Genomic DNA, 115,343 nt, shown 5'->3' on the forward strand with positions numbered 1-115,343 from the left:
TCCCATCCCGAACAGGACAGTGAAACGACTCAGCGCCGATGATAGTGCGGATTCCCGTGTGAAAGTAGGTCATCGTCAGGCTCTTATAGCCCCCTGAACCAGCCCGGTTGATCTCACGATTGACCGGGCTTTTTCTTTTGGCTCGCGTTTATTCGCTTGGACAGCGTTGTTCTCATAAATTGACGATGTATTCGCCTTCTTGTCCCGCAACGCCAGTGGTGGTCAGTTCATTGCATAACTGCTCAATCCATTGACGCATCGGTATATCTGCAAAGAAACGCTGCCGGATCTGTTGAAAATAGGGGGTTGCTGCGGCCCATTGTGTAAATTCAGTGTTTGACTGGCGTTGGACCTCAAGCAGCTTGAACTTGAGCAATACCTTTACCGCATGTCGTGCATGCCGTAGCGGACTGGTGGTGAACGCATCCAGGCGCTGGTACGCTTTGGACAGTGTCTCTGGCGTGTAACTGAAAATCCTTCCATGCCCCGGAATGACGGTTTTTGGATTGAGCCGGCCGATCAGGGCCAGCGTAGCGGCAACTTCAGAAAAGGCGTTTTCTCCCTCAAGCTCTGGAAACACCACACCGAAGCCGTTTTCCCATAAAGCGTCTGCTGAAATCAAGACTCGGGTAACAGGCTCAAAAAAGACAACTGAATGCGGATCATGCCCCGGGGCCGCATGAATCTGCCAGTCAACTTTGCCGAATCGGATGTCGGTTCCCGCCTGAAGCGTCTGGTCAAAATTGAATCTTGGACACAACTGGCCGGTCGGTGCATAAGTGAGCGCTACGGCATCCCATTGCGCGACCTGCCGAGCTTGACCCCGCGGAATCCATGTCTCAAGCACTGGGTAGCGCGCCTGCAAGGCGGCATTGCCTCCGCAATGATCACTGTGCAGGTGGGTGTTGACCAGTGCATCCAGCGGGCAACTGCCCAAGACGGCCTCAACCAGTGACAGCGTTTGTTCCGCGTGCGTGCAGTAGCCGCTGTCAACCAGCAGGGTTTTGTCGCCGCCGGTAAACAAAATGTTGTTGCTTGAAAGCCAGCCTCTTTCAAAAACATGCATGCCTTCGGGCAGAACGTGCGCCGCCATCACAAGCCAATCGCTTGACTTGATTCAGGCTTTGTCACGCAATGCCCGTCTGAGGATTTTTCCAACATTGGTCTTGGGGAGTGCATCGCGAAATTCAATGTATTTGGGCCTTTTGTAGCCGGTCAGGTGCTGCTTGCAATAAGCGCTGATGTCGTCTTCCGTCAGCGCCGGAACATTTTTAACCACAAAGACCTTGATGGCCTCGCCTTGCCTCTCATCGGCAATGCCGATCGCTGCACACTCGACAACGCCAGGGCACAGGGAAATGACATTTTCAAGTTCGTTGGGAAAGACATTAAAGCCCGAAACGATGATCATGTCTTTCTTGCGATCAATGATCCTGATGTATCCGTGCTCATTCATGGTGCCGATGTCGCCGGTGCGCATGAAGCCATCAGTGGTAAATGCTTTTTCTGTTTCCAGCGCTTGCCGGTAATAGCCCGTCATGACCTGCGGACCCTTGATGCAGATTTCGCCACCTTGTCCGGGTTCGAGATTGTTCCCTGCGTCATCCTTGATGGCAATCCCGATGCCGGGTAAAGGCAGACCGATGGTGCCTGAAAACTCTTGGCTGTTGACCGGATTGTTGGTACCAATGGCGCAGGTTTCACTCATTCCCCAGCCTTCAATCATGGGGCTACCGGTGGCCTGCAGCCACTGCCGTGCTGTCCCTTCAGACGCCGCCATGCCACCGGCCTGTGAAATGCACAGGCTTGAAAAATCGACGGTTTTGAAGTGCGGATGCTGAAGCAGTGCGTTGAACAGCGTATTGACGGCCGGCAGCATGTGAAAGGGACGTTTTTTCAACACCTCGATGAATTTCCCCACATCGCGGGGATTGGGAATCAGCGTGAGGTGCGCCCCCCAGCGGATGCTCAACAGGCACAGGGTCAGCGCAAAGATGTGGTACAGCGGCAGCGCTGCGATGTTGTTGATCCGGCTGACATCGCCGATACGCCCCAAGGCGGGCGTAAACCAGGCCTCCGCCTGCAGGATGGCTGCCACGATATTGCGGTGCGTGAGCACAGCGCCTTTTGACAGGCCGGTCGTGCCGCCGGTGTATTGCAGGAAAGCGATGGAGTCCAGCGTGCATTGCACCGGTTTGAGCGTGTGCCGCTTGCCTTCGGCCGTCGCACGCGTGAACGGCGTGACCGTCAGCCCGCCGTCAAGGCTGAAGGTGTAGGCAGGCACCATTTTCGCCAGATGCCTGACGGCGAAAGTGATCCACTGGCCATACGCTGCGCCAAGCAGATCGCCCATCGACGCCATGACGACATGCTTGAGCGGCGTGCGCTTGATGACCTCGGTCAGCGTGGCCGCGAAGTTTTCAAGAATGACGATCGCGGTCGCACCGGAGTCCTTGAGCTGATGCTCCAGTTCACGCGCCGTGTAAAGCGGATTGACGTTGACGCAGGTATGGCCGGCGCGCAGGACCGCCACCATGGCGACTGCAAACTGCGGCACGTTGGGCAGCATGATGGCGACCCTTGCGCCAGGCTCCAGGCCAAGCTGCTGCAGCCATGCGCCCAAGGCGGCCGACAGTTGGTCCAGTTCGCGGTAGGACATCCAGCGGTCCATACAGACTGAAAACGGCTTGTCCGCGTGGGTCTTGAAAGATTCTTCCAGCAACTGGTTCAGCGAAGTGAACTGCTCCGGATGGATGTCGTGCGGTACGCCTTCGGGATAACTCTTGAGCCAATGTCGGTCCATAAACACTCCTTGCGGACCATTGTGAAAGCCTGGCTGCCGAAGCTTCAGCGGGCTTGTCCTAATGCGCGCCGTCGGCTGCCAGCAAATGGCTCAATTTAGTCGCGCAGGCGACATCGCCATCGTCGAACAGGGCGCGGATCCATTCGGATTCGCGTTGCTGGACCTGCGCTAGAAATTCTTCTGCGCCATCCATCTGAGCAAAGGCGTCAAAGCCGGTTTCCAGAAACTGCTGAAGCGCGTCCAGGCCTGCGGCGGCGGCCGGGCGGCGCATCATTCTGAGCAGGGTGCGCAGCCCGCGCGTGCGGGTCAGGCGGTCAAGTTCCCGCCCCAGTTGCAGCACCACGTCAAGCTGATGCTGGCGCGCAGCCCGGTCGCCCGACTGGCGCCAGCAACGAACATAGCGGGCAGGCTGGCTATCTTGCGGCGTCACCAGGCTGTCTGCGCGCCAGGCGTGGGCCATCTGGTCGTCCAGCGTTTCCGTCAGCGCATGCACCTCGGCAAGCGCTGCTGCCGTGGCAACGACTGGCTGCGGGAACAGCCTGGCAATGGTGCTGGCAATACGGGCGAACTGATGGTCACGGCTGGCATAGTCGCTGTCGCTGTACAGCTCTTGCAAAAAAAAACGGGCCGCCCTGGCGTAACGCGGGTTATGAAGCAGGTCTGAGTAGGTGGCCTGGAAACGGCGTGCCTGAAAACGCTTGACCTCGGCAACCGCCCTGGCCAGCGCCGGATCGCCGGCATGCTGCTGCCGAAACTGCGCCACGAGCTGCAATGCATCCTGAATGGTTTGTGCCGGAGTCGCCATAGTGGCTGCCAGTGTAGCCAGCAGCTCTAGAGACCGTGCTCTATTGGCACCGGCAGGGGCATGCGAAACTTCCAGCCATGCATAGACGAACATTGCTCAAGCTGGGACTGGCCTCGGCTGCCGCGCTGGCGGTGGCGGGCGGGGCTGCGGGCTGGCTGCTGCAACCCGGCCTGCATCCGGACGGCCGCCTTTCGCCGGCAGGTCAGGGCGTGTTTGCCGCCGTCGGCCGTGCCGTGCTGGACAAGAGCCTGCCAGCGGAAGCGGGCGAACGTCACAAGGCCCTGGCGGGAATGCTGGCACGGATCGACTCGCTGGTGCAGGCGCTGCCGCCGCACGCGCAGGCCGAGCTGTCGCAATTGCTGGCGGTGCTGGCCAGTGCGCCGGGCCGGCTTGCTCTGGCGGGCCTTGGCCAGCCCTGGGAGCAGGCGTCCATCATCGATCTGCAGCTGACGCTCCAGGACATGCGGCTGTCCGGGCTGGCCCTGCGCCAGCAGGCGTATGCGGCCTTGCACGACATTGCGACCGGGGCGTATTTTGCCGATGCCGCGACCTGGCCCCTGCTGGGTTATCCCGGACCGATGAACATCTGACACCCCTTTCCTGAAAAGCACCCCACCCATGAGTTCATTGAACGATCCGATCAAGGACGGACTGCAGCGCGGCTGGAAAGTCCTTGGAGGCGCATTGGGGGCCATTCCAGAAAAAATCGTCTGTGATGTCGCCATCATTGGCAGCGGCGCAGGCGCGGGCATCAGTGCCGAACTGCTCGCCAAGGCCGGGCTTCAGGTGGTGATCGTTGAGGAAGGACCGCTCAAAAGCAGCAGCGACTTCAACCAGCTGGAGTCCGAAGCCTATCCGGCGCTCTACCAGGAAAGTGCGGCGCGCAAGACCGCGGACAAGGCCATCAACATTTTGCAGGGGCGCTGCGTCGGCGGCTCGACGACGGTGAACTGGACGAGTTCCTTTCGAACACCGGCGTCTACGCTGAAGTTCTGGCAGGACCGCTTCAGCCTGGCCGGCTACACCGAAACCGCCCTGGCACCGTATTTTGCGCAGGCCGAGCAGCGACTGAACATCGCGACATGGCAGATGGCACCCAATGAAAACAATGCCTTGCTGGGCCGTGGGGCGCGCAAGCTCGGCATTCACGCGGAGCCCATCGCGCGCAATGTCAAGGGCTGCTGGAACCTGGGCTCCTGCGGGCTGGGCTGCCCGACCAATGCCAAGCAGTCCATGCTGGTCACCACCATTCCGGCAGCGCTGGACCTGGGCGCGCAACTGCTGACCGAAACCCGCGCCGAGCGCTTTGAGCTGGCCAACGGCCGGGTCACCTCGCTGATATGCCGAAATATCAAGTCAAATGGGGCACTTGCGCAGTCTGCATCTACTCATGAAGCTACTAAAATAATAGCAAAACATTATGTGCTGGCCGGTGGCGCCATCAACTCGCCGGCGGTGCTGCTGCGCTCTGGCGCACCCGATCCGCACGGCCGTCTGGGAAGCCGGACCTTTTTGCACCCGGTGGTGATGTCGTCCAGCATCTTTGACCAGAAGGTCGAGGCCTGGAGCGGCGCGCCGCAGTCGATCTACACCGACCATTTCCTGCAGACCCAGCCGATCGATGGCGCCATGGGCTACAAGCTGGAAGCGCCGCCGCTGCATCCTCTGATCTTTGCCTCCACTGTGCCGGGTTTTGGCCAGGGACAGCATGACCTGCTCAGCTCGTTTCCGCACAACCACACCCTGCTGGCGCTGCTGCGCGACGGTTTCCACGACGAAGCGCCTGGCGGCCAGGTCAAGCTGCGCAGCGACGGCTCCGCCGAGCTGGATTACCCGCTGGGCGACTACATCATGCAGGGCGCGCGCCGGGCGCTGCTGTCGATGATGGAAATCCAGTTCGCCGCTGGCGCCCGGCAGGTGCTGCCGCTGCATGAAATGGCCGTTCCCTACACCTCCTGGGCGCAGGCGCGCGAGGCGGTGCTGGCGCTGCCGATGAAGCCGCGCCTGGTGAAGATGGTCAGCGCGCATGTGATGGGCGGCTGTGGCCTGGCTGGCAGCGCGCGCCAGGGCGTGACCCGGCCGGACGGCGTGCACTGGCAGCTGGACAATCTATCGATTCACGACGGTTCGATTTTTCCGACCAGCATAGGCGCCAATCCGCAGTTGTCGGTGTATGGCGCGGTCAACCGGCTGGCGCAGGGCCTGGCCAAAACGCTGACGGGCCGCGACGTGGCGCTGGCCTGAGCAGCGGTCGCGCGCTGCCTGACCGCCTTTATGCTTGCCTCACTGCAACGGCTCATCACCCTGTCGATCATCGCTGCGGCTGCGGGCTGGCTGTGGTTCTTCGGCCGCAGCGCGCCCCTTCTGGCTTTTGCAGGTTTTATGGCAATTACGCTTGCTTACTCTGGGTTTCTTGCTATTGAATTAATACTTTCAAGACAACTGAACAAAAGCGATCCGGTGCCCCAGCCGGGCTGGCGCGAACTGTTCGCAGCCTGGCGGGGCGAAACCGTGACCGCACCCCGGGTTTTTTGCTGGCGACAGCCTTTTCGGTCAAATGCCATCGCAGACCGGCTCGGCCCGCCCGCGCGAGTCCAAGGACGGCGCGGCGTGGTGTTCGTGCACGGGTTTTTCTGCAACCGCGGTCTCTGGACGCCGTGGCTTGAACGCCTGCAGGGCAGTGGCCACGCCTTCATCGCCGTCAATCTGGAGCCGGTCTTCGGCTCGATTGACGACTACGCGCCACAGATCGACGAGGCCGTCCGGCGCGTCACCGAAGCAAGCGGGCTGACTCCGCTCTTGGTCTGCCACAGCATGGGCGGCCTGGCCGCCCGGGCCTGGCTCAAGCTGATGAATGCCGATGCACGCGTGCACCATGTGGTGACGATTGGCACGCCGCACCGGGGCACGTGGCTGGCGCGTTTCGGCCATGGCCTGAATGGCCGCCAGATGCGCCTGCTGTCAGAATGGAACACCGCGCTGGACCATGAAATGCCCGCTGGCCGCCCTGCGCTGTTCACCTGCTGGTATTCGAACTGCGACAACATCGTGTTCCCGGCCACCACCGCCACGCTGCCAGGCGCCCGCAACCGGCTGGTTCGCGGCGCGGCGCATGTGCAGATGGCCTTTGTGCCAGACATCATGCATGCCACGCTGGCCTTGCTGGACCCGGCATTCGCCTGAGTTTCTGCAAGCGCATGGAGTGTCTCGGTCACCCCCGGCACGTCGAAAAACTACACTTTCCGCCTTGGAAAACAATCTAAATTTGTAATGTTTCAAATAAACCTTTGTTTATTTGTGACAATTGACATTAATGAGATAAAAAATTTCTCGGGTTGCCAATTTTCTAAAAAAACAAAAAGATACTTTTGATCATGAGCCAACAGCCGCATGCATTGGAGGTTGTACCGGCACCCTGGGGTTTGGTCGAAAAAGAATTGCCCGGTAGTCGTCATGCACGGTCGGCTGTCAAAAATTAGCGAGAATTGTTATGCCTGTGATCGTGGTGATAGATGATGATGCCGGCACGCGCCTGCTGGTAACCCAGGTCTTGAAGAAGGAAGGCTACCAGGTCCTGGCCGCTGAAGACGGCGCCAAGGGCCTGGCGCTGGTTCGCGAACACAAGCCCGATCTGGTCGTCAGCGACGTGCAGATGCCGCTGATGGATGGCTTCGAAGTGCTCGATCAGGTGCGCAGCGACCCTGTACTCGCGGCGACATCGGTCATATTGCTCACCTCTTTGCAGGACCGCAGCTACATGCGCCTGGGGATGACCACCGGTGCCGACGACTACCTGACCAAGCCGTTTGCACCGCAGGAGCTGCGCGAAGCCGTCAGCGCGCAGCTGCACAAGCGGGACCGTGCCGACGCCATGCGCACCCAGGTGGTGGACAAGGCGGTGCAGCTGGCGCTGGACGAGCAGCGCCACAAGATTGGCGCACTGTACGAAAGCCGCATGGTCAAGGCGCTCAGTGCGCAGTGGCCGGACAGCAGCACGACGTCGAGCAGCGAGAAATTTGCCAGCGCCACGGTGCTGTATGCCGACATGCGCGACTACGGCCTGTGGACGCAGGCGTTGAGCAGCAGCGAACTCAGCGAGATCGTCCAGCTGCTCTACAGCAGCGTCGGCGACACGGTGTATCTGTTCGGCGCGCATTACATGCAGTTCGTCGGCGACGGGATGCTGTGCATTTTTGTCGATGCCGCCGACACCCACTCGGTGAACCACGGGCTGCGGGCGGTCCGCGCCGCGCTGGGGCTGACGAATGCGACCCGGCGCATTGACGCCCATGTGCAAAAAAACCTGGCCGGCCGTGGACTGCCGAAGTTTTCGCTGGGCGTGGCGCTGCACAGCGGTCCGGTGGCCTTTGCCCACCTGGACGGCCTGATCAGCCGCACCGGCCAGACCACGCCGGTCGGCGACACCGTTACGGCGGCGCTCAAGCTGTTCCAGGGCGAGCCGCGCCTGCCCTGGTCGGTGGCTGCCAGCGTGCAGGCCTATCGCCTGGTCACCGGGGCGGTTCGCACCGGTGAACGTGCCCTGGTCCAGTTGCCTGGGCGCAACCAGCCCATGGATGCGCTGGAAATCCTGGGACTTGCATGAATTCAAGCGTGAAGCCACCCCGGACGTTCTCGCTGCGGACGGTGCTGATCGTCAGCCTGCTGCTGTTTTCGCTGCTTCCTGCCGCCACCGTAGGCTGGTTTTTGTACCGAAGCAATGTGCAAAGCGTGCAGCTTCTGTCGGGAAAAATCATCGAAGACATGACAGAACGCATCAAGACCGATGTGGAAAACCATCTGGTGCAGGCCCATGTCGTGCTCAATGGCATGGTTCACGCGCAACCCGATGCGTCGGCCGTGCTGCGCGCGCGCCAGCTGATCGCATCGCCCGAATTGTTCGAACTGTCCGCGTTTGCCATGACGCGCATGACACCCGATGTTCCCCGGATGTACCTGGGAAGCCAGCGCGGGGACTTTTTATCGATTGACACCTTCACCCGGGATGCCGCCACCATGGTGCGCGTGAGCGAGCGCAAGGCGAGCGGCGAGGGCCGACGCTTTTTCATGGCTGCGTCGCCAGGCGACCGCCAGCATGAACTGCCTGCAGAAACCCGCAATTTTGACCCCCGGAACCGGCCCTGGTACCAGGCGGCGATGGAAAACAAGGGGCGGGCCTTCACGCCCATATCGGTTTCTTCGAGCGACCCGCAACTGCGCCTGACGCTGGCGCAGCCCGTCTATGGCGCCGATGGCGGTCCCCTTGGGGTGTTGGCCGTCGACCTTCCGCTCAAGCGCCTGAACCAGATGCTCCAGAGCATGCGGATCAGTTCCCATGGCACGGTGTTCCTGGTGGACGAACAGGGGTTTTCCGTGGCCAGTTCGACCGGCGACGAACTCTTTTCCAGCAACGACGGTCTTTTGCAGCGCTTCAAACCCCTGCAAAGCCGCAACGCCATCATCCGGCAGGCTTACGGCGAAACCGTTTCCAGCCTGGGGAAAACCCTGGAGTCCAGCGTGCAGCGCGTGTCTTTCCTGCGCAGCATTCCCATCCAGGGCGATACCCTGGTGGTGGCCCTGAAACCCTTTGGTGAAAACATTGGCGTGCGCTGGAGTCTGGTGGTGGCAGCCCCCGAAAGCGACTTCACCACTTCGACGCAGGCGGCCCTGAAGGACACGCTGGCCGTGACCGCGCTGATCCTGGCGCTGGGCGCGCTGCTGGCGATTGCGCTGGCCTGGCGGCTGAGCCTGCACTTCCGGCGCCTGGGCGAAGCCACGGCGCTGCTGGCGTGCGACCAGGTGCCGCCCGCCTACCCGGCCAGCCGCATCGACGAAGTGCGTCAGCTGTCCCGGTCACTGCATGACAGCGCCCGGGAGCTCAAGCGCAACCGCTCTGACATCGAGGCACAGACCGTGGCCCTGCACGAGGCCAACGAAACGCTGGAAGACCGGGTGGCCAGCCGCACCGCCGAGCTGAACGCCTCGCGCGACGAAGCATTGGGCGCCGCCCGTGCGAAGGCGGCGTTTCTGGCCGCCATGAGCCATGAAATCCGCACCCCGCTCAACGGCGTGGTCGGCATGACCACGCTGCTGGCCGACACGCCGCTGGACGCCGAGCAGCGCGACTATGTGCACACCATGCGCATTTCCAGCGACCAGCTCTTGGGCGTGATCAACGATGTGCTGGATTTTTCCAAGATCGAATCGGGCAAGCTCGAACTTGAGGACGAGGCGCTCAACCTGCTGGCCACGATTGAGGAAGCCTGCGACATCGGTGCGCCGCGCGCCCGTGAAAAAGGACTGGAACTGCTGGTGGACCTGGGCGACGACTTGCCCGGCTGGGTGCGCGGCGACGTGACGCGACTGCGCCAGGTGCTGCTCAACCTGGTGAACAATGCGGTCAAGTTCACCGACAAGGGGCAGGTGGTGGTCTCGGCCCACATGCTTGAGGACTTCAGTCCGGAGCAGGGCGCGCTGATCGAGTTCCGGATCAAGGACAGCGGCATCGGCATTGCGCCGGATCGTCAGGCCGCGCTGTTCCAGTCCTTCGTCCAGGTCGATGCCAGCACCACCCGAAAATACGGCGGCACCGGGCTGGGCCTGGCGATCTGCAAGCGCCTGGTCAAGCTGATGGGCGGCCAGATCGGACTGGAGTCGGCACCCGGCGAAGGCTCTACCTTCTGGTTCACCGCCCGGCTGGGACACACGGATGCACCCGAAGTCGCCATGCTGTCGGAGCTGCACCTGGTCAGCCTGGCCGGCAAGCAGGTCGCCGTGGTCGACGACACGCCGCTCAACCTGCGCATTCTGGACAAGCAGCTCAGGCGCTGGGGCATGACGCCAATGCTTTTCGAACGTGCCGCCGAAGCGCTGGACTGGCTGGCCGCGCATCCGGTCGATGTGGTCATCAGCGACATGCACATGCCCGAGATGGACGGCTTGAGCTTTGCCCGCCTGTTGCGCGAGCGCACGCCAGCCACGCCCATTGTGTTGCTGACCTCGGGCACCATGCCGACCGGCGAGCCAGCGCGGGTGTTCGATGCGCGACTGCTCAAGCCCTATCGCCAGTCGCAATTGTTTGAGGCGCTTGCGCGTGTCACATCTGCTCCAGCAGCTATTGAAAAAGTAGCAAGGGCCGAGCCGGCCGCATTCCGCGACCAGTTCATTCTGGTGGCCGACGACAACGCCATCAACCTCAAGGTCGCGCTGGCCATGCTGGCCAAACTGGGCTACGAGGCCGCGACTGCCGTCAATGGCCGCGAAGCGGTGGACCAGGTCGATGCGTCCCTGCGCACCGGCCCGGGCGACCCGCCGCGCCAGTACGCCGCGATCCTGATGGATGCCAACATGCCTGTGATGGACGGCTTTGAGGCCGCGCGCCTCATTCTTGCCACGCACGGCACATCGGCGCCGCCGCTCATCGCGCTGACCGCCTCGGTCCTGGAAGAGGACCGCCAGCGCTGTCTGCAGGCCGGCATGGTGGGCTTTTTGCCCAAGCCGCTGCGCATGGACGAGCTGTCCGAGGCGCTGGCGCGTTATGCCCGGCAGCCTGGGCATGAAAATGCTGCAGAAATCATCGCGCCTGACGCCACGTCTGCTGCGCAGCAAGGGCCTGCAGGCCTGGCGCCGGCGTCCGTGCTCATCGACTGGAGCCGGCTGGAGCAGTTCCGGGAGTTTGACGATGAAGACCTCAGCATGACGCGCGAGGTGGTTTTGCTTTTCATCGCAGAGTTGCCCCAGCGCACCGACGACATCCGCAGCGCTCTGGCCGCTTGCGACGGCGCCGTGCTGTCGCAGGCCGCACATGCGCTCAAGGGCGCGGCGTCCAATGTGGGTGCGCAAGCCCTGAGCGATGCCTGCGCGGCGCTGGAGCATTCATGCCTGCAGGGCCAGTGGCCGGCAGATGGAGCCGTTCAAGTCGCCAGGCTGATGGCCTTGGCTGGCAGGTCCAGCGAGTTGCTCGGCGAGTGGCCCGCTGCGCAGGCCGTTGCCTAACCGGCCTGCGAACGCCCTGCATTCAGCGTCTGGTACAGGGGCTTGAAGTCGGGCTGGGTCAGTGCCCGCAGCGTGTCAAAGCTGTCGATCACGAAATACTGCTGCTGGTAGCTGTCGATCTTGTAGCTTGACGCCATGCAGCGCAGCAGGTCGGCCGTGTCACGAAGCGGCGTGCGCCGGGGCTGGTCCGACAGCACGCAGTGGGCCAGCTCGCCGGGGCTGCTCAGCAGCCCCGCACCATAGGCCCGCACCTGGCCGCCGGACTGCTCGTCGCGCATCAGCCCGAACTCGATGGTGTACCAGTACAGGCGCGACAGCATTTCCACGGCGCCGGGCACCGGCTCCGGCCCGTGTTCCAGCGCATGCGCTTTCAGCGCGCCTTCGCCGTACGCCTGGATATGGTCGGCATAGCGCTGCTCGAACAGCAGCGGCACATGACCGAACAGGTCGTGGAACAGGTCCGGCTCGACGATGTAGTCAAACTCGGCCGGCGTACGGATCCAGTCGGTCACCGGAAACTTGCGCGCCGCCAGCAGGCTGAAGAAGGGCACCTCGGGAATCAGCCCCGGCACGCCGACCAGCTGCCAGCCGGTCGCCGGGAACAGGCGCGCGTTGATGTCCTCGAAGCGCGGAATCGCGTCGCTGGCGCCCAGGTGCGGCAGCGCGTCAATGAAGGCGCTGCAGGCCAGCCCCGGCAGCAGCGCCGACTGCCGCGTATACAGGCGGCGGTAGGTGTCGTGGTGCTCGTCGGTGTAGGCGGAATGGTCCTGCGCGCAGGTGTAGTCGCTGCCGGCGCGGCTGTAATCACCTCGCGGCGGCCGGCTGGAGTCCCCGTAGGAGGTGGCCCCCACGCTCACCACTTCGTGTGGTTCGCTGCCCCCCGAGGGGGCCGCTGCGCCTGCAGTCCGGCAAAGCCGGTCCTGCGGCCCCGACTGGTCTGGAGCAGGCACTTTTGCAGCCCCCGCGCTCTTCGCTGCGCGTGCTTCGCCGCCCGACATCACGCTTTTTCCAGCACGCCGCGGCGCATCTGGTCGAGCTCGATGCTTTCGAACAGCGCCTTGAAGTTGCCCTCGCCAAAGCCCTGGTTGCCCTTGCGCTGGATAAATTCGAAAAAGATCGGTCCGAGCTGGTTCTCGCTGAAGATCTGCAGCAGCAGGTCGCCCGGCTTGCCGTCCACCAGGATGTTGCGCGCCTGTAGCGCCGCCACATCCTCGCCATGGCCGGGAATGCGCGCATCGAGCAGCTCGTAGTAGGTGTCACCGGTGCTCAGGAGCTTCATGCCGGCGAACTGCAGCGCATCCACCGTCGCCGGCAGATCGTCCGAGCCCAGCGCGATGTGCTGGATGCCTTCGCCCTGGTAGCTGTCCAGGTACTCCTGGATCTGGCCGGCTTTTTCGTTGCCTTCCTCGTTGATCGGAATGCGGATCTTGCCGCAGGGGCTGGTCATGGCCTTGCTTTTCACGCCGGTGGACTGGCCTTCGATGTCGAAGTAGCGCACCTCGCGGAAGTTGAACAGCCGCTCGTAAAAGCCCGCCCATTCGGCCATGCGGCCCCGGTGCACGTTGTGCGTCAGGTGGTCGATGTAGGTCAGGCCGTGGCCGGCCGGGTTCAGCTCGGCCCCGGGCAGGGGCTCGAAGTCCACGTCGTAAAAGCCGATGTTGCCGATGGCCCCCGGCTGCGCGCCGTTCTTGCCGCGCCAGCGGTCGATAAAATAGATGATCGAGTCGCCAATGCCCTTGATCGCCGGAATGTTCAACTCGCCCGGCGCCGAGGTCGGCGCATAGCCCCAGGCGCCCAGTGAAATGGCGCGCTCGTAGGCCGCCTTGGCATCGTGCACCCGGAAGGCGATGGCGCACACGCTGGGGCCGTGCTGGCGCGCAAAGCGCTGGGCAAACGAATCAGGCTCCGCATTCAGGATGAAGTTGATGCCGCCCTGGCGGTACAGCAGCACATTTTTGTGCCGGTGCCGGGCAATTGCCTTGAAGCCCATGCGCTCGAACACCTCGCCCATGGCCTTCGGGTCGGGCGCGGCATATTCGATGAATTCGAAGCCGTCGGTGCCCATCGGGTTGTCGTGCAGCGCCGGGATGGCTTCGCCAGCGCCGGGGGCTGGGGCCAAAGTGGTTTCCAGTGAATTCATGGGTGTCTCCAGTAGGTAAAAGCCAGGCAGATGATGCAATGCTGTTTACTGTAAGAGGGATGGCGCTCAGTTTTTCGGTTTCTTCAGGTGCTTGGGAAGCCCGGTGTGCAGGATTCATGCGCCTGACTGCGCATTGCCGCTGGTTAGCGCTTTTCCGGCGTTGCCGCCTGGGGCTGCTGCCTGAGCGCCAGGGCGGCGTCAAGGCGCAGTTGTTCCTCGGTTGAAAACAGCTTCTGGCCCAGCTGCTCCAGCTGCGCCGGACTGGCGTTGACGTTTTTGGCACTGGCATAGTCGTCCAGCCGCGCCTGCCAGTGCTTTTCCTCGCGGTCGAGTCGTGCCAGCTGGTTCGCCGCCGCGTCGCCATACTGGGCGCGCCGCTGGGCATGGCGCTCCTGCGGGCTGACACCCTGGCTGTCAAAGGCGGCGGTCTGCGCGGCCACTCCTTCGTGCGCCAGCGCACCGGCGCGGGTAGCGCGCTGCGTATCGCTCAATTCGCTCTCGGCCTGATGCACTGCCGCCTGTTGCTGGGTCGCTGTGAGCGCGCTGTTGCGCTCTATCTCCAGGCGCGCCAGCGTGAAGCGGTCCAGTGCTTCCTCGCTGGCAAACAGCGCCGTGTATTCGCTGCTGTCGAAATGTTGTTCACGCAGCCGCTGGCGCGCCTCCAGCGCCGTGCGCAAGGCGCGTGGGTCATTCGGGTCGGCCGGCGCCTTCACGTCGCCCAGCGCCACCCGGTAATCTACATACCGGTTCAGCAGCGCAAGGGCGCGTTCCCGGTCAGCCGCCAGGAACTGGTGCAGCACCAACGCTGCCAGCTGCTGCTTCAGGGCCGCAGGCGAGTCTGATTCGCCGGCCTCCAGCAGCAGGGCTTCGAGCTTGAAACGCAGGTCATCCGTCAGGAAGGCATCGACCTGTGGATCGGCCGTGCCCGGTTGCCGCTGGCCTGGCAGCAGCGGCCGGCCTGTCTGACTGGCCGAGGACGCGCCAGCGGCGCTGCTGGCGGCCAGGACCGCCTGCGTCGGCAACGGGCGCAATGCCGGGGTGCTGCTGTCGTCAGGCGCCAGCCACCAGCTCACGCCCAGCAAGGCCGCCAGCGTCGCTGCCAGGGCAGCCGCGCGCGGATGCTTCACAGGTTGGCCAGCTTGAGCCGGTTGGCATGCTGGCGGTACAGCGTGACCGGATCGGCTGAGAACCAGTCGCGCAGGCCGACCACCTGGTTGACTTCGTCCAGGTGGTTCTGCCGGTAGTCGCCCAGGTGCTTGCCCAGGCGCGACGAGCAGGCTGACACCAGGCCGTCACTGGCCTGGCCAAAGGTCAGGCTCATGATGCCCAGCGCGCCGTCGCTCACATCGAGCACATTGGTCACCGGCTGCGTGCCGGTCCAGGAGTAGTAGCGCACGCCGTTGACCAGTTCGGCACCGCTGCCGCAGTCGCTGGGCAGCGCCTGGGGAAAGCGCTGGTTGAACTTGAGCGAGCCGGCCGTGGTCAGCGAGTTCAGCGCGGCAATCGGCATTTGGGAAAGGCCGGTAGCCCCCGATCCCAGGTTGATCAGCGCGACAAACGCCTTGGCGGCATTGTTGACGACGGTTTCGGACAGCGTGCCGGCCGGCACGGTGCCGCGCAGGATGTCGGCCACGCGCGAGCCCTTGTTGACGCCGCCTATCGAGGTGACCGACGCCACCAGCCCAGGCGCCACGCCGGCCACGTAGCGGATGGTCGGGCCGCCGTGCGAATGGCCGACCAGGTTGACCTTGGCCGCGCCGGTGATCGCCATGATGTTCTTGACCTGCGCCAGCAGTTGCTCGCCGCGCACTTCGGTGCTGTTGGCGGCAGAAACCTGCGCAACGAAAACCCGGGCGCCACCTTGTTGCAGGGCCGAGGGAATGCCATAGAAATAGTCCACGCCCAGGAACGAGTCAAAACCGAACAGTCCATGCACCAGCACGATGGGGTAGCGCGTCTGCGTGTAGCCGGTCTGCGCCTGGGCCGTCGCCCCCGCCAGCGACAGGCCGATGGCCAGCATCAAACCCACAAGGCGCGCAACGGCGCGAAGGCGGCGAACAAGGTAGCGGTACATGAAGTCTCCTTTTATAAAAACGAACGAACGTGCTTTTTTCCAGGAGAGAGTTTTTCAATAATTGTGAAAAACTGCCATCAGGAGTTACCCGCGAGGAGTAAATACCCTAAGCAAACGCCGCCGGCGCTACCATGGCGCCATGAGCGATCAGCACACCCTCGACAAGCTGGACAAGGCCATCCTGCGACGCCTGCAGGAAAACGGCCGGGAAACCTATGACCAGCTGGCCGGCCAGGTCGGCCTGTCGCCCAGTGCGGTATTGCGGCGGGTGAAGAGGCTGGAGGAAACCAGCGTGATCGACCGCTACGTGGCGCTGGTCAAGCCCGAATCGGTCGGGCTGGGGCTGACGGCCTACATCACGGTGCGGCTTGAAAAGCACCTGGAGGGCCACAAGCGCAGCCCGATGGACCTGTTTCGCGCCAGCGTGCAGACCTGGCCCGAGGTGGTCGAATGCGCGGCGCTGACCGGCGAGATGGACTATCTGCTGCGCGTGCTGGTGGCTGACATGGCGCACTACAGCCGCTTCATCATGGACACGCTGCTCAGGCACGCCAGCGTGCAGGACTGCAAGACCAGCTTCGTTCTGGACCGGGTGAAGTGCACCACTGCCGTTCCCCTGTGACGCGATGCACGGGATGGTCGGACGCATCAGGCCCGCGCTTGCCCTGCCCGCCAGCGCGACCAAATGGCGTTGCTGCACTGCAACATTTTTGCGTCGGTAGTATTACCTAGCACGGGCGCAAAGTTGCTATTTTATTTATAGCTTAAAGTGCTTGCAGGCATTGCGCAAAAGCCTGATTTTTTGCTGAATCAGGACGAGCCCGACGCTGTAGGGCTTTACGCTGTTGAAGTCAGGTTCCTAGGGATAACCCTTATATTTGGGCCATGGTTCATCCAGGCTCACTTTTAAAAGCTTCCTTCATGGCAAGCATGGCGTTTTTCCGCTCGCCAGGGCAGGGTGGTGCGCCCCGCCTCCCGGCAGCCGACGCTGTGCGGTCTGTCGTCGTTCCGATCCGCTCCATCGGCCCCAGCCACACCGGGCGCATCTCCGCGCACCTGCTGGCGCTTGAGCCCCGGGACCGCTATCTGCGCTTTGGCTATTCGGCCAACGACGAGCAGATCCGGCGCTATGTTGCCGGGCTCAATTTCGAGCGCGACGAGATCTTCGGGATATACAACCGCAAGCTTGAACTGATCGCCATGGCGCACCTGGCCTTTTCCACCGATCCCGAACTCCAGAGTTGCGCCGAATTTGGCGTTTCCGTGCTGGCCCATGCGCGCGGCCGGGGTTATGGCGCGCGCCTGTTTGACCGGGCCGCGATGCACTCGCGCAACGAAGGCGTGCAGATGATGTTCATCCATGCACTGAGCGAAAACACCGCCATGCTCAATATCGCCCGCAAGGCCGGCGCCACGGTCGAGCGCGACGGATCGGAAACCGAGGCTTACCTCAAGCTTCTGCCCGCCGACATGGACTCGCGCATGAGCGAAATGCTCGACGAGCAGATCGCGCAAACCGACTACCGGCTCAAGGTGCAGGCCAGGCAGTTCTGGAATTTTCTGGCGACGCTGCAGGAAATCAGGCAGGGCGTTCGCGACAGCCGCGATCGCATAAGGAAGTAGAACCCCCACGGTCGCCCACTGCGTGTGGCTCCCTGCCCCCCGAGGGGGCCGCTGCGCCTGCAGTCCGGCCAAGCCGGTCCTGCGGCCCCTGCTGGTTTTGGGCGGGAGCATTCGCGCTCACTGCCTCGTGCGGTTCGCCGCCTCTGTGAACGGTGCTGCGCTTATGGTCCGGCGTGGTGCTTCGCGGGCTGTTCCGCTGTTTCAATCGCGGGCTTGAGTTACCCAAACTTGCGGGCGGTCAAAAAATTTCGGCTATCCTAGACCGCTTCTCCACTACCGACCGCCCTTACGTGTCCGATGTTCCTCCCAGTCGGTCTTCCAAGACTGAAGACAAACGCGGCTTTTTGCAAAAGCTTGCGGAAATGCTCCACCCCGGTCCTGACTCAAGAGACGAGCTGATTGAAACGCTGGTGGAAGCCCAGGGCAACGATGTCATTGGCCAGCAAAGCCGTGAAATGCTCGAAGGCGTGATCCGCATGGCCGACATGACGGCCGGCGATGTGATGGTGGCCGCGCCACGCATGGACCTGGTGAATATTGATGCGCCGTTCGACGAACTGCTGCACCTCATCATCGACACCGCGCATTCGCGTTTTCCGGTCTACGAGGACGAAAAGGAAAACATCATCGGCATCCTGATGGCCAAGGATTTGCTGAAACTGCAGCGCGCGCCCGAACTCAACATCCGTGCATTGTTGCGCCCGGCAGTGTTCGTGCCCGAAAGCAAGGGTCTGAACGAGCTGCTACGCGAATTTCGTGTCAACCACAACCACCTGGCCGTCGTCATCGACGAGTTTGGCCGCGTCGCCGGCCTGATCACCATCGAGGATGTGCTGGAGCAGATCGTCGGCGAGATCGAGGATGAATTCGACATCGAAGAGGACGCCGGCGACATCTTTGCCCTGACCGACCACACCTACCGCGTGAGCGGCGACACGGCGGTCGAGCGGGTCAATGAGTCGTTCGAGGTGCTGCTGCCGGAAACCGACTTTGAGACCATCGGCGGCCTGGTCGCGCACGAAATGGGCCATGTCCCCAAGCGCGGCGAGCATTACGCGCTGGCCGGCCTGCAGTTCACCGTGCTGCACACCAAGGGCGGCGCGGTGCGCTGGTTCAAGGTGTCGCCAGCGGCCGCCACGGCCGTCCCGGCAAACGACGCGCCGTGAACCGGTTGATGGGCACCCTGCCCGGGCCATCGGGCGCATGAGGTCTTCAGCGGCGGTGCGTTTCGGCGCGCCAGGCACGCGGCGCATCGGCCAGCCGACCAGCGACCGGCTGGCATGGCTTCAGCTGGTCATCGTCCTGGCCGCCGGCATTTTTCATGCCGCGAGCATGGCCTGGCCTTTTCCCTTCGGCGCGTCCGTGCTCGGCCTGGTTCCGGGCCAGCCCGTGGGGTGGCTGCAGTTGCTGGCGCTGGCGCTGCTGGCAGGGCAGCTCGATGGCGCCAAAAACTGGCGACGAGGCGCCTGGCTGGGCGGCCTGTTCGCCGTCGCCATGCAGTGCGCGACCTACTGGTGGCTGTTCATTTCGCTGCATGTGTACGGCGGACTGGCCGCGCCGCTGACGGTGCTGGCGATTGTGCTGCTGGCCGCCTTCCTGGGGCTTTACTATGCTGCCGCTTCTGCATTGTTTGTGGCTTTTGCGCCCGTCCAGACTGCATGGCGTGCTCTGTTTTTTGCAGCTATGTGGCTGCTGGCCGAACTGGCACGGGTCAAGTTCTTCACCGGCTTTCCGTGGGGCGAGGGCGGTTATGCCCATGTGGACGGCTGGGCCAGGCCGCTGGCCGCATGGGTCGGCGTGCATGGCCTGACCTTTATGGCGGCGTCGGTCGCCGCCTGGCTGGCGTTCAGCCTGCTGGCGCCCCGGACCCGCTGGCGCTCGGCGCTGGCCGGCGTGCTGGCCAGCGCCGCCATCGCCTGGCTGCCAGTCTTCAATGTCGGCGATGTCGAGCCCGACCCGGCGCTGATCAGGCCGATGTCGGTCACGCTGCTGCAGGGAAACATTCCGCAGGACGAAAAATTCGTCAGCGGCACTGGCGTGGCCACCGCGCTGCGCTGGTATGGCGAGCAACTGCAGAACGCTACCGGCGCGCTGGTGGTTGCGCCCGAGACGGCGCTGCCGCTGCTGCCGCAGCAATTGCCCGACGGCTACTGGCAGGCGCTGCAGGCGCGCTTTGCCAGCGGCGACCAGGCCGCACTGATCGGCCTGCCGCTGGGCGACTTCAACACCGGCTATTCCAATTCGGTGCTGGGGTTCAAGCCCGTGCCCGCTGGCCAGCCGGTCCCACTGGAGCCGCTCGCACTTTACCGCTACGACAAGCACCACCTGGTGCCTTTCGGCGAGGTCATTCCGCCCGGTTTCCACTGGTTCATCCGCCTGATGAGCATTCCGCTGGGCGACTTCAACCGCGGCGCGGTCGGCCAGCCGTCGTTTGCCTGGCAAGGCCAGCGGCTGGCGCCGAATATCTGCTATGAAGATCTGTTTGGCGAGGAACTGGCCGCGCGCTTTGTCGATGGGCGCCAAGCGCCGACGATTTTTGTCAATATCAGCAACATCGGCTGGTTCGGCAACACCGTGGCCATTGACCAGCATTTGCAGATTTCGCGCATGCGCGCGCTGGAGTTTGGCCGGCCCATGATCCGCTCCACCAACACCGGCGCCACCGTCATCATCAACCGTCGGGGCGAGGTCACGCATGCCCTGCCGCGCCATACCCGGGGCGCGCTGAGTGGCGACGTGCAGGGCCGCAGCGGCATCACCCCCTATGCCTGGTGGGCCGGGCGTTTCGGGCTCTGGCCGCTGTGGGCACTGGGCCTGGCCGCGCTCGGGCTGGCGCTGGTTTCCAGGCGTCGGGGCTGAACCGTGGCCGCGTAAAATGAATGCCTGTGCGATGCCGCCCCTGGCGTTGCCAACTCCCTGATTTCCCGGTGCCGTGACGCTGCACCCGCCCTAGACAAGAACAACTCCTATGCTTACCTTTCAGCAAATCATCCTGAAGCTGCAGTCCTACTGGGCCGACCAGGGTTGCGCACTTTTACAGCCCTATGACATGGAAGTCGGCGCCGGGACTTCGCATACTGCTACGTTTTTAAGAGCGCTTGGCCCTGAGCCGTGGAAGGCGGCCTATGTGCAGCCCAGCCGCCGGCCAAAAGACGGCCGCTATGGCGAAAACCCGAACCGCCTGCAGCATTACTACCAGTACCAGGTGGTACTCAAGCCGGCGCCATCAAACATCCTGGAGCTGTACCTCGGTTCGCTTGAAGCGCTGGGGTTCGACCTGAAGCAAAACGACATCCGCTTTGTCGAGGACGACTGGGAAAACCCGACGCTGGGCGCCTGGGGCCTGGGCTGGGAAGTCTGGCTCAACGGCATGGAAGTGACCCAGTTCACCTATTTCCAGCAGGTCGGCGGCATCGACTGCAAGCCGGCCACCGGCGAGATCACCTACGGACTGGAGCGCCTGGCGATGTATCTGCAGGGCGTGGACAACGTCTACAACCTGACCTGGACCGAAGGGCTGACCTACGGCGACGTGTACAAGCAAAACGAGGTCGAGCAATCGACCTACAACTTCGAGCATTCCGACACCGATTTCCTGTTCACCGCCTTCACCGCGCATGAAAAGCAGGCCAAATACCTGATCGAGCAGCAGCTCGCACTGCCAGCCTACGAGCAGGTGCTCAAGGCCGCGCACAGCTTCAACCTGCTCGACGCACGCGGCGCCATCAGCGTGACCGAGCGCGCCGCCTACATGGGCCGTATCCGCAATGTCTCGCGCCTGGTGGCGCAGAGTTATCTTGAAAGCCGCGAACGCCTGGGTTTCCCGATGGCACCGCGCGAATGGGTAGAGCAGATGGCAAAAACAACAACATCCACGGCCACGACCAAGAAGAAGGGTGCCTGAACCATGACCACCCAAAACCTTCTGGTCGAATTGTTTGTCGAAGAATTGCCGCCCAAGGCTTTGAAAAAGCTGGGCGATGCCTTTGCCGGCGTGCTGGCCGAGCAGCTCCGCGCGCTGGGCCTGGCCAGCGCCGAATCGGTCGTCACGGCATATGCCTCGCCGCGCCGGCTGGCCGCGCACATCAGCCGGGTCTGGCGCAAGGCCGAGGACAGGGCGGTGCGGCAAAAGCTGATGCCGGTGTCTGTCGGGCTCGATAGCGCCGGCCACGCCACGCCCGCATTGCTCAAAAGGCTTCAAGCGCTGGGTGCTGACGTGTCCGATCCGGTAGCCGCCGTCGCCGCGCTGCAACGCGCACCTGACGGCAAGGCCGAAGCGCTGTTCTACGACAGCCTGGCAACGGGCGCCACGCTCGACACCGGCCTGCAAAAGGCGCTGGAAGAAGCGATTGCCAAGCTGCCGATTCCCAAGGTCATGAGCTATCAGCTGGAAACCGACTGCGAACTGCCCGGCTGGACCAGCGTGAACTTCGTGCGTCCGGCGCACGGGCTGGTCGCGCTGCATGGCAGCACCGTGGTGCCGGTCAAGGTGCTGGGGCTGAAGGCGGGCAACTTCACCCACGGCCACCGCTTTGAAGCGGCCGTGGACCCGGTGGTCTTGCCGGACGCCGACAGCTACGCCGTCACGCTGGAAATCGACGGCGCCGTCATCGCCAGTTTTTCTGCCCGCAAGACCGAGATTGCCCGCCAGCTGGCCGAAGCGGCCACGGAAGTTGGTGGTGGCGTCATGCCGATTGACGACGATGCGTTGCTTGACGAAGTGACAGCGCTGGTCGAGCGGCCCAACGTGCTGGTCTGCGCGTTTGAAAAAGAATTCCTGGACGTGCCGCAGGAGTGTTTGATCCTGACGATGAAGGCCAACCAGAAATACTTTCCGCTGCTCGATACCGATGGCAAGCTGACGAACCAGTTTCTCGTCGTCAGCAACATCTCGCCTGACGATGCGAGTGCCGTGATTGGCGGTAACGAGCGCGTGGTACGCCCGCGCCTGGCCGATGCCAAGTTTTTCTTTGACCAGGACCGCAAGAAAACGCTGGCGTCGCGCGTGGCCGGGCTGGACAAGGTGGTCTATCACAACAAGCTGGGCTCGCAAGGCGAGCGCGTCGAGCGCGTCCGGGCGATTGCCAGCGCCATTGGCCGGCAACTCGGCGGCGAGGCGCTGGCGCAGCAGGCCGATCAGGCCGCGCAACTGGCCAAGAGCGACCTGGTCACTGACATGGTCGGCGAATTCCCGGAACTGCAGGGCACCATGGGCCGCTACTACGCGCTCAACGATGGCCTGGACGCCGAGGTGGCCGACGCGATTGAAGACCATTACAAACCGCGCTTTGCTGGCGATGAACTGCCGCGCAACCCTGTGGGCGTGGTCGTCGCGCTGGCCGACAAGCTCGAAACGCTGGTCGGCATGTTCGGCATAGGCAATTTGCCCACGGGCGACAAGGACCCGTTTGCGCTGCGCCGCCATGCGCTGGGCGTGATCCGGATGCTGGTCGAAAAAGACCTGCCGCTGGATGTGACGGCGCTGGCACGAGATGCCGCCGCCGTTTTTGGCGACAGGATCACCGCCGCAACGCCTGCCCTGACCGACTTCATCTACGACCGCCTGGCCGGCTCCCTGCGCGAGCAGGGCTTCAGCGCGCAGGAGGTCGATTCGGTGGTGTCGCAAAAGCCGCAACGTCTGGGCGACGTGGCCAGGCGCCTGTCCGCCGTGCGCGCCTTTGTCGGCTTGCCCGAAGCCCCCGCGCTGGCCGCCGCCAACAAGCGCATCGGCAACATCCTGAAAAAAGCCCAGGAAGTGGACGCGCATGTCAGCGAGTTGCTGCTGAAAGAGCCCGCCGAGATTGCCCTGTATGCGGCAATGAAGGACATCGTTCCTGCTGCCAACGCGCAGTTCGACGCCGGCGACTACACCGCGTCGCTGCAGACGCTGGCCGCCCTGCGCGCGCCGGTCGATGCCTTCTTCGACGGCGTGATGGTCAATGCTGAGGAACTCGACCTGCGGCTGAACCGCCAGGGCCTGCTCAAAAGCCTGCACGACGCCATGAACCGGGTGGCCGACCTGTCGCGTCTGGCGGTTTGAGGCGGCCATGCCTTCGACCGATTCCCTGAACCGCAGCGCACCGAATCCCGCCGGAAACGGCTGGACTTCGCAGCGCACCGCCTGGCTGATCTTTGGTCCGCCCGCGTTCATGGTTGCGGTGCGCTGGCTGCTGCAACTGGTGGACGACCGCCAGAACACCGTGCCGGCGCTGCCGCTGGTGCCGGTGTCCACCACGGCCGGCGCGCTGGACCTGCTCTGGCCGTTCGCCCTGGCGCTGGCTTTGCTAATCGCGGCGGGGCTGATCATTTACCGGCTGGGCTGGCGGCGTGTCATGCCGGTGATCGGCGCTGTTTGGCTGCTGCTTTGGCTTCTCGGCAGCGGCGCGTTGCTGCAGCGCCACTTGAACTGCCAGGGACTGGTCTTGCAGGGCATGACCGCCGCAGCGCCCGTGCCGGTGAAGGCGCGGGTGGTGACCGCCCTGTTCAAGCCGGCCAGCCTGCGCAGCCTGGGCGGCACCGAACTGGTGCTGAAGATTGACGACCTGGATATTCCAAACCGGCTGCTGCTGGACGATGCTGGCGCCGCATCGCTCAAACCCGGCGACACGCTGGCGCTGCAGCTCGCTCCCGGCCGCTTCAACGGCCTGTTCGTCACCGGCTGGCAGGCTGTGCCGGCCGTTTCCCCCTTGGTGAAAGCCCCATGAAACTCGTCATCCTTGACCGCGACGGCACCATCAACAGCGACAGCGACGACTTCGTCAAGACGCCCGACGAGTGGCTGCCGCTGCCCGGCGCGCTTGAAGCAATTGCCCGGCTCAACCATGCCGGCTGGCATGTGGTGATTGCCTCCAACCAGTCGGGGCTGGGGCGCGGGCTGTTTGACGTGGTGTCGCTCAATGCCATGCATGCCAAGATGCAAAAGCTGCTCGCCGTGCAGGGCGGGCGCATCGATGCGGTGTTTTTCTGCCCGCACACCGCCGACGAAAACTGCCACTGCCGCAAGCCCCGGTCCGGGCTGTTCGAGCAGATCGGCATGCGTTTTGGCGTTCCGCTCAAGGGCGTCCCGACCGTGGGCGATTCCGTGCGCGATGTGCAGGCCGGCGCGGCGGTTGGCTGCGAGCCGCACCTGGTGCTCACCGGCAAGTCGGAAAAATACCGGGGCCTGGCGCCGCCCGAAGGCCTGCCGCCGGGCACGCTGGTGCACCAGGACCTGTCGGCGTTTGCCGATTTCATCCTGGCGCGCAGTGCGCAGTCAGAAGCTGCTGCCCGATGAAGATATGAAAATGATAGCTGCCTGCGCCCGTCCTGTATGCGTAAACGGGCTAAAAAACCCTGAGTCCTGCTTTTAAAGCACGCCTGCAGCGCATCAGGCTCGACACGATACCTACTTAACCGCCGGAAGCCCCGCCATGCCCCTGATTCGCTCCCTCCTGCACATGCTGTGGCTGATCCTGACCGTCATTCCCTGGGCGCTGTTTGTCGTCATTGCCTCGCTGTTCGTCAACAGCACGACGATGTACTGGATGTGCGCGCGCTGGCTGAAGCTGGCGGTGGACAGCGGCACCGTCATCCTGGGCATCCAGAACCGGATCACCGGCATGGAAAACCTGCCGACCGGCGAGAAAAGCGCCGCCGTGCTGCTGTGCAAGCACCAGTCCACCTGGGAAACGCTGACCATGCCGGCGATCATGCCGCACCCGCTGGCCTATGTGTTCAAGAAGGAACTGCTCTACATCCCGTTTTTCGGTTGGGCCATGGCGCGCATGGACATGATCCACATCGACCGCAGCCAGCGCACGCAGGCCTTCAGCAAGGTCGTGGCGCAGGGCAAGCGCCTGATGGCGCAGGGCACCTGGGTGATCATGTTCCCCGAGGGCACGCGCATCAACCGGGGGCAAAAAGGCGTCTATAAATCGGGCGGCACCCGACTGGCCATCGAGACCGGCGCGCCGGTGATACCGATTGCCGTGACCTCGGCCAAATGCTGGCCGCGCAAGGCCTTCATCAAGAAGCCGGGCATCGTCGATATTTCCATCGGCAAGCCGATTCCCAGCGCCGGCCGCAAGCCCGACGAACTGATGCGCGAAGTCGAAGCCTGGATCGAGGCGGAAATGCGCCGGCTCGACCCTGAAGCCTATGCCGGCCGCGACGCCGCAGCCGCCAGGCCGCGTTCCTGAAGGAGGCCTGGGTGGCTGGTCCGTCACGTCAACCCGCCGCCAAGGCGCGCAGGCTTGTCCAGTTGGCGCTGGACTTTTTCGCTCCCGAGCCCGACCTGGCTATTGGCGCCAAAAAATCGCCAAATTCGGCATCAAAAAGGCACTCTCCGCTTGTGGATGGGGCGCCTGAAGCTATGGAAGTAATAGCAACGCCGGTGGTCCCGGCGGCAGGCGGTTTTCGCCATCCGCGCGCCACGCGCGAAATCCTGCTGGACGGTCACTGGGTGGCTTATGAAGTCCGGCGCCGAAAACGCCAGACCATCGGGTTTTCCGTGGGCCGCGAAGGTCTGGCCGTCAGCGCGCCGAAATGGGTGCCGCTCCCCGAAATCGATCAGGCGGTGCGGGGCAAGTCAGGCTGGATTGTTAAAAAACTGCATGAAACGCGCGAGCGGCATCGCCAGCAGGTGTCGCAGCGGATCGACTGGCAGGACGGCGCCGTTTTTCCTTTCCTGGGTGAGCCGGTGCGTCTGGTGCTCGATGGGCGCCAGCCGCACAGCGCCCTGGACGGCGAGGCGGCTGGCAACGGGGCTGCTCGCGCCCTGCGCCTCAAGCTGCCCGCCGACGCCACGCCTGTCCAGATCCAGGCCAGCGTCCATGCCTGGCTGCTTCAACAGGCGATGCCGGTTTTTACTGCCAGGCTGGACTTTTTCGCACCGCAACTGGGGGTGCAGTGGCGCAAACTCAGCCTTTCCAGCGCCGGCACCCGCTGGGGCAGCGCCAGCAGCAGCGGTGCCATCCGGCTGAACTGGCGGCTGATGCACCTGAAGCAGGACTTGATCGACTATGTGGTGGTGCATGAACTCAGCCACCTGCGATTCATGGACCACAGCCCGCGTTTCTGGGCCACCGTGCAAGGCGTCATGCCCGGGCATGCTGCCCTGCGTCGGCAACTCCGGGACGAAGTGCTGCTGAACAGATGAAAACAAAAAATTAGACAGCGGTATTGTGTAAAAAGTTGAAAACAATGAAACTTTAATAAATCATCAAACAACCAAAACTGGCTAAAATTCATGATTAACTATGGAACCAAGCATGTCCGATAAGCTGATACTTGTTGTAGAAGACAACCCGGACCATCTGGAACTGACGGTACTCACCCTTGAGGAACTGGGCGTTGGCGCAGAGATTGCCGTGGCCTGCGATGGCGCTGCCGCGCTTGACTACCTTTTTGGTCAGGGAAAGCATGCCGGTCGGGATGTCCGCAGGCAACCGTCCTTCATTTTGCTGGACATGAAGCTGCCCAAGCTGTCGGGGCTGGACGTGCTGCGCAGCGTTCGCAGCAATCCGCTGACCACGCTGGTGCCGGTCATCATGCTGACGTCGTCAAGTGAACACTCGGACATGGTGGGCTGCTACCAGAGCGGGGCCAACAGTTTTGTGCGCAAGCCTGTTGATTTCGTCGACTTCACCGAAAAGCTGAACCGCCTGCAAGCCTATTGGCTGGGCGTGAATGAGTCACTGGCGGCTGTTTAATGCCACGGCTGGCTAGCCGGCCGGCTTTGTGTTGCTGCGCCGCTGGCTGTTTACCCGTTTAAAAGCTTGATGCGATGAAGCTTGACATCACGCTGCGCACTCGCCTGGTCATGCTCGTGCTGGTGGCCACCATTCCCCTGTTTGGCCTGGCCATCGTCGGCGCGGTGCTGACATCCGGCAAAGCTGTCAGCCAGGCCCGGCAAAATCTGGAATTTTCCGCATCGCTGGTTGCCGCCAACCAGGAGCGCGTTGCTGCCTCTGCGCATCAGCTACTGACCGCCATTGCCAGTATGCCGCTCGTGCAGGAAGACCGGGACGCAGATTGCCAGCAATATCTGCAGCTTGTGAATTCGCAGGCGCTGGGCTATGCCAATTTGGGTATTGTGGGAATTGACGGGCATATACGCTGCCTCGCCGTGGGGGAACGCCGGGGTGAATTCGCCGGGGACCGCCCGTATTTCCAGACCGCCATTGCGCGCAAGGGTTTTGTGGCGAGTGGTTTTCTGCATGGTCGCGGCACTGGAAACCCTGTTGTTTTCTTTGCGCAGCCCGTTGTCAATAAACAGGGAAACATCAGCGCTGTCGCCTTCGCTGCTGTCAACCTGACAGAACTCTCAAAGTCCCTTTCCGACGCACCCTTGCCAAACGGGACCCACTTTGTCGTGACGGACCGCCAGGGCATTGTGCTGGCCGCCAATCTCGAAAACCCCATGGCGATCGGGAAAGCGCTGCGTGATCCAGCACTTCTGGCGGCGGTAAAAGCGGGTGTAGCGGGGAGGCACGAAGGCGAGGATTTTGCGGGTGCACAACAGATCTATGCATTTCAGCCCAGCGGCAAGTCGGCTGAAGCGCCATTTTTTGTGGCGGTGAGCGTGGACAAGGACGAGGTGCTCGCGCCGGCCCGTCAGCGGCTGGTGCTGGTTTATCTGGCCCTGACGCTGGTTGCCGCTCTCGGGGGCTGGATTGCCTGGGTGCTGGGTGGCCGTGCCATTGTGAAACCCGTCGCTGAAATTCTGGCTGCCACGCGCCAGCTTCAGGCGGGGCGGCTTGATGTGCGCATTGCGCTGGAATCTGAAGATGCGCCGGGTGAATTTACGCAAATCTCGACGGGTTTCAACCGCATGGCCGAATCCATGCAGGCGAGTCAGCTGGCGCTTGAAGCCGAGCTGGCGCGCAGCAGGTCAATCCAGGAAAAATTGCAGGATGCGCAACGCCTGGCGCGCATTGGCTACTGGCAGTTTGACCTGCCGACCGGACAGCTTTGCCTGTCCAGCGAGATTTTTGATTTCTTCGGTATCGACGCTTCGTTGTTTGAGGGGAACCATGGCAGTTTGCTCACCCGGGTCCACCACGGCGACCGGCAGGCTTTCCAGGCTGCGTACGACACCGCCATTCAAACCGGAACCAACCTCGACATCGAATTCCGCGTGGTCCTTCCTGGCGGGCATGTCCGCTGGATTCATCAATTCGGCCTGACCAGTGACAGCCGCGAAGCCGGGGAATCCTTGCAGCGCACCGGGGTGATCCAGGACATCACCGTGCGCAAGAATGCCGAACTGGCCCTGTTTCGCAGCACCGAGCTATTGAACCGCACGGGCGCGCTGGCCAAGGTGGGGAGCTGGGAGTTGCTTGTCGACACCATGACGCTTTGCTGGTCGGAAGAAACCTACCGAATTCATGGCGTCGATCCTTCACGGGACGTGAGCTTTGAAGACGGCCTCAGTTTTTTTGAAACCGACGCCCAGCGTGCCGTCAATGCGGCCGTCCGGTCAGCCATCGACGACGCCGCACCATGGGACATCGAGCTTCCTCTGGTCACCGCTGCAGGAAAGCCGATCTGGGTGCGCATCCAGGGATACGCCCTACTCGAAAACGGCAAGGTCGTGCGGCTGATGGGGGCGATCCAGGACCTCACCGCGCAGCACCAGGCGAGCGCGCATGCGCGCCTGCTGCAAGCCTGTATATCCCACCAGAATGACGCGGTGATGATCACCGACGCCGAGTCGGTTGAAGCGCCGGGGCCGCGCATTGTGTTTGTCAATCACGCCTTCGAGCGTATGACAGGCTACAGCCGTGAAGAGGTATTGGGGAAGTCGCCGCGCTTGCTGCAAGGCAGCAACACCCAACGAAACGAACTTGACCGGATACGGGGAAAGCTCAAAAAGTGGCAGCCTGTCCGGTCCGAACTGATCAACTACACCAAAGGCGGAAGCGAGTTCTGGGTCGAGATGGACATTGTCCCAATCACCAACGAAAAAGGCTGGTTTACCCACTGGGTGGCCGTTGAGCGCGATATCACCGAGCGCAAACGCGCCGAGCAAGCCCTTGCCAGCAGCGAGCAGCGCTACGCCGCGCTGTTCAATACGGCGCCAGTTTCCATGTGGGTATATGACATTGCGACGATGCGTTTTCTCGCCGTGAACCAGGCGGCTTGCCAGGCTTATGGCTATTCGGAAACGGAATTCCTGTCGATGAGCATTTTTGACATTCGGCCCGCCGCCGAGCATGCGGGACTGCGCCAGTGGCTGAGTGATCCCCTGCGAAAAAATGCCGTCTGGCACGATGTGCGCAAGGACGGCTCGCTGTTCGCGGTCGAAACGGTGTCCCGGCCGGTTCACTATGCCGGCCGGAATGCGCGCTTTGTCATTGCGCTGGACAAAACCGTCCAGGAAAAAACCGAAAAGGAGGCGCAGGAATACCTGTTCACCCTTCAGCGCGCGGCAGACGCCGCCCAGGCCATCACCTGGCATCGCACGCTCGAAGGAACCATGCAGGAGATTGCCGACCAGGCGCGAGGCGTCATCGGCGCGCACCAGGCTGTCGTTTGCCTGAGCGCCGACAGCCTGCATCCGCAAACCATGCATGCGCTTTCGCTCTCGGAAAAGTATGAAACCTATCGAAGCTTGATGAAACCGACTGACGGCAGCGCCATCCATGAGGTCGTGTGCGAGAACAACCGATCCGTACGCATGAGCCAGGCCGAGCTTGAAGCTCACCCCGCACTTCGGAATTTTGGCAGCTACGGTCGGACGGCTCCTCCCATGCGCGGCTTGCTGGCCGTTCCGCTGATGGGTCGGGACGGAAAAAATTTCGGTGTCCTGCAGCTGTCCGACAAATACGAAGGCGAGTTCACCAAGCAGGATGAATACGTTGCATTGGAATTGAGCCACCTGGCTTCGGCCGGCCTGGAAAACTCGAAACTCCTCGAAGAAATCAGCCAGCTCAATGCGGGGCTGGAACAAAAGGTGGCGGAACGCACCGCTGCGCTGGTTCGACAGGAAGCTTTGTTCCGGGCGCTGGCCGAGCAGGCCCCGCAGATGGTCTGGACTGCCAGCCCGGACGGGCGCGCCACCTACTTCAACCGGGCATGGTTTGACCTGATGGGCGGCGCATTGACGGACTGGACCGGCTACCAATGGCTGGCGGCTGTTCATCCGGACGATGTCACTGCCATCAAGAGCACATGGGCCGTTTCCAGGGAAAACCACTCCCCCTACGCGGGACTCCGGCGGCTGAGGGCCACCGATGGCAGTTTCCACACCATGGCTTACCGGGCGTCCCCGGTGCTTGATGCGCACGGTGACGTTGCCTTTTGGGTGGGAATCGATGCAGACATCACGGAAATCAAGGCCATTGAGGCGGCATTGCGGCTGTCAAACCAGGAACTGGAAGCCTTTTCATATTCCGTGTCGCATGATCTTCGCTCGCCACTCAATACCATCGACGGCTTCAGCAGGCTGCTTGCCAAGCAACTAACGCCACAAATAGCGGGCGACGCCGGTGTCAAGGCGAGTCATTATCTGATGCGCATCCAGGCAGGCGTGGCACAAATGGGCCAGTTGATCGAGGATTTGCTGTCCCTGTCAAAGGTTTCTCGTGCTCCCTTGCATACCGTGCCGGTGGACCTGTCGCTGCTGGCGCGCAAGCTGCTGGAGGACTGGAAAACACGCCAGCCCGACCGGCAGGTGATGGTGACGGTTGAAGACGGACTGCTGGCCCATGGGGATGAAAGGCTGGTTCGGGTGGTGATGGAGAATCTGCTGGCCAACGCGTGGAAATTTACCGGGCAAAAGGCGCAGGCTGAAATCAAGGTCGGCCGGCAATCCGACCCTGCCGGTTTGGCGGTCTTTTTTATAAAAGACAACGGCGCAGGCTTTGACATGGCTTACGTCGACAAACTGTTTCATCCCTTCCAGCGGCTGCACAGCGATTCAGAGTTTTCTGGAACCGGTATCGGACTGGCCACCGTGAGCCGCGTGATCAAGCGGCACGGTGGGCGCATATGGGCAGAGTCAGTGCTGTCGCAGGGCACCACGTTTTTCTTCACGCTGTCCTAGTGTTGCGCCGTGCGCAAAGAGTCGGGGGATCGCGTCGCCATCGACGTGTATCCCTGGTCAAGGCTGAAGTCTTGGCAAGGGATGCAATGCCGCGATGCGCGCCGAGGGCCAGCGAGAACCGGCAGTTTTCGCATGACGCGACACGGGTCCAGGGCTCGCCGCGGCCCGTCAAGTGTTGTGTCTTTGTGTAGATAGACAGGAATTTTGAGTTGATCCAAATAAAACTTATTAATTTGATTAAGATTACATCTGTGACAAATTTAAACTATTTTGAAGTGCCTTGATGTCGCGTGAACCAAAAACCTTCGAAGCTGCCATTACCGCCAGCGATTTTTCAAGTGAAGATTACTGCGGGACCAGCTATGCAGCCAAAATGCTGGGCTTGTCTGTAGCAACGGTCCAGTCACTGGTCGAAAAAGGCGAAATCGATGCCTGGAAAACGCTCGGTGGTCACCGGCGCATTGCCTTGCAGTCGCTTAACGCCTACCTGACCAAGCACAGCCCGCAGCTTTCGCGTGCCGATCTTCACCCCAAGCACCGCTTGCGCGTGCTGGTGGTTGAGGACGACGAGTCAACACGTGACCTCTACCGATGCCATTTTGACGAGTGGGACTTGCCTGTCGACTGCACCTGGATGACATCGGCGCTGGACGCCCTGATGGACATTGCCAGCATGCGGCCGGACCTGCTGATTGCCGATCTGTCCATGCCGGGCGTCGACGGGATCGAGATGCTCAGGACCATCAAGCGCAACCAGCAATTGGCAGACATGCAGATTGTGGTGATCAGCGGGATGGCGGTGGATGCCATTGCCGCGCGCGGCGGTCTTCCGCCACAGGCGCGCCTGGTTCAGAAGCCGGTCAATTTCGACTGGCTGCAGGGCTATGTCACCGCACTGGTCATGGCCAATGCGAAGTGGCGCTGACCTGCTCGCCGATGCGTATTTCAGCTTCTCACCACCTATGCCGGTTTGCCTGCCATGACCCGATTTCTGGACAAGTTCCGGGTAAACCCGCCCGGCAACGTGCCCCTGAACAGCCCCCAAGATGTCAACGTCATCGCTCCGTCAGTACGGCATGAATGGGGCATCGAGGACCTGACGCTGGACGGCATTGTCCTGCTTGACCACCAGCTCGTCGTTGTTGACGCCAATCCACGGGCGCTCGGGTTTCTGCACACCTCCCTGTCCGTCATCAGCGGTTACAGCCTGTGGGATGTTGTGTCCCAGGAAACCGCCAGCCAGCATGAAGAGGCGGCCAAACAGGCACTCGTGGATTCGGATCAATACGTGTTCGTTGTCCATGAAAGCTTTGAAAACAGCTGGGTTGAATACACCCTGCGGCGCTGCGCTGCCGGTTACATCGCCAACCTGCGCGAAGCGGGGCCGGCGCAAAAGTACCAGCGCCTGCTGGAAGACAGCAAACGCTACAACCAGCTGATCTTTGAAGCCAATCCGAATGTGATGTGGGTGTTCGACCGGACTTCGCTTCAAATCTTTGCGGTCAACCAGGCCGCCATCCGGTTTTACGGCATTGCACGCAAGACCTTCATGACGCTCGGAATGGATGCGCTTTTTCCTGAAGGAGAGGGCGCTGAACTGCTGCATTCGCTGCATACCGGCAAGGAAGGCCAGTCCGAGATGCGGCTGTGCCGGCAGAAAAAAATGGACGGCAAGGCAGTCCTGGTTGAACTCGCCTGGAGCCAGGTCAAGTGGAATGGCCACGAGGCGGTGCTGGTCAGCCTGGCCGATATCAGCGACCGGCACATGGCCGACACGGTTCTCAAGAAGTCCAATGCCGAGCTGCAGCAGACCCTGCTGGCGCAGCAGGCTGAACTGAAAAATGCCCGGCACGACCTGCTGACCTTCACCCAGGCGGTATCCACCGACCTGCAGGATTCGCTGCATGTGGCCCAGGGTTTTGCGGCCAGGCTGGCTGAAAAGTATTCACCGGTACTGGACGATCAGGGTCTGCACTACGTCAGGCGCATCCAGGCCAGCATCAGCCAGCTCGCCAGGCTGGTGGATGACCTGCGAACGCTGGCCCAGCTGCCGCTTCGTTCCGGAACGTTGGAAATGGTTGACCTGGTGCCCGTCTGTCGTTCCCTGTTCGCCGATCTGCGCAAGATCGATCCGGACCGGGATGTGACGATCGAGATGGACAGCAGCCTGATGCTTGTCGGGAACCGGGGTCTTTTGACCACTGCCTTGTTCTGTCTTCTCGACAACGCCTGGAAATTCACCGCCAAAAAGAGCGAAGCCTGGATCAAGGTCGGGCTGCTGCCTGGCAAGCTGCCAGGCGAAATGATCCTGCTGGTGGCTGACAACGGTGCAGGGTTCGATCCGGTCTACAGCGGCAATCTGTTCACGGCGTTTCAGCGCCTCCACTCTTCTGCCGACTTCACCGGAAATGGCCTTGGGCTGGCCATCGTCAAACGCGTGGCGCAGCTGCATGGCGGCACGGTATGGGCTGAAAGCCCTGAACAGATGGGCGCGAGCTTTTCCATGTCGCTGCCGCAGGCGCAACCCGTCGTTTCCTGAGTCCGGTTTTTTCGCCATCGGCGGTGCATCTCGACCCGGGACCGTTTACAGGGCGCGCATCCTGAAAATCGGATCTTGGACGGGGCAGTCGGCAGGCCGTTGAACGGCTTGCGTTGTGCCCGCAGACCGTCTTGCTCCATCCACGTTATATTTGACGTTTACGTCAACGTAAGAAGCTGCGGATCACGGCCGCAGCACGTTATCGGATTTTGCTTTTGTGCTGTCGCCTCAGTCGGGCTTTTAATTCCTCTCATGGCCACTACCTACACCATCAGCGATCTCGCCAAAGAGTTTGACCTGACCACCCGCGCCATGCGCTTTTACGAAGACATGGGCCTGCTTCAGCCTGAGCGCGAAGGGCCGGGTGGACGCAACCGCGTGTATTCGGCGCGCGACCGCACGCGGCTCAAGCTCACACTGCGCGCCAAGCGCCTGGGGCTGTCGCTGACGGAAGCGAAAGAAATCATCGACTCCTATGACAGCCCGCGCGACACGGCGCCACAATTGAGAAAATTCCTGGACATCCTGACCGACCACCGCCAAAAGCTCCAAGCCCAGATGGTCGATCTGCAGGCCAACCTGGACGAGCTCCGCGTCCATGAAAAAGAAACCAGAATGCTGCTTTCAAAGGCTGAAAAGTCAAAATAAGTGATAATTGACGTTTACGTAAACGTCAACCAAAAACCCCCGGTTCGAAGAACATCTTCGATCAACCTCTACAGGGAATTTTCATGGATGCATCCACGGCGCCATCAGCGCTGTTCCAGCGAATCGAAGCGAGTTTCCTGCGCCAGGGCTTGATGCGGCACCTGGGTGCACGGCTGGTGCGGGTCGAGCCCGGCCTGTGCGAGGTGGCGCTGCCGTATTCGGAGCGTGTCAACCAGCAGCAGGGCGGCTTTCATGGCGGCGCCATGGGCGCGCTGGCCGACATCGCCGGCGGCTATGCGGCACTGACCCAGCTGGCGGACGAGATGGAAGTCACCACCGTCGAATACAAGATCAATTTTCTGGCCGGTTTTGGCGACGGCGAGTTGCGTGCCGTGGGACGTGTCCTGCGGGCCGGCAAGCGCATCATCGTGACCACCGCTGACGTGATGCACATGGACGACAGCGGCAAGGCCAGCGCCTGCGCGCTGATGCAGCAAACCCTTGCGCCCGTGCCCAAAAAATATTAGTTTCCGCGCGCCCTTCAACCTCCTTAGCGAAAGATTTCAACCATGAACAACATGCCAGGACTCAATTTCCAGCTCGGCGAAGACATCGACGCCCTGCGCGATGCGGTGCGCGACTTTGCGCAGGCTGAAATCGCGCCGCGTGCCGCCGAGCTGGACCGCACCGACCAGTTTCCCATGGACCTGTGGGAAAAGATGGGCGCGCTCGGCGTGCTGGGCATCACCGTCGGCGAGGAATACGGCGGTGCCGGCATGGGCTACCTGGCGCACATGATTGCCATGGAAGAAATCAGCCGCGCCAGCGCCTCGGTCGGCCTGAGCTATGGCGCGCACAGCAACCTGTGCGTCAACCAGGTCAAGCGCAACGGCACCGAAGCGCAGCGCCAGAAATACCTGCCCAAGCTGATCAGCGGCGAACATGTCGGCGCGCTGGCCATGAGCGAGCCGGGCGCGGGCAGCGACGTGATCTCGATGAAGCTCAAGGCCGAAGACAAGGGCGGCTATTACGTCCTGAACGGCAGCAAGATGTGGATCACCAACGGTCCCGACGCCGACACACTGGTGGTCTATGCCAAGACCGAGCCCGAACTGGGCGCGCGCGGCGTCACCGCCTTCCTGATCGAAAAAGGCATGCCGGGCTTTTCCGTCGCCCAAAAGCTCGACAAGCTGGGCATGCGCGGCAGCCACACCGGTGAGCTGGTCTTCAACAATGTCGAAGTGCCGGCGCAAAACATTCTGGGCAACCTCAACGGCGGCGCCAAGGTGCTCATGAGCGGCCTCGACTACGAACGCGCCGTGCTGACCGGCGGGCCGCTCGGCATCATGCAGTCGGTGATGGACAGCGTGCTGCCCTACATCCACGACCGCAAGCAGTTCGGCCAGAGCATTGGCGAGTTCCAGCTGATCCAGGGCAAGGTGGCCGACATGTACACCGTGCTGCAAGCCGGTCGCTCGTTCGCCTACACCGTGGCCAAGAACCTGGACATGCTGGGCAGCGACCATGTACGCCAGGTGCGCAAGGACTGCGCCTCGGTGATTTTGTGGTGCGCCGAAAAAGCCACCTGGATGGCCGGCGAAGGCATCCAGATCTACGGCGGCAACGGCTACATCAACGACTACCCGCTGGGCCGCCTGTGGCGCGATGCCAAGCTGTATGAAATTGGCGCCGGCACCAGTGAAATCCGCCGTATGCTGATCGGCCGCGAGCTGTTTGCCGAAACCATGTGACCGCACCCGGCAACTACACCCCCTTATGACCAGCTCCCTTCAAGACCTCTTCACCGACAACCGCGTATGGGCTGCGCGAATGGAGCGTGAGCGGCCCGGATTTTTTACCAGCCTCAAAAGCCAGCAAAACCCCAGGTACATGTGGATAGGCTGCTCCGACAGCCGGGTGCCCGCCAACCAGATCACCGGACTTGACCCGGGCGAGGTGTTCGTCCACCGCAACGTGGCCAACGTGGTAGTGCCGACCGACCTCAATTGCCTGTCCACCATCCAGTTTGCAGTGGACCAGCTCAAGGTCGAGCACCTGATGGTCGTCGGCCACTACGGCTGCGGCGGTGTGAAGGCGGCCCTGCACAACCTGCGCCTGGGCTTGGTGGACAACTGGCTTCACCACGTCAAGGATGTGCGTGACCGCCATGCCGCGATGCTTGAGGCGGCAGTGCCCGAAGCGCGGGTTGACATGCTGTGCGAGCTCAATGTGATCGAGCAGGTCATGAACGTGGCGCAAACCACCGTGATGCAGGACGCCTGGGCGCGCGGGCAGCGCGTGACCCTGCACGGCTGGGTGTATGGCCTGAAGGACGGGCTGCTGCAGGACCTGCACATCACGCTGGACAGCCTTGACGGCATGGCGTCCCTGTACCGTGCCGCCATTGCCGGTGTGTCGGAAACCCGGCGTTGACACTGCCTGAATCCGCAATCTCTGCAACATCAACACCGCCCCGCCATGTTTCCCCAGCGCCTTGATTCCACCGTCGCCTACGCCATCGCCAAGGCGATGATTGACGGTTTCAACCGGCACTACCAGCTGTTTCGCACCGAATCCAGCCGCGCCAAGCACCGCTTTGAAACCGCCGACTGGCACGGCCAGCAGCGCGCCCAGCGCGAACGCATCGAGTTCTACGACCTGCGGGTGCGCGAAGCGTCGATCCGGCTGGAGCGCGAGTTCAAGGCTGGCGAGCAGCCCATGGATGTCTGGCATCAGGTCAAGCTGCATTACATCGGGCTGCTGGTCAACCACCACCAGCCCGAGCTGGCCGAAACCTTTTTCAATTCCGTCACCACCAAGATCCTGCACCGCAGCTATTTTCAGAACGATTTCATCTTTGTCCGGCCCGCCGTCAGCACCGAGTACATCGAGAACGACGAGTCGACCGCGCAGCCGACCTACCGCGCCTACTACCCGACACGCGCCAGCATGCACGGGACGCTGGTCGCGCTGGTGAACGACTTTGGCCTGTCCTGCGAATTTGAAGACCTTGCGCGTGATGCTGGATACGTGGCTGACGCCATGACCGGGCGTTTGGGCGACGTCAAGCTGCGGGCAAATTTCCAGATCCAGGTGCTCTCGGGCCTGTTTTTTCGCAACAAAGGCGCCTACGTCGTCGGCAAGCTCATCAACGGCTTTAGCGAGATTGCGTTTGCCCTGCCTATTCTGCATCACCAGCCGGCACCCGGGCAGGCGCTGTTGACCGAGACCCGGGGCATCTCCGGCCAGTCGGACGCCGGCCGGCTGGTGATTGACGCGGCGCTGTTTGGCGAGGACGACCTGCTGATTTTGTTCAGCTTTGCGCGCGCCTACTTCATGGTTGACATGGGCATTCCTTCGGCCTACGTGCAGTTTTTGCGCAGCATGATGCCGCGCATGCCGCGTGCCGAAATCTACAACGCGCTGGGGCTGGCCAAGCAGGGCAAGACGCTGTTCTACCGCGACTTTCTGCACCACCTGCGGCACAGCACGGACAAGTTCCGCATTGCCCCCGGCATCAAGGGCATGGTCATGCTGGTGTTTGACCTGCCGTCGTTTCCATATGTGTTCAAGGTCATCAAGGACTACTACCCGCCGCAAAAAGACACCACGCGCGAGCAGATCAAGGGCAAATATTTGCTGGTCAAGCAGCACGACCGGGTGGGCCGCATGGCCGACACGCAGGAATACACATTGGTGGCGTTTCCGCGCGACCGCTTCAGCGACGAGTTGATTGCCGAGATCGAGAAATTCGCGCCCAGCCAGCTGGAAATCAGCGATCGCGACGGTGACGGCCAGATGGAAGTCATCATCAAGCATGTGTATATCGAGCGGCGCATGATCCCGCTGAACATCTACCTGCAGGAAGCGTTCGACATGGGTGTGAACGAGCCCGCTGCCAAGGCGCAGATCGGGCGCGCCGTGGTCGAATACGGCAACGCCATCAAGGACCTGGTGGCGGCCAACATCTTTCCGGGCGACATGCTCTGGAAAAATTTCGGCATCACCCGCCACGGCAAGGTCGTTTTTTATGACTACGACGAGATCGAATACATCACCGACTGCAAGTTTCGCAAGGTGCCGATTGCACGCAACGAAGAAGAAGAAATGAGCGGCGAGGTCTGGTATTCGGTCGGACCCAAGGACGTGTTTCCCGAGACCTTCGAGCCCTTCCTGCTCGGCAACGACGCGGTGCGCGACGTCTTCATGAAGCACCACGCCGACTTGCTGGACGCCGCCTTCTGGCAACGCCACCAGGCGCGCATCCAGGCCGGCCATGTCTACGACGTGTTTCCGTATGACCAGAACAAACGCTTTGCCGTCATGCATGCCCTGGCGCAGGCCGGTTGAAGCCGCGCAGCCCAGTTTCTTTATTTCCTCTATTTCCAACCCCTTCAAGGAGAACCACATGTCTGAATCCATCGTCATCCTCGGCGCCGCCCGCACCCCCATGGGCGCTTTTCAGGGCGAATTTGCCAGCCTGTCCGCCAACGACCTGGGCGGCGCTGCCATCAAGGCCGCCGTCGAGCGCTCGGGTGTTGCGCCCGAAAGCATCGACGAAGTGCTGTTCGGCAACTGCCTGATGGCCGGCCAGGGTCAGGCGCCTGCGCGTCAGGCCGGTTTCAAGGGCGGCCTGCCGGCAGCTACAGGCGCCGTGACGCTGTCCAAGATGTGCGGCTCCGGCATGGAAGCCACGCTGCTGGCGCACGACCAGTTGCTGGCGGGCAGCCGCGACGTGGTGGTCGCCGGCGGCATGGAAAGCATGAGCAACGCGCCGTACTTGCTGCCAAAGGCACGCGGCGGCATGCGCATCGGGCACGACCGCGTCATGGACCACATGATGCTCGACGGCCTGGAAGATGCTTACGAGCCCGGCCGCTCCATGGGCACCTTTGGAGAAGACTGCGCCGCCAAATACGGCTTCACCCGCGAGCAGCAGGACGCCTTTGCCACCGCCAGCGTGCAGCGCGCCAAGGCGGCCACCGAGTCCGGTGCGTTCAAGGCTGAAATCACGCCCGTCACCGTCAAGACCCGTGCCGGCGAGACCGTCATTTCCATCGACGAAGGCCCGGGCAAGATCAAGCTCGACAAGATTCCTTCGCTCAAGCCCGCCTTCAAGAAAGACGGCACCATCACTGCCGCTTCCAGCTCGTCGATCAGCGACGGTGCTGCGGCGCTGGTACTGGCCCGCGAATCGACGGCGAAGGAACTCGGCGCCACGCCGATTGCCCGCATCGTCGGCCATGCCACGTTTGCGCAGGCGCCCGAGTGGTTCTCGACCGCTCCGGTCGGCGCGGTGAACAAATTGCTGAAGAAGATCGGCTGGAGCGTAAAAGACGTGGACCTGTGGGAAATCAACGAAGCCTTTGCCGTGGTGCCGATGGCCGCGATGGCTGACCTGAACATCAGCCACGACGTTGTCAACGTCAACGGCGGCGCCTGCGCACTTGGCCACCCGATTGGCTGCAGCGGCGCGCGCATCCTCGTCACGCTGATTTATGCGCTGAAGGCACGCGGCCTCAAAAAGGGTGTCGCCACGCTGTGCATCGGTGGCGGCGAAGCCACGGCGCTGGCGATTGAGGTGCTCTGAATTTAATAGCTGTTAACGCACGCGCAATATGCGCAGGAGACTGATTTGATAATCAATAACGACCAAGAACAAGTGCGCGACGCCGTGCGCGCCTTTGCCCAAGCCGAACTCTGGCCCCATGCCGCGCGCTGGGACAAGGAACATTATTTCCCCAAGGAAGCGCACAAAGGGCTGGCCGCGCTGGGCGCATACGGCATCTGCGTGCCCGAGGAATACGGCGGCGCCAACCTCGACTACGTGACGCTGGCGCTGGTGCTGGAAGAAATCGCGGCGGGCGACGGCGGCACCAGCACGGCGATTTCCGTGACCAACTGCCCGGTCAACGCCATCTTGATGCGCTACGGCAATCCAGCGCAAAAGCAGCAGTGGCTGATGCCGCTGGCGCAGGGCGAGATGCTCGGCGCTTTTTGCCTGACGGAGCCACACACCGGCAGCGATGCTTCATCGTTGCGCACCACGGCTGTCAAGCAAGGCGATGCCTATGTGCTGAACGGCGTCAAGCAGTTCATCACCAGCGGCCAGAACGGCCAGGTCGCCATCGTCATTGCCGTGACCGACAAGGGCGCGGGCAAAAAGGGCATGAGCGCCTTCATCGTACCGACCGACGCGCCGGGTTATTCGGCCTCGCGGCTCGAAGACAAGCTCGGCCAGCATTCAAGCGACACGGCGCAGGTCAACTTCGACAATTGCCGCATCCCGGTTGAAAACCTGATCGGTGCCGAAGGCGAAGGCTACAAGATCGCCCTGGGCGGCCTCGAAGGCGGGCGCATCGGCATTGCTGCGCAGAGCGTCGGCATGGCGCGCAGTGCGTTCGACGTCGCGCTGGCGTATGCCAAGGACCGCCAGAGTTTCGGCACCGCCATTTTCAACCACCAGGCGGTCGGATTCCGTCTGGCCGAATGCGCGACAAAACTTGAAGCCGCCCGCCAGCTGATCTGGCACGCTGCCAGCCTGCGCGACGCCGGCCGGCCGTGCCTGAAGGAAGCCGCGATGGCCAAACTGTTCGCCAGCGAAATGGCCGAGGAAGTCTGCAGCGTCGCCATCCAGACGCTGGGCGGCTACGGCTATGTCACCGACTTCCCGGTCGAGCGCATCTACCGCGATGTGCGGGTTTGCCAGATTTACGAGGGCACCAGCGACGTGCAGAAGATCATCATCCAGCGCGCGCTGGCTTGAGGCCCTTGCCATAGCTGACGCCCACGCCGTGGCGCCGGTCCAGTAGGGGCCGGGCGTTTTCATCCTGCAGCCGACCAAGCGCCCATGACCCACGACCAGATACTCATTCTTGCCATTCTGGCCTGCACGGTGGGCATGTTTCTGTGGGGGCGATGGCGGCACGACATGGTCGCCATGGGCTCGTTGCTGGCGTGCGTGCTGGCCGGCGTGCTGCCGGCAGGCGATGCGCTCGCCGGCTTTGGCCACCCTGCCGTGATCACGGTGGCCTGCGTGCTGGTCATGAGCCGTGGCTTGCTGACGTCGGGCGCGGTCGATGTGCTGACCCGCCATGTGCTGCCGAAAAAAGCCGGCCCCACGCTCAGCCTGCTCGCGCTGATGGGACTCGGTGCCGTGCTGTCGGGTTTCATGAACAATGTCGGCGCCATGGCACTGCTGATGCCGGTGGCGATCCAGCTGGCCCAGCGGCTGGAATTGACGCCAGGCCAGGTGCTGATGCCGCTGGCCTTTGGCACCATCCTGGGCGGCATGACGACACTCATCGGCACACCGCCTAATCTCATCGTTTCCGGTTTTCGTGCCCAGACGGGCGCTGGCGGCTTTGCCATGTTCGACTTCACGCCCATCGGCCTGGCCGTGGCGCTGGCCGGGGTGGCGTTTGTGGCGCTGGCCGGCTGGCGGCTGGTGCCGGCGCGCAAGCAGTCCGGCCTGGATGGTTTTGAAACCGGCTCCTACCTGACCGAGGCCCGGGTACTGCCGGACAGCATGTCGGTGGGCAAAAGCCTGCTGGAGCTGGAAAAGGTGCTGGACGAAGCCGGCGCACAGGTCGTCGGACTGGTGCGCAACGAGATTCGCATGACCGCGCCCGGCCTGAGGCGCCGGGTCCATGCCGGGGACATCCTGGTGATCGAGGCCGAGGCCGATGCACTGTCCGGACTGCTGTCCAGCCTGGGGCTCAAGCTTGAGGAATCCGTACGCCCGCCGGTGCAAGACGACGACGAAAACCCGGATTCCGCTGATCTGGAAAAAGCCGGAGCCAACAAACTCCCACCGGACCAGCGCAGCGCCAAGACCGGCCAGGGCCTTGGCGCCGTCGTGGCGCAGGTTGAAGACGAAGACAAGGCAGACGATGAGCCCGACGGCGGCAAGGCCGAGACGGCGGGCGAGATCGTGTTGATGGAACTGGCGGTGCTGCCCGGGTCAATGCTGGCGGGCCGCTCGGCCAGCGATGTGCTCCTGCGCACGCGCTACGGCATCAACATGCTGGCGCTGTCGCGCCAGGGCCATAGCCTGAGGGTCCGGCTGCGCCTGTTGCCGATCAAGCCTGGCGACCTGCTGCTGATGCAGGGCCCGCCCGACGCCATCACCGGGTTTGCCGCCGACAACGGCTGCGTGCCGCTGGCCGAGCGTGAACTGCGTATCCCGAACCAGCGCAAGGCCTGGCTGTCCGTCGGCATCATGACCTTTTCGGTCGGCATGGCGGCGTTTGGCCTGTTGCCGGCAGCCATCTCGTTTGCCATGGGCGTGCTGGCCTCCATGGCGCTGCGCACCGTGCCGCCGCGCGGCGTGTACGAGGCCATCGACTGGCCGGTGGTGGTGCTGCTGGCCGCGCTGATTCCCGTGGCTGGCGCGATGCAGACCACCGGCACGGCAGACCTGATTGCGCGCGTGCTGCTGGAAAACGTCGCGCAGGGCCACGCCATCGTCGGCCTGGCGCTGATCCTGGTGGTGACCATGTTTTTGTCCGACCTGATGAACAACGCCGCCACCGCAGCTGTGATGTGCCCGATTGCCCTGGGTACGGCTTCTGCGCTCGGGGTGAACCCGGATTCCTTCCTGATGGCCGTGGCCATCGGTGCGTCGTGCGCCTTCCTGACGCCGATCGGCCATCAGAACAACACCCTGATCCTCGGCCCCGGGGGCTTTCGATTTGGCGACTATTGGCGCTTGGGGCTGCCACTGGAAATCCTTGTGGCGGCGGTCAGCATTCCACTGCTGCTGCTGGTCTGGCCACTGTGACACCCTGACGCCTTGCCTGCCCGCGGGGCCGGCAAGGCGTTAACGTATTATTTTGTTCCATGAACATCATTATTCTTGGCGCGGGACGCGTCGGTGAAACCGTGGCTGAAAGCCTGGCGCTGGAGCAAAACGACATCACCGTGATTGACACCGATGCGGCGCGGCTGCGCCAACTGGGCGATCGCTTTGACTTGCGCGGCGTGGTGGGCAACGGCATCCAGCCGTCGGTGCTGCGCGAGGCCGGCGCGCAAGACGCCGACATGGTGATTGGTTGCGCTGCCGACGACGAGACCAATCTGGTGGTGTGCAAGGTGGCGCACCAGATCTTCAACGTGCCCAACACGGTGGCGCGGCTGCGCTCGCCCGACTTTGTCGAGGGCAGCGAACTGTTGGGCAAGGGCGGTTTTGCCGTCGATCACGTGATTTGCCCCGAGGAGTCCGTCACGCGCTACATCCACCAGCTGATCCGCCATCCCGAGGCTCTGCAGGTGGTGACGTTTTCGCAGCAGCGGGCGTGCCTGACAGTGGTGCGTGCGTCCAGCGGTGACGCGGTCGGCCGCACCATTGCCCAACTGCGCGAGCTGTTCCCGGACATCGAAATGCGCATCGTGGCGCTGTACCGGTTAGATACCGAGATAGAAGCCACGCCCGACACCCGCATCATGACCGGCGACGAGGTGTTTGTGCTGGCCGATGTGCGCCAGATCCGGCAGGTGCTGCATGCCATCCACCACCGCGACAAGCCGGTGCAGCGCGTGATGATTGCCGGCGGCGGCCGGGTCGGCCTGCGCCTGGCGCGCAGCCTGCTGGACCAGTGCGAGGTGAAAATCATCGAGCGCGACGCCGCGCGCTGCGACTACCTGGCCAGCCAGCTGCCGTCTTCCACGCTGATTCTGCACGGCGACGGCGCCGACGAGGACCTGTTGCGTGGCGAGAACGTGGGCATGATGGACATGTTCCTTGCGCTCACCAGCGACGACGAGGACAACATCATGTCGGCCATGCTTGCCAAGCGGCTGGGTGCCGGGCGCGTGCTCTCGCTCATCAACCGCCGCGCCTATGCCGACATGATGCAGGGCAGCACCATCGACATCGCCATTTCACCGGCGCATACCGTGATTGGCGAGTTGCTGACCCACCTTCGACGCGGCGATGTGGCCGCGGTGCACAGCCTGCGGCGCGGCACGGCCGAGGCGCTCGAAGGCGTGGCTCGTGGCGACGCCAAGACCTCAAAGCTGGTCGGCCGGCGCATCGAGGAAATCAGGTTGCCCAAGGGCGCAGCCATTGGCGCCATCGTGCGCGGGCAGGGCAGCGAATGTGAGGTGCTGATGCCGCACCACGACACGGTGATCCAGACCGATGACCACATCATCATCTTCATTCCGAACAAGCGCGATGTGCGCCAGGTCGAAAAGCTGTTCCAGGTCAGCGCGACCTTCTTCGGCTGATCGCGCCCGGCATGTACAGCCTGCTCCCTGTCCTGGGCGTTTTTGCCCGCATTCTGCTGGCTTTTTCGCCGGCCTTTTTTGTTCCTTTAGGTTGGGCGATTGCCCTTGACGCGCAGGAGCAGGCGCTGCTGTGGACGGCCTGCTTCGCCCTGACGCTGGCCAGCGGGCTGGTGCTGATGCTGGCCACGCGCCATCAACGCCGCGAGCTGCAGCCGCGCGACGGCTTCTTGCTGGTCAACCTGGTGTGGCTGGTGCTGCCGGCCTATGCGGCGCTGCCGCTGATGTACACCGTGCCCGACATCACCTGGGTCAAGGCTTATTTCGAGGCCATGAGCGCCATCACCGCCACCGGTGCCACCGCGCTCAGCGGCCTGGATGCGTTGCCCGCCTCGGTCAATGTGTGGCGCTGCTTTTTGCAGTACCTGGGCGGCCTGGGCATCATGCTGCTGGTGGTGGCGGTGCTGCCGATGATGGGGCTGGGCGGCTTTCAGGTCTACAAGGCCGAAACGCCGGGACCTATGAAGGACGCCAAGTTCACGCCGCGCATTTCCGAAACCGCGCGCGGCCTGTGGAGCGTGTACTTTGTGTTTTCCGTGGCCTGCATGCTGGCCTACCGCTGGGCCGGCATGAGCTGGGTCGATGCCTTCATGCACATGTGCTCGACCATGGGGCTGGGCGGCTTTTCTTCCTACGACGCCAGCCTGGGGCATTTCAACTCGCCCCGGATTGAGCTGGTGGCGACGCTGTTCATGGCGCTGGCCGGCATCAACTTTTTGCGCTATTTCATCGTGCTGCGCAACCGCTCCATCCGCCCGCTGCTGCACGACCGCGAGTTCCGCACCTACGTGATGGTGCTGCTGGTTTCGATTGCCTTGATCACCGGGGTGCTGCGGGTGCACGGTGTCTATCCCGATGTGGCGCAGGCCTTGCGCGCCAGCGCCTTTCACGTGGTGTCGGTGGCCACCACCACGGGCTACGCCTCCGCTGACTACGCACTGTGGCCGGTGTTTGCGCCGGTGCTGCTGCTGTTCCTGGGCTGCTTTGTGTCATGCGCCGGCTCCACCGGCGGCGGCATCAAGTTGATTCGCATGATCCTGCTCATCAAGCAGGCGCGCCGCGAACTGGTGCGCATCGTGCATCCGCGGGTGGTCAATCCGGTCACGCTGGGCGGCGTGGTGCTGCCCATGTCGGTCATGACCGCCACCTTCGGCTTCATGCTGATCTACGGCGCGGTGATTGTTGGGCTGACGATGGTGCTGCTGCTCACCGGGCTGGACATGGTCACGGCGTTTTCGGCCGTGATTGCCACCGTCAACAACATTGGCCCCGGCCTGGGCCTGGTCGGGCCGGCGAGCAATTTCGGCGTGCTCAACGACTTCCAGCTGTGGGTGCTGAGCTTTGCCATGCTCATGGGCCGGCTCGAACTGCTGTCGTTTCTGGTGCTGTTCACCGGCCAGTTCTGGCGCAAATAGGCTTGGCTGCCTTTGCTTTTTTAAAAAAGGCAAAGGCGGGGCAGGGCGACAATCGCGATTTGTCTGCAGTGTCGATAATGATTTTTTCAAAATAAGGAGTCAAGCATGCCCATTACCAAAGGTTTCCAGGTTCTCGTCGATGAGGCCATGGAAGAGGTCAAGACCTATTCGGTCGAGTCGGTGCAAGCCCGGCTGTCAGACCCGAACGTGCAGATCGTCGATATCCGCGACCCGCGCGAACTGGAGCGTGACGGCACCGTGGTCGGCGCCTTGCTGGCACCGCGCGGCATGCTGGAGTTCTGGGTTGACCCGGCGTCGCCGTATTTCAAGCCGGTGTTTGCCGACGAAAGCCGGGAGTTCATCTTGTTTTGCGGTGCCGGCTGGCGCAGCGCACTGGCCACCAAGACACTGCAGGACATGGGCATGCGCAACGTTGCCCACATCGACGGCGGTTATGCCGAGTGGAAAAAGCAGGGCGCCCCAACCGAAACGCTGGAAGCGCGCAAGGCCAAAAAGGGCTGAACACCCTGAACAAACGATGGCCGGCGCGCAGCCCCTGGGTGCGCTTGCCAAGTCGCTATTTTTAAAGAAGAATAGGCACTTTGCGCAATACCCATATGTGCAAGCAGCTATCAATAAGTGAGCTATCAAGCTGAAATCGTGCGGCATTCCAAGCTGCCGCGACCCTTCAATTTTTTAACGATTGCGAGACAACACCATGCCCGGACTATTGCCCAACATCGACCCTGAAGGCCTGCTCGAATTTTCGGTCGTCTACACCGACCGCGCGCTCAACCACATGTCGAGCAGCTTTCAGGGTGTCATGAACGACATTTCCCGCATCCTCAAGGATGTGTACAAAGCCCATTCCGTGGCGCTGGTGCCCGGCAGCGGCACCTACGGCATGGAAGCCGTTGCCCGCCAGTTCGCCACCGGCAAGCCCGTGCTGGTGCTGCGCAACGGCTGGTTCAGCTACCGCTGGACGCAAATCTTTGACATGGGCAACATTCCCGCCGCGTCCACCGTGCTCAAGGCCCGGCAAACCGGCCCCGGTGCGCAAGCCCCGTGGGCGCCCGCCGCCATCGCCGACGTGCAGGCAGCCATCGCCCACCACAAGCCCGCTGTCGTCTTTGCCCCGCATGTCGAAACCGCTTCCGGCATGATCCTGCCCGACGACTACCTGCGCGCCGTGTCCGACGCCGTGCATGCCGTGGGCGGCCTGTTCGTGCTTGACTGCATCGCCTCGGGCGCCATGTGGGTCGACATGCAGGCGACCGGCGTCGATGTGTTGATTTCCGCACCGCAAAAAGGCTGGAGCAGCTCGCCGTGCTGCGCCATGGTCATGCTCAGCGAACGCGCCCGCACGGCCATCGACGGCACTGTCAGCACCAGCTTTGCCTGCGACCTGAAAAAGTGGCTGCAGATCATGGAAACCTATGAAAAAGGCGGCCACGCCTACCATGCCACGCTGCCCACCGACGCCCTCACGCGACTGCGCGCCGCCATGCAGGAAACGCAGGCCTATGGCTTCGCCAAGGTGAAATCCGAGCAGCAAATGCTTGGTCAAAAGGTACGCGCCCTGTTTGAAAGCCGTGGCCTGCCCAGCGTCGCCGCCGACGGTTTCAAGGCCCCCGGCGTGGTGGTCAGCTACACCACCGACCCCGGCATCCAGTCCGGCAAGAAATTCCTCGACCAGGGTTTGCAGACCGCCGCCGGCGTGCCGCTGCAGTGCGACGAGGGCGCGGATTTCATGAGCTTTCGCGTGGGGTTGTTCGGGCTGGAGAAGTGGCACCAAGTGGATCGTACTGTGGGGCAGCTGGCGGCGGCGCTGGACCGGATTGGGGTGGTGGCGCCGGTGGCCGAGACGGTGGCGGGCTGATGGTTTCGAGGAACTGACGGGCTTGGCTGTCGCGATGAATGAACCGTGCCCCTGCGGCCGCGCCAGTCAGCCTGCCGCGTCCAAGCGCGCCGAGCCCCTGCCTTTTTCCGCCTGCTGCGGCCCATACCTGACGCAAAACGTGCCCGCGCCTGACGCCGAAAGCCTGATGCGCTCGCGTTACAGCGCCTTCGTTCTGGAGAGGGCTGACTACCTGCTGGCGACTTGGCACGTGTCCACGCGCCCGGCGACGCTGGACTTTGCGCCCGGCGCCAAATGGCTGGGGCTGGAAGTGCGTTCGCACACGCTGCAGGACGCCGATCACGCCGAAGTCGAATTCGTCGCCCGCTGCCGCGAAGCGGGCCGTGCCACGCGCCTTCACGAGCGCAGCCGCTTCGTGCGCGAGTCGGGGCGCTGGTTTTACGTCGATGGCGACCAGTTTTAGTACCAAATAAGGCACTTGCGCACGGCTGGTGTGCGCAAGCAGCTATTAATAAGTGAGTAACAATGAAATTTGAAGCCATTCTTTTCGACTGCGATGGCGTGCTGGTGGACAGCGAACCCATCACCAACGGCGTGCTGCGCGAACTGCTGGAAGAAAGCGGCTGGACGCTTTCGCCCGAGGAATGCATGCGCGTTTTTGTCGGCAAGGCGGTGCGCGATGAACGCGTGCTGATCGAAACCAACACCGGCCGGCCACTGACCGAAGACTGGATGGCCGAGTTCTATGCGCGGCGCAACACCGAGTTAAAGGCACGGCTGACGGCTATCGCGGGCGCGCATGATGCCGTGGAGGCCGCGCACGCACATGCCGCCCAGCGCATTGCCTGCGCGTCCGGCGCCGACCGCTTCAAGGTCGAGATGCAGCTGGCGCAGGTCGGGCTGATGCCCTGGTTTGACGGCCGCATCTTCAGCGGCCAGGAAATGCCGCGCTCCAAACCGGCGCCCGATGTGTACCTGGCAGCGGCGGCGCACCTGGGTGCGACAGGCGCGCGCTCCCTGGTGATCGAGGACACGACGACCGGCGTGACGGCGGGTATTGCCGCCGGGGCGACGGTCTGGGCCTATTGCCCGCTTCCCGCGCAAGGCCCGGCCCTGAAGCAGGCGGGCGCCAGCCATCTTTTTACCCATATGGCCGATTTGCCTGGCTTGCTGGCGGGCGTTTGACGGGTCACTGAAGTCACTTCGAAAGCGCAAGTTGTCCACTGTGCCTGTTTGGCAGGCATCCTGTTGAAGTTCCCGTCAAACAAGGGTCTCAAGGGTTTTCCCTGGAGTGCTGCACAAAGTTGTCCACAGAAGATGTGGACGGAATGCAGGCATGTTCTCGGTGGCCGCAGCGTGATGAACGGGGGCTCGCCGTGGCGGTCAGGACTCGCCATCTGGAATGCCCACACCCCAGAACCGCTCCATCGCAAGGTAGGCGTACGAGGCCGACCAGCCTATCAGCAGCAATCCGTTCAGCGCTTCTGTACCCGCTAGCAGCCGGATCGGGCCATTTGGTATCAGGTCACCGAAGCCGAGCGAGGAAAAGGTTTCTGCTGAAAAATACAGGCAGTTTTCCAGTGAGGAGCTGCCAATGCCGCTGAGGCTGCCCGTGCCGGTGAAATGGATCAGGCCAAAAAGCACGAAACCATACAGCGCGATTTCCAGCGCGTGGGCTGTGAATGCCGCAAAAATAACGATCAGCAGCTTGCTGCGGCTTGGGATGCTGAGCGTGGGCAGCCGGGTGTTCAGGCTGCTCAGGATTTCAAAATGAATGAGCGTTGTCAGTGCAATCACCATGACGCAGGCAAAAATGACGATGAGCATGCGGCTTACCCGGCAGTATTAATCGGTGGAGTCTAGCGACTGTCCGCCGTGCCTGAATTTCGCAGGCGACTGGCCGGTCCAGCCCTTGAAAACCCGCATGTAGCTTGTCCTGTTCTGAAGGCTGGCGGCTTTGGCCATCTGCTTGCGGGGCGGCGTGTGCACCGCAGCTGTTCCACCGCGCGCCGCATCTCGTTCTTCAGTGCCTGCAAGGACGCGACTTCTTCCTTCAACTGCCGGGACAGGGTGCGCGACGAGCGCGCCTTCATGGAGGCGCGTACCAGCCGGCCGCTCACCGAAGACTGGGTGGCTGGGTGGCTGGGTTTTATACGCGACGCTTATCGAGTTGCCGGCCCTGGCAGAGGAAGTCACTGCATTGCCTGAGGCTGAAAAAAGTGCTGATATTTTTGCTGTTAACGTCAAATGTGACAAGTTTCATTGAATTTCAAATTTTTTCTGGTTTTTGCTTTGAAATTGCCTCCAAATCGGTGCTTCTTAAACAAGAACAACACCCATGAAACGTGCCATGAAATCTTCTGTCATTGGTCTGTCTTTTTTCACCCTGGCCTTTGGAAGTCATGCGCAACTGCCGCCTGAAGCCAATGCCCCTTCTGGCAAGCCCGACGTGTCCAGATCGGAGCGCGTCGCCAGTCCGAATCGGACCAGCTCGCGGACGTGGGCCACTTCGGGCAAGGCCGGCAAGGCCAGGCAGCAGGGCGACAGAGGCGACAGAGGCGAAAAAGCCGACTCCGCCGCGATCAAATGGGTCGATTCAACCGGCCGGACGATGGGACGGGCCATCGGAAACTATGCCATCCTGGCAACGTTCGACAACCAGCTGGCGACGATCACCGGGCTTTATCCGGACCAGACCTGCGATGCCAACCGCGTGTGCACTTACCCGAGCAACGGCGCCCGGTGGTCGGAGTTCGAATCGGTTTACTACACCACGCCAGATTGCACCGGCCTGCCTTATTCGCTGTCCGGCGCCGTGGGCACGCCTTACCTGGGTGTTCCGGTGGTGGACAGTGGCGGGGCATATCTGTATTTTTTCAAGGCAGTCGATACGACCCGCGTGACCCTTCATTCAAGCTATTCGAACAATGTGTGCTTTCAGATCGGGATTCGCGGGGCGTTTCCGACCGACGCCACGCCGGTTTCCGATGTGCTCCCGGCATCCACCTACGGAACGCCGCCTTTCTTTTTGAAATAGCGGACAGGGCGGCACGGGATGCTGCTGCTGCTCATGGATTTTCAGTCCCCAGGCCTTGTTGGTTTTGCCGAAATTGCGCAGGCGACTGGCCGGTCCAGCCTTTGAAAGCCCGCATGAAGCTTTTCTCGTTCTGAAAGCCGGCGGCTTCGGCCACCTGCTTGATGGGGCGGCGGGTGCGCAGCAGCAGTTCCAGCGCCCGCGCGCGCCGCACCTCGTCCTTCAGGCTCTGCAATGACGCGCCTTCTTCCTTCAGTTGCCGGTGCAGGGTGCGCGGCGAGACGTGCAGCATCGTTGCCAGCGCTTCGGCGCCATGGGTTTGCGCCGGATGCGCGGCCAGCGCCTGACGCACGCGCTGCACCAGCAGCCGGTCTCGCCGGTAGGGCAGCACCGTCAGCGGCAGGGCGCGCTGCAGCATCTGCTGCAAGGCGCGTTCGTCGCGCCGCAGCGGCAGTGCCAGATAACGCGCGTCAAAGCGGATCGCTGCCGGTGCGCTGTCGAACAGCGTCGGGCCGGAAAACAGCACGGCGTACACCTCGCGGTGCAGCGGTGCGGCAAACGGGAGTTGTGCGCCCAGCAGCGGAATGCGCGAGTCGATCAGCCAGCAGGCGACGCCCAGGATGTTGCGCAGCACCGAAACCAGGCAGAACTCGCGCAGGGCGCCCAGGCCGTGCTGTTCGGTGATGGACACGCTGGCCGTGTCGCCTGCCACGCCAAGCGTCAGGATGATGTCGTCGGCAATCAGTGCGTGGTGCCGGCACCAGCGCTTGAGCGCCACGCCCAGCGTCGGCGCACTGAGCGAAGCCCGCGCCAGCATGCCGTAGCTGCCCCAGGGCAGGCGCCGGCTGAACCAGCCCAGCGCTTCGTCATCCAGTTCCTGCATCGCCACGTCCGAGATGCGTTCCATCTGCCAGGCGGTGATGCGCGATGACGCGTCAAGCAAGGCCGCCGGCGCAATTTGTGCCTGCGCCAGCGCGCCAGCCGGATTCATTCCGCGCCGCTGATAGGCCAGCAAGATCGCCTGGACGAAGGCAATCGGTGTGACGGCGGACGCGCCCTGAGGGGGCATGACGGCAGTGGGAGGCAGGGATGTTGGCATGGGCACAAGTGTCGGAGACCGTGGCACGATTTGCAACCATCGTGGCTTTTCCGGATGGTGCGGTTCGCGTTGGATGCGCCATACTGTCGCTGGCCGCGCGTGCCGGCGGTCGCAAGGAGACAACCATGAGCGAAGAACTTTCCGCATCGCGTCCCGCCGCCGCGTCATTCACGCCACCTTTCACGCGCAGCTACGCCCGTGGCGCCACCGATGTGCCCCTGATCGAGCAGCCCATAGGCGCATTTTTCGATGTCATCGCGGCACGCCAGCCCGACCACGAAGCGCTGGTCAGCGTGCATCAGGGCCGCCGCTACAGCTACCGTGAACTGCAGCGCGAGGCCAACCGCCTGGCCAGCGCGCTGCTGGGCCTGGGCCTGCAGCCCGGCGAGCGCGTCGGCATCTGGTCGCACAACAATGCCGAATGGGTGCTGCTGCAACTGGCCACGGCCAAGGCCGGCCTGGTCCTGGTGAACATCAACCCGGCCTACCGAACCGCCGAGGTTGAGTACGCGCTGAACAAGGTCGGCTGCAAGGCGCTGGTCACCATGGCCCGGTTCAAGACCAGCGACTACCTCGGCATGCTGAACGAACTGGCGCCCGAGTGGGCGCACGGCCTGCCCGGCCAGCTTGAATCCGTGACGCTGCCACATCTGAAAACCGTGGTCTGGATCGATGAAGCCGGGAAGGGCGACGACCAGCCCGGCTTGACGCGCTTTTCCAGCTTGGTCGCCAGCGGCAATCCCGATGACGCGCGGCTGGTTGAGATTGCCTCCACGCTGAAGGCCACCGACCCGATCAACATCCAGTTCACCAGCGGCACCACCGGTTTCCCCAAGGGTGCGACGCTGACGCACCGCAACATCCTGAACAACGGCTTTTTCATCGGCGAAGCCATGAAGCTCACGCCGGCCGACCGGCTGTGCATTCCTGTCCCGCTGTACCACTGCTTCGGCATGGTGCTGGGCAATCTGGCGTGTCTGACGCACGGCGCGACCATCATCTACCCGAACGACGGCTTCGAGCCCTTGAGCGTGCTGCAGACGGTGCAGGACGAGCAATGTACCGGCCTGCACGGCGTGCCGACCATGTTCATCGCCGAACTCGATCACCCGCGTTTTGCCGAGTTCGACCTATCGACCCTGCGCACCGGCATCATGGCCGGCTCGCCGTGCCCGACCGAGGTGATGAAGCGCGTGGTCAACGACATGAACCTGGGCCAGATCACGATTGCCTATGGCATGACCGAAACCAGCCCGGTGAGTTGCCAGAGTTCGGTCGATACGCCGCTGGAAAAACGCGTGTCCACCGTCGGCCTGGTGCAGCCGCATCTGGAGGTCAAGATCATCGACCCCGAAAGCAGCCAGATCGTCGCCCCCGGCGTGTCGGGAGAACTTTGCACGCGCGGCTATTCGGTCATGCACGGCTACTGGGACGACGCGCCCCGAACCAAAGAGGCGATTGACGCCGACGGCTGGATGCACACCGGCGACCTGGCCACCATGGACGCCGAGGGCTACGTCAACATCGTCGGCCGCATCAAGGACATGGTGATTCGCGGCGGCGAGAACATCTACCCGCGCGAGATCGAGGAATTCCTCTACCGACACCCCAAGGTGCAGGACGTGCAGGTCGTCGGCCTGCCCGACAAGCGCTACGGCGAAGAACTCTGCGCCTGGGTCGTCACGCGGCCCGGCGAAACCTTGAGCGAAGACGAGGTGCGCGAGTTCTGCAAGGGCAAGATTGCGCACTACAAGGTGCCGCGCTACATTCGTTTCGTACCCGGTTTCCCGATGACGGTGACCGGCAAGATCCAGAAGTTCAAGATACGCGACGAAATGAAAAACCAGCTCGGGCTGGAAGAAGACAAAACCGCCTGATACGCCTGAAAGAACACGGAAACATGACCACGCTCGAATCCAAACTCAACGCCCGTTCCGCCGACTTCCAGGCCAACGCCGCCGCCATGCGCGCGCTGGTCGACGACCTGCATGTGCAGCTTGCCAAGTCTGCCGCCGGCGGAGGCGAAGTGTCCCGCGCCCGGCACACGGCGCGCGGCAAGCTGCTGCCGCGCGACCGGGTGCAGATGCTGCTCGACCCCGGCACGCCGTTCCTGGAAGTCGCACCGCTGGCCGCGCTTGGCATGTACAAGGGCGACGCGCCCTGCGCCGGCCTGATCGTCGGCATTGGCCGCGTCAGCGGCGTCGATTGCATGATCGTCTGCAACGACGCCACGGTGAAGGGCGGCACCTATTACCCGCTGACCGTCAAGAAACATTTGCGCGCACAGGAAATCGCCCAGCAAAACAACCTGACCTGCATCTACCTGGTCGATTCGGGCGGCGCCAACCTGCCCAACCAGGACGAGGTGTTCCCCGACCGTGACCATTTTGGCCGCATCTTTTTCAACCAGGCGACCATGAGTTCGCTGGGCATTTCGCAGATCGCCGTGGTGATGGGGTCGTGTACCGCAGGCGGCGCCTACGTGCCCGCCATGAGCGACGAAAGCATCATCGTCAAGAACCAGGGAACGATTTTTCTGGGCGGCCCGCCGCTGGTCAAGGCAGCGACCGGCGAAGTTGTGACGGCCGAAGACCTGGGCGGCGGCGATGTGCACACGCGCCTCTCGGGCGTGGCCGACCACCTGGCGCAAAACGATCTGCATGCGCTGGCGCTGGCGCGGGCCTCGGTCAAGAATTTGAATAAAAATAAGGTTTCTGCGCATGCTGGACGGACATCAGTAGCTCCTGAATTCGTAGCAGAAGAGCTTTACGGCGTTATTCCTGTCGATGTGCGCAAGCCCTTCGACGTGCGCGAAATTATCGCCCGCATCGTCGATGGCAGCGAATTCGACGAGTTCAAGGCGCGCTACGGCACCACCATCGTTTGCGGCTTTGCGCACATCGAAGGCATGCCGGTCGGCATCATCGCCAACAACGGCATTTTGTTCAGCGAGTCGGCGCTCAAGGCGACGCATTTCATCGAACTGTGCTGCCAGCGCAAGATTCCGTTGGTGTTTTTGCAGAATATCACCGGCTTCATGGTCGGCCGCAAATACGAAAACGAGGGCATCGCCCGCAACGGCGCCAAGATGGTCACGGCCGTGGCAACGGCGGCGGTGCCCAAGTTCACCGTCATCATCGGCGGCAGTTTTGGTGCCGGCAACTACGGCATGTGCGGCCGCGCGTTTTCGCCGCGTTTCTTGTGGATGTGGCCGAATGCGCGCATCAGCGTCATGGGCGGCGACCAGGCGGCGGGTGTGCTCGCCACTGTCAAGCGCGACGGCATCGAGGGCAAGGGCGGCGCCTGGAGCGCAGAAGAAGAAGAAGCCTTCAAGGCGCCGATCCGCAGCCAGTACGAACACCAGGGCCACCCGTATTACGCCACCGCCCGGCTCTGGGACGACGGCGTGATCGACCCGGCCGACACGCGCCGCGTGCTGGCGCTCGGCCTGAGCGCATCGCAGAATGCGCCGATTCCCGAGACGAAGTTCGGCCTGTTCAGGATGTAAATGATGAGTGCCCTTCAAACCACCCAAGACGGCGCCGTGCTCACGCTCACGCTCAGCCGCCCCGACATCCGCAACGCCTTCAACGACGAGGTGATTGCTGAAATCACTGCCGCCTTTCAGGACGCCGCCAGCAGAGCCGAGGTGCGCGCCGTGGTGCTGGCGGCCACTGGGCCGGCCTTTTGCGCCGGCGCTGACTTGAACTGGATGCGCCGCATGGCCGACTACACGCGCGACGAAAACCTGCTTGATGCCGCCGCGCTGGCCGAAATGCTGCGCGTGATGTACGAATGCCCCAAGCCGACCGTCGCCCGCATTCAGGGCGATGTGTATGCGGGCGGCATGGGGCTGGTAGCGGCCTGCGACATGGCGGTCAGCGTCGACACGGCGAACTTTTGCCTGAGCGAAGTCAAGCTGGGGCTGATTCCGGCCACCATCAGCCCGTATGTGATCCGTGCGATGGGCGCACGCGCGGCGCACCGTTACTTTCTGACCGCCGAGCGCTTCGATGCAAAAGAGGCGCACCGCATCGGCTTCGTGCATGAGGTGGTCAGCGCCGAACAACTGGATGCCAAGGTGGCGGAATTGACAGGCGCGCTGGTCAACGCAAGTCCGAACGCGGTGCGCAGTTGCAAGACGCTGGTGCAGGAAGTGGCGGGCCGTGACATCGAGGCGCTGCTGATTGGCCGCACCGTAGAAGGCATTGCCGATATCCGCACCAGCAGCGAAGGCCGGGAGGGCGTGCAATCTTTCCTGCAAAAGCGCAAGCCGTCATGGCTCGCTTGAGGTTAATGATGCTTGCGCAAGCTCGTCCTTTTGTCCGTTCGTGCCAGCACTGGCCGCGGAACTGGCTTTGCCCGTCCGCAGGCGAGGCAGCCCCCTCGGGGGGCAGCGCAGTACGTGAAGGGACAAGCGTGGGGGTTTTATGAATGCACTTGACACCGCGCAACTTGTCGCCTTGGCTGGCGCCGTGGGCTGGGCCAGCGGCATACGCCTGTACCTGGTGCTGTTGCTGACCGGTCTGGCAGGTTACATGGGCTGGATGCAATTGCCGCAGGGGCTGCACCTGCTGGCCAATCCGGTGGTGCTGGGCGCCAGCGGCTTCATGGTGTTTGTCGAGTTTTTTGCCGACAAGATTCCGGGGCTCGATTCGCTCTGGGATGTGGTGCACACCGTCATCCGTATTCCGGCGGGTGCGGCGCTGGCGGCCGGCGTGTTCAGTGCCGACAGCGCTGCGATGAGTTTGGTAGCGGCTTTGGTAGGCGGTACGCTCGCTGGCACCAGTTTTGCCGCCAAGGCCACGTCGCGGGCGGCGATCAACACCTCGCCCGAGCCGTTCAGCAACATCGGTACCTCGCTGGTCGAGGACAGCCTGGTGCCGGCGGGACTGTGGCTGGCGGTCGCCCATCCCTTTGTCTTCCTGCCCGTGCTGGTCGTGGTGCTGGTGCTCAGCGTCTGGCTGATCCGCCTGTGTTGGCGCTTTTTGACCCAGCTGTTTTCCCGCGTGGCGCGTATTTTCAGCGGCAAGCCTGATCCCGGCTTGTCGCCTGCTTTTACCCTGAAGTCCCCTTTTTCAAAGAATGACCCTCATGTTTAAAAAAATCCTCATTGCCAACCGGGGCGAGATCGCTTGCCGCGTTGCCGCCACCGCTAGACGCATGGCCATCAAGACCGTGGCCGTCTATTCGGACGCCGATGCCAGCGCCAAGCATGTAGGCTATTGCGACGAAGCGATCCACATCGGCGGCAGCGCACCTAAAGACAGCTACCTGCGCTGGGAAAAAATCATCGAAGCGGCCAAGGCGACGGGTGCCGAGGCGATTCACCCCGGCTACGGTTTTTTGAGCGAAAACGAGGAATTCGCCCAGGCCTGCGCCAACGCCGGGCTCGTCTTTATCGGCCCGCCCGCGTCCGCCATCAAAGCGATGGGCCTGAAAGCCGAGTCCAAGCAACTGATGGAAAAAGCCGGCGTGCCGCTGGTGCCGGGTTACCACGGCGCGGACCAGGACCCGGTCATGCTCCAGCGCGAAGCCGACCGCATCGGCTACCCGGTGCTGATCAAGGCCAGCGCAGGCGGCGGCGGCAAGGGCATGCGGGCGGTGGAGAAATCCGAAGATTTTGCAGCGGCGCTGGCCTCCTGCAAGCGCGAAGCCATCAACAGCTTTGGCAATGACACGGTGCTGGTTGAAAAATACGCACAGCGCCCGCGCCATATCGAAATCCAGGTGTTCGGCGACATGCACGGCAACTACGTCTATCTGTTCGAGCGCGATTGCTCGGTGCAGCGGCGGCACCAGAAGGTGCTCGAAGAAGCGCCGGCACCCGGCATGACGCCGGAAATGCGCGCCCAGATGGGCGAAGCCGCCGTGGCCGCTGCCCGTGCTGTGAACTATGTGGGCGCAGGCACGGTGGAATTCATCGTCGAGCAGCGCGCCGACGGCAGCATGAATTTCTTTTTCATGGAAATGAACACGCGCTTGCAGGTCGAGCATCCGGTGACCGAAGCCATCACCGGGCTGGATTTGGTCGAATGGCAATTGCGTGTGGCATCGGGCGAGCCGCTGCCGCTGGCGCAAGACCAGCTGAAGATCAACGGCCATGCCATTGAAGCGCGCATCTGCGCCGAGAATCCGGACAACAATTTTTTGCCGACCACCGGCACGCTGCATGTGTACGACAAGCCGGTGTGCACGGCGTTTGAACGCGCGGACTTGAGCAACGCGGGCATTGCGGTCCGCATCGACGACGGCGTGCGTCAGGGTGACACGATTTCGCCGTTCTACGACTCGATGGTCGCCAAGCTCATCGTGCATGGCCAGACACGCGAAGAAGCGCTGGCCCGCATGGACGAGGCGCTGGCGCAGACCCGCATCGTCGGACTTTCTACCAACGTACAGTTTTTGCGCTATGTGGTGCGCAGCCCGTCGTTTGCCGAGGCCAATCTGGACACGGCCCTGATTCCGCGCGAAGAAGCCGTGCTGTTCAAACAGGAGCCTGTCGGCTTGCCGATGGCGGCAGCCAGCGCGATTGCCCAGACGCTGCTGAGCGAAAAAGCCGCTGAAGGCAGCGACCCGTTCAGCCGCCGCGACGGCTGGCAAACGCATGGCGTCACGCAGCGGCCCTTTGAATTTGACTTCAAGGGCGAGCCGGCTAAAGCCACCTTGACTTACGGCCATGACGGCGCTTTGCAACTGGCTGTCGGCGACGTGTCGGGGCCGCTGGTGTTTGCCAAAAATGCGCATGGCATCGACATTCAGTTCGCCGGCCAGCGCCTGACGGCAACGGTCTACACCCAGGGCGAGGTTGATCATGTTTTTACCGCGCGTGGCGCGACCCAGATCACGGCGATCGATTTGCTGGCGCATGCCGGCGAAAGTCACGCTGAAGGCGGCCGCCTGACTGCACCCATGCCCGGCAAGATATTGTCGTTCTCGGTCAAGGCCGGCGACAAGGTCACCAAAGGCCAGCCGCTGGCGGTGATGGAAGCGATGAAAATGGAGCACACGATTGCCGCACCCGCCGACGGCGTGGTCGAGGAACTGCTGTACGCCCCGGGCGACCAGGTGACCGAAGGGTCGGAACTGCTCAAAATAACGGTCTGAAATTAACGGGAATCCTGAATGCGCATCAGTTTTTGCTGTACCGGTACCAAAGCCCAGCCCTGGCTGGATGGCTTGCATGCCGCCTTTCCCGGCGCCGAGGTGGAAGTCTGGTCGGCGGGCAAGCCTCCTGCCGACTATGCCGTGGTCTGGACGCCGCCACAGCAGTTTATCGACGAGCAAACGCAACTCAAAGGCATCTTCAACATTGGCGCCGGTGTCGATGCGTTGATGACACTGCGCTTGCCATCCGGCATACCGGTCGTTCGGCTGGATGACGCCGGCATGTCGGTGCAGATGACCGAATACGTCTGCCATGCGGTGATCCGGCATTTTCGGGAATTCGACGGCTATGAGTCAGATGCCGCGCAAGGCAAATGGACTTACCGAAAACCCCGGATGCGCCAGGATTTCCCGGTCGGTGTCATGGGGCTGGGTATCCTGGGCGAGCGCGTCAGCCGGGCGCTGGCGCAATTCGAGTTTCCGGTTCAGGGCTGGAGCCGCAGCGCCAGGACGATTCCCGGCGTGCAATGCTTTTCAGGCGAGGCCGGCTTCAACGATTTTCTGGCGACCAGCCGCATCCTGGTGTGCCTGCTGCCCCTGACGCCGGACACTGAAAACATCATGCGCCACGATACGCTGGCCCGCCTGCAGCCGGGCGGCTATGTGATCAACGTGGCGCGGGGGCACCACCTAGTGGACAACGACCTGATGGCGCTGATCGACAGCGGCCACCTGGCCGGCGCCACGCTCGATGTCTTTCGCACCGAGCCGCTGCCGGCTGAGCATCCTTTCTGGACGCATCCGAACATTACCGTCACCCCGCACACGTCGGCCCGCACGCTGCGCGAGGAAAGCATTGCGCAGATTGCCGGCAAGATCCGTGCGCTCCAGCGCGGCGAACCGGTGGCCGGCGTCGTCAATCATCTGCGCGGCTACTGATACGGCGGGGTTTGGCAGGGCAGGCCTTGCCCATTGCAGGACAAGCGTGCTGCTTTTTGCCTGAACCTTCGCCGACGAAGTTTCGGGTTTTCCGCTGCTTGCATTGCAGGCGACTACAGGGTAAGTGCCTAGTCGCCGAGTAAGTAGGCGGTAAGTCCTCCTCCTTAATCTTCATCTCACGAAATTTACTCAGAGGAGATAGTGATATGGATGATGATTTGGTCCAACGGATTGCAAGAAATCCAAAATACCAGGAGCTCAAGGCCAAGCGCACCAGCTACGGCTGGTGGCTCACGCTGGCGATGATGGTCGTGTACTACGGCTTCATCCTGCTGGTGGCCTTCAACAAGCCCTTTCTTTCCCAGCGGATGGGCGAGGGCGTGATGACCATAGGCGTTCCCATCGGCTTTGGCGTGATTGTCTTCACCATCGTGATCACGGCCATTTACGTCCAGCGCGCGAACAAAGAGTTCGACGACCTGACGGCAGAAGTGACCAAGGCGGTGCTCAAATGAATTTCAAATCCGACAACGTGCGGCGCATCCTGACGCTGCTGGCTTTGCTTGGCGTATCGGCTGCGGCCTGGTCCGCCGGCGCAGACCTGGGCCAGGCTGAAAAGCAGCCCACCAACTGGACAGCCATTGGCATGTTCGGCGGCTTCGTGGTGCTGACGCTGTTCATCACCAAGTGGGCCGCGTCCAAGACCAAGTCAGCTGCTGACTTCTACACCGGCGGCGGTGGCATCACCGGCTTTCAAAACGGCCTGGCGATTGCCGGCGACTACATGTCGGCCGCGTCCTTCCTGGGTATTTCCGCTGCCGTGATGGCCAGCGGCTTTGACGGCCTGATCTACTCCATCGGCTTTCTGGTCGGCTGGCCGGTCATCACCTTCCTGATGGCCGAGCGCCTGCGCAACCTGGGCAAGTTCACCTTTGCCGACGTGGCGGCTTTTCGCTTCAAACAGGCGCCGGTCCGCATTTTTGCGGCATCGGGCACGCTGGTCGTCGTGGCGTTCTACCTGATCGCCCAGATGGTGGGTGCGGGCCAGCTGATCAAGCTGTTGTTCGGCCTGGAGTACTGGATCGCCGTGGTCATCGTCGGTACTTTGATGATGGTGTATGTGCTGTTCGGCGGCATGACCGCCACCACCTGGGTGCAGATCATCAAGGCCTGTTTGCTACTAGGGGGCGCCAGTTTCATGGCGATCATGGTGCTCTGGCACTTCGGTTTCAGCCCTGAAGCCATGTTTGCCGGCGCGGTGGCGATCAAGACCGATCTGGCATTGAAAGACGGCAAGACTGCCGAAGCCGCCGCAGCGCTTGGACAGTCCATCATGGGCCCGGGCAACTTCGTGAAAGACCCGATCTCGGCCATTTCCTTCGGCATGGCGCTGATGTTCGGCACCGCCGGCCTGCCACACATCCTGATGCGCTTCTTTACCGTGCCAAGCGCCAAGGAAGCGCGCAAGTCGGTGATGTGGGCGACCGGCTGGATCGGCTACTTCTACCTGCTGACCTTCATCATCGGTTTTGGCGCCATCACCTTCGTGCTGACCAACCCGTCCTTCCTGGACGCCAAGGGCGCCCTGCTCGGCGGCGGCAACATGGCGGCTATTCACCTGGCCAACGCCGTGGGCGGCAACGTGTTCCTGGGCTTCATCTCGGCGGTGGCGTTTGCCACGATCGTCGCGGTGGTCGCTGGCCTGACGCTGTCGGGTGCCTCTGCCGTGTCGCATGACCTGTACGCCACCGTGATCAAGCAGGGCAAGGCCGACAGTGCCTCGGAACTGCGCATCTCCAAAATGACCACTGTCGCCCTGGGCGTGATTGCCGTGGTGCTGGGCATTGCCTTCGAGAAGCAGAACATCGCCTTCATGGTGTCCCTGGCTTTTGCCATCGCAGCGTCAGCCAACTTCCCAGTGCTATTCATGTCCGTGCTGTGGAAAGACTGCACCACACGCGGTGCGGTGATTGGCGGCTTCCTGGGCCTGATCTCGTCGGTGGCGCTGACAGTGGTGTCGCCTTCCGTGTGGGAAGCCACGCTGGGCAACCCCAAGGGTTCGGCGCTGTTCCCTTACGCTTCGCCGGCCTTATTCTCGATGACCATCGGCTTTCTGGGCATCTGGCTATTCTCCATCATGGACAACAGCAAGCAGGCCAAGATCGACCGCGCTGGTTTCCTGGCGCAGCAAGTGCGCTCTGAAACCGGCATCGGCGCTTCGGGTGCATCCGGCCACTGAGGATGTTTGCCTGACCAGGCGGGCTCTCGGCCCGCTTGGCGATAATTCAAAAGGACTGCAGGACCATTGCCTGCAGTCCTTTTTTCATGGGATGCCCGCCATGCCGGACGATTTTTCAGAACCCTTTTCTTTCGATGCGCCACCTTTTGACTGCCTGAGCCCGGAGCAGCAAGCGCTGGTGCGGGGCAGCCTGGGCCGGGTGTCTTTCCCGAAGGGTGCGGTGATTTTGACGCCCGACATGGACCCTGCATATGTGTATGTGCTGCTCAAGGGGCATGTGCAGCAAATGGAAGCGGGCGAGGTGGTGGCGGTCTATGGGCCGCCCGATTTTTTTGCCTTTCGCGCGGTGATGGCGGGCCGCGCCAGCGGCGTGCTGCAGGCGCTGGACGAGGTCGAGGCCTGGCAGTTGCCCGGTGCCACGGCGCGGGCGCTCATTGCAGGCAACGCCCTGTTCAGCGCGCTGGTGTTTGCCGACCTGTCGCAGCGGCTTTCGGCTGCGGCAGAAAACCGCAAAAGCCGTGAATTCCTGTCGTTGATGATGGTCCGGGTCAGGGACGCCTACATTCGCAAGCCCTTTTTTGTTGATGGCGGTCTGGACCTGGTGTCGGTCTGCCGCCTACTGTCGGCGCAGGGGCTGGGCAATGCGCTGGTGCGCGATACCCACGGCGGCATGCAGCGCATCGGCATGTTCACCACCACCGATTTGCGCGATGCCCTGCTGAGTCCGGTGCCGCCGCATGCGCTGGCCGTGCGCGAGGTCGCGCAGTTCACGCTGGTATCGGTTCAGGCCGGTGCAGAACTGTCCGAGGCCTTGCTGGCCATGATTCGCCATCGCGTGCACCGCGTGCTGGTGCGCGATGGCGATGCTATTTTGGGCGTGCTGAGCCAGCTCGACCTGATGAGCTTTGTGTCCAACCATTCGCACCTGGTGGCGCTGCAGGTCGAGCAGGCCGTCTCCATCGACGAGTTGAAGGCTGCTGCCTTGCAGATGGACGGGCTGATTGCGCTGCTGCACAGCGGCGGCGCCCGGGTCGAGCTCATTTCCAGCCTGGTAAGCGAGCTGAACCAGCAGATTTTTGCCCGCCTGTGGTCGTTTGTCGCGCCGGCCGAACTGGTGGCCAACAGCTGCCTGATCGTGATGGGCAGCGAAGGCCGTGGCGAGCAGATACTCAAGACCGACCAGGACAATGCCCTGCTGCTGCGCGACGGTTTTGTGTGCGCCGAACTGCCGCAGAGCGTGCAGCGTTTCAACCAGGCCCTGACCGGGTTTGGCTACCCGCCCTGTCCGGGCAACATCATGGTGACGAATCCGCTGTGGTGCCAGCCGCTGGCCGGCTTTCAGGACAGCATCCTGCAATGGCTTTATGGGGCCGATGTGGAAGGGCCGATGAACCTGGCCATCTTCATGGATGCCCGGGCCGTCGCTGGCGACGCGTCGCTGCTCCGGCAGGCCAGGAGCTATGCCCACCACATCATGGCCGGCAGCGATGCATTTTTTGCCCGTTTTGCCGCCGCCATTGACCAGTTCAGCGAACCAGGTGGCTGGTGGGTGCGCCTGGCCACGCTGCGCGGCCGCGAAGAACAGGTGTTCGATCTGAAAAAGCTCGGCACTTTTCCCATCGTGCATGGCGTGCGTTCGCTGGCGCTTGAGCATCGGCTCGACGAGGTTGGCACGGCAGCCCGCCTGCAGGTGCTGGTGAGCCGCCAGCATATTCCGGCCGATCTGGCCCGCGACCTGATCGACGCGCTGTATTTCCTGATGGGCGTCAAGCTCAAAAGTAATCTTCGGCAAAAACAGCTGGGGCAACCGCTTGACAACCTGTCGCATTTGTCCAGCCTGGGAACGCTGGACCGTGACCTGCTGAAAGACTCGCTGGCCATCATCAAGCGCTTCAAGCAGCACCTGCAATTGCGCTACAAGCTTCCAGGCTGAAACCGTTTTGCCGTCCATGCAAACGCTTCGCCGACCCTGCTGCCTGTCCTGAATACGCAGGCCGCATTCATCGCAGACCCGGTTTTTGCGATACTTCAGTCCAGAAGGAACCCCCTATGAAACTCCCCGCCCATGTCAAACTTGTCGATGTCGGCCCGCGCGACGGCCTGCAAAATGAAAAGCAGCCGGTGCCCGCCGCCATCAAGATCGAACTGGTCCACCGCCTGCAGGACGCAGGGCTGAAAAACATTGAAGTCACCAGCTTCGTGTCGCCCAAATGGGTGCCGCAGATGGCCGACAACACCGAGGTGATGGCCGGCATCCGCCGCCAGCCGGACGTGTGCTATTCGGTGCTGACGCCCAACCTCCAGGGATTCGAGGCATCGCTGGATTCGCAACCCGACGAGATCGTGGTGTTCGGCTCCGCCAGCGAGGCTTTCAGCCAGCGCAACATCAATTGCTCGATTGCCGAAAGCATCGAACGTTTCCGCCCGGTGGTCGAAGCCGCGCGTGCCCGGGGCATCCATGTGCGGGGCGCGATGTCCTGCACCGTGGGCTGCCCGTACGAGGGCGAGATTGCGCCCGAGCGGGTCGAGATGCTGGCGCGCCTGATGAAAGGCATCGGCGTGCAGCATGTCGGCGTGGCCGACACCATCGGCGTGGGCACGCCGCTGAGGGTACAGCGCGCTTTGGAGGCGACCTTGCGCCACTTCGACATCGACGACATCTCGGGTCATTTCCACGACACCTACGGCCAGGCGCTGGCCAACACCCTGGCCAGCCTGGAAATGGGCGTGTGGCAGTTTGATACGTCGGTTGCAGGGTTGGGCGGCTGCCCTTATGCCAAGGGCGCGACGGGCAACGTGGCCAGCGAAGACGTGGTCTATTTGCTGCATGGCCTGGGCATAGCCACCGGCATCGACCTGGACAAACTGATCGACGCCGGCCAGTTCATCAGCGATTTTCTCGGCCGCAAATCCGGCTCGCGCGCCGGCACAGCCTTGTTCAACAAACGGGCATCTTCATGATGTGTGGCGCAGAAATCCTGGCCTTGCCCGAAGGCGTGCAGCGGGTGGCTGCGGTGCTTCGGGCCAGCGGACATGCGCATGCCCCTGTCATGCTGAGCGATGCCGCCCGAACCGCGCAACAGGCGGCCGATGCGCTGGGCGTGTCGGTCGGCCAGATTGCCAAAAGCATTGTGTTTCGCCGCAAGCTGGATGATGCGGCCGTGCTGGTGGTCACGTCCGGCGACCAGCGCGTGGACGAGAAAAAGGTCGAGGCGCTGGTGTGCGCTGGCAAGCGGCTGGGCCGGGCCGATGCCGCGTTCGTCAAGGCACGCACCGGGTTTTCAATTGGCGGCGTGGCGCCGCTTGCCCATGCCTCGCCGGTGCTCGTGCTAATCGACCGGTCGCTGTTCCGGTTCGATGAACTCTGGGCGGCAGCCGGCCATCCGCACGCGGTGTTTCAACTGTCTCCCCTGGCGCTCGAGCGCCTGACGCACGCCGTAGTGGCCGACTTGGCCGTCGATCAGGATGTGGAAAAGAAAGCGCTGAGCCATGCCATTGCCCTGGTCACGCTGCGTGCACAAATGGTGGAAGACGGCGCCGATGTTCCATCACCCTGCATATCGATCTGCCGCATGAATGCCACGACAGCGCTGTGCGACGGCTGCTTTCGCACGCGCGACGAAATTGCCGCCTGGAGCGTCGCGGACGACGCCGGCAAGCGCGCCGTCTGGCGCACGATTGGTCAGCGCATGCAGACCTTGCAGAACTGACGAAGCCGCATCCGGAGTGATTTCCGGGCGCAACAAGCAGGCGGTTGCCAGGAACTTTTAATGTAAAAAGTGTTAATAGGTGTTTTCCCGGAATGCCTAGGGGTTAGCCCGGAATCTCGATTTCTTATCAGTTAGCTGTAAGGAATCAACGCGAAAGTGAATCCGCATTGCCTGGCGATGGCCATGGTCGGTGTTCGTTCAGTGGCTTGCGCCGCTGGTTTCGTTGCCTTAAAAAAGGGGATTTCATGAAGGAAGACTTAAGTAGTCAAGCCTACTGGAAAGCCACGCTGGCCCTGTTAACCAAGATCATGATCATCTGGTTTCTGGTCTCGTTTGGTGCCGGTATCTTGTTTGTCGACTGGTTCAACAAGATTCAGCTGGGCGGCTATCCGCTGGGCTTCTGGTTTGCCCAGCAAGGTTCCATCTACATCTTCATTGTGCTGATTTTTTATTACGCCAAGAAGATGAACGACCTTGACCGTCAGTTTGACGTACACGAAGACTGAGGGCATCAAAATGGATCTTCAAACCACTATTTACCTTTTTGTCGGCCTGAGCTTTGCGCTCTACATCGGCATTGCCGTGTGGGCGCGCGCTGGCTCGACCAGCGAGTTTTATGCGGCTGGCGGAAACGTTCATCCGGTGATGAACGGCATGGCCACCGCTGCCGACTGGATGAGCGCCGCATCGTTCATTTCCATGGCCGGTCTGATCTCCAACATGGGCTACGGCGGCGCGCTCTTCCTGATGGGCTGGACCGGCGGCTATGTGCTGCTGGCCATGCTGCTGGCACCCTACCTGCGCAAGTTCGGAAAGTTCACGGTGCCGCAGTTCATCGGCGACCGTTTCTACTCCAAGAGCGCCAGCACGGTGGCCGTGGTGTGCCTGCTCATCGCATCGCTGACCTACATCATCGGACAGATGACCGGCGTAGGTGTGGCGTTCTCGCGCTTTCTCGGCGTATCGAGTGAAGTCGGTATTTATGTCGGCATGGCGATTGTGTTTGCTTACGCCGTATTCGGGGGCATGAAAGGCATCACCTACACCCAGGTCGCCCAGTACATCGTGCTGATCCTGGCCTACACCATACCTGCGATCTTCATCTCGCTGCAACTGACAGGCAATGCATTTCCGCAGCTGGGGCTGGGCGCAAACTATGCTGGCAGTGATGTGTCGCTGCTGTCCAAGCTGGATTCGGTGGTGACCGACCTGGGCTTTGGCCAGTACACCACGACAACCGCCGGCAGCACGCTGAACATGTTCATGTACACACTGTCGCTGATGATCGGAACTGCCGGATTGCCTCACGTCATCATGAGATTCTTTACCGTTCCTTCGGTCAAGGATGCCCGCAGTTCTGCCGGCTGGGCGCTGGTGTTCATCGCCATCCTCTACACCACGGCACCCGCCGTGGCGGCCATGGCCAAGCTGAACCTGCACGCGACGGTGAATACCGCCGTGAAGACGGGCGGTGACCTGTATGCACCTGAAGCCAGCATCCTGAACGAGTCGCGCCCCGACTGGATGAAGCGCTGGGAAAAAACCGGTCTGCTGAAGTTCGAGGACAAGAACGGCGACGGCCGCATCCAGTACTACAACGACAAGAGCCAGAACGCAGCGGCGACCGCCAAGGCAGCGGCTGCCGGCTGGAAGGGCAACGAGCTGACGGTCAATCCCGACATCATCGTGCTGGCCAATCCTGAAATTGCGCTGTTGCCCAACTGGGTGATTGCGCTGGTGGCGGCGGGCGGCCTGGCCGCTGCGCTGTCCACGGCGGCGGGCTTGCTGATGGCGATTTCGTCAGCGGTGTCGCATGACCTGGTGAAAAACATCTTCATGCCCGGCATCAGTGAAAAGGGTGAGTTGATGGCGGGCAAGGTGTCCATGGCGGTGGCGATCGTGGTGGCCGGCTATCTGGGACTCAACCCGCCGGGCTTCGCCGCAGGCACGGTGGCGCTGGCCTTTGGTATTGCTGCCAGCACATTGTTCCCGGCCATCATGATGGGCATCTTCAGCAAGAAGATGAACAAGGAAGGCGCCATTGCCGGCATGCTGGCCGGCCTGTTCATCACGCTGTTCTATGTGTTTGCGCACAAGGGTATCTTTTTCATCAAGGGAACCGACTTTCTGCCGATGATCGGCGGCGCCAACAGCTTTTTCGGCATCACGCCGGAAGCTTTCGGTGCGGTCGGCGCCATGGTGAATTTCGGGGTGGCCTACCTGGTGGACAAGGTGACCAAAGAGCCGCCCGCGCATATCCAGGCGATGGTCGAAGCAGTGCGTATTCCGCGCGGCTCCAAACTGGTCACTGGCAGTCATTGAGCCTGACCCGCCACGATTTGATGCGAATCCCTTTGCCCGTTCAGGCGGGCAGGGAGTGACAATGGAGGCCCTGCTGGCTGTGCTGGCAGGGCCTTTTCTTTTCAATTCAACCGCTTCGGCACTGCATGGTGCAGCGCCGGTTTCAGGGAGTGCTGCATGGTTTTTGATTTCAGCGTTGCCTTGACGTGGATTCTTTTTCTGGCGCTGTTCCCGATGGCGTTTTACTGGCTGCGCCGGGCCTGGCGCATTCTGGTCAGGCGTGATTTTTCCGAGGTCGCGCTCAAGGGTGGCCAGTCGCCGCCACATCCGGAAAAGTTTGCGCCTTACGAAATGGCGGTCAACCTGGTCGCCGGTACCGTCGTCGTGGTCGTCATCGTCGCTGTGTTGCTCGGGCAACTGGACTACGCCACCTGGTCGGCCATTGCCGGCAGCACCATCTGGTGCAAGTTTTTTGCTGACTTCGCGCTGTCCCGCCACGCCCATGCAGGCGTCGCCAAAACCAGCACCAAGAACTGATCTGCATCAACCCGGCTAACGGGACAAGGAGACGCTGGTGTTCAAAGGACTGGGTGCGCAACGACTGCTGGCCTTCTTTGCTGGCGGCTGGCTTTTGTTCAACTTTCCCTTGCTGGGCTTGTGGGACCGGGACGCCATGCTCTGGGGCATTCCGCTGTTTCCTGCCGCGCTGTTCATTCTCTGGGCGCTGCTGATCGCCGTGCTGGCCTGGCAGATGGAGCGGCCGGGCCAGACGCATCCGGACGATTAGGCATGCTGTCGCCTGTCTGGGTCATCGGCGCCTCGCTGGCCTACCTGCTGCTGCTGTTCGCCGTGGCGTACTACGGCGACCGGCGGGCTGCCGAGGGGCGCTCGATCATTGCCAACCCCTGGACTTACGCGCTGTCGCTGGGGGTGTACTGCACCGCTTGGACCTACTTTGGCAGCGTCGGCCGGGCGGCATCGGGCGGCGTGTGGTTCCTGCCGATTTACCTCGGGCCGACGCTGGCCATGGTGCTGGGCTGGATGGTGCTGCGCAAGATGATCCGCATTGCCAAAACCTTTCGCATCACGTCGATCGCCGACTTCATCGGCAGCCGCTATGGCAAAAGCCCCCTGCTGGCCGGGCTGGTCACGCTGATTGCCGTGGTCGGCCTGGTTCCCTATATTGCCCTTCAGCTCAAGGCCGTGTCGGCAGGCTATGGACTGCTGACCGCGCCTGCCGGCACCACCGCGTCGGGGTCGCCGCCCTGGATGCAGGACAGCGCTTTTTATGTCGCGCTGGTGCTGGCCGGTTTCACCATGGTGTTTGGCGCCCGGCACCTGGACGCCACCGAGCGGCACGAGGGCATGGTGGCGGCCATCGCCTTCGAGTCGGTGGTCAAGCTGGTGGCCTTCCTGGCCGTCGGCCTGTTCGTGGTCTATGGCCTGTTCGACGGCCTGGCCGACCTGTTCGCCCGCGCCCGGGCCGTTCCGGCGCTGCAAAGCCTGGTGCGGCTGGAGCAGGGTGCCGAGTTTGCCTGGACGCAATGGTTTGCGCTGATCTTGCTGTCGATGCTGTCGGTGTTGTTCCTGCCGCGTCAGTTCCAGGTGATGGTGGTGGAAAACGTGCGCGAAAGCCACCTGCGCCGCGCGGTCTGGGTGTTTCCGCTCTACCTGCTGCTGATCAACCTGTTCGTGCTGCCGATCGCGCTGGGCGGGCTGCTGTACTTTGGCGCCAGCCCGATGAACCCCGAGAACTTTGTGCTGTCGCTGCCGCTGGCTGCCGGCCAGCATGGGTTGGCGCTGGTCGCGTTCATTGGCGGCCTGTCGGCGGCCACCGGCATGGTGATTGTCGAGACGATTGCCGTGTCCACCATGGTCAGCAACGAGCTGGTGCTGCCCCTGCTGCTGCGCTCGCGGCACTTTCACGGCGGCGCCGGGCACGACCTGAGCCGCCTGCTGCTGGGCATCCGCCGCGCCGCCATCCTGGGCGTGCTGGTGCTGGGCTATGTGTACTTTCACCTGGCGGGCGAGGCTTATGCGCTGGTCAGCATCGGCCTGATCAGCTTTGCCGCCGTGGCCCAGTTCGCGCCGGCAGTGCTGGGCGGGCTGTACTGGAAGGGCGGCACCCGGCTGGGCGCGCTGACGGGCTTGCTGGCCGGATTCCTGATGTGGGCCTACACGCTGATGCTGCCGTCAATTGCCAAGTCAGGCTGGCTCGGCACCGACTTCCTGACACTGGGGCCCTGGGGCATCACACTGCTGCGGCCCGAGCAGCTGCTCGGCCTGCAGGGCCTGGACGGACTCACGCATGCGCTGTTCTGGAGCCTGCTGGTCAACGTGGGCGCCTATGTCGGCCTGTCGCTGTGGCGCGCGCCGTCGGGGCAGGAAGCCAGCCAGGCGCTGCTGTTTGTCGATGTGTTCCAGCGCACCGCTGCATCCAGTCCGGTGTTCTGGCGCGGCCAGGCCAAGGTGCCCGATTTGCTGCGCCTGTGCGAGCGCTTCATGGGCGCCGCCAAGGCCAGGTCCTTGTTCGCGTCCTATGCGCGCACGGCCGGCGTGCGCCAGGGAGAGAGCATCCGGCCCGATGCCCGGCTGGTGCAGTTTGTCGAAACCCAGCTGGCTGGCGCCGTCGGCAGCGCCTCGGCCCGGGTGCTGGTGGCCTCGGTCGTTGAAGAAGAAGTCCTCACGCCCGAGGACGTGCTGCGCATTCTCGATGAATCGTCGCAAATTCGCGCCTATTCGCGTGAACTGGAAGAAAAGTCGCATTCGCTGGAACGCGCGACGGCCGAGTTGCGCCAGGCCAACGAGCAACTCAAGAGCCTGGACCGCCTGAAAGACGATTTCATGTCCTCGGTCACGCACGAGCTGCGTACGCCGCTGACCTCGATCCGCGCGCTTGCCGAGTTGATGCGCGACGACGCCGGCATGGACTTGGCGCAGCGCCAGCATTTCATGCTGATCATCGTCTCGGAAACCGAACGCCTGACGCGCCTGGTGAATCAGGTGCTGGACATGGCCAAGATCGAGTCGGGCAACGCCGAGTGGCACAACGCCGAGGTGGACCTGGGCGCGCTGCTGTCCCGGGCCGTCGAAACCACCGCCGAAATGTTCCGCGAACGGCAGTGCGAGGTGCAGCTGCACCTGCCCCCGCACGTGCCGCACTTGCGGGCTGATCCGGACCGCCTGTTGCAGGTGGTGCTGAACCTGCTGTCGAACGCCGTCAAGTTTGTCCCGGTGCCCGGCGGCCGGGTGGTGGTCAGCCTGGCCAGCGATGTCAGCGGCCTGACAGTGCGCGTGCTGGACAATGGGCCCGGCGTACCGGCAGAACAGCAGGGCCTGATTTTCGAGCGCTTCCGGCAGGGCGGCGATGGCCTCAACCGGCCGCAGGGCACCGGCCTGGGCTTGCCGATCAGCCGCCAGATCGTCGAGCATTTCGGCGGGCGCCTGTGGCTGGAGGCCGCCAGCGGGCAGGGCGCCTGCTTTGCGTTTCACCTGCCCTGGAACGCGCCCGTGCCGCAGGCGCCAACTACAACAAGAGGAGACAAGACATGAGCTTGACAATACTGGTGGCCGACGACGAGCCCAACATCGTGATCTCGCTTGAATACCTGATGAAGCGCGAAGGCTACACCGTGCTGGTGGCTAGAGACGGCCAGGAAGCGCTGGACATGATTGCGCGTGACCGGCCCGACCTGGTGCTGCTCGATGTGATGATGCCCAAAAAATCCGGCTTCGAGGTTTGCCAGGCGGTGCGCGCCAGCGAGGAACTGCAGGCCACCAAGATCCTGATGCTGACCGCCAAGGGCCGTGACACCGACCTGGCCAAGGGTCTGGCGCTGGGCGCGGACGCCTACATGACCAAGCCGTTTTCCACGCGTGAACTGGTGCAGAAGGTGGCTGACATGCTCGGCGTCCAACCATGAAGCAGCCCGACCGCAGGCTGATGCTGGCGATCGCCGCTGTCGGGCTGGCCCTGGCCGCCTGGCTGGTCGTGAGCGGGGCGCTGGTCTGGTCCACGCTGGCACCTGACGAGCGCGAAACCGTGGGTGCGGTGCTGGGGCCGCGCATCGCCCTGCTTGGCATGAGCTGGCTGGCGGCGCTGGCGGGCGTGGCGTACGGGATGCATCGGCTCTACCTGCGCTACGCCAGCGCTCCGGTGCGCCTGCTGGAAGCCACCCGCGTGCTGCTCGCCGCCAGCGAAGCGCATCAGCTCACGCCCCAGGGCAGCACCGAACTCCGCGCACTGGCCGGCAGCATCAACGAACTGGCTGGCCAGCGCGACCGCCTGCGCGAAGACATGGCCGAGCAGATCGCTTTGGCCAGCCGCAACGTGCAGCAGGAAAAAAATCGCCTGGCCGCGCTGATGGCCGAGTTGACGCAAAGCGTGGTGGTCTGCAACCTCGACGGCCGCATCCTGCTCTACAACAGCCGCGCCCGGCTGCAGTTTCGCGCCCTGTCGCAGGCGCCGACACTGGCCGATGGCGCCGAGCTGATGGGCATCGGCCGCTCGATTTACGCCGTGTTCGACCGCCAGCTGGTAGCCCATGCGCTGGAAACCATCCACCAGCGCCTGCGCCGGGGCGCGGCCAGCCCGTCGGCGCAGTTTGTCACGGCCACCCGCTCCGGCCAGCTGATCCGCGTGCAGATGGCGCCAGTGCGCGACCCGGCGACAGGCGCCGGGCCGGACGCCGGCATCAGCGGCTTTGTGCTGATGCTGGACAACGTGACGCAGAGTTTCGAGGAGGCCACGGTGCGCGACCAGCTGCTGCACGGCCTGACCGAGGGCAGCCGCTCGTCCCTGGCCAACATGCAGGCGGCGGTGGACATGCTCGGTTACGCCGACCTGGAGCCCGAGATGCGCGAGCGGTTTCTGCGCGTGGTGCGCGAGGAAGTCAGCGCCATGAGCATGCGCATCACCGACCTGGTGCAGCGCTCGACCCAGGGGCTCAAGACGCGCTGGCCGCTGGAGGAAATGCTCGGCACCGACTTTGTCACCGCCGCCCAGCGCCAGATCGAAAGCCATTGCCAGCGCGGCGTGGCGGTCGAAGGCGCAGATGCCAGCCTGTGGCTCAAGGTCGAAAGCTTCACGCTGCTGCAGGTACTGACCTACCTGGCGAGCCGGCTGGTCGATGAATTCGACGTGAAGTTTTTGCAGCTGCGGTTGCAGCAGGTGGGCCAGCGCGCGCAACTCGATTTGATCTGGTCCGGCCAGGTGATGAGCACCGAAACCGTCATGGCCTGGGAAATGGACCCGATGCGTTTTGGCACACAGAGCACGCCGCTGACGGTACGCGACGTGGTCGAGCGCCACGGCGGCGAGATGTGGTTCGAGCGCGAGCGCGTGCGGCACCAGGCTTTTTTCCGTTTCCTGCTGCCGCTGGCCAGCAAGCAGGAGCAGCTCGAAGCATCGCAGATCATGCAGAACGAGAGCCGACCCGAATACTACGATTTTGACCTGTTCCAGGTCAGCGAACAGGCCAGCGCGCTTGATGACCAGCTGCTCTCGTCGCTGTCCTTTACCGTGTTCGACACCGAGACCACCGGTTTGAGTCCGTCGCAAGGCGACGAGATCATCCAGATCGGCGCGGCCCGCATCGTCAACGGCAGGCTGCTGCGCCAGGAGTCGTTCGAGCAGTTGGTGGACCCGGGCCGGCTGATTTCAGCCGCCTCGATTCCCATCCACGGCATCACGCAGGATATGGTCACCGGCCAGCCGACGATTGCCGAGGTGCTGCCCGCCTTTCACGCGTTTGCGCAGGATACGGTGCTGGTGGCGCACAACGCGGCCTTCGACATGAAGTTTTTACAGTTGCAGGAGGCGCGCACCGGCGTGGCCTTCCACCAGCCGGTGCTCGACACGCTGCTGCTGTCGGCGGTGGTGCATCCGAGCCAGGAATCGCACCGGCTCGAAGCCATTGCCGGGCGTTTCAACATCACCGTGCTGGGCCGGCACACGGCGCTGGGGGATGCCATGGTGACCGCCGAAGTGCTGCTGCGCCTGCTGCCGCTGCTGCAGGGCATGGGCATCCACACCTTGCGGCAGGCGCGGGAGGCGGCGCAGGAAACCTACTATGCGCGGCTCAAGTATTGAGTTTTTTGCAGCTGCTGATGTTTGCGGGTTGATCGCTGCGGTTTTTGTACTTTGGCTTTGGGTAGGTTCTTCTGTGGTCTGAGGGGTGAGCGCCTTCCCGGCGGGGGGTAACTTTCTTTTCGGGCAAAAAAGAAACTCACGAAAGAAAGTTGCCTGGGGATCGGGTTAGAGCTGAGCGCTCTGACGGGCCATCGCTTCGCTGGGCCCTGGGCACCTGGAGGTGAGGGCTGGTAGCCATGCCGGAGGCTGGCTGGTTCTACCGCTCGTTCGCCAACAGCTTCACGCTCTGCTTGATCTGGTTTGCTTACGCTGCGCACATCAGCGCTGTTCCATTAAGAATTTCTTCATCAGAAGCGCAACTGCTCAGCTTTGTCAGGGTAGGTCGGATTAGCCGCAGGCGTAATCCGACAAAGTAAAGACGCAAATCGCCGATGTCGGGTTACGCCTGCGGCTAACCCGACCTACGAAACTGCCAGCAGTCTTTGAAACATCAATGAAACGGTCAAGCAGAGCGTGAAGCTGTTGGCGAACGAGCGGTCGAACCAGCCAGCCTTTGACAACGCCACCAGCCCTCAGATCCAGGTGCCCAGGGCCCAGCGAAGCGATGGCCCGACAGAGCGTTCAGCTCTAACCCGCTCCCGACCCCGGGCAACTTTCTTTGGTGACTTTCTTTTTTGCCCGAAAAGAAAGCTACCCCCCGCCGGGAAGGCGCTCACCCCTCAGACCACAGAAGAACCTACCCAAAGCCAAAGGCAGTCAACCAACAAAGCATCCATCAAACCGAAAGCGTTAATAATTACGAATTTATTGATGAAATATGTCGCTTGCGCAATATCAGCGTGCATAAGCAGCTATTTAATTCATAGCGCATCAGGCTCAAGGCCACCGATGGCGCAGCGACTCAGAAGCGTCCCGACTGGTAACGCTGTGCCAGCACGCCCTGCAGCGTCTGCACCACCAGAAAGGCGTCCTTCAGCTGACTGCGTTGAAAATTCGACAAGTCTTCAAGCGCCAGGAAATTGTCCGGCGCCTGCCCGCGCAGCGTCTGGCGCGACTGGTGGTCGATGCGCAGTTTGCTTAAAAACTCCAGCGCATGGCGCAAATCGCGCGCGCCCTGCAGGCTTACCTCGCCGGCCTCGGCCACCTGGGCCAGCCGGTCACTGGTGTTGACGGCCTGCAGGCCGCCAGCCAGCGCATACACCCGCGCGAGGTCCACGATGGGCACGATGGCGCTGTGCTTCAGGTCGATGGTGCGGGAGTTGTCGCCGCCGCGAATCAGCGCAATGTTGCCGAACAGGCCCAGCGGCGGCCGATGCTTCAGCGCATTGCTGACCATGTAGGCCAGAAACAGGCTGTTGCCCCGGGTGCGCTGCAATACGCCCTGGCGCAAGGTGTCGAGCAGTTCGGCCTTGCCGTGGATGGCGCGCTGGTCAAAGAACACGCAGGTCAGCATCAGCGACTTCGGTTCGGGCTGTTGCACCCACTGCTCGAAATACTGCATCCAGCGCCGGCGTGGCTGGCGCCAGGTGTCGGTCATGGCCATCATCTCGCCCGGGCAGTGGATGTAGCCGCAGGCTGCCAGGCCGTCGCAGACAAACCTGGAAAAGGTGCGGAAATAGTCGCCGTGCGCGGCTTCGTCGTAACGGTCGTCCAGCACCAGGCAGTTGTCCTGGTCGGACCTGGCGGTCTGTTCGCTGCGCGCCTGCGAGCCGGCCGCCACCCAGACATAGTCGATGGGTGCGGGGCCGAGTTTCGCCTCGGCCAGATGGATCAGACGCGTGGTCAGTGCATCGGTGATGGCGGTGACAATGTGGCCGGTGCTGTAGGCGCTGGCATTGGCGCCGGCCAGGTGCTGCTGCAGGCGCTGGATGCGCGTGCTGATCCGGGCCAGGCCTTCGACATCGGTCTGCTGGTGGATGTCGCCCACCAAGTACACCGCCGAGGTGCTGTGCTGCTCGGCCAGGTCGGTGGCGGTGAGTATGCCGGCCAGGCGCTGGCCGTCCATCACCGGCACATGGTGAATGTTGTGCCGCGCCATCAGCAGCAGCGCCTCGAAGGCGGGGCTTGCCGCGTCGAGCGTCAGCGGCACCAGCGTGGCAATGTCGGCCACCGGGCGGCCGGTGTCCAGGCCCTGGGCCAGCACGCGGTTGCGCAGGTCGCGGTCGGTGACAAGGCCGCACAACTGGCCGTTCTCGACCAGCAGCACCGACGACACGCGCTGCGACTGCATCAGCGCTGCGGCCGCGCGGATCGGGGTGGCTGGCGGCAAGGTGACGGCTTCGCGCCGGATCAGCAGGCGAATCGGCGTGCCCAGCAGGCCGGGTTCGCCGGCCTGTTCGGGCAGGGCCGGGCTGCCTGAAGGCGCTTCGCCGGAAAAGGCCGGCAGTGAAGGAAAGAAAACCACCAGTTCAGGCTGGTGCCGGCACAGCGCATTCAGGGCATCGGCCGGCAAAATGGCCAGCGAAACGTTGGTGGCGGCCACCGCCTGCCAGCTCGCCTGTTGAAAAACCGGCGTCACGCCAGCACCAAAGTAGTCGCCTGTCTGCAAGGCCACTGTCCAGCCCACATCCGTGTCCTGCAGGTTCACCGTGCCACTGACGACCAGCACCAGCTGATCCGGCACCTGGCCCTGCGCCAGCACCATGGCACCTGCGGCAAAACCGGTCCACTGGCAGTGGCTGGCCAGGGTCGCAAGTGCATCGTGCGGCACCTGCCGGAACACCCGGAGGTGTGACAGGAATTCCAGCGCAGGGAGCGCAGACACAGGGTTTTTTTTCATGGCAGGCCGGTGGAAAAAACGCAAAGCCGGGAGATGCTGCATTGTTGCAGGCCCACTGCCCGGGCGCACCTGGTGCATCTTGCGCCAGGTCAATGCAGGGCCAACGCCCCAGTGTGCCGGTGCCGGGCCTTGCCGCTATGCTTGATTCAGACAAGGACCTTCCGCCATGAAACACATCACGTTTTATCTCGACTTCATCTCGCCCTATGCCCACCTGGCGTTTGAAGCACTGCCCGACGCGCTGATGGGCGTGAGCTACCGCGTCAGCCATGTGCCAGTGCTGTTCGCCGGCCTGCTGAAGCACCATGGCCAGCTGGGGCCGGCCGAGATCGCCTCCAAGCGCGAATGGACCTACCGCCAGGTGCTGTGGCTGGCGCACAGCCGGGGCATTGCCCTGGAGATGCCCGCCAGCCATCCGTTCAATCCCCTGGCGCTGCTGCGGCTGGCGCTGGCCAGCAGTTCCGAGGCGACGCCGGGAGCGCCCAACCGCTATGTCTGCGAAACCATTTTTCGCCATGTCTGGCGCGGTGGCGCCGAAGCCGTCGATGCGCAGCGGCTGCAGGCGCTGGCGACGCAGCTTCGGCCACAGCACGATCCCGAAGGCGACGCCGTCAAGGCGCAGCTGAAGAGCAATACCGATGCCGCCATTGCACACGGCGTTTTCGGCGTGCCAACCTTCGCCGTTGACGACAAGCTTTTTTGGGGACTGGATGCGCTTCCCATGCTGCGCGCTTACCTGCTGGGCGACCCCTGGTTTGACGGGCCGGACTGGAACGGGGTGCATGCGGTTTCGTCAGCCATCACGCGTCGCCGCTAGGGTTTGTACCGACGAGCTTCACATGCTGAAAAATGTCTCCAGGGTTAGCCCTTGGCTTGTCAGACTGATGAAAGTCTCATGAAAGGTTTTGTTATTTTCACGTCAGACTTGTGACAGGCGTGTCCAAAATACTAACCCTAGCCTCCAGTTAGGAGGCATTTATTATTTTGGAGACAAGACAATGGCAACACCCGCAATTGACAACAGACCGATGTCATCGGAGCAAAGGCGAGTGATCTTCGCGTCTTCGCTGGGTACGGTTTTCGAGTGGTACGATTTTTATCTTTATGGCTCGCTGGCGGCCATCATTGCAAGGCAATTTTTCAGCGGACTGGACGCCGGTTCGGCCTTCATTTTTGCGCTGCTGGCCTTTGCCGCCGGCTTCATCGTCCGGCCTTTCGGCGCGCTGCTGTTCGGCCGACTGGGCGACATGATCGGCCGCAAATACACGTTTCTGGTCACCATCGTCATCATGGGCCTGTCCACCTTCATCGTCGGCCTGCTGCCCAACTATGCGTCCATCGGGGTTGCCGCGCCGGTCATCCTGATTGCCCTGCGCATGCTGCAGGGCCTGGCGCTGGGCGGCGAGTACGGCGGCGCGGCGGTGTATGTGGCCGAGCACGCGCCCCAGCACAAGCGCGGTGCCTATACCTCATGGATCCAGACCACGGCGACCATGGGCCTGTTCCTGAGCCTGATGGTCATTCTGGGCGTGCGAACCGCCGTCGGCGAAGCCGCGTTTGCCGACTGGGGCTGGCGCATTCCCTTCATTGTCTCGATCCTGCTGCTGGCGGTCTCGGTGTACATCCGTCTGTCGATGAACGAATCGCCCGCCTTCCAGAAAATGAAGGCGGAAGGCCGCACCTCCAAGGCGCCGCTGTCGGAGTCGTTTGGGCAGTGGAAAAACCTGAAAATCGTGATCCTGGCGCTGATCGGCCTGACCGCCGGCCAGGCCGTGGTCTGGTACTCGGGCCAGTTCTATGCCTTGTTTTTCCTGACGCAGGCGCTCAAGGTCGATGGCCCGACGGCCAACATCCTGGTGGCTTACTCGCTGATCCTGGGCACGCCTTTCTTTGTGATTTTCGGCATGCTGTCGGACAAGATCGGCCGCAAGCCCATCATCATGGCCGGCTGCCTGCTGGCTTCCTTGACCTACTTTCCGGTGTTCACCGCGCTGACCAAGGCTGCCAACCCCGACCTGGCCGCCGCACAGGCCGCCAACCAGGTGGTGGTGACAGCCGACGCGTCGGAATGCTCGTTCCAGTTCAACCCGACCGGCACCGCCAAGTTCACCAGTTCCTGCGACATTGCCAAACAGGTGCTGGCCGGCGCATCGGTGAGCTATGAAAACGCCGCCGGTGCGGCAGGCACGCCCGCGACCATCAAGATCGGCGGAACCGAGATCGCCAGCTATACCGCCAAGGGCCTGTCTGCTGAAGAAGCCAGGAAAAAAGACGCTGAATTCAAGAAGGCCGTGGCCGATGCCTTGAAAACTGCCGGTTACCCCAGCAAGGCCGACCCCGACAAGGTGGACAAGTTCACGGTGACCCTGATACTGTTCTATCTGGTGCTCTTGGTGACCATGGTCTATGGCCCGATTGCCGCCATGCTGGTGGAACTTTTCCCGACGCGCATCCGCTACACCTCCATGAGCCTGCCCTACCATATTGGCAATGGCTGGTTTGGCGGCTTGCTGCCGACCACTGCTTTTGCCATCGTGGCGCAAACCGGCAACATGTACAACGGCTTGTGGTATCCGATCATCATTGCCGGCATGACGTTTGTGGTTGGCACGCTGTTTGTGAAGGAAACCAAGGACGTTGACATCTATGCCAACGACTGACCAGGCGATTCGGCCGCCGGTGCTGGCGGGCTTCACGCCGGGATTTTTATAAATCCTCAAGGCTCCTGTCACATGACGGGAGCCTTTGTTTCATGCGTGCGGGCAGTCTGCAAAAGAAAAGCCGGTTGGCGCCACCTTGCCGCCCGCCATCACGGCAGGAAGTCCGCCCAACTGTGCGGATTAACCTGCATTGACAAGCAGGAAAATTTTCTGAAGATGTAAAAATCTTGTTGACAATGAAAAAAACAAAGAAATTCGTTCCCTAAAACAAACAATGACCGTCCGCAGTCAACAGGGCGGCCGGTAGTCGAAGAAAGTCCTGCCGATGATCTATTCAAAAACACCACTGGGTCAGTCTGCCCTGCAAAGCCGGTCGGTCCCGCTGACGCCACGCCAGCGCTCGGCCTTCATCCTGTTCGATGGAAAACGCGGAATCCATGAAGTCCTCAAAGCGACGGCCGGTCTGGGCATCACGCCCGACGATGTGAGCCATCTGGTGTCACTGGGACTGCTTGCGCCTTCAAGCTCTGCCGCTGCAACGCCGGTTCCGGGCGCAAATGCAGACAAAAACGGCGCAGATGTGCCAAATGTGCCGTCGTCGGCCGCGCTTTCTGTCAATGCCGACGGCCTGCCGACGGTCAGCGCCCAGGCCCATTATTCAAAGGCCTATCCCATTGCCGCGCGCCTGACGGCTGGCCTGGGCTTGCGCGGTTTCAGGCTCAACCTGGCCGTGGAGTCGGCTGGCAATCTCGACAAGCTCAAGGAACTCGCCCCCAGGATCCGCGAGGCAGTAGGGCCTGAAAAGTTTCTTGAGCTTGAAAACGCGCTGTATTACTGAGCCCGTTTTTCGCCAGCGCAGTCGCTTCTTCGCCTTGCTTCCTGCCAAACGAATCCGCAAAAGCCGGGCCAGTGCCAAAATGTCTTCGCGTCGGCCGTAAAACGAATTTTCAGCATTAAAAATGCCTTTTGCGCAGGCTGCACATGCATTGGAAGCTATTGAAAAAGTAGCAAAAATGGCAGATTTCCTGACGGGCACTGTTGCCCGTTAAACGGTTTTCATTCCAGCCGGCAGGCAGACCGGCCAGGCGTCCTGGGCGGCGCAGCCGGGTGTCGCCGCGCCACCGTGCACCATACAGATGCCATCGAGGGCCTTTGCACCTCCGGCCAGCCATCTGCAGGGGCTCTGCCTAGAATGTCCGACCTCTTCAGGAAAGACTTCTACCGATGCCCCAGGGAACCATCCGCATTCGCGGCGCGCGCCAGCACAACCTTAAAAATATCGATCTGGATATCCGTACCAATGAATTGACGGTGGTCACCGGCCCCAGCGGTTCTGGCAAGTCCAGCCTGGTGTTCGACACGCTGTTTGCCGAAGGCCAGCGCCGCTATGTGGAAACCTTCTCGGCCTATGCGCGGCAGTTTCTCGACCGCATGGACAAGCCGGCGGTGGACAAGGTCGAAGGCGTGCCGCCGGCGATTGCCATCGACCAGACCAATCCGGTGCGCTCGTCGCGCTCGACCGTCGGCACCATGACGGAACTCAACGATCATTTGAAGCTGCTCTACGCCCGCGCCGCGCAATTGTTCGACCGGCAGACCGCGCAGGCGGTGCGGCACGACACGCCCGAATCGATCTACGCCGAACTGATGGCGCGCACCGAAGGCAGCGACCCGCGCGTCATCATGACTTTCCCGGTCGAGCTGCCCGGCAACACCAGCGCCGAAGAGGTCGAACAGTGGCTGTCGGCCAGCGGCTTCACCCGTGTCCATGCGGAACGGGAAGTCGCCACGCCCGCCGGGCCGCACAAGCTGCTTGACGTGGTGGCCGACCGCTTTCGCCTGCACATCACCGAGAAAATCCGCGCCATCGAGGCGATTGAAACGGCGTTGAAACGCGGTGGTCGGCTGAATGTCTATGTCCAAAAGGGTGAAGAAAGTGCCACTGAAGAAATGTGGAGGTTTTCGACGGGTTTGCATTGTCCGGAAAGCGACCTGCGCTACACCGAGCCCACGCCGTCACTGTTTTCCTTCAATTCGGCGATGGGTGCTTGCGAAACCTGCAAGGGCTTTGGCCGGGTGATTGGCGTTGATTACGGGCTCGTCATTCCAAACGACAAGCTCACGCTGCGCGCCGGTGCCATCAAGGTCATGCAGACGCCGGCCTGGAAGGAAGCGCAAGACGACCTGATGCGCCATGCCGAGGCCGAAGGCATTCCGCGCGACACGCCCTGGTACAAGCTCACGCCCGAGCAGCAGGCCTGGGTCATCAACGGCTCGCCGCACTGGAAGGGCAAATGGGAAAAGCACTGGTTCGGCATCAAGCGCTTTTTTGCCTACCTGGAAAGCAAGGCCTACAAGATGCACATCCGGGTGCTGCTGTCCAAGTACCGCAGCTACACCACCTGCGAGACCTGCGGCGGCGCGCGCCTCAAGCTCGAATCGCTGCAATGGCGGCTCGGCACGAAAGAAGCCGCCGACGCGGTGTTGCCGCCCGCCGAGCGCTTCATGCCGGTCGGCGTGCAATGGACGCGCGCGCAACTCGAAGCCATGCCGGGGCTGTGCCTGCATGACCTGATGCGGCTGCCGATTGACCGGCTGCAAAAATTCTCCGGCAGCCTGTCGCTGACCGCCGAGGACATGGATGCCGAGCAAAAAGCGCTCAAGTCGCTGTTCGAGGAAATCCAGACCCGGCTGAAATACCTTTGCGACGTCGGCATTGGCTACCTGACGCTGGACCGCCAGAGCCGCACGCTGTCGGGCGGCGAGGTGCAGCGCATCAACCTGACGACCGCGCTCGGTACCTCGCTGGTGAACACGCTGTTTGTGCTCGACGAGCCGTCCATCGGCCTGCATCCGCGCGACATGAACCGCATCACGCAGGCGATGCGCCGGCTGGTGGACGCCGGCAACACGCTGGTCGTGGTTGAGCACGACCCGGCGGTCATGCTGGCCGCCGACCGCATGATCGACATGGGACCGGGACCGGGCGAGCGCGGCGGCCAGATCGTCTTTGACGGCCCTCCCGAGGATGTCCGGCATGCCGATACGCTGACCGGCGCCTACCTGGGCGGTCGAAAGCACGTCGGCATGGGCTTGAAGCGCGCCGTGACAGACAGCACGCCACGCCTGATTCTGGAAGGCGCACGCGACCACAACCTGAAGAATTTGACGATCGAGTTTCCGCTGCAGCGCCTGGTGTGCGTGACCGGCGTCAGCGGCTCCGGAAAATCGACGCTGATGCAGGACATCGTCGCGCCTGCGCTGCTGCGCCAGTTCGGCAAGGCGACCGAAACGCCGGGCCTGCATGACCGACTGCTGGGCGCCGACCACCTGACGGATGTGGTGTTTGTTGACCAGTCGCCGATTGGCAAGACCGCGCGTTCCAACCCGGCCAGTTATGTGGGCGCGTGGGACGCCGTGCGCGAGCTGTTTGCGCAGTCGCCGCTGTCCCGGCAACGCAGCTACACCGCGTCCAAGTTCAGCTTCAACAACGGCGACGGCCGCTGCCCGACCTGCGGCGGCTCGGGCTTCGAGCATGTCGAGATGCAGTTCCTGAGCGACGTGTACCTGCGCTGCCCCGACTGCGACGGCAAGCGTTACCGGCCCGAAATCCTCGAAGTCACCATCGAGCGAAAAGCCATTGGCCAACTGATGCCCCGGCTGCTGAATGTGGCCGATGTGCTCGACCTGACGGTCAGCGAGGCGGTGCAGCTGTTTGCACAAGACCGCGAAGTCATACGCGCCCTGCAGCCCATCGTTGATGTGGGGCTGGAATACGTCAAGCTCGGCCAGCCCGTGCCCACGCTGTCGGGCGGCGAAGCCCAGCGGCTCAAGCTCGCCGGCTTCCTGGCTGGCGCCAGCAAGTCGGCGGCCAAACCCAGCCTGAGCCGGCAGGGGCTGGCGCTGATGCGGCCGTATCGCGGCACGCTGTTTTTGTTCGACGAGCCGACCACCGGCCTGCATTTCGATGACATTGCCAAGCTCATGCGCGCACTGCGCCGGCTGCTGGAGGCTGGCCATTCGCTGATCGTCATCGAGCACAACCTGGACGTGATCCGCTCGGCCGACTGGCTGATCGACCTGGGTCCTGAAGGCGGCGAGAACGGCGGCCTGCTGGTCGCCGAAGGGCCACCCGAAATCGTTCGCCAGCATCCCACCTCGCACACCGCGCTGGCGTTGCGCGAGTACGAACTGACCATGAACCAGACGCACCAGGTCGAGGAACAGCGTCCCCGGGCGTGGAAGGCACGGCCGGCGTTTTCCAACCTGATCCAGATCGTCAACGCCAAGGAAAACAACCTGAAAAGCCTGTCGGTTGATATTCCGCGCGGCAAGTTCAATGTGGTGACCGGGGTCAGCGGCTCGGGCAAATCGACATTGGCGTTCGACATCCTGTTCAACGAAGGCCAGCGCCGCTATCTGGAGTCGCTGAACGCCTACGCCCGCAGCATCGTGCAGCCGGCCGGCCGGCCCGAGGTCGATGCGGTGTACGGCATTCCGCCGACCGTGGCGATCGAGCAGCGCCTGTCGCGCGGCGGGCGCAAGTCCACCGTCGGCACAACCACCGAGGTCTGGCACTTTTTGCGGCTGCTCTACGTCAAGCTCGGCATCCAGCATTGCGTGAAGGATGGCGCGGCGGTCATGCCGCAGAGCCCCGAGAGCATTGCCGCGCAGTTGCTGAAACATTACCGCGGCCAGCACATCGGCCTGCTGGCCCCCTTGGTGATGAACCGCAAAGGCGTTTACACCGAACTGGCCGACTGGGCGCGGCCGCGCGGCTACACGCACTTGCGCGTCGATGGCGAATTTCTGCCGACGACGAAGTTTCCGCGCATCGACCGCTTCAAGGAACACACGGTCGAGCTGCCGATTGCCGACATTCATGTCACGCCCGACAACGAGGCCGAACTGCGCGCCTTCCTGGCCAGCGCGCTGGAGCACGGCAAGGGCGTGGTGCATGTGCTGGCACCGCTCGACGGGCTGGCGGACGCGATGCAGTCAGGCAGCAGCACGCAGAAAATTGGCCGCATCGACGCTTTTTCGACGCGACGCGCCTGCCCGGTCTGCTCGACCTCTTATCCGGAACTCGACCCGCGCCTGTTCAGCTATAACAGCAAGCACGGCTGGTGCCCGGACTGCGTCGGCACCGGCGTCAAGCTGACGAAAGACCAGCGCCAGGCCTTTGACGATTCGGTGCTGAACACCGACGAGAACAAGGGTCGCGAACAGACCTTCGGCGAGCCGGAGATCGACGACGTGCTAGATGCCGTTTGCCCGGGATGTGCCGGCACGCGGCTCAACGCCACGGCGCGCGCTGTCCTGTTCGGCGCGGGGGCAGTCCCTCACCCCAGCCCTCTCCCCAAAGGGGCGAGGGAGCAAGAGGCCGCGCGTGAATCAGGAGGCGCGAATGAACAACAAGGGATGAAGGCAAATGAAGGCGCAAGCGGGAAAAAAGCCAAAACAGTAGCGCAGGCGATACCCGATTTACTCCCTCTCCCTCAGGGAGAGGGCAGGGGTGAGGGCAGCGCGCTTCGCCCAATCGAAGGCTGGTCGATCACCGCCATTGCCCGTCTGAGCGTGACAGACATCCGCGCCTGGGTGGACACGCTGGCGCTGACGGGCCGCGAAGCCGGCATTGCCCGCGATCTGATCCCCGAGATCAAGAGCCGGCTCGAATTCCTCGAAGACGTCGGACTGGGCTACCTCACGCTCGACCGGGGTGCGCCCACGCTGTCGGGCGGCGAGGCACAGCGCATCCGGCTGGCCGCGCAGCTGGGCTCGAACCTGCAGGGCGTCTGCTACGTGCTCGACGAGCCGACGATCGGCCTGCATCCGCGCGACAACCAGATTTTGCTGGGCGCTTTAAGCAAGCTCAGCGAGCGCGGCAACACGCTGGTGGTGGTCGAGCATGACGAAGACACGATTCGCCGCGCCGACAACATCATCGACATCGGCCCCGGTGCGGGCAAGCGCGGCGGCACGCTGGTGGCGCAAGGCACGGCGGCGCAGATATCTGCCGTGCCCGAGTCGCTGACCGGGCGCTATCTGGCGAATCCCTTGATTCATCCGCTGCATGCGCGGCGCGTGACGAAGCTGCCCCTCACCCCAGCCCTCTCCCCGGAGGGGCGAGGGAGCGAAACGGACAACTCCGCCACCGCTGTCGAGCACCGCCCCGACTTACTCCCTCTCCCTCAGGGAGAGGGCAGGGGTGAGGGCTCCCCGCCCCCAACCAAACCCGTCAGCAAAGCCAAGCAAGCGGCCCTGAAAGCGGCAGCCCTCAAAGCCGCAGCCGCCACAGCCAGCGTCCTGCACAACGCCGCGCCCACCGCCGCCAGCGAATACACCTCGTGGCTGAAAGTCGAAAACGCCAGCCTGCACAACCTTCAAGCCGTCTCGGTCGATGTCCCGCTGTACCGGCTGGTCGCCGTCACCGGCGTCTCGGGCTCGGGCAAATCCACACTGGCGCGCGACGTGCTGCTGACCAACGTCCACGCCGCTGTCGCGCTGCGCTCGACCAAGGCCGGCCGCGAAGCCGACGATGCCGGAAAACACCCGGCCTGGACCGGCTGCGAGCGCATCGAAGGCTACCGCGTCGTGGACCGCGTGCTGGAGGTCGACCAGACGCCCATCGGCAAAACCCCGCGTTCCTGCCCGGCAACCTACATCGGCTTCTGGGACACGGTGCGCAAGCTGTTTGCCGACACACTGGAAGCGCGCGCACGCGGCTACGCAGCCGGGCGCTTTTCCTTCAACACCGGCGAAGGCCGCTGCCCGACCTGCGAAGGCGCGGGCGTGCGCACCATCGGCATGAGCTTTTTGCCTGACGTGAAAGTGCTGTGCGAAACCTGCCACGGCGCGCGCTTCAACCCGGAAACGCTGGCTGTTACCTGGCGCGGCAAAAGTATCGGCGACGTGCTGAAGATGGAAGTCGATGAAGCGGTGGATTTCTTCGCCGCCATGCCCGCCATCGGCCACCCGCTGCAACTGCTGAAAGATGTGGGCCTCGGCTACCTCACGCTCGGCCAGCCGTCGCCCACGCTGTCGGGCGGCGAGGCGCAGCGCATCAAGCTCGTCACCGAACTCAGCAAGGTACGCGACGACATCACAAGGCGCGGCCAGAAAGCGCCGCACACGCTGTATGTGCTCGACGAGCCGACGGTCGGCCTGCATATGGCCGATGTCGAAAAGCTGATCCATGTGCTGCACCGGCTGGTGAACGGCGGCCACAGCGTGATCGTCATCGAGCACGACCTGGACGTGATCGCCGAAGCCGACTGGGTGATCGACCTGGGGCCGGACGGCGGCAATGCCGGTGGCAGCGTGGTGGCTTCCGCGCCGCCCGAGGCCGTGGTGGCGCTCGGAACGCCGACCGGCAAGGCGCTGGCGAGTGTGCTGGCGCGGATTATGAAAACTTGACTGCTATTAAATAAATAGCTGCTTGCGCCCGTGCAGACTGCGAAAAAGCCCTGAAAGGCTTGTAAAACCAGATGACGCCATGGCGACAGCGCTTCAGGTGTTGCCCTGATGTGCCCGGGGCCGGGGCGGCGCATCATGGGGTTTTGCCAACCGCCAGACTTTTCAGGAGACGCTTCCATGCAACGCCGCCAACTGCTCCAATCCGCCGCCGCCCTGGCCGTTCCCGCACTGGGTTCGCTGGGCACTGCCTTCGCCCAGGCCCAGGGCTTTCCGGTCCGGCCGATCAAGCTCATCGTCGCCTTTCCGGCCGGCGGTCCGACCGACATCACCATGCGCTCGCTTGCTGACAACGCGTCGAAAATCCTCGGCCAGCCGGTCATCATCGACAACAAGCCCGGCGCCGGCGGCACGCTGCCGGCGCAGCAATTGCAATCCTCGCCGGCCGACGGCTACACGCTGGCGCAGATTCCGCTGGGCGTGTTCCGCCTGCCCTACACCACCAAGATCAACTGGGACCCGGTCAAGGACATCACCTATGTGCTCAACCTCACCGGCTATGCCTTCGGCATCGTCGTGCCGGCCGACTCGCCGTTCAAGACCTGGGCCGACTTTGTCGCCTATGCCAAGGCCCATCCGGGTGAACTGACCTACGGCTCGACCGGCACGCTGACCAGTCCGCACCTGACCACCGAGCTGATCGCGCAAAAGGCCGGCATCAAGCTGCTGCACATTCCCTACAAGGGCAGCGCCGACCTGATGCTGGCGGTGGTCAGCGGCCAGCTGATGGCGGCGGCTGACAGCACCGGCTTTGCGCCGCAGGTGGAAGCCGGCAAGCTGCGGGTGCTGAACACCTGGGGCGAGAAGCGGCTGGACAAGTTTCCGAATGCGCCGACGCTCAAGGAACTGGGCTACGACATCGTGCAGAACTCACCCTTCGGCATCGGCGCGCCCAAAGGCACGCCACCCGATGTGGTCAGGCGGCTGCACGATGCGTTCAAGAAAGCCATGGAAGAACCCAGCTACGCGAGCGCGCTGGGCCGCTACGACATGCTGCCCAACTACATGAGCACAGCCGACTATGGCAAATTTGCCCAGGAAACCTTCCTGAAGGAAAAAGCGCTGGTCGAAAAGCTGGGGCTGGGCAAGCCGTCCTGACGCGTCAGCCCGACCTTTAAACGGCGCGTGCCGCCAGCACGGCGGCGGCCACTTCGGCAAAGCCTGCTCCGCGCTCGCCTTGGGTGATATAGCGCGGCAGGTGGCCCAGTTGCGCTTCAAAGCGCCGCACATTGGCCACGCCGATGCTGTTGCCAAAGGCCTCGAACATCAGCTGGTCGTTGGTCGAGTCGCCGACGTAAACCCAGCGGTCCATTTCGGCTTCAAGGTCGCGTCCCAGCAGTTTGCGAACGATCCAGCGCGCGCCCTGCAGCTTGTTGTGGCTGCCGAACCAGCCGTTGATGTGGATCGAGCTGACGCTGGCGTTCATGCCTTCGCTGTGCATGATGCGCACCACGTCCGCAATCTGCGCGGGGCCCAGGTGCGCGAATTCGCTGTGGTCGATGGCGATGTCGGTTTCTCGCCCGGACGAATCGGTGGCACGGCGTGCGCCCGGCAGTTCGTGCTCGATGCGCGCCAGCACCGTCTGCAGGCGCGCCTGGTTGCCGGCGCGGGTCTGGGTATCCAGCTGGTATCTTTTTGATAGCGGCATATGCAATCCGGACGTGCGCAAAAAGCCTTTTTTGCTTGGAATAAGGGCCACAGCGCCGTTTTCAGCCACGATGGCATCGACCGGCCAGTCCCGCGCAAACGGCTCGCTCCAGCCCACCGGCCGGCCGGTGATGGCGATCAGGTCCAGGCCGGCGGCTTTCAGCGCGGCCAGAGCGTCCAGCGCGTCGGGCGTGATGGCGCCTTCAGTGGTCAGGGTGTCGTCGATGTCGGTGAAAACGCCGGCGATGCGGCGTCGGGCGGCCAGCGGCCAGTCGTGAAGGGGATGCATCGCAAAATTCTCGCATGCGCAGGGCATGCTTTTGGGCGCAGGCCGGCTTGGGTCTCGTTCTGTACAATGCATGCTCTCCTGAGGAGCGTTGCAACCCACGGCATGTGGTCTAGGCTCAGGACTTTCTCTTGCAACCACGCTCACCCGCATGTGCCTTGATGCCGGGTGAGTGAATTCCACACTTCCCTGTCAGGCCATGCGGTCGTGGCCATTTTGCCCGCTTGACCCTGATGTTGGAGATTCCCCAAATGAACGCCGTATTGAAGACCATCCTGAACACCGACCACATCATTGCCGACCTGACGCTGGCCGCCTGGGGCCGCAAGGAGTTGAAGATCGCCGAAACCGAAATGCCCGGCCTGATGGCGATCCGCCAGGAATTCGCCGCTGCCCAGCCGCTCAAGGGCGCGCGCATCACCGGCTCGCTGCACATGACCATCCAGACCGGCGTGCTGATCGAAACGCTGCAGGCGCTGGGCGCCGAAGTGCGCTGGGCGTCGTGCAACATCTTCTCGACGCAGGACCATGCCGCCGCTGCGATTGCCGCCGAAGGCACGCCGGTGTTTGCCGTCAAGGGCGAAACCCTGGCCGACTACTGGGACTACACGCACCGCATTTTCGAGTTCACCGGCCACAAGGGCACGCCCGAGGAAGGCCCGAACATGATCCTGGACGACGGCGGCGACGCTACGCTCTTGATGCACCTGGGCACCCAGGCCGAGACCGATGCCAGCCTGCTGGAATACCCCGGCAGCGAGGAAGAAACCTGCCTGTTCAACGCCATCAAGGCCAAGCTGGCGCAAGACCCGACCTGGTACAGCCGCCGCCTGGCCAACATCATCGGCGTGACCGAGGAAACCACCACCGGCGTGTTGCGCCTGAACGAAATGTCGGTCAAGGGTACGCTGGCGTTTCGCGCCATCAACGTCAACGACTCGGTCACCAAGTCCAAGTTCGACAACCTCTACGGCTGCCGCGAGTCGCTGGTCGATGCCATCAAGCGCGCCACCGACGTGATGATTGCCGGCAAGGTCGCCCTGGTCGCCGGTTACGGCGACGTCGGCAAGGGCTCGGCCCAGGCGCTGCGCGCATTGAGTGCCCAGGTCTGGGTCACCGAGATCGACCCGATCAACGCGCTGCAAGCCGCCATGGAAGGCTACAAGGTCGTGACCATGGAATACGCCGCCGACAAGTGCGACATCTTCGTGTCCGCCACCGGCAACAAGAACGTCATCACCTATGAGCACATGGCGGCCATGAAGGACCAGGCCATCGTCTGCAACATCGGTCATTTCGACAACGAGATCGACGTGGCGGCGCTGGAAAAATGCACCTGGGAAGAGATCAAGCCGCAGGTGGACCATGTGATCTTCCCGGACGGCAAGCGCATCATTTTGCTGGCCAAGGGCCGGCTGGTGAACCTGGGCTGCGGCACCGGCCACCCGAGCTTCGTGATGTCGTCGAGCTTTGCCAACCAGACGATTGCGCAGATCGAGCTGTTCACCAAGCAGGCAGAATACGACGCCGGCAAGGTCTATGTATTGCCCAAGCACCTCGATGAAAAGGTCGCCCGCCTGCACCTTAAAAAGGTCGGCGCGATGCTCTCCGAACTGAGCGACGAGCAGGCCGCGTACATTGGCGTGTCCAAGGCGGGTCCTTACAAGTCCAACACCTACCGGTATTGAGATGCTTGGCGGCCCCTGCATTCCGATGCAGGGGCATTTTTAAGCCAGATTGGCCTTTGGCGCATGCCGTGCTTGCGCTGGCAGCTATCAAAATGATAGTTTTATTTCACTGTACGCAACCTTGACGTTGCCCGAACCTTATGCGCGCTGATCTATTTCTTGTCGAACACGGCCATGCCACCACCCGTTCCCAGGCCCAGCGCCTGATCGCCTCTGGCGTCCACTGGCGGGTTGACGAAGCGGTGGCGTGGAAAAAAATTGCCAAGAACGGCGACGAGATTCCGGCTGCTGCCGAACTCCAGCTGCTCGACACCACCGAGGCGAAATACATCTCGCGCGGCGGCCTCAAGCTCGAAGGCGCACTGAAGGCGACCGGCCTGGACGTGACCGGCCTGCGCTGCCTCGACATCGGCCAGTCCACCGGTGGCTTCACCGACTGCCTGCTGCAGCACGGCGCTGCGCAGGTTGTGGGCGTCGATGTTGGTCACGGCCAGTTGCACGACAGCCTGCGCAGCGACGAGCGCGTGGTCTGTATTGAGGGCGTGAATGCGCGTTCATTGACCGCCGACGAGCTGACCGAGCATTACCGCCGCGCCCTGCATGGCAGCAGCCTGGAGGACGACACGTTTGCCGATGTCGAGGAAGACGGCTACAGCGACCAGGACATGGACGGGTTCGATCCGGTGTTCGACTTCCTGACCGGCGACCTGTCCTTCATCTCGCTGACGCTGGTGCTGCCCGCCGTGGCGCGACTGCTCAAGGCCGACGGCCAGTTGTTGATGCTGGTCAAGCCGCAGTTCGAGCTGCAGCCCGGCCAGATCGGCAAGGGCGGCATCGTGCGCGACGCGGCGCATTTCGAGTTTGTGGAAAAGCGCCTGCGTGACGCCTGCTCCGCGCTGGGGCTGGAGGTCAAGGACTGGCTGGCGTCGCCGATTGCCGGCGGCGACGGCAACCGCGAATTCTTCATCCATGCCCAGAAGGGCCACGAAGTGCAGGGCGAAGACCAGCCACTGGCCGCCGCGCCGAAACGACAAGTCGCCAAGCGCGTGTCGCGCAGCGAAATGCGCGCCTCCCGCGAGCCGCATGAAGACTCCGAAGCGGCCGAGGCCGCGCATGCCGGCCAGCATGGTCCGGCCAAGCGGCGCGGCAAGAAAGCCGACGACAACGACTCCAGCGACTAGAAAGCCCGCGATGAACATTCCGGTCAGTTTTGAATTTTTTCCGCCCAAGACGCCCGAAGGCGTCGACAAGCTGCGCCTGACGCGCCAGGCGCTGTACGCCTGCCAGCCCGAGTTCTGCTCGGTCACCTTTGGCGCCGGCGGCTCGACGCAGGAAGGCACCTTCAGCACCGTCAAGGCGATTCTGGACGAGGGCGTGGCCGCCGCCAGCCATTTTTCGTGCGTCGGCGCCACCCGGGCGACGGTGCGCGAACAGCTGGCTACCTTGCGCGCCATGGGCGTCAAGCGGTTGGTGGCCTTGCGCGGCGACCTGCCCAGTGGCTATGGCGCGGGCGGCGAGTTCCATTACGCCAGCGACCTGGTGGCCTTCATCCGGCGTGAGACCGGCGATGCCTTTCACCTTGAGGTGGCTGCCTACCCGGAAATCCATCCGCAAGCCAAATCCGCCGAGGCCGATTTGCAGGCTTTTGTGGCCAAGGTCAGGGCCGGCGCCGATTCCGCCATCACCCAGTATTTTTTCAACGCTGACGCCTATTTCCGCTTTGTCGATGACGTGCAGCGCCTGGGCGCTGAGGTGCCGGTGGTGCCGGGCATCATGCCGATCACCAGTTCGACCCAGCTGATGCGCTTTTCGGACGCCTGCGGCGCCGAGATTCCGCGCTGGATCCGCTTGCGGCTCCAGGGCTTTGGCGACGACACGGCATCGATCCGCAGCTTTGGCCTGGACGTGATGACCGGCTTGTGCGACCAGTTGCGCACGGCGGGCGTGCCGGGCATTCATTTTTATACGATGAACCAGGCGGCCGCGACGTCCGAGATCATTCGCCGGTTGAAGCCGGCCTGATGGCGGGAACGGTTTTCGCGTTGCCGGTTGCCGTGACGTGCTGGATCAAGCGCGGGCTGGCGGCAGGCCTTCTGGGCCTGCTGGCAGGCTGCACCACGCTCCCTGCACCGCCAGTGCCGGCTGATGCGGCTGATGCGGCGCTGGTTTTAACAGCTCCAGCGCCCGCGCAATCGGCGCCTGTTGCCAATGCTCCGCGACCGTCACGCCTGACGGATTTCATTGCCAGGCGCCTGCGCAAGCCAGTCGAGCCCCCCGTGCCTGCAGTCGAGGCTGAAGCGCCAGTGACGCCAGACATGCCCCTGGATGAAAAATACCAGCTGACCGGCGAGGCGGCCCGCGAACTGGAGCGCGGCCATGCATCGTGGTACGGCGCGCAGTTCCACGGCCGCCGCACCGCCAGCGGCGAGAACTACGACAAATACGCGCTGACGGCGGCGCACAAGACGCTGCCTTTCGGCACCATCGTCAGGGTGCGCAGCCTGGCGCTGGGCCGCGAAGTCGATGTGCGCATCAACGACCGGGGACCGTTTTCCCCGGGACGGGTGATTGACGTGAGCCAGGCTGCCGCCGAGGCGCTGGGGCTGATGGGCGCTGGCGTCGCCGAGGTGTCGCTGAACGTCGCCAAAAGACCCGGCGACATCGCACCTTCGCGCTCAGGCAAAAAAAGCGCGCCGCGTCGCACCGCACGCAAGCCTGCTGATCCCTACCGCCACTAGTCTTTCTGCCGTTTCCAGCCGTCCGGCCATCCGGCCATCCGGCGGCCGCCATCTACTGCATGGATGGGCTTGGCGCAGCCGGTCTTGCCGGTTTATCCGTTTTCGTGCAGGGTCAAACAAAACCGCCAGCGCATCGATAGCGTCTTTACTAGAATTTCAGTAATTCCTGAAACTTCAGTAGATTGCGTACCATGAACCTTGCTCCTTTGACCCAGCGTTTTGTCCTGCATTTCGGCGAGATGGGCAGCCGCTGGGGCATCAACCGCACCGTGGGGCAGATTTATGCCCTGCTGTATGTCTCGCCCCGGGCACTGAACGCCGACGACATTGGCGACGCGCTGGCGTTTTCGCGCTCCAACGTCAGCATGGGCCTGAAGGAACTCCAGTCGTGGAACCTGGTGCGGCTGCAGCACCTGCCCGGCGACCGGCGCGAATACTTCCAGGCACCAGAAGACGTCTGGGCGATCTTTCGCACGTTGGCCGAAGAGCGGCGCAAGCGCGAGATCGACCCGACGCTGTCGATGCTGCGCGACGCGCTGATGGAGCAGCCCAGCGGCGAGGACGACATTCATGCCCAGGCGCGCATGAAGCAGATGCACGACCTGATCGAGCTGATGACCGGCTGGCTGGCCGATGTGCAAAAGATGGACTCCACCACGCTGGTCAGCCTGATGAAGATGGGCGCCAAGGTGCAAAAACTGCTCGAAGCCAAGGACCGGGTGGCCAGCACCGTAAAAGCCGGCTTCAAGGGCCGTGCCTTGCCAATTTCAGCGCCTGCGCCCAAGCCGGCCATCACGTCTTCTTCTGACAAAAACGAAAGCTGACCATGGACACACTTGACCCCGTTGTCCTGGCCCGGATCCAGTTCGCGGCCAACATGACTTTTCACATCCTGTTTCCGACGATCAGCATCTCGCTGGCGTGGGTGCTGCTGTTTTTCAAGCTGCGCTTTGTCAGGACCGGCCAGCAGCACTGGATGGACGCCTACCAGTTCTGGGTGAAGATTTTTGCGCTGACCTTTGCGCTCGGTGTGGTCAGCGGCATCACCATGAGTTTCCAGTTCGGCACCAACTGGCCGGGTTTCATGGAAACCGTCGGCAATGTGGCCGGCCCGCTGCTGGCCTATGAAGTGATGACAGCGTTCTTCCTGGAAGCCACCATGCTGGGCGTGATGCTGTTTGGCCGGGCGCGTGTCAGTGAACGCACGCACACCATCGCCACATTGCTGGTGGCCGGTGGCACGACGCTGTCGGCCTTCTGGATCCTGGCGCTCAATTCATGGATGCACACACCGGCCGGCTTTGAAATGGTCAATGGCCAGGCGCATGTGACCAGCTGGTTTGAAGTGATCTTCAACCCGTCGTTTCCCTACCGCTTCACCCACATGATGCTGGCGTCGGGCCTCACGGTGGCTTTTCTGGTGGCCGGCATTTCAGCCTACCGCTGGCTGCGCCAGGACCGCATGGCCGATGTGATCGCCAGCCTGAAGACCGGTATCTACCTGGCCGCCTTCCTGATTCCGCTGCAGATCGTCGCCGGTGACTTCCACGGCGTGAACACGCTGGAGCACCAGCCGGCCAAACTGGCCGCGATGGAAGGCATCTGGGAAACCCAGAAAGGCGTTCCCGCTGTGCTGTTTGCGCTGCCGGACGAGGAAACCCGGACCAACCGCTATGAAATTGCCATTCCCAAGCTCGCGTCGCTTTACCTGACCCACAGCCTGGATGGCGAGGTCAAGGGGCTGAATGAATTCGAGGGCAAGCATCCACCTGTAGCGCCGGTGTTCTGGGCTTTTCGCATCATGGTCGGCATGGGCCTGCTGATGCTGGCAGTCAGCTGGAGCAGCGTATTCCAACTGGCCCCGTGGAAGAAAGACCCGGCGCGCACGCTCAAAACCTGGCAGGCGAGGGCGCTGGTGGCCATGACGTTTGCCGGCTGGGTGGCCTTGATTGCCGGCTGGTACACCACTGAAATCGGCCGCCAGCCGTGGCTGGTGTCGGGTGTGCTGACCGCCGCTGACGCGGCCTCGAAGGTGGTGGCGCCCAAGATCGCGTTGACGCTTTTCCTGTACCTGGCCTTGTATGCGGGTCTCATCGTGGCCTATGTCTCGGTGGTGTTCTACCTGGCGCGCCACCGCACGCATGCCGACAAGCCCTTCGAGGCCGGCATGGAAGACACGCTCAATCCGGTGAACTACCCGAACCCCGGCGCCGCCCGCAAAGTCAAACCCGCAGGAGTCGCCCATGCTTGACCTCGCTCCCGACCTGACGCAGGCCGCCGGCTGGATGCCGATGGTGTTTTTGGTGGTGATGGGCCTGGCGATGCTGGCCTACGTGGTGCTCGACGGCTACGACCTGGGCGTCGGCGTGCTGATGAACCGCGCCAGCGAAGACGACAAGGACAGCATGATTGCCAGCATCGGTCCTTTCTGGGACGCCAACGAGACCTGGCTGGTGCTGGGTGTGGGTATCTTGCTGACGGTGTTTCCGATGGCACACGGGGTGATCCTGGGCTCGCTCTACCTGCCGGTGGCGATGATGCTGATCGGCCTGATGCTGCGCGGCGTGGCCTTCGACTTCCGCGTCAAGGCGCGCGCTGCGCTCAAGCCGCTCTGGAACCGCATTTTTTTTGCCGGCTCGGTGCTGGCCAGCTGGAGCCAGGGCTACATGCTCGGCTCGCTGATCACCGGTTTTGACGACGGCGGCTGGGTCATCGCCTTCAACGCAGTAATTGGCGCGGCGCTGGTGTCTGCCTATTGCCTGCTGGGCGCCGGCTGGCTGATCATCAAGTCCGAGGGCGAACTGCAATTGCAGGCGGTGCGCTGGGCGCGGGCCAGCCTGTTCTTCACCATGGCCGGCATTGCCGCGATTTCAGTCGCCACGCCGCTGGTCAGCCAGAACATCTTTGACAAATGGTTTGTCTTTCCCAACATCGTGCTGTTGTTGCCGATTCCTGTGGCCACGGCCGTGCTGTTCTGGGTGATCCACCGCAGCCTGCAGCGCCTGCCCACGCGGCTGGCGCAGGGCAATGAATACGGCGCCTGGGTGCCCTTCGGCGCAACCATCGGGGTGTTTGTGCTGGCGTTCTATGGCCTGGCCTACAGCCTGTTCCCCTGGCTGGTGATTGACCGGATCACCATCTGGCAAGCCGCCATTTCACCGGAATCGATGGGCATCATTTTGGTCGGCGCAGCGGTCGTGCTGCCGATGATCATCGGCTACACGGTATTTGCCTACCGGGTGTTCTGGGGCAAGAGCACAGCTCTGAAGTATTAATTAGGCCCCCACGGTCGCCCACTGCGTGTGGCTCCCTGCCCCCCGAGGGGGCCGCTGCGCCTACGGCCCGGCAAAGCCGGTTCCGTGGCCCCGGCTGGGTGGGAGCGATAGCTCCCTTTTTCCGAGAGCTTTTAACTTCCGGTCAGCCGCCGTGTTCGAGTGTGAATCCTGCGTTACGGTCCTGCCCTAGCAATGCGACCATTTGCGGCAGGGCGGCGTTCAGGTCAGCCTTCAGCGTGTGCGGCGGGTTGATGATGAACATGCCGCTGGCGGGCAGGCCGGGGCGAACCACCTCGCCTTCGGTGTCAGTCGTCAGCTTGCTGGACTTGACCGTCAGCGTGGCATGCAGCCAGCTGCGGTGCGCCTTGACGGCCAGGGTTTTCAGCTTGCGCGGCAGGTCGTGGGCTTCGGGACGCGGAATGATCGGGTACCAGACCACGTAGGTGCCGGTGGCAAAGCGCTTGACGGCGTCGGCCATGCAGGCGGCCACGCGCGCATAGTCGCTCTTCATTTCATAGCTCGGGTCGCACAGCACCATGGCGCGCCGGGCTGGCGGCGGCAAGAAGGTTTTCAGCGCCTCGAAACCGTCTTCGCGGGCCACCACGACCTGGCGGCCGACGCCGAGTTGTTCGATGTTGCCGGAAAGCGACTTGAAATCGGTTGGGTGCAGTTCGAACAATTTGAGCTTGTCACGCCCGCTCAGGAATTTTTGTTCGATGAAGGGCGAACCCGGATAAATCTTCAGATGCGCCGCGTCGCCGGTCTGGGCGAAATGCGGGTTCAGGCTGCGCAGCAGTTCCAGGTAGTCCAGCAAGGCCGGCGCCCAGTCGTAGCTGCCGGCCGCAGGCGTGGCTGCATCGGCTGCAGCCGGCGCGGCCTTGGCATCAGGCGCTACTTTTTTGATAGCTGCGCCGGCACGTCCTGCTTGCGCTGGAGCGGCTTTTGAGGCCGAAATCAGCTTGAAGATGCCTTCGCTGGCTTCGCCGCTGGTCTCGGTGTAGTCACCGTCGAGGCGGTACAGTCCGGCGCCGGCGTGGGTGTCGATCACGGTCAGTGCCGTGTCTTTCTGGGTCAGGTACTTCATCAACGCAACAAGGCAAGTGTGCTTGAGAACGTCGGCATGGTTGCCTGCATGGAAGGCGTGGCGGTAGGAAAACATCCCTCTATCGTACCTTCTTGCACGCGAAGGCCCCCAAGAATTGACGCCAACGCCTGATTCTTCATATAATCGAGGGCTCTGCAGCGCACATGTGGTTCCGCGACAGAGTTGCCTTCAGGGGCAAATGACCACCTAAGAGGTTCTCATCAGAGGAACGCCGACCGTGGAAAAGAACCCGACAAACCCCTTTTTTCGAAAAGAAAACTCATGAAAACCTTCAGCGCCAAACCCGCTGATGTGACGCACGAGTGGTTTGTGATTGACGCGACCGACAAGGTCCTCGGACGAGTAGCCAGCGAAGTTGCTCTCCGTTTGCGCGGCAAACACAAGGCCATTCACGCCTCACATCGACACCGGTGATTTCATCATCATCATCAACGCAGCCCAGCTGCGCGTGACCGGTGCCAAGTCAACCGACAAGATTTACTACCGCCATTCCGGTTATCCAGGCGGCATCACTGCCACCAATTTCCGTGACATGCAAACCAAGTTCCCGGGCCGCGCCCTGGAAAAAGCCGTCAAGGGCATGCTGCCCAAGGGCCCGCTCGGTTACGCCATGATCAAGAAACTCAAGGTGTACGGCGGTGCAGAGCATCCGCATACCGCCCAACAGCCTAAAGTGCTGGAAATCGCAGGAGTCGCCAAATGATCGGTGAATGGAACAACGGCACCGGCCGTCGCAAATCCAGCGTTGCCCGCGTGTTTCTGAAAAAAGGCACTGGCAAGATCACGGTCAACGACAAGGACATCCAGGTGTTCTTCGGTCGCCAGACCTCCATCATGATCTGCCGCCAGCCCCTGTTCCTGACGAACCACGTCGAGACGTTTGACATCATGATCAACGTCCACGGCGGCGGCGAGTCCGGCCAGGCCGGCGCAGTGCGCCACGGCATCACCCGCGCCCTGATCGACTATGACGCAACGCTCAAGCCCGCGTTGAGCCAGGCCGGTTTCGTGACCCGCGATGCCCGTGAAGTCGAACGTAAAAAGGTCGGTTTCCGCTCAGCCCGCCGTCGCAAGCAGTTCAGCAAGCGTTAATTCCGCTTTCCCTGCTTCGCAAAAAAGCCGCCTGGTTCGCCTGGCGGCTTTTTTCATGGGCAGTCCCTTTGGGCGCTAAGACGCGCGGGCGGTATGGTTGATTGATTTACTGTACTATTTAGCCCATTGCCCAATGATTAACGGAGTTCCCCATGAGCGCAGTTGCCGAAAATATCCAGACTGAAATGCCTTCCCCCTTTGTGTTTACCGACAGCGCGGCCTCCAAGGTGGCCGAACTGATTGCCGAGGAAGGAAACCCCGACCTGAAGCTGCGTGTGTTCGTGCAGGGCGGCGGCTGTTCGGGCTTCCAGTACGGTTTCACCTTTGATGAAATCACCAATGAAGACGACACCACCATGACCAAGAACGGCGTGTCGCTACTGATCGATGCCATGAGCTACCAGTACCTGGTAGGCGCGGAAATCGACTACAAGGACGACCTGGAAGGCGCGCAGTTCGTGATCAAGAACCCGAACGCCAGCAGCTCGTGCGGTTGCGGTTCGAGCTTCTCGGTCTGAACGCACGATATAAAGGCGTTTAACGCCGTCTTTGCGAAAAAGCTACCTTCAGGGTGGCTTTTTCAATTCCGGGGAAATTTCTCCTGGTGACCTGAAGCCGATTCAGGCCGGATACAGCGCACCCAGCACGCGCGCACCAGCTGCTCCGGTCACGCCGGGCAGGTTGCCCGGCTGGCGCCTGAGCATCTGGCGGGCCAGCCAGGCAAAGGCGGCTGCTTCAACCTGCAGCGGCGGCAAGCCGTGCGCGTCCGAGGTGCTGACGCGCAGCCAGGGCAAGGCCGCCTGCAGGCGCTCCAGCAGATACACATTGAAAGCGCCGCCACCGCAGACAATCAGCTCAATGCTCTCTTTTCCATAGCTTCTGACGTCCGCAGCGCATGCGCAAACCGTCAATTCAGTCAAGGTATTTTGAATATCCCCGGGACGTTCTTGCGCAAAGGGCTGGATCTTTTCAGCCAGCCACGCCAGACTGAACAGGTCGCGCCCGGTGCTCTTGGGAACAGGCTGCGCAAAGTAAGGCTCGTCGAGCAGGCTGGACAGCAGCGCCGGAATCAGCCGGCCGCTTTTTGCCCAGGCGCCGCCTGCGTCAAACGGCTCGCCGGTGTGCTGAAGGCACCAGGCGTCTATCAGCGCATTGCCCGGCCCGCAGTCAAAACCCCGTACTTCAGCAGTAGAACCGGCGGGTGGCAGCACGCTGAGGTTGGAAATGCCGCCCAGGTTCAGCACCGCCACGCCGCTATCGTCGCGACCAAAAACGCCCTGGTGAAAGGCCGGCACCAGGGGTGCGCCCTGGCCACCTGCAGCGACGTCGCGGCTGCGGAAATCTGCCACCACATCGATCCCGGTCAGCTCGGCCAGCAGGGCGGGGTGGTTGAGCTGGAGTGTGTAGCCCACGCCTGAGGGCGCAGCGGACGTTCGCTGTGGCTGGTGCCTGACGGTCTGCCCGTGCGCGCCTATTGCCTGGACCTGGGCGGCGCAAATTCCCTGCGCTTGCGCCTGTTGCAGCAGGGCAGCGACCACGCGCGCATACACCGCTGCCAGTTCGCTGCCCGCCAGCGCGGCCCGGTGCAGTTCATTGTGCGAAGGCACATTGAGCGCCAGCAGTTCGGCCCGGAAGCTGCCGGCAAACGCTTCGCTGGCGCTAGCGACGACGCGCAGCCTGTCGCCGGAAAAATCGACCAGCACGCCGTCGGCGCCGTCAAGAGAGGTGCCTGACATCAGGCCGATGAAATAGTCGTGCATGCAGCGATTTTGCCGCAGCCGCCGCCAGCGCCTGTTGCGGCTTATTCGGCGCGGGTCTGGTCGATGGTGGCGGCGGCCAGCAACTGGTTGCGAAAACCATTGGCCAGTTGCCGGAACTGCGGCAGGGCGGCGGTGGGCACCGGAACCACGTCGCTTTGCCGGGCAGTCGTCATCGGGTCTTGCTGCACGCCGTTGACGCGCACCTCGAAATGCAGGTGCGGCCCGGTGGCCCAGCCGGTGGCGCCGACCAGGCCGATGGTCTGGCCCTGCGTCACGGACTGGCCGAGCTGTACATTGATCTTGCTCAGGTGGGCGTAAACGGTTTCCATGTTGTTGCGGTGCTTGATGAACACCACGTTGCCAAAACCGTTCTGCACGCCGGCGAATTCGACCACGCCGTCGCCGACGGTGCGGGCCGGTGTGCCGGTGGTGGCGGCAAAGTCGGTGCCGTTGTGGGCACGCCAGGTTTGCAGCACCGGATGAAAGCGCATCGAGAAACCGCTGCTGATGCGCGAGAACTCGACCGGGGCGCTGAGGAATGCGCGGCGCAGGCTCTGGCCGTCCAGCGTGTAGTAGCCGCCCTTGAGCGGCAAGCCGGCGGCGTCAATGCCCGGTGGCTGGAACCACATCGCCTGGAACGTCTTGCCGCTGTTGACAAACTCGGCCGACAGCACGCGGCCGGCGCGCATGGTTTCGCCATCGGCTTCCAGGGTTTCGTACACCACGTTGAAGCGGTCGCCCTTGCGCAGCGAGCGGCGAAAGTCAATGTCGGTCGAGAAGATTTCTGCGATCTGCACCCCGACCCCGTCGGGAATGCGTGCATCGTCAATGGCGGCAAACAGCGTGGACTGGATGGCGGCGCTGGCCAGCTGGGCCGAGCGGGTGTAGGGCGCAGTCTCGATGCGCGACGTGAAACCGGCGCTGCTGCGCTCGATGACCAGACGCTGGAACATCTGTTCGTCATCGGTCGCCCAGCGCATGCTGAGCTTGAGCAATTGCTGGCTGTCACTGGCTTCAACGGTGACATTCTTGCCAGGCTGGCCGGCCAGGATCAGCTGCGCGTTGGGGTCGCTGCGCAGAAAGTCATCAGCGGCCGCGTCATCGAGGTTGAGCCGCCTGAGCAGCGAGGCAGCCGTGTCGCTGCTGCGCGTGGCCTCGGTGCGGAACAGTTTGAAGCGGAAGTCGGCCAGCGCCTCGGTCTGGGCCTGCGCCAGTGCAGGCGCCAGCGGCTGAATGGCTTCGAGGACCTGGCGGACCGGCAGATCGGCGGCGTCTGGCGCCAGCGGCGCAACACCGAAAGCCGTCACGCCCGTTCCCAGCAGCAGCACGGCCAGACTGCCGGTGATGCGCCGGGGGTGGCGGCGCAGGCTTTCGCCGACAGCGGTCAGTACGCGTGAAATGGTGAGCAGGGTATGGGCGGCGACGGGCAGGCGCAAAACGTGAATCCCAACTAAAGTGCACCGGCTTCTGGACAGCAGCCGGACAGTGATGACAGGTCAATCGATACCGTCTCCGGGCGTTTTGCCAGCGCCAGGAAGCATCGAACTCGAAAATTTTGGCTTCCCCGCCAGCAATGAGTAGCGCCTTTAAAATGGCGTTCCGACGTAGGAAAGTCGGAATTATATCTGTAAGACATTACGCGGCCGCTGGAAAAACCCTTATGAATCAAGAGCTTGTTACAAATAACCCCCTGTCCGAGCGTGTAAAGATGGCGCTGGCTGTCTCCCTGAGGGGCTGCGACGAGCTGATTCCGCAGGACGAATGGACCCGCAAACTGGTCCGCAGCGAAGCCACCGGCGTGCCGCTGCGCATCAAGCTCGGGCTCGATCCGACCGCGCCCGACATCCACATCGGCCACACCGTGGTGCTCAACAAGATGCGCCAGCTGCAGGACCTGGGCCACACGGTGATCTTCCTGATTGGTGACTTCACCAGCCTGATTGGCGACCCGTCGGGCCGCAACAGCACGCGTCCGCCACTGACGCCCGAGCAGATCAAGGTGAATGCCGAGACCTATTACCGCCAGGCCAGCCTGGTGCTGGACCCGGAAAAAACCGAAATCCGCTACAACAGCGAATGGTGCGATCCGCTGGGCGCGCGCGGCATGATCCAGCTGGCGTCGCGCTACACCGTGGCCCGCATGATGGAGCGCAATGATTTTCACGATCGTTACAAATCCGGCCAGTCGATCAGTGTGCATGAGTTTCTTTATCCGCTGATGCAGGGCTATGACTCGGTGGCCCTCAAGAGCGACCTGGAACTGGGCGGCACCGACCAGAAGTTCAACCTGCTGATGGGTCGGCACCTGCAGCAGGAATACGGCCAGGAGCCGCAGTGCATCCTGACCATGCCGCTGCTCGAAGGCCTGGACGGCATCGAGAAGATGTCGAAAAGCAAGCACAACTACATCGGCATTTCGGAAGACGCCAACAGCATGTTCGCCAAGGTGCTGTCGGTGTCGGACGTGCTAATGTGGAAGTGGTACACGCTGCTGTCGTTTCAAAGCGAAGCCGACATCGCCACGCTCAAGGCCGAAGTGGCGGCCGGGCGCAACCCGAAGGATGCCAAGGTGGCCCTGGCCAGGGAAATCACGGCGCGCTTTCACTCAGCCGCCGCCGCCGACACCGCCGAACAGGACTTCATCCACCGCAGCAAGGGCGGCGTGCCCGACGAGATTCCCGAGGTGACGCTTTCGGGCGCGCCGCTGGGCATTGGCGCGCTGCTGAAGGCTGCAGGATTGGCACCTTCGGGCAGCGAAGCCACGCGCCTGATCGAAGGCAGCGGCGTGCGCATTGATTCCAGTGTGGTGAGCGACAAGTCGCTGAAATTGCCAGCTGGTGTGTATGTGGTGCAGGTCGGCAAGCGCAAGTTTGCGCGTGTCACGCTCAGCTGATGCGCCGGGGCCAGCGTTCATGAAAGCCTTGTTGCAGCGTGTGGCCGAAGCGCGTGTCGTGATTGACGGCGAAGTTGCCGGCCAGATTGGCCAAGGCCTCCTGGTGTTGCTGTGCGCAGAACACGGCGACAGCGAGGCGCAAGCTGACAAACTGCTCGCCAAACTGCTCAAGTTGCGCATCTTTTCAGACGACGCCGGCAAGATGAACCGCAGCGTGCAGGACGTGGCGGGCGGCCTGCTCATCGTCAGCCAGTTCACCCTGGCCGCAGACGTGTCAGGCGGCAACCGCCCCAGCTTTACCGCTGCAGCGCCACCCGAACTGGGCCGCAAGCTGTATGACTTTTTTGTGACCCAGGCCAAAATGTCGCATCCGGTGGTGCAAACCGGCCAGTTTGGTGCAGACATGAAGGTCCATCTGGTCAATGACGGGCCCGTGACGATTCCCTTGCAGTTTTGATTTTGCTATTTAATCAATAGCTGCTCATGCCCGTCAGACGTGCGGGAAAGGCCGATTTGATGCTGAAAACCTGACTTCAGCCCTTTCCGGTTCTTTTTTTTCACTTGGCTGTGACAGCCCGCTCCAGCAGGTCAACCATGTCCTGGTAGCGGCGTGACCTGGCAAGCTGCAGCGGCGTGTTGCCTTCCCGGTCGGTCAGCTGCAGATTGGCGCCGGCGTTGATCAGGGCGCGCAGGGTTTGCTGGTGCCGCACCCCGCCGTTGCCCAGCACCACGGCTTCAATCGCGGCGGTCCAGTGCAGGTTGTTGACATGGTCCAGCGGCGCGCCGGCGGCAATCAGTTGTTCGACCACGCCCGCATGCCCCAGGTGCGCAGCCGCAATCAGTGCGGTGCCGTCATAACGGCTGGTCACCAGCTTCGCGCTGGCGCCCTGCGCCAGCAGCACACGCAGGGTTTCTTCATCATTGGCGACGGCCGCTATCGTCACGCCGTCATAACGGTCCTTGTCGAGCAGGTGGAGGTCGGCACCGCGCTTGACCAGCGCCTTGATGGCCTCGCGCTGGCCCGCAAAAACGGCGACATGCAGCGGCGTGCGGCCGTTGCCGTCACGAGCGTTCAGGTCAGCGTTTGCGGCGGCAAGGCGGTCGATTTTGGCGACGTCGCCTTTTTGGGCGGCCGCGTGAAGGCCCGTGTAGGCCGCCGCTTCTGCTGCCGTCGGCGCAACCTGCGCCAGGGCAGGGCCTCCTGCTGTGGCTGCCATGCCGATGGCAATGGCTGCAAACAGCGTGCGTGCCGAATAAAGGTGCGTGCTGCGCATGGTGTTGTCCTGGACTGAACCGGCCTGCTTATTTCAGCTGGTCCTTGATTTTGTCGATGGCGGCCACGGCGCATTGTTCGTCCAGGTTGCCGCCCGGCGCGCCGCCCACACCCACCGCGCCAATCACTTCATTGCCCACCTTGACCGGCACCCCGCCACCCAGCAACAAATAACCGGGGATGTACACCAGGTTGGCCGCCGCCGGGTTCTTTTGCGAGCCCTCCATCATCGCCAGCGTGGTGTTTTTGGCCGATGCCGAGGTAAATGCCTTTTGCTGGCTGGCAGCCAAGGTGTGCGGGCCCGCATTGTCGGCACGCTGCACGGCACGGACAGTGCCAGCCCGGTCAACCACCGTGGCGCTGACGGCATAACCGTTGGCAGCACAGGCCGCCACGCTGGCCGAGGCCAGCTGGTTGGCCAATTCAAGCGACATGTTCTTTTCAGTGCGAACGGCTTGGGCGCTGGCGCCGGCTGCGGCGATCAGGGACAGGGCGAGGGCTGAGACTTTGAGGATGTTGCGCATGGGGTTCTCCATTTGATTAATTTGTTCGTTACCGGTTTGATTCACCGTGGATGAACTTTAAGAAATGGAGGGCAGATTGCCCATTCGTAGCGCTACGCGTAGGGCTCCGTAGAAATACGGAGGGGTGTCGGCTTGACCGATATGTCAGGCAGCAGATCTGGTTATTGCACCCAAGAAGCCGGCAGCCACCAGAACGAGTGTGGGGAGGCGTGTCAGCAGGAAGCCAGGTCCACGCTTGCAACTCCTGCCCGCCAAACCAGCGCAATAATCCGATTTATCGGTATTTTTCGGAGATATTCTTTCAAATCTGCAAACCTGCAAACCTGCAAACCTGCAAACCTGCAAACCTGCAAACCTGCAAGCCATCAACATCGACTCTTCTCATGCGCCCAGTGCCAGATACAAAACCATGGGGTCGTCGTTGCACACCGTGAATCCGTAGTGCAGATAAAAGGCTTTGGCCTGCTCGTTCTTGGCGTCCACCAGCAAGGCATAGGCTGCGACCTGCTTTTTTGCCTCAAGGCAACGTGCCACGGCGCAACCCATCAGCACTTTGCCTATGCCTTGGGCATGATGGGTTGATGCCACCGCAAAACGTCCCATGCGAAAGCAGGGTACGGGATAACGGGGCAGCTTTTTTTGGGCTTTTTCATCGAGTTGGGTTAGTCCCACCTGAGCGGCGCTCAACGTGTAAAAGCCCAGAATTGTTTGTGGCGCCTGCGAGTCGACCAACACCCTGATTGCGGCTACGCCCTTTTTGCTCTGTTGCACGGCCAGGCGGTGCAAATAGTCATCCAGTGCAGCCACGCCGCAGGTAAAGCCGTGACGCTGGTGCTGGTTGGGGTCCAGCACATGTTCTTCAAACACGCTTGACTTGCTCGGCCTCAAGCAGGGCCGACGCAAGTGCCGGGTTGGGGGTGAACCCCGTGGTGAAAGCGCCGTTGATGGCGGTTGTGAACGCATCAAAATCATGGGCTGTCATGGTGATGCGTGACTCTTGCTCAAGCAGGGCTGCTGCTTTTTCTTTAGCTGCCATTCGCACAAAAGACGCCATCGTTGTGCCCATCAAGGCCGCAGCGCGTGAAACCAGTTCTTTTTCAGCTGCGTCTATCTTCAAGTCAAAGCGGGCGCTGGCAAGCATGATGGATTCTTTTGTCAGATTTCGATACGGCATTTTACCGTATCTTCGTGCTGATGAGTTGTGGGGTTGAGCAAGGGTTTTATCGGCACCACATCGGGATCAAGAAAGCGTCCTAAAGGTCGTGTGTAGTTTTCATCAAATTCCCAACATTGGAAGTGAGCAGCAGGAGGTGGGCGAGAATCGTCCGCAGGGGAATTCAAGGGTTGTTTTCCACCAACCCCGCAAACCGCCGGATCAACTGCGCCAGCGATTCGGCCTCCAGCTTGGCAAACAAATTGGCGCGATGCGTCTCCACCGTACGCGGCGATACCTCCAGCGCCCGGCCAATTTCCTTGTTCGTCAGGCCGGCGACGATCAGGCCCAGTACTTCGCGTTCTCGTTCTGACAATTGCGCAAACCGTTCTTGCGCTTGCCGGTCGGTTTTGTTGCGTTCGCGTGACTTGACGTGCTGGCGCACGGCGTTTTGCAACGCTTCCAGCAGGTGTTCGTCATTGACGGGTTTTTCAAGAAACTCGGCCGCGCCCGACTTGAAGGCGCGGCGGCACATGTCGACCGTGCCGTGGCCGGTGAGCATGATGACGGGCTGGTCCACGCCCTGGCTGACCAGGGTTTCCAGCACGGTCAGCCCGCTGATGCCGGGCATGCGCACATCGAGCACGATGGCACCAATCGCCTGGCGGTCAAAACCCTGCATGAAGGCTTGTGGGTCGGACCACGGCTGCACGCGCAGGCCGACGGTGCCGATCAGCAGCGACAGCGCATCGCGCACGGCTTCGTCGTCATCAATCAGTTGGATCAGCGGTGAAAAGGGGCTGCCTGCTGATCTGTTGACAGGGTTTGCGCCGTGGGATGACATGGTTTTTGAGGCGTTGTTCATGACTTGTTGGCCCGTGGCAATGAGAGGCGAAACACCGCGCCGCGTGGCGTGTTGTGCGTGGCCGACAGGCTGCCGCCCATGCTGCCGGCCAGCGTCTCGCACAGGCTGAGGCCCAGGCCCAGCCCGCCTTCTCGCGTGCTGAAAAAGGGCTCAAAAATGCGCTGCAGCACGTCGGGTGCGATGCCGGGCCCGGTGTCGCTTACCTTCAAGATGCCGGAGTCGCCCTCTGTGCCCAGCTGCAAGGTCAGCTGGCGCTCTGGCGCGGGCACTTTGTCGAGTGCTTGCAGGGCGTTGGTCAGCAGGTTGTGAATCACCTGTTCCAGCGCGACCGGGTCGGCCAGCACGCGGGGTGATGCCTGCTGCCAACTGACTGTGGGCACGACGCCATGGCGGGCAAGCTCTGGCTCCAGCAGGTAAAGCGCGTTGTTGACGGCGTCTTCCAGGCTCACGCTGACGCTTTGCACCGCCATCGCGGGCCGCTCGACGGCGCGGCGCAGGCGGCCCACGACGCTGGATGCGCGGCGTGCCTGTTCGGCAGCTTGCGCCATGGCGTTGCGGGCAATGGCCAGTTCGGGCGGGTCTTCGTCCAGCAAGCGGCTGGCCGCCTGGGTGTTGGCCAGCACGGCAGTCAGGGGCTGGTTCAGCTCGTGCGCCATGCCCGCAGCCAGCTCGCCCAGGGTGTTCAGCCGCCCGACTTGGCCGAGCCGCAGCAGCTCTTCGGCACGCTGTTTTCCGGCGCGCTGGCGCAGCAGGGCGACCGTGCCCATCACCATCACGGCCACCAGCAGTGACCAGGCCAGCATCCAGGCCCAGGGCAGTTCGCCCCAGCCGACCTGGCGCAGCCCGACCACCTCAAAAGGCTGGCTGTCGGTGGCCAGGTGTTTATGAAATTCAAACCGCCAGCCGCCTTCGCCGATACGGCCAGGCTGCAATACGTAGCTTTGTTTGCCGTCGCTTAGCGTCATGCGCACGGGGCTGGTGTCAGGCGCCATCGGCCATTCGCTCCAGGGCACCACGGCGTGCAGGTCCAGTTGAATGCTGAAGCTGGTGGGCGCGGCGGCCAGTACCAGCTGGTAACGGCCACGCGCCAGGTCGGCAACTGCCAGCACGGGTCGCTGCAAGGCATGCGACAAGGCTTCGGCAGCAGCCAGGCGTTCATCGGTCCAGGCGGCATCGCGATCACGCCGCTGCACGCCAATGATCTGCGGGTAAACCGATGGCAGGCGCTGCTCGGGTTGCGAGGCGCCGTGCGGCGGTTGAATCAGCGCCAGCATGGCCATCACGGCGTCATGCTGCACGGCGCGCTGGCTCAGCAGCCGGTGGGCAATGCGCGCGTTGGTTTCAAAATCATCACGCAAGCGGTTCAGCTCAAGCCGCGCGAGCGCCACACCCCCCAGCGCACTGATGGCCAGCCACAGGACGGCGGGGATGAAAAAGCGTTGGGGCTTGCGGGTCATGCGGCATTCTTGCACGGCCTGAATGCCGTGGCATGGCCTCTGTTTTGCTATTGAATAAATAGCTAAAGATGCCCTTGGAACAAGCGCAAGCACCTGATTTGATGCAAAACCTCAGAGGTAGGGATTGGCAATGCCGAGTCTGGTCAGAATCTCGATTTCGCAGGCTTCCATCTCTTGCGCCTCCTCGTCGCTGGTTTCATGGTCCCAGCCCTGGGCATGCAGCGTGCCGTGCACCAGCAGGTGTGCGTAATGTGCCTGCAGGGTCTTGCCGTTTTCCTGCGCTTCCCGCGCCACCACCGGCGCGCACAGCACCAGGTCGGCGGTGACCACGGGTTCCTGCGTGTAATCGAAGGTCAGCACATTGGTCGCGTAGTCCTTGCCCCGGTAATCGCGGTTCAGCGTCTGGCCTTCTTCCTGGCCGACGATGCGCACGGTGATTTCGGCATCGCTTTGCAGCGCATGGCGGATCCAGCGGGTGACGCTGTGCCGTGGCAGGGCGGCGCGGTGCAGGGCGGCGTCGGGGAATTGTCCGAACTGCAGTGACAAACTCAGTGCATCAAGAGCCATTTCGGCTCCTTGCGCTTGTCCGGCGGATGGGAGTAGCTACTAAATCAATAGCGTCTTCTGCCGCTTCAACCACGGCCTTGGCATCGTCCCGGTTGCTGGGCGTCTTGTCGTAGGCGTCAACGATGCGCGCCACCAGCGGGTGGCGCACCACGTCGGCGCTGGTCAATCGGGTAATGGCGATGCCCTGCACGCGCTTGAGCACGCGTTCGGCATCGATCAGCCCGCTCATCTGCGTACGCGGCAGATCGACCTGGCTCACGTCGCCCGTCACCACGGCCTTGCTGCCAAAACCGATCCGCGTCAAAAACATCTTCATCTGCTCGGGCGTGGTGTTTTGCGCCTCGTCCAGGATGACAAAGGCGTGGTTCAGCGTGCGGCCACGCATGAAGGCCAGCGGCGCAATCTCGATCTGCTGGCGCTCGAAGGCTTTTTGCACCCGCTCAAAACCCATCAGCTCGTGCAGCGCGTCATACAGCGGCCGCAAATACGGATCGACCTTTTGCGCCATGTCGCCGGGCAAAAAGCCCAGACGCTCGCCAGCCTCGACCGCCGGGCGCGTCAGGACAATGCGCTGCACCGTGCTGCGTTCCAGCGCATCGACCGCGCAGGCCACGGCCAGATAGGTCTTGCCGGTGCCGGCCGGGCCAATGCCGAAGGTGATGTCATGTGCGGCAATGTTTTCCAGGTAGGTACCCTGGTTGACGGTGCGCGCGCGCAGATCGGCGCGGCGCGTCGTCAGCGTGATGCCGCCCTCTAGCGTGTTGAGCGCCATGTCGCCGGCCAGCATCAGTTGCACGGTTTCAGGCTCGATCGGCCGCTGGGCAATTTCATACAGCGCCTGCAGCACTTCCAGCGCCTGGGTCGCGCGCAGCTTGGTGCCGTCGATCTTGAACTGCTCGAAGCGGTGCGCAATCGTCACCTGCAGGCCCGCCTCGATGGTGCGGATGTGGATGTCCATGGGTCCGCACAGATTGGCCATGCGGGTGTTGTTGGGCGGCGTGAAGGTGTGGCGAAGCATCAAGGTCGGGGTTTCCTAAAGCAGTCAAAACAGGGCGGCAAAACGCGATTGTCTGCCTAAATCCGTGTCACTGGCCGGCTGCTAAGATTTGCCCATGATAGGAAGACTCACTGGCCAATTGGCCGAAAAAAATCCCCCCGAAATCCTGGTGGACTGCCACGGTGTCGGCTACGAAGTGCTGGTACCCATGAGCACCTTCTACAACCTGCCGGGACTGGGCGAGAAGGTCAGCCTGCACACCCATTTCATCGTGCGAGAGGATGCGCAACTGCTGTATGGCTTTGGCACCACTGCCGAGCGCGCCGCGTTTCGCCTGCTGATCAAGATCACCGGCATTGGTCCGCGCATGGCGCTCAGCGTGCTCAGCGGCATGAGCGTGGCTGACCTGGCGCAGGCGGTGACCCTGCAAGAAACCGGCCGCATCATCAAGGTGCCCGGTATCGGCAAGAAAACCGCCGAGCGGCTGCTGCTGGAGTTGAAAGGCAAGCTCGGTGCCGACATCGGTGCGCATGTCAGCGTGACCAATGAGGCGCAACTCGACATCCTGCAGGCGCTGGTCGCGCTGGGCTACAGCGACAAGGACGCCGCGTCGGCGCTGAAAGCCCTGCCGCAGGACGTGGGCGTGAGCGATGGCATCAAGCTGGCGCTGAAGAGCCTTGGGAAATAAATCCGGCCGGTCAGCTTGATCCAATTTCGATTGGATTGGTTAAACTAACCCGACTTAGTCCAGCAGGAGTCTTTGATGCAAACCGTCAACATCCACGAAGCCAAAACCCATTTGTCGCGGCTGGTCGAGCGGGCTTCCAAGGGCGAATCCTTCATCATTGCCAAGGCCGGCAAGCCGATGGTGCGGGTCGTGCCGATCGAACCCGAAACGCCACACATTCCGCAGCGTCTGGGGTTCATGAAAGGCAAGGGCAAAATTCCTGAAGATTTCGACACGATGTACGCCAAGGAAATCGAAGACCTGTTCAATGGCGATGACACGCTTTGAGCCAGCGCCTTTTGCTCGACACCCACTTGCTGCTATGGGCGGCCCTGTTTCCGGAGCGCCTGCCTGAACAAGCAGACCGGCTGATGCGTGATACGGCAAACACGCTGTATTTCAGCACCGTCAGCATTTGGGAAATCAGCATCAAGCTGAGCCGGCCACGCAAGGATCTGGCGATTGATGTCCAGGAGTGGCGAGCCGGCATGCTGCACAACGGCTACCAGGAACTGGTGATCATTTCCCTGCACGCCATGGACGTGCGCAACCTTCCCGATATTCACAAAGACCCTTTCGACCGCCTGCTGCTGGCCCAGGCGATGCGCGAAGACCTGACGCTGGTCACGGCCGATGCCCTGCTGGCCAGCTACCCCGGCCCCATCTTGAAGGTCTGAAACACCATGAGCATCCAAACCGACGACTTCGACATGGCCGACCTGCCGCCTGCCCGGCGCATGCTGTCGTCCGCCCCGGCTTCGCCGAAAGAAGAGGCCATCGAGCGCGCACTGCGCCCCAAACTGTTCGACGACTACGTCGGCCAGGCCAAGGCGCGCGAGCAGCTCGAAATCTTCATCGGCGCGGCCAACAAGCGCGGCGAGGCGCTGGACCATGTGCTGCTGTTCGGCCCGCCGGGCCTTGGCAAGACCACGCTGTCGCACATCATCGCGCACGAACTCGGCGTCAACATGCGCTCAACCTCTGGGCCGGTGCTGGAAAAGCCAAAAGACCTGGCGGCGCTGCTGACCAACCTGGAAAAGAACGACGTCCTGTTCATCGACGAGATCCACCGCCTGAGCCCGGTGGTCGAGGAAATCCTCTATCCGGCGCTGGAGGATTACCAGATCGACATCATGATCGGTGAAGGCCCGGCAGCGCGTTCCATCAAGCTTGACTTGCAGCCGTTCACGCTGGTCGGCGCCACGACGCGCGCCGGCATGCTGACCAATCCGCTGCGCGACCGCTTTGGCATCGTCGCCCGGCTGGAGTTCTACACGCCCGAAGAACTGGCGCGCATCGTCAAGCGCAGCGCCGGCTTGCTCAATGCGCCCATGGACGAGGAGGGCGGCTTTGAAATCGCCCGGCGCTCGCGCGGCACGCCGCGCATCGCCAACCGCCTGCTGCGCCGGGTGCGCGACTATGCCGACGTCAAGGGCAGCGGCACCATCACGCTGGACATTGCCAACCGCGCGCTGGCCATGCTGGACGTCGATCCGCTGGGGTTTGATCTGATGGACCGCAAGTTTCTGGAAGCGCTGATCCACCGCTTCGACGGCGGCCCGGTCGGGCTGGACAACATCGCCGCCAGCATTGGCGAGGAGCCGGGCACCATCGAGGACATGATCGAACCCTATTTGATCCAGCAGGGTTTCATCCAGCGCACCCCGCGCGGACGCATTGCCACGCTGGCGGCGTACCGGCACCTGGGCGTGGCGCCGCCGCGCAGCAATGGTGACACCTTGTTCGAGGCGTGAATGAAATCGGGTGGCGCTTGATTCCTGCCTCCCATAAACTCTGGGCGGCTTAAACGCCGCCGTCGGTCATCCGGTACCAGCCGATCACCGCCGAGACGTACAGGCGCCTCAGTCCGTAAAGCGGGAAGGGCTTGATGACCGACGGCGCAACCGGCAGCGCCCGCTTGTCGCCGCTGGTGATGTATTCGGCCAACGCCTGGCCCATGCGCGTTTGCAACCCCACGCCTCGTCCCTGGCAGCCGATGTCGATCAGCAAGCCCGGCGCCGGTTCGTGCAGATGCGGCAGGTAGTCGCGGGTGATGGCGACATGCCCGCACCAGCGGTAATCAATGGGAATGCCGGCTGCCTGCGGGAACAGCTTGCCAATCACGTTTTCCAGATGCGACCAGTCTGCGGGCTGAGTGGAGTCGGGTTCCCGGAAGGTACCGCGTCCTCCCATCAACAAGCGGCCACTGTGGTCGATGCGGTAATACAGCAGCAGGTTTCGAGCATCCGACGACACATGGCCTTCGGGCAGGATGCTTTTTCGCACTGCTTCGGGCAGCGGCTCGGTCGCGACCTGGAAGGAGTTGGCGTTGATGATCGACTTGGCCAGTTGCGGGCACAGCCCGTCGGTGTAGCCGTTGGTGCACAGCACCACGCGCTCGGCGCTGACAGTGGCGCCGCCTGCGGTCACCACCTTCCACTGGCCCTTGTCATGCTGCAGTTGCGTCGCCGGGCTGTCGGTGTGAATGACCACGCCGGCAGCAATGGCCGCACGCGCCAGGCCACGCACGTAGCTCAGTGGTTGCACCCCGCCGCCGCGCGGGTCCATCCAGCCACCCAGGTATTTGTCGGTGCCCAGCAGCCGGGCGGTTTCGGCCCGATCCAGCAGCTTTGCGCCGACGCCCTGCGCGCTCCAGTCGCGCACGCGCCGCTCGGCCATCTTGAGCGCGGCCGGCGTGTGTGCGCCTTGAATCCAGCCACGGCGCACCTGCGGCACGTCCATCTGGTGCTTGTCGATCAGGTTGAACACGGCATCGACCGTACTGGCAGCAAAATCGACCAGGCGCTGCCCTTTCTCGCGTCCGAACATCGCCATCAGCTCGCTCGGGTCGAACTTCATCCCTGGAATGACTTGTCCGCCATTGCGGCCGGAGCCGCCGAAACCGATGTCGCGCGCTTCCAGTACCACGACACGAACGCCGCGTTCCGCCAGGTGCAGCGCCGTGCTCAAGCCGCAGTAGCCCGCCCCGATGACGACCACGTCGGCTTTGGTATCGCTTTGCAGCGGTGTGGTGTCAGGCGCGGGCGCTGCCGTGGCGGCCCACAGGGACGGACTCAGGGGAAAGAATTCCTGTGACATTTTGGTGCTTTACATGGGGTGGAGAACACGCCGCAGGAAGTCCTGCGTACGTGGGTTTTGCGGGTTGTTGAGCACCTCTTTTGACGGGCCTTGCTCGACGATGATGCCGCCGTCGATGAAAATCACCCGGTCGGCCACTTCACGGGCGAACTGCATCTCGTGGGTGACCACGACCATGGTCATGCCGGCTTCGGCCAGCTTGCGCATCACGCCCAGCACTTCGCCCACCAGTTCAGGGTCGAGTGCCGACGTGGGCTCGTCAAACAGAATCGCTTCAGGCTGCATGGCAAGGGCGCGCGCTATCGCGACACGTTGTTGCTGGCCGCCTGACAGTTGCGGTGGATGCGCACTTTCCTTTTCCGCAAGTCCCACGCTGGCAAGCAGTTCGCGGGCCCGCGCGATGGCGGTTTCGCGCTTTTCGCCCTTGACGTAGACCGGCCCCTCAATCACGTTTTCAAGCACCGTGCGGTGCGGAAACAGATTAAAGCGCTGAAACACCATCGCCACCTCGGTGCGGATGGCCTTGATGGAGGCAGACTGATTGTCCACGCGCTG

The 115,343-nt window shown here is 62.7% G+C and carries 98 protein-coding genes, 1 pseudogene and 1 riboswitch (1 of these 100 running past the window's edge); of the genes and pseudogenes, 74 read left to right on the forward strand and 25 right to left on the reverse strand.

All coding sequences use genetic code 11. The features are described 5' to 3' along the window. Positions 1–172: 172 nt before the first annotated feature. From GZ092_RS08650 to GZ092_RS08660, 3 genes are read right to left on the reverse strand one after another with little or no spacing between them, the layout of a single operon-like run. A complete protein-coding gene (locus GZ092_RS08650) occupies positions 173–1,093 on the reverse strand; it encodes an MBL fold metallo-hydrolase (RefSeq protein ID WP_293635992.1) in 921 nt (306 codons plus the stop codon). A 24-nt stretch (positions 1,094–1,117) separates the two neighbouring features. Continuing rightward, positions 1,118–2,803: an AMP-binding protein gene (locus tag GZ092_RS08655; protein ID WP_293635993.1), complete on the reverse strand. Its 1,686-nt coding sequence runs from the start codon at positions 2,801–2,803 to the stop codon at positions 1,118–1,120. A 58-nt stretch (positions 2,804–2,861) separates the two neighbouring features. Continuing rightward, a complete protein-coding gene (locus GZ092_RS08660; protein WP_293635994.1) occupies positions 2,862–3,608 on the reverse strand; it encodes a hypothetical protein in 747 nt (248 codons plus the stop codon). A 77-nt stretch (positions 3,609–3,685) separates the two neighbouring features. On the opposite strand from GZ092_RS08660, the gene GZ092_RS08665 reads away from it, so the two are divergent. The 5 genes from GZ092_RS08665 to GZ092_RS08685 all read left to right on the forward strand — a co-directional run bounded on the left by GZ092_RS08665 (position 3,686) and on the right by GZ092_RS08685 (position 11,600). Continuing rightward, complete coding sequence (locus GZ092_RS08665; RefSeq protein ID WP_293635995.1) at positions 3,686–4,198, forward strand: hypothetical protein; 513 nt, start codon at positions 3,686–3,688, stop codon at positions 4,196–4,198. A gap of 28 nt (positions 4,199–4,226) precedes the next feature. Next, positions 4,227–5,852: a GMC family oxidoreductase gene (locus GZ092_RS08670; protein ID WP_293635996.1), complete on the forward strand. Its 1,626-nt coding sequence runs from the start codon at positions 4,227–4,229 to the stop codon at positions 5,850–5,852. A 366-nt stretch (positions 5,853–6,218) separates the two neighbouring features. Beyond that, positions 6,219–6,791, forward strand: coding sequence for an alpha/beta fold hydrolase (locus GZ092_RS21225; protein WP_363254371.1), 573 nt, complete (start codon positions 6,219–6,221; stop codon positions 6,789–6,791). Positions 6,792–7,098: 307 nt separating this feature from the next. Further along, positions 7,099–8,211, forward strand: a complete 1,113-nt coding sequence (locus GZ092_RS08680) for a response regulator (protein WP_293635998.1) — start codon at positions 7,099–7,101, stop codon at positions 8,209–8,211. Then, positions 8,208–11,600: a response regulator gene (locus GZ092_RS08685; protein WP_293635999.1), complete on the forward strand. Its 3,393-nt coding sequence runs from the start codon at positions 8,208–8,210 to the stop codon at positions 11,598–11,600. The genes GZ092_RS08680 and GZ092_RS08685 overlap by 4 nt, the downstream gene beginning before the upstream one ends. On the opposite strand, the gene phhA is transcribed toward GZ092_RS08685, so the two are convergent. The 4 genes from phhA to GZ092_RS08705 form a co-directional block, all read right to left on the reverse strand. Continuing rightward, the gene (gene phhA, locus GZ092_RS08690; RefSeq protein WP_293636000.1) at positions 11,597–12,451 is read right to left on the reverse strand and encodes a phenylalanine 4-monooxygenase; all 855 of its coding nucleotides are present in this window, start codon (positions 12,449–12,451) and stop codon (positions 11,597–11,599) included. The two genes, GZ092_RS08685 and phhA, sit on opposite strands and share 4 nt — an antisense overlap. A 146-nt stretch (positions 12,452–12,597) precedes the next feature. After that, positions 12,598–13,665: a 4-hydroxyphenylpyruvate dioxygenase gene (gene hppD, locus GZ092_RS08695; RefSeq protein ID WP_293636148.1), complete on the reverse strand. Its 1,068-nt coding sequence runs from the start codon at positions 13,663–13,665 to the stop codon at positions 12,598–12,600. Between the two features lie 218 nt (positions 13,666–13,883). Then, positions 13,884–14,867, reverse strand: coding sequence for a lipase secretion chaperone (locus tag GZ092_RS08700; RefSeq protein WP_293636001.1), 984 nt, complete (start codon positions 14,865–14,867; stop codon positions 13,884–13,886). Further along, positions 14,864–15,760, reverse strand: coding sequence for a triacylglycerol lipase (locus GZ092_RS08705; RefSeq protein WP_293636149.1), 897 nt, complete (start codon positions 15,758–15,760; stop codon positions 14,864–14,866). The genes GZ092_RS08700 and GZ092_RS08705 overlap by 4 nt, the downstream gene beginning before the upstream one ends. A 193-nt stretch (positions 15,761–15,953) precedes the next feature. Between GZ092_RS08705 and GZ092_RS08710 the strand changes: the two genes are divergently transcribed. From GZ092_RS08710 to GZ092_RS08845, 28 genes are all read left to right on the forward strand, one after another. Beyond that, complete coding sequence (locus tag GZ092_RS08710; RefSeq protein WP_293636002.1) at positions 15,954–16,436, forward strand: Lrp/AsnC family transcriptional regulator; 483 nt, start codon at positions 15,954–15,956, stop codon at positions 16,434–16,436. Positions 16,437–16,699: 263 nt separating this feature from the next. Further along, positions 16,700–17,437: a GNAT family N-acetyltransferase gene (locus GZ092_RS08715; RefSeq protein WP_293636003.1), complete on the forward strand. Its 738-nt coding sequence runs from the start codon at positions 16,700–16,702 to the stop codon at positions 17,435–17,437. A gap of 290 nt (positions 17,438–17,727) precedes the next feature. Then, entirely contained in the window at positions 17,728–18,603 is an 876-nt protein-coding gene (locus GZ092_RS08720) for a transporter associated domain-containing protein (protein ID WP_293636004.1), read from the forward strand. Positions 18,604–18,769: 166 nt separating this feature from the next. Next, the gene (lnt, locus tag GZ092_RS08725) at positions 18,770–20,296 is read left to right on the forward strand and encodes an apolipoprotein N-acyltransferase (RefSeq protein WP_293636150.1); all 1,527 of its coding nucleotides are present in this window, start codon (positions 18,770–18,772) and stop codon (positions 20,294–20,296) included. A 109-nt stretch (positions 20,297–20,405) separates the two neighbouring features. Further along, positions 20,406–21,341: a glycine--tRNA ligase subunit alpha gene (gene glyQ, locus GZ092_RS08730; RefSeq protein ID WP_293636005.1), complete on the forward strand. Its 936-nt coding sequence runs from the start codon at positions 20,406–20,408 to the stop codon at positions 21,339–21,341. A 3-nt stretch (positions 21,342–21,344) separates the two neighbouring features. Continuing rightward, on the forward strand, positions 21,345–23,477 hold the full coding sequence (gene glyS / locus GZ092_RS08735; protein ID WP_293636006.1) for a glycine--tRNA ligase subunit beta: 2,133 nt from the start codon (positions 21,345–21,347) through the stop codon (positions 23,475–23,477). Between the two features lie 7 nt (positions 23,478–23,484). Continuing rightward, positions 23,485–24,141 carry a hypothetical protein gene (locus GZ092_RS08740; RefSeq protein WP_293636007.1) on the forward strand — a complete coding sequence of 219 codons (657 nt, stop codon included), beginning with the start codon at positions 23,485–23,487 and terminating at the stop codon, positions 24,139–24,141. Then, entirely contained in the window at positions 24,138–24,710 is a 573-nt protein-coding gene (gene gmhB, locus GZ092_RS08745) for a D-glycero-beta-D-manno-heptose 1,7-bisphosphate 7-phosphatase (RefSeq protein WP_293636008.1), read from the forward strand. Before GZ092_RS08740 ends, gmhB begins: the two co-directional genes overlap by 4 nt. 136 nt (positions 24,711–24,846) lie before the next feature. Beyond that, positions 24,847–25,614 (forward strand): lysophospholipid acyltransferase family protein, encoded by a 768-nt coding sequence (locus tag GZ092_RS08750; RefSeq protein WP_293636009.1) that lies wholly within the window; start codon positions 24,847–24,849, stop codon positions 25,612–25,614. A 173-nt stretch (positions 25,615–25,787) separates the two neighbouring features. After that, entirely contained in the window at positions 25,788–26,573 is a 786-nt protein-coding gene (locus GZ092_RS08755) for a SprT family zinc-dependent metalloprotease (protein WP_293636010.1), read from the forward strand. A 112-nt stretch (positions 26,574–26,685) separates the two neighbouring features. Then, positions 26,686–27,126, forward strand: a complete 441-nt coding sequence (locus tag GZ092_RS08760; RefSeq protein ID WP_293636011.1) for a response regulator — start codon at positions 26,686–26,688, stop codon at positions 27,124–27,126. Positions 27,127–27,200: 74 nt separating this feature from the next. Beyond that, positions 27,201–31,463, forward strand: a complete 4,263-nt coding sequence (locus tag GZ092_RS08765) for a PAS domain S-box protein (protein WP_293636012.1) — start codon at positions 27,201–27,203, stop codon at positions 31,461–31,463. A 283-nt stretch (positions 31,464–31,746) separates the two neighbouring features. Then, positions 31,747–32,388 carry a response regulator gene (locus GZ092_RS08770; protein WP_293636013.1) on the forward strand — a complete coding sequence of 214 codons (642 nt, stop codon included), beginning with the start codon at positions 31,747–31,749 and terminating at the stop codon, positions 32,386–32,388. Between the two features lie 54 nt (positions 32,389–32,442). Then, positions 32,443–34,002: an ATP-binding protein gene (locus GZ092_RS08775; protein ID WP_293636014.1), complete on the forward strand. Its 1,560-nt coding sequence runs from the start codon at positions 32,443–32,445 to the stop codon at positions 34,000–34,002. A gap of 252 nt (positions 34,003–34,254) precedes the next feature. After that, positions 34,255–34,650, forward strand: a complete 396-nt coding sequence (locus GZ092_RS08780; RefSeq protein WP_293636015.1) for a MerR family DNA-binding transcriptional regulator — start codon at positions 34,255–34,257, stop codon at positions 34,648–34,650. Between the two features lie 83 nt (positions 34,651–34,733). Beyond that, complete coding sequence (locus tag GZ092_RS08785; RefSeq protein WP_293636016.1) at positions 34,734–35,177, forward strand: PaaI family thioesterase; 444 nt, start codon at positions 34,734–34,736, stop codon at positions 35,175–35,177. A gap of 42 nt (positions 35,178–35,219) precedes the next feature. Then, positions 35,220–36,401, forward strand: a complete 1,182-nt coding sequence (locus tag GZ092_RS08790) for an isovaleryl-CoA dehydrogenase (RefSeq protein WP_293636017.1) — start codon at positions 35,220–35,222, stop codon at positions 36,399–36,401. 25 nt (positions 36,402–36,426) lie between these two features. Beyond that, positions 36,427–37,083, forward strand: coding sequence for a carbonate dehydratase (gene can / locus GZ092_RS08795; protein ID WP_293636018.1), 657 nt, complete (start codon positions 36,427–36,429; stop codon positions 37,081–37,083). Positions 37,084–37,128: 45 nt separating this feature from the next. Further along, entirely contained in the window at positions 37,129–39,000 is a 1,872-nt protein-coding gene (gene aceK / locus GZ092_RS08800) for a bifunctional isocitrate dehydrogenase kinase/phosphatase (RefSeq protein ID WP_293636019.1), read from the forward strand. Between the two features lie 58 nt (positions 39,001–39,058). Beyond that, a complete protein-coding gene (locus GZ092_RS08805) occupies positions 39,059–40,240 on the forward strand; it encodes an acetyl-CoA C-acyltransferase (protein ID WP_293636020.1) in 1,182 nt (393 codons plus the stop codon). A 45-nt stretch (positions 40,241–40,285) separates the two neighbouring features. After that, positions 40,286–41,416: an acyl-CoA dehydrogenase family protein gene (locus GZ092_RS08810; RefSeq protein WP_293636021.1), complete on the forward strand. Its 1,131-nt coding sequence runs from the start codon at positions 40,286–40,288 to the stop codon at positions 41,414–41,416. A gap of 84 nt (positions 41,417–41,500) precedes the next feature. Continuing rightward, positions 41,501–43,432 (forward strand): SLC13 family permease, encoded by a 1,932-nt coding sequence (locus GZ092_RS08815; protein WP_293636022.1) that lies wholly within the window; start codon positions 41,501–41,503, stop codon positions 43,430–43,432. A 59-nt stretch (positions 43,433–43,491) separates the two neighbouring features. Next, positions 43,492–44,880, forward strand: coding sequence for a Trk system potassium transporter TrkA (trkA, locus tag GZ092_RS08820; protein ID WP_293636023.1), 1,389 nt, complete (start codon positions 43,492–43,494; stop codon positions 44,878–44,880). 11 nt (positions 44,881–44,891) lie between these two features. After that, positions 44,892–46,352 (forward strand): potassium transporter TrkG, encoded by a 1,461-nt coding sequence (locus GZ092_RS08825; protein WP_293636024.1) that lies wholly within the window; start codon positions 44,892–44,894, stop codon positions 46,350–46,352. A 105-nt stretch (positions 46,353–46,457) separates the two neighbouring features. Beyond that, positions 46,458–46,874: a rhodanese-like domain-containing protein gene (locus tag GZ092_RS08830; RefSeq protein WP_293636025.1), complete on the forward strand. Its 417-nt coding sequence runs from the start codon at positions 46,458–46,460 to the stop codon at positions 46,872–46,874. 196 nt (positions 46,875–47,070) lie between these two features. After that, entirely contained in the window at positions 47,071–48,231 is a 1,161-nt protein-coding gene (locus GZ092_RS08835) for an aminotransferase class V-fold PLP-dependent enzyme (RefSeq protein ID WP_293636026.1), read from the forward strand. 34 nt (positions 48,232–48,265) lie between these two features. After that, positions 48,266–48,673 (forward strand): YchJ family metal-binding protein, encoded by a 408-nt coding sequence (locus GZ092_RS08840; protein WP_293636027.1) that lies wholly within the window; start codon positions 48,266–48,268, stop codon positions 48,671–48,673. Between the two features lie 62 nt (positions 48,674–48,735). Beyond that, positions 48,736–49,395, forward strand: a complete 660-nt coding sequence (locus tag GZ092_RS08845; protein ID WP_293636028.1) for an HAD family phosphatase — start codon at positions 48,736–48,738, stop codon at positions 49,393–49,395. A 198-nt stretch (positions 49,396–49,593) separates the two neighbouring features. Here the strand turns inward: GZ092_RS08845 and GZ092_RS08850 are convergent, their stop codons facing one another. Then, positions 49,594–50,037, reverse strand: a complete 444-nt coding sequence (locus tag GZ092_RS08850; protein ID WP_293636029.1) for an ion channel — start codon at positions 50,035–50,037, stop codon at positions 49,594–49,596. A gap of 48 nt (positions 50,038–50,085) precedes the next feature. Here GZ092_RS08850 and GZ092_RS08855 point away from each other — a divergent pair, with 48 nt between their 5' ends. Next, entirely contained in the window at positions 50,086–50,418 is a 333-nt protein-coding gene (locus GZ092_RS08855; protein ID WP_293636030.1) for a hypothetical protein, read from the forward strand. 142 nt (positions 50,419–50,560) lie between these two features. Continuing rightward, entirely contained in the window at positions 50,561–51,247 is a 687-nt protein-coding gene (locus tag GZ092_RS08860; protein ID WP_293636031.1) for a hypothetical protein, read from the forward strand. Positions 51,248–51,278: 31 nt separating this feature from the next. Here the strand turns inward: GZ092_RS08860 and GZ092_RS08865 are convergent, their stop codons facing one another. Continuing rightward, a complete protein-coding gene (locus GZ092_RS08865) occupies positions 51,279–52,343 on the reverse strand; it encodes an AraC family transcriptional regulator (protein ID WP_293636032.1) in 1,065 nt (354 codons plus the stop codon). A 125-nt stretch (positions 52,344–52,468) separates the two neighbouring features. On the opposite strand from GZ092_RS08865, the gene GZ092_RS08870 reads away from it, so the two are divergent. From GZ092_RS08870 to GZ092_RS08955, 18 genes are all read left to right on the forward strand, one after another. Further along, positions 52,469–54,220: an AMP-binding protein gene (locus tag GZ092_RS08870; protein ID WP_293636033.1), complete on the forward strand. Its 1,752-nt coding sequence runs from the start codon at positions 52,469–52,471 to the stop codon at positions 54,218–54,220. A 23-nt stretch (positions 54,221–54,243) separates the two neighbouring features. Beyond that, entirely contained in the window at positions 54,244–55,851 is a 1,608-nt protein-coding gene (locus GZ092_RS08875; RefSeq protein WP_293636034.1) for a carboxyl transferase domain-containing protein, read from the forward strand. A 3-nt stretch (positions 55,852–55,854) separates the two neighbouring features. Further along, entirely contained in the window at positions 55,855–56,634 is a 780-nt protein-coding gene (locus GZ092_RS08880; protein WP_293636035.1) for an enoyl-CoA hydratase/isomerase family protein, read from the forward strand. A 139-nt stretch (positions 56,635–56,773) separates the two neighbouring features. Continuing rightward, on the forward strand, positions 56,774–57,445 hold the full coding sequence (locus GZ092_RS08885) for a DUF4126 domain-containing protein (protein WP_293636036.1): 672 nt from the start codon (positions 56,774–56,776) through the stop codon (positions 57,443–57,445). Next, on the forward strand, positions 57,438–59,450 hold the full coding sequence (locus tag GZ092_RS08890; RefSeq protein ID WP_293636037.1) for an acetyl/propionyl/methylcrotonyl-CoA carboxylase subunit alpha: 2,013 nt from the start codon (positions 57,438–57,440) through the stop codon (positions 59,448–59,450). Before GZ092_RS08885 ends, GZ092_RS08890 begins: the two co-directional genes overlap by 8 nt. An 18-nt stretch (positions 59,451–59,468) precedes the next feature. Further along, positions 59,469–60,389 carry a glyoxylate/hydroxypyruvate reductase A gene (locus GZ092_RS08895; RefSeq protein ID WP_293636038.1) on the forward strand — a complete coding sequence of 307 codons (921 nt, stop codon included), beginning with the start codon at positions 59,469–59,471 and terminating at the stop codon, positions 60,387–60,389. Positions 60,390–60,595: 206 nt separating this feature from the next. Beyond that, positions 60,596–60,904 carry a DUF485 domain-containing protein gene (locus GZ092_RS08900; RefSeq protein WP_293636039.1) on the forward strand — a complete coding sequence of 103 codons (309 nt, stop codon included), beginning with the start codon at positions 60,596–60,598 and terminating at the stop codon, positions 60,902–60,904. Further along, positions 60,901–62,628: a cation acetate symporter gene (locus GZ092_RS08905; protein WP_293636040.1), complete on the forward strand. Its 1,728-nt coding sequence runs from the start codon at positions 60,901–60,903 to the stop codon at positions 62,626–62,628. Before GZ092_RS08900 ends, GZ092_RS08905 begins: the two co-directional genes overlap by 4 nt. A gap of 100 nt (positions 62,629–62,728) precedes the next feature. Further along, a complete protein-coding gene (locus GZ092_RS08910; RefSeq protein ID WP_293636041.1) occupies positions 62,729–64,561 on the forward strand; it encodes a putative nucleotidyltransferase substrate binding domain-containing protein in 1,833 nt (610 codons plus the stop codon). Between the two features lie 116 nt (positions 64,562–64,677). Beyond that, the gene (locus GZ092_RS08915) at positions 64,678–65,589 is read left to right on the forward strand and encodes a hydroxymethylglutaryl-CoA lyase (RefSeq protein WP_293636042.1); all 912 of its coding nucleotides are present in this window, start codon (positions 64,678–64,680) and stop codon (positions 65,587–65,589) included. Continuing rightward, positions 65,586–66,338, forward strand: a complete 753-nt coding sequence (locus GZ092_RS08920; protein ID WP_293636043.1) for a YbaK/EbsC family protein — start codon at positions 65,586–65,588, stop codon at positions 66,336–66,338. The genes GZ092_RS08915 and GZ092_RS08920 overlap by 4 nt, the downstream gene beginning before the upstream one ends. A 245-nt stretch (positions 66,339–66,583) precedes the next feature. Further along, positions 66,584–66,844, forward strand: a complete 261-nt coding sequence (locus GZ092_RS08925) for a DUF4212 domain-containing protein (protein WP_293636044.1) — start codon at positions 66,584–66,586, stop codon at positions 66,842–66,844. A 10-nt stretch (positions 66,845–66,854) separates the two neighbouring features. Continuing rightward, positions 66,855–68,660: a sodium:solute symporter family protein gene (locus GZ092_RS08930; RefSeq protein WP_293636045.1), complete on the forward strand. Its 1,806-nt coding sequence runs from the start codon at positions 66,855–66,857 to the stop codon at positions 68,658–68,660. 156 nt (positions 68,661–68,816) lie between these two features. Next, positions 68,817–69,176: a hypothetical protein gene (locus GZ092_RS08935; RefSeq protein ID WP_293636046.1), complete on the forward strand. Its 360-nt coding sequence runs from the start codon at positions 68,817–68,819 to the stop codon at positions 69,174–69,176. Between the two features lie 37 nt (positions 69,177–69,213). Beyond that, on the forward strand, positions 69,214–69,426 hold the full coding sequence (locus GZ092_RS08940) for a hypothetical protein (protein WP_293636047.1): 213 nt from the start codon (positions 69,214–69,216) through the stop codon (positions 69,424–69,426). A 2-nt stretch (positions 69,427–69,428) separates the two neighbouring features. Beyond that, positions 69,429–72,191, forward strand: a complete 2,763-nt coding sequence (locus GZ092_RS08945) for a sensor histidine kinase (protein ID WP_293636048.1) — start codon at positions 69,429–69,431, stop codon at positions 72,189–72,191. Then, positions 72,188–72,562 carry a response regulator gene (locus GZ092_RS08950; protein WP_293636049.1) on the forward strand — a complete coding sequence of 125 codons (375 nt, stop codon included), beginning with the start codon at positions 72,188–72,190 and terminating at the stop codon, positions 72,560–72,562. The genes GZ092_RS08945 and GZ092_RS08950 overlap by 4 nt, the downstream gene beginning before the upstream one ends. Next, positions 72,559–74,730: an exonuclease domain-containing protein gene (locus GZ092_RS08955; RefSeq protein WP_293636050.1), complete on the forward strand. Its 2,172-nt coding sequence runs from the start codon at positions 72,559–72,561 to the stop codon at positions 74,728–74,730. Before GZ092_RS08950 ends, GZ092_RS08955 begins: the two co-directional genes overlap by 4 nt. A 901-nt stretch (positions 74,731–75,631) precedes the next feature. On the opposite strand, the gene GZ092_RS08960 is transcribed toward GZ092_RS08955, so the two are convergent. Continuing rightward, positions 75,632–77,509, reverse strand: coding sequence for a DUF294 nucleotidyltransferase-like domain-containing protein (locus GZ092_RS08960; protein ID WP_293636051.1), 1,878 nt, complete (start codon positions 77,507–77,509; stop codon positions 75,632–75,634). A 166-nt stretch (positions 77,510–77,675) separates the two neighbouring features. Between GZ092_RS08960 and GZ092_RS08965 the strand changes: the two genes are divergently transcribed. The 5 genes from GZ092_RS08965 (at position 77,676) to GZ092_RS08985 (ending at position 88,740) form a co-directional block, all read left to right on the forward strand. Continuing rightward, positions 77,676–78,326, forward strand: a complete 651-nt coding sequence (locus tag GZ092_RS08965) for a 2-hydroxychromene-2-carboxylate isomerase (RefSeq protein WP_293636052.1) — start codon at positions 77,676–77,678, stop codon at positions 78,324–78,326. 181 nt (positions 78,327–78,507) lie between these two features. Then, positions 78,508–80,169, forward strand: a complete 1,662-nt coding sequence (locus GZ092_RS08970) for an MFS transporter (protein WP_293636053.1) — start codon at positions 78,508–78,510, stop codon at positions 80,167–80,169. Between the two features lie 325 nt (positions 80,170–80,494). Then, positions 80,495–81,007, forward strand: a complete 513-nt coding sequence (locus GZ092_RS08975; protein ID WP_293636054.1) for a hypothetical protein — start codon at positions 80,495–80,497, stop codon at positions 81,005–81,007. 386 nt (positions 81,008–81,393) lie between these two features. Next, the gene (gene uvrA, locus GZ092_RS08980) at positions 81,394–87,585 is read left to right on the forward strand and encodes an excinuclease ABC subunit UvrA (protein ID WP_293636055.1); all 6,192 of its coding nucleotides are present in this window, start codon (positions 81,394–81,396) and stop codon (positions 87,583–87,585) included. Positions 87,586–87,762: 177 nt separating this feature from the next. Then, positions 87,763–88,740: a tripartite tricarboxylate transporter substrate binding protein gene (locus tag GZ092_RS08985; protein WP_293636056.1), complete on the forward strand. Its 978-nt coding sequence runs from the start codon at positions 87,763–87,765 to the stop codon at positions 88,738–88,740. A gap of 16 nt (positions 88,741–88,756) precedes the next feature. Here the strand turns inward: GZ092_RS08985 and GZ092_RS08990 are convergent, their stop codons facing one another. Next, complete coding sequence (locus tag GZ092_RS08990) at positions 88,757–89,578, reverse strand: HAD-IIB family hydrolase (protein WP_293636057.1); 822 nt, start codon at positions 89,576–89,578, stop codon at positions 88,757–88,759. A 74-nt stretch (positions 89,579–89,652) separates the two neighbouring features. Then, a riboswitch (S-adenosyl-L-homocysteine riboswitch) is annotated at positions 89,653–89,727 on the forward strand. Between the two features lie 99 nt (positions 89,728–89,826). On the opposite strand from GZ092_RS08990, the gene ahcY reads away from it, so the two are divergent. The 7 genes from ahcY (at position 89,827) to GZ092_RS09025 (ending at position 97,276) form a co-directional block, all read left to right on the forward strand. Further along, positions 89,827–91,263 (forward strand): adenosylhomocysteinase, encoded by a 1,437-nt coding sequence (gene ahcY / locus GZ092_RS08995; RefSeq protein ID WP_293636058.1) that lies wholly within the window; start codon positions 89,827–89,829, stop codon positions 91,261–91,263. Positions 91,264–91,403: 140 nt separating this feature from the next. After that, the gene (locus GZ092_RS09000; RefSeq protein WP_293636059.1) at positions 91,404–92,444 is read left to right on the forward strand and encodes a TlyA family RNA methyltransferase; all 1,041 of its coding nucleotides are present in this window, start codon (positions 91,404–91,406) and stop codon (positions 92,442–92,444) included. Between the two features lie 10 nt (positions 92,445–92,454). Further along, positions 92,455–93,285 (forward strand): methylenetetrahydrofolate reductase [NAD(P)H], encoded by an 831-nt coding sequence (metF, locus tag GZ092_RS09005; RefSeq protein ID WP_293636060.1) that lies wholly within the window; start codon positions 92,455–92,457, stop codon positions 93,283–93,285. Then, entirely contained in the window at positions 93,285–94,001 is a 717-nt protein-coding gene (locus GZ092_RS09010) for a septal ring lytic transglycosylase RlpA family protein (protein ID WP_293636061.1), read from the forward strand. The genes metF and GZ092_RS09010 overlap by 1 nt, the downstream gene beginning before the upstream one ends. Before the next feature lie 191 nt (positions 94,002–94,192). After that, complete coding sequence (locus tag GZ092_RS09015; RefSeq protein ID WP_293636062.1) at positions 94,193–94,825, forward strand: GbsR/MarR family transcriptional regulator; 633 nt, start codon at positions 94,193–94,195, stop codon at positions 94,823–94,825. A gap of 2 nt (positions 94,826–94,827) precedes the next feature. Further along, the gene (locus GZ092_RS09020; RefSeq protein WP_293636063.1) at positions 94,828–96,252 is read left to right on the forward strand and encodes a cytochrome ubiquinol oxidase subunit I; all 1,425 of its coding nucleotides are present in this window, start codon (positions 94,828–94,830) and stop codon (positions 96,250–96,252) included. Further along, positions 96,245–97,276, forward strand: coding sequence for a cytochrome d ubiquinol oxidase subunit II (locus GZ092_RS09025; RefSeq protein WP_293636064.1), 1,032 nt, complete (start codon positions 96,245–96,247; stop codon positions 97,274–97,276). The genes GZ092_RS09020 and GZ092_RS09025 overlap by 8 nt, the downstream gene beginning before the upstream one ends. Positions 97,277–97,418: 142 nt before the next feature. Here the strand turns inward: GZ092_RS09025 and rlmJ are convergent, their stop codons facing one another. After that, on the reverse strand, positions 97,419–98,435 hold the full coding sequence (gene rlmJ, locus GZ092_RS09030; protein ID WP_293636065.1) for a 23S rRNA (adenine(2030)-N(6))-methyltransferase RlmJ: 1,017 nt from the start codon (positions 98,433–98,435) through the stop codon (positions 97,419–97,421). A gap of 207 nt (positions 98,436–98,642) precedes the next feature. On the opposite strand from rlmJ, the pseudogene rplM reads away from it, so the two are divergent. From rplM to erpA, 3 genes and pseudogenes are all read left to right on the forward strand, one after another. Continuing rightward, a pseudogene (rplM, locus tag GZ092_RS09035) lies at positions 98,643–99,084 on the forward strand (50S ribosomal protein L13). Next, on the forward strand, positions 99,081–99,473 hold the full coding sequence (gene rpsI / locus GZ092_RS09040) for a 30S ribosomal protein S9 (protein WP_026781089.1): 393 nt from the start codon (positions 99,081–99,083) through the stop codon (positions 99,471–99,473). The pseudogene rplM and the gene rpsI overlap by 4 nt, the downstream one beginning before the upstream one ends. Positions 99,474–99,625: 152 nt before the next feature. Next, positions 99,626–99,991, forward strand: a complete 366-nt coding sequence (gene erpA, locus GZ092_RS09045) for an iron-sulfur cluster insertion protein ErpA (RefSeq protein ID WP_196863960.1) — start codon at positions 99,626–99,628, stop codon at positions 99,989–99,991. A 102-nt stretch (positions 99,992–100,093) separates the two neighbouring features. Here the strand turns inward: erpA and GZ092_RS09050 are convergent, their stop codons facing one another. Further along, positions 100,094–101,233, reverse strand: a complete 1,140-nt coding sequence (locus tag GZ092_RS09050) for an anhydro-N-acetylmuramic acid kinase (protein ID WP_293636066.1) — start codon at positions 101,231–101,233, stop codon at positions 100,094–100,096. Between the two features lie 41 nt (positions 101,234–101,274). Continuing rightward, complete coding sequence (locus tag GZ092_RS09055; RefSeq protein WP_293636151.1) at positions 101,275–102,663, reverse strand: M23 family metallopeptidase; 1,389 nt, start codon at positions 102,661–102,663, stop codon at positions 101,275–101,277. A gap of 230 nt (positions 102,664–102,893) precedes the next feature. On the opposite strand from GZ092_RS09055, the gene tyrS reads away from it, so the two are divergent. Both tyrS and dtd read left to right on the forward strand, forming a co-directional pair. Continuing rightward, positions 102,894–104,126: a tyrosine--tRNA ligase gene (gene tyrS, locus GZ092_RS09060; RefSeq protein WP_293636067.1), complete on the forward strand. Its 1,233-nt coding sequence runs from the start codon at positions 102,894–102,896 to the stop codon at positions 104,124–104,126. Positions 104,127–104,145: 19 nt separating this feature from the next. Next, the gene (dtd, locus tag GZ092_RS09065; RefSeq protein ID WP_293636068.1) at positions 104,146–104,583 is read left to right on the forward strand and encodes a D-aminoacyl-tRNA deacylase; all 438 of its coding nucleotides are present in this window, start codon (positions 104,146–104,148) and stop codon (positions 104,581–104,583) included. A gap of 100 nt (positions 104,584–104,683) precedes the next feature. Here the strand turns inward: dtd and GZ092_RS09070 are convergent, their stop codons facing one another. From GZ092_RS09070 to GZ092_RS09110, 9 genes are all read right to left on the reverse strand, one after another. Then, positions 104,684–105,343 (reverse strand): ankyrin repeat domain-containing protein, encoded by a 660-nt coding sequence (locus GZ092_RS09070; protein ID WP_293636152.1) that lies wholly within the window; start codon positions 105,341–105,343, stop codon positions 104,684–104,686. 85 nt (positions 105,344–105,428) lie between these two features. After that, on the reverse strand, positions 105,429–105,923 hold the full coding sequence (locus GZ092_RS09075; RefSeq protein WP_293636069.1) for a heme-binding protein: 495 nt from the start codon (positions 105,921–105,923) through the stop codon (positions 105,429–105,431). A 381-nt stretch (positions 105,924–106,304) separates the two neighbouring features. Next, positions 106,305–106,730, reverse strand: a complete 426-nt coding sequence (locus GZ092_RS09080; RefSeq protein ID WP_293636070.1) for a GNAT family N-acetyltransferase — start codon at positions 106,728–106,730, stop codon at positions 106,305–106,307. A gap of 52 nt (positions 106,731–106,782) precedes the next feature. Then, a complete protein-coding gene (locus GZ092_RS09085; protein ID WP_293636071.1) occupies positions 106,783–107,064 on the reverse strand; it encodes a DUF1778 domain-containing protein in 282 nt (93 codons plus the stop codon). A 14-nt stretch (positions 107,065–107,078) separates the two neighbouring features. After that, positions 107,079–107,264 (reverse strand): hypothetical protein, encoded by a 186-nt coding sequence (locus GZ092_RS09090; protein ID WP_293636072.1) that lies wholly within the window; start codon positions 107,262–107,264, stop codon positions 107,079–107,081. Further along, a complete protein-coding gene (locus GZ092_RS09095; protein WP_293636073.1) occupies positions 107,261–107,920 on the reverse strand; it encodes a response regulator in 660 nt (219 codons plus the stop codon). Before GZ092_RS09095 ends, GZ092_RS09090 begins: the two co-directional genes overlap by 4 nt. Before the next feature lie 17 nt (positions 107,921–107,937). Further along, positions 107,938–109,398, reverse strand: coding sequence for an ATP-binding protein (locus GZ092_RS09100; RefSeq protein ID WP_293636074.1), 1,461 nt, complete (start codon positions 109,396–109,398; stop codon positions 107,938–107,940). A gap of 111 nt (positions 109,399–109,509) precedes the next feature. Beyond that, positions 109,510–109,965, reverse strand: a complete 456-nt coding sequence (ybeY, locus tag GZ092_RS09105) for an rRNA maturation RNase YbeY (protein WP_293636075.1) — start codon at positions 109,963–109,965, stop codon at positions 109,510–109,512. Next, on the reverse strand, positions 109,955–110,986 hold the full coding sequence (locus GZ092_RS09110) for a PhoH family protein (RefSeq protein ID WP_293636076.1): 1,032 nt from the start codon (positions 110,984–110,986) through the stop codon (positions 109,955–109,957). Before GZ092_RS09110 ends, ybeY begins: the two co-directional genes overlap by 11 nt. Before the next feature lie 91 nt (positions 110,987–111,077). Between GZ092_RS09110 and ruvA the strand changes: the two genes are divergently transcribed. From ruvA to ruvB, 4 genes are all read left to right on the forward strand, one after another. Further along, positions 111,078–111,650: a Holliday junction branch migration protein RuvA gene (ruvA, locus tag GZ092_RS09115; protein WP_293636077.1), complete on the forward strand. Its 573-nt coding sequence runs from the start codon at positions 111,078–111,080 to the stop codon at positions 111,648–111,650. A 75-nt stretch (positions 111,651–111,725) separates the two neighbouring features. Then, the gene (locus GZ092_RS09120; RefSeq protein WP_293636078.1) at positions 111,726–111,977 is read left to right on the forward strand and encodes a type II toxin-antitoxin system prevent-host-death family antitoxin; all 252 of its coding nucleotides are present in this window, start codon (positions 111,726–111,728) and stop codon (positions 111,975–111,977) included. Beyond that, a complete protein-coding gene (locus GZ092_RS09125) occupies positions 111,974–112,366 on the forward strand; it encodes a type II toxin-antitoxin system VapC family toxin (protein ID WP_293636079.1) in 393 nt (130 codons plus the stop codon). The genes GZ092_RS09120 and GZ092_RS09125 overlap by 4 nt, the downstream gene beginning before the upstream one ends. Before the next feature lie 6 nt (positions 112,367–112,372). Continuing rightward, on the forward strand, positions 112,373–113,443 hold the full coding sequence (ruvB, locus tag GZ092_RS09130) for a Holliday junction branch migration DNA helicase RuvB (RefSeq protein WP_293636080.1): 1,071 nt from the start codon (positions 112,373–112,375) through the stop codon (positions 113,441–113,443). A gap of 49 nt (positions 113,444–113,492) precedes the next feature. Here ruvB and GZ092_RS09135 read toward each other — a convergent pair whose 3' ends face one another. Both GZ092_RS09135 and GZ092_RS09140 read right to left on the reverse strand, forming a co-directional pair. Continuing rightward, positions 113,493–114,788, reverse strand: coding sequence for an FAD-binding oxidoreductase (locus tag GZ092_RS09135; protein WP_293636081.1), 1,296 nt, complete (start codon positions 114,786–114,788; stop codon positions 113,493–113,495). Positions 114,789–114,797: 9 nt separating this feature from the next. Further along, a protein-coding gene (locus GZ092_RS09140) for an amino acid ABC transporter ATP-binding protein (RefSeq protein WP_293636082.1) crosses the window boundary here: on the reverse strand, positions 114,798–115,343 show its 3' portion. The gene runs 186 nt beyond the window's last position; the window shows 546 of its 732 coding nt (coding positions 187–732); its start codon lies beyond the right edge, outside the window; it ends in the stop codon at positions 114,798–114,800.

The organism is Polaromonas sp. (genome assembly GCF_010365105.1).
Taxonomy (GTDB): domain Bacteria; phylum Pseudomonadota; class Gammaproteobacteria; order Burkholderiales; family Burkholderiaceae_C; genus Polaromonas.

Excerpts from the sequence above, each read along its gene's own strand:
- GZ092_RS08650 (WP_293635992.1), bottom strand. The coding sequence starts at position 1,093 with ATGGCGGCGCACGTTCTGCCCGAAGGCATGCATGTTTTTGAAAGAGGC.
- GZ092_RS08655 (WP_293635993.1), bottom strand. The coding sequence starts at position 2,803 with ATGGACCGACATTGGCTCAAGAGTTATCCCGAAGGCGTACCGCACGAC.
- GZ092_RS08660 (WP_293635994.1), bottom strand. The coding sequence starts at position 3,608 with ATGGCGACTCCGGCACAAACCATTCAGGATGCATTGCAGCTCGTGGCG.
- GZ092_RS08665 (WP_293635995.1), top strand. The coding sequence starts at position 3,686 with ATGCATAGACGAACATTGCTCAAGCTGGGACTGGCCTCGGCTGCCGCG.
- GZ092_RS08670 (WP_293635996.1), top strand. The coding sequence starts at position 4,227 with ATGAGTTCATTGAACGATCCGATCAAGGACGGACTGCAGCGCGGCTGG.
- GZ092_RS08680 (WP_293635998.1), top strand. The coding sequence starts at position 7,099 with ATGCCTGTGATCGTGGTGATAGATGATGATGCCGGCACGCGCCTGCTG.
- GZ092_RS08685 (WP_293635999.1), top strand. The coding sequence starts at position 8,208 with ATGAATTCAAGCGTGAAGCCACCCCGGACGTTCTCGCTGCGGACGGTG.
- hppD (WP_293636148.1), bottom strand. The coding sequence starts at position 13,665 with ATGGGCACCGACGGCTTCGAATTCATCGAATATGCCGCGCCCGACCCG.
- GZ092_RS08705 (WP_293636149.1), bottom strand. The coding sequence starts at position 15,760 with ATGCTGGCCATCGGCCTGTCGCTGGCGGGGGCGACGGCCCAGGCGCAG.
- GZ092_RS08710 (WP_293636002.1), top strand. The coding sequence starts at position 15,954 with ATGAGCGATCAGCACACCCTCGACAAGCTGGACAAGGCCATCCTGCGA.
- GZ092_RS08715 (WP_293636003.1), top strand. The coding sequence starts at position 16,700 with ATGGTTCATCCAGGCTCACTTTTAAAAGCTTCCTTCATGGCAAGCATG.
- lnt (WP_293636150.1), top strand. The coding sequence starts at position 18,770 with ATGGCCTGGCCTTTTCCCTTCGGCGCGTCCGTGCTCGGCCTGGTTCCG.
- glyQ (WP_293636005.1), top strand. The coding sequence starts at position 20,406 with ATGCTTACCTTTCAGCAAATCATCCTGAAGCTGCAGTCCTACTGGGCC.
- glyS (WP_293636006.1), top strand. The coding sequence starts at position 21,345 with ATGACCACCCAAAACCTTCTGGTCGAATTGTTTGTCGAAGAATTGCCG.
- GZ092_RS08740 (WP_293636007.1), top strand. The coding sequence starts at position 23,485 with ATGCCTTCGACCGATTCCCTGAACCGCAGCGCACCGAATCCCGCCGGA.
- gmhB (WP_293636008.1), top strand. The coding sequence starts at position 24,138 with ATGAAACTCGTCATCCTTGACCGCGACGGCACCATCAACAGCGACAGC.
- GZ092_RS08750 (WP_293636009.1), top strand. The coding sequence starts at position 24,847 with ATGCCCCTGATTCGCTCCCTCCTGCACATGCTGTGGCTGATCCTGACC.
- GZ092_RS08755 (WP_293636010.1), top strand. The coding sequence starts at position 25,788 with ATGGAAGTAATAGCAACGCCGGTGGTCCCGGCGGCAGGCGGTTTTCGC.
- GZ092_RS08760 (WP_293636011.1), top strand. The coding sequence starts at position 26,686 with ATGTCCGATAAGCTGATACTTGTTGTAGAAGACAACCCGGACCATCTG.
- GZ092_RS08765 (WP_293636012.1), top strand. The coding sequence starts at position 27,201 with ATGAAGCTTGACATCACGCTGCGCACTCGCCTGGTCATGCTCGTGCTG.
- GZ092_RS08770 (WP_293636013.1), top strand. The coding sequence starts at position 31,747 with ATGTCGCGTGAACCAAAAACCTTCGAAGCTGCCATTACCGCCAGCGAT.
- GZ092_RS08775 (WP_293636014.1), top strand. The coding sequence starts at position 32,443 with ATGACCCGATTTCTGGACAAGTTCCGGGTAAACCCGCCCGGCAACGTG.
- GZ092_RS08780 (WP_293636015.1), top strand. The coding sequence starts at position 34,255 with ATGGCCACTACCTACACCATCAGCGATCTCGCCAAAGAGTTTGACCTG.
- GZ092_RS08785 (WP_293636016.1), top strand. The coding sequence starts at position 34,734 with ATGGATGCATCCACGGCGCCATCAGCGCTGTTCCAGCGAATCGAAGCG.
- GZ092_RS08790 (WP_293636017.1), top strand. The coding sequence starts at position 35,220 with ATGAACAACATGCCAGGACTCAATTTCCAGCTCGGCGAAGACATCGAC.
- can (WP_293636018.1), top strand. The coding sequence starts at position 36,427 with ATGACCAGCTCCCTTCAAGACCTCTTCACCGACAACCGCGTATGGGCT.
- aceK (WP_293636019.1), top strand. The coding sequence starts at position 37,129 with ATGTTTCCCCAGCGCCTTGATTCCACCGTCGCCTACGCCATCGCCAAG.
- GZ092_RS08805 (WP_293636020.1), top strand. The coding sequence starts at position 39,059 with ATGTCTGAATCCATCGTCATCCTCGGCGCCGCCCGCACCCCCATGGGC.
- GZ092_RS08815 (WP_293636022.1), top strand. The coding sequence starts at position 41,501 with ATGACCCACGACCAGATACTCATTCTTGCCATTCTGGCCTGCACGGTG.
- trkA (WP_293636023.1), top strand. The coding sequence starts at position 43,492 with ATGAACATCATTATTCTTGGCGCGGGACGCGTCGGTGAAACCGTGGCT.
- GZ092_RS08825 (WP_293636024.1), top strand. The coding sequence starts at position 44,892 with ATGTACAGCCTGCTCCCTGTCCTGGGCGTTTTTGCCCGCATTCTGCTG.
- GZ092_RS08830 (WP_293636025.1), top strand. The coding sequence starts at position 46,458 with ATGCCCATTACCAAAGGTTTCCAGGTTCTCGTCGATGAGGCCATGGAA.
- GZ092_RS08835 (WP_293636026.1), top strand. The coding sequence starts at position 47,071 with ATGCCCGGACTATTGCCCAACATCGACCCTGAAGGCCTGCTCGAATTT.
- GZ092_RS08840 (WP_293636027.1), top strand. The coding sequence starts at position 48,266 with ATGAATGAACCGTGCCCCTGCGGCCGCGCCAGTCAGCCTGCCGCGTCC.
- GZ092_RS08845 (WP_293636028.1), top strand. The coding sequence starts at position 48,736 with ATGAAATTTGAAGCCATTCTTTTCGACTGCGATGGCGTGCTGGTGGAC.
- GZ092_RS08850 (WP_293636029.1), bottom strand. The coding sequence starts at position 50,037 with ATGCTCATCGTCATTTTTGCCTGCGTCATGGTGATTGCACTGACAACG.
- GZ092_RS08860 (WP_293636031.1), top strand. The coding sequence starts at position 50,561 with ATGAAATCTTCTGTCATTGGTCTGTCTTTTTTCACCCTGGCCTTTGGA.
- GZ092_RS08865 (WP_293636032.1), bottom strand. The coding sequence starts at position 52,343 with ATGCCAACATCCCTGCCTCCCACTGCCGTCATGCCCCCTCAGGGCGCG.
- GZ092_RS08870 (WP_293636033.1), top strand. The coding sequence starts at position 52,469 with ATGAGCGAAGAACTTTCCGCATCGCGTCCCGCCGCCGCGTCATTCACG.
- GZ092_RS08875 (WP_293636034.1), top strand. The coding sequence starts at position 54,244 with ATGACCACGCTCGAATCCAAACTCAACGCCCGTTCCGCCGACTTCCAG.
- GZ092_RS08880 (WP_293636035.1), top strand. The coding sequence starts at position 55,855 with ATGAGTGCCCTTCAAACCACCCAAGACGGCGCCGTGCTCACGCTCACG.
- GZ092_RS08885 (WP_293636036.1), top strand. The coding sequence starts at position 56,774 with ATGAATGCACTTGACACCGCGCAACTTGTCGCCTTGGCTGGCGCCGTG.
- GZ092_RS08890 (WP_293636037.1), top strand. The coding sequence starts at position 57,438 with ATGTTTAAAAAAATCCTCATTGCCAACCGGGGCGAGATCGCTTGCCGC.
- GZ092_RS08895 (WP_293636038.1), top strand. The coding sequence starts at position 59,469 with ATGCGCATCAGTTTTTGCTGTACCGGTACCAAAGCCCAGCCCTGGCTG.
- GZ092_RS08900 (WP_293636039.1), top strand. The coding sequence starts at position 60,596 with ATGGATGATGATTTGGTCCAACGGATTGCAAGAAATCCAAAATACCAG.
- GZ092_RS08905 (WP_293636040.1), top strand. The coding sequence starts at position 60,901 with ATGAATTTCAAATCCGACAACGTGCGGCGCATCCTGACGCTGCTGGCT.
- GZ092_RS08910 (WP_293636041.1), top strand. The coding sequence starts at position 62,729 with ATGCCGGACGATTTTTCAGAACCCTTTTCTTTCGATGCGCCACCTTTT.
- GZ092_RS08915 (WP_293636042.1), top strand. The coding sequence starts at position 64,678 with ATGAAACTCCCCGCCCATGTCAAACTTGTCGATGTCGGCCCGCGCGAC.
- GZ092_RS08920 (WP_293636043.1), top strand. The coding sequence starts at position 65,586 with ATGATGTGTGGCGCAGAAATCCTGGCCTTGCCCGAAGGCGTGCAGCGG.
- GZ092_RS08925 (WP_293636044.1), top strand. The coding sequence starts at position 66,584 with ATGAAGGAAGACTTAAGTAGTCAAGCCTACTGGAAAGCCACGCTGGCC.
- GZ092_RS08930 (WP_293636045.1), top strand. The coding sequence starts at position 66,855 with ATGGATCTTCAAACCACTATTTACCTTTTTGTCGGCCTGAGCTTTGCG.
- GZ092_RS08935 (WP_293636046.1), top strand. The coding sequence starts at position 68,817 with ATGGTTTTTGATTTCAGCGTTGCCTTGACGTGGATTCTTTTTCTGGCG.
- GZ092_RS08945 (WP_293636048.1), top strand. The coding sequence starts at position 69,429 with ATGCTGTCGCCTGTCTGGGTCATCGGCGCCTCGCTGGCCTACCTGCTG.
- GZ092_RS08950 (WP_293636049.1), top strand. The coding sequence starts at position 72,188 with ATGAGCTTGACAATACTGGTGGCCGACGACGAGCCCAACATCGTGATC.
- GZ092_RS08955 (WP_293636050.1), top strand. The coding sequence starts at position 72,559 with ATGAAGCAGCCCGACCGCAGGCTGATGCTGGCGATCGCCGCTGTCGGG.
- GZ092_RS08960 (WP_293636051.1), bottom strand. The coding sequence starts at position 77,509 with ATGAAAAAAAACCCTGTGTCTGCGCTCCCTGCGCTGGAATTCCTGTCA.
- GZ092_RS08965 (WP_293636052.1), top strand. The coding sequence starts at position 77,676 with ATGAAACACATCACGTTTTATCTCGACTTCATCTCGCCCTATGCCCAC.
- GZ092_RS08970 (WP_293636053.1), top strand. The coding sequence starts at position 78,508 with ATGGCAACACCCGCAATTGACAACAGACCGATGTCATCGGAGCAAAGG.
- GZ092_RS08975 (WP_293636054.1), top strand. The coding sequence starts at position 80,495 with ATGATCTATTCAAAAACACCACTGGGTCAGTCTGCCCTGCAAAGCCGG.
- uvrA (WP_293636055.1), top strand. The coding sequence starts at position 81,394 with ATGCCCCAGGGAACCATCCGCATTCGCGGCGCGCGCCAGCACAACCTT.
- GZ092_RS08985 (WP_293636056.1), top strand. The coding sequence starts at position 87,763 with ATGCAACGCCGCCAACTGCTCCAATCCGCCGCCGCCCTGGCCGTTCCC.
- GZ092_RS08990 (WP_293636057.1), bottom strand. The coding sequence starts at position 89,578 with ATGCATCCCCTTCACGACTGGCCGCTGGCCGCCCGACGCCGCATCGCC.
- ahcY (WP_293636058.1), top strand. The coding sequence starts at position 89,827 with ATGAACGCCGTATTGAAGACCATCCTGAACACCGACCACATCATTGCC.
- GZ092_RS09000 (WP_293636059.1), top strand. The coding sequence starts at position 91,404 with ATGCGCGCTGATCTATTTCTTGTCGAACACGGCCATGCCACCACCCGT.
- metF (WP_293636060.1), top strand. The coding sequence starts at position 92,455 with ATGAACATTCCGGTCAGTTTTGAATTTTTTCCGCCCAAGACGCCCGAA.
- GZ092_RS09010 (WP_293636061.1), top strand. The coding sequence starts at position 93,285 with ATGGCGGGAACGGTTTTCGCGTTGCCGGTTGCCGTGACGTGCTGGATC.
- GZ092_RS09015 (WP_293636062.1), top strand. The coding sequence starts at position 94,193 with ATGAACCTTGCTCCTTTGACCCAGCGTTTTGTCCTGCATTTCGGCGAG.
- GZ092_RS09020 (WP_293636063.1), top strand. The coding sequence starts at position 94,828 with ATGGACACACTTGACCCCGTTGTCCTGGCCCGGATCCAGTTCGCGGCC.
- GZ092_RS09025 (WP_293636064.1), top strand. The coding sequence starts at position 96,245 with ATGCTTGACCTCGCTCCCGACCTGACGCAGGCCGCCGGCTGGATGCCG.
- rlmJ (WP_293636065.1), bottom strand. The coding sequence starts at position 98,435 with ATGTTTTCCTACCGCCACGCCTTCCATGCAGGCAACCATGCCGACGTT.
- rpsI (WP_026781089.1), top strand. The coding sequence starts at position 99,081 with ATGATCGGTGAATGGAACAACGGCACCGGCCGTCGCAAATCCAGCGTT.
- erpA (WP_196863960.1), top strand. The coding sequence starts at position 99,626 with ATGAGCGCAGTTGCCGAAAATATCCAGACTGAAATGCCTTCCCCCTTT.
- GZ092_RS09050 (WP_293636066.1), bottom strand. The coding sequence starts at position 101,233 with ATGCACGACTATTTCATCGGCCTGATGTCAGGCACCTCTCTTGACGGC.
- tyrS (WP_293636067.1), top strand. The coding sequence starts at position 102,894 with ATGAATCAAGAGCTTGTTACAAATAACCCCCTGTCCGAGCGTGTAAAG.
- dtd (WP_293636068.1), top strand. The coding sequence starts at position 104,146 with ATGAAAGCCTTGTTGCAGCGTGTGGCCGAAGCGCGTGTCGTGATTGAC.
- GZ092_RS09070 (WP_293636152.1), bottom strand. The coding sequence starts at position 105,343 with ATGGCAGCCACAGCAGGAGGCCCTGCCCTGGCGCAGGTTGCGCCGACG.
- GZ092_RS09075 (WP_293636069.1), bottom strand. The coding sequence starts at position 105,923 with ATGCGCAACATCCTCAAAGTCTCAGCCCTCGCCCTGTCCCTGATCGCC.
- GZ092_RS09085 (WP_293636071.1), bottom strand. The coding sequence starts at position 107,064 with ATGCTTGCCAGCGCCCGCTTTGACTTGAAGATAGACGCAGCTGAAAAA.
- GZ092_RS09095 (WP_293636073.1), bottom strand. The coding sequence starts at position 107,920 with ATGTCATCCCACGGCGCAAACCCTGTCAACAGATCAGCAGGCAGCCCC.
- GZ092_RS09100 (WP_293636074.1), bottom strand. The coding sequence starts at position 109,398 with ATGACCCGCAAGCCCCAACGCTTTTTCATCCCCGCCGTCCTGTGGCTG.
- ybeY (WP_293636075.1), bottom strand. The coding sequence starts at position 109,965 with ATGGCTCTTGATGCACTGAGTTTGTCACTGCAGTTCGGACAATTCCCC.
- ruvA (WP_293636077.1), top strand. The coding sequence starts at position 111,078 with ATGATAGGAAGACTCACTGGCCAATTGGCCGAAAAAAATCCCCCCGAA.
- GZ092_RS09120 (WP_293636078.1), top strand. The coding sequence starts at position 111,726 with ATGCAAACCGTCAACATCCACGAAGCCAAAACCCATTTGTCGCGGCTG.
- ruvB (WP_293636080.1), top strand. The coding sequence starts at position 112,373 with ATGAGCATCCAAACCGACGACTTCGACATGGCCGACCTGCCGCCTGCC.
- GZ092_RS09135 (WP_293636081.1), bottom strand. The coding sequence starts at position 114,788 with ATGTCACAGGAATTCTTTCCCCTGAGTCCGTCCCTGTGGGCCGCCACG.